Annotated in this window: 117 protein-coding genes and 1 tRNA gene (2 of these 118 cut by a window edge); 85 read left to right on the forward strand and 33 right to left on the reverse strand. The window is 30.1% G+C overall.

Annotation, left to right across the window (positions count from 1 at the left end; all coding sequences use genetic code 11):
• The 3 genes in view from L8V77_RS01990 to recO are tightly spaced (at most 1 nt apart) and all read left to right on the forward strand, a layout consistent with a single transcriptional unit that may run on beyond the window.
• A protein-coding gene (locus tag L8V77_RS01990) for an ATP-binding protein (RefSeq protein ID WP_263706456.1) crosses the window boundary here: on the forward strand, window positions 1-447 show its 3' portion. The gene continues 315 nt to the left of window position 1, outside the view; the window shows 447 of its 762 coding nt (coding positions 316-762); its start codon lies off the left edge, out of view; the stop codon is at window positions 445-447.
• Window positions 440-952: a cysteine hydrolase family protein gene (locus tag L8V77_RS01995; protein WP_263678400.1), complete on the forward strand. Its 513-nt coding sequence runs from the start codon at window positions 440-442 to the stop codon at window positions 950-952. Before L8V77_RS01990 ends, L8V77_RS01995 begins: the two co-directional genes overlap by 8 nt.
• Before the next feature lies 1 nt (window position 953).
• Entirely contained in the window at window positions 954-1,568 is a 615-nt protein-coding gene (gene recO, locus L8V77_RS02000) for a recombination protein RecO (protein WP_263678402.1), read from the forward strand.
• Here recO and L8V77_RS02005 read toward each other — a convergent pair.
• The 7 genes from L8V77_RS02005 to bamA all read right to left on the reverse strand — a co-directional run bounded on the left by L8V77_RS02005 (window position 1,552) and on the right by bamA (window position 7,769).
• Window positions 1,552-1,872 carry a hypothetical protein gene (locus L8V77_RS02005; RefSeq protein WP_070256278.1) on the reverse strand — a complete coding sequence of 107 codons (321 nt, stop codon included), beginning with the start codon at window positions 1,870-1,872 and terminating at the stop codon, window positions 1,552-1,554. The two genes, recO and L8V77_RS02005, sit on opposite strands and share 17 nt — an antisense overlap.
• A 61-nt stretch (window positions 1,873-1,933) precedes the next feature.
• Window positions 1,934-2,860: a tRNA dihydrouridine synthase gene (locus L8V77_RS02010; protein WP_263706459.1), complete on the reverse strand. Its 927-nt coding sequence runs from the start codon at window positions 2,858-2,860 to the stop codon at window positions 1,934-1,936.
• Window positions 2,857-3,840 (reverse strand): hypothetical protein, encoded by a 984-nt coding sequence (locus tag L8V77_RS02015; protein WP_263706461.1) that lies wholly within the window; start codon window positions 3,838-3,840, stop codon window positions 2,857-2,859. The genes L8V77_RS02010 and L8V77_RS02015 overlap by 4 nt, the downstream gene beginning before the upstream one ends.
• On the reverse strand, window positions 3,837-4,193 hold the full coding sequence (gene dksA, locus L8V77_RS02020; RefSeq protein WP_012660959.1) for an RNA polymerase-binding protein DksA: 357 nt from the start codon (window positions 4,191-4,193) through the stop codon (window positions 3,837-3,839). The genes L8V77_RS02015 and dksA overlap by 4 nt, the downstream gene beginning before the upstream one ends.
• An 8-nt stretch (window positions 4,194-4,201) precedes the next feature.
• Window positions 4,202-4,657: a 23S rRNA (pseudouridine(1915)-N(3))-methyltransferase RlmH gene (locus L8V77_RS02025; RefSeq protein WP_263663561.1), complete on the reverse strand. Its 456-nt coding sequence runs from the start codon at window positions 4,655-4,657 to the stop codon at window positions 4,202-4,204.
• A 2-nt stretch (window positions 4,658-4,659) separates the two neighbouring features.
• Complete coding sequence (gene accD, locus L8V77_RS02030) at window positions 4,660-5,502, reverse strand: acetyl-CoA carboxylase, carboxyltransferase subunit beta (protein WP_263663562.1); 843 nt, start codon at window positions 5,500-5,502, stop codon at window positions 4,660-4,662.
• Between the two features lie 50 nt (window positions 5,503-5,552).
• A complete protein-coding gene (gene bamA, locus L8V77_RS02035) occupies window positions 5,553-7,769 on the reverse strand; it encodes an outer membrane protein assembly factor BamA (protein WP_263706464.1) in 2,217 nt (738 codons plus the stop codon).
• A 78-nt stretch (window positions 7,770-7,847) separates the two neighbouring features.
• Between bamA and L8V77_RS02040 the strand changes: the two genes are divergently transcribed.
• The 13 genes from L8V77_RS02040 to ribD all read left to right on the forward strand — a co-directional run bounded on the left by L8V77_RS02040 (window position 7,848) and on the right by ribD (window position 20,849).
• The gene (locus tag L8V77_RS02040; RefSeq protein ID WP_263702711.1) at window positions 7,848-8,675 is read left to right on the forward strand and encodes a prephenate dehydrogenase; all 828 of its coding nucleotides are present in this window, start codon (window positions 7,848-7,850) and stop codon (window positions 8,673-8,675) included.
• A gap of 73 nt (window positions 8,676-8,748) precedes the next feature.
• Window positions 8,749-10,128 carry a M23 family metallopeptidase gene (locus L8V77_RS02045; RefSeq protein WP_263706466.1) on the forward strand — a complete coding sequence of 460 codons (1,380 nt, stop codon included), beginning with the start codon at window positions 8,749-8,751 and terminating at the stop codon, window positions 10,126-10,128.
• Window positions 10,129-10,130: 2 nt separating this feature from the next.
• Window positions 10,131-11,015, forward strand: a complete 885-nt coding sequence (gene lpxC / locus L8V77_RS02050) for a UDP-3-O-acyl-N-acetylglucosamine deacetylase (RefSeq protein WP_039627837.1) — start codon at window positions 10,131-10,133, stop codon at window positions 11,013-11,015.
• Window positions 11,016-11,056: 41 nt separating this feature from the next.
• On the forward strand, window positions 11,057-11,464 hold the full coding sequence (locus L8V77_RS02055) for a tRNA threonylcarbamoyladenosine biosynthesis protein TsaB (protein ID WP_263706468.1): 408 nt from the start codon (window positions 11,057-11,059) through the stop codon (window positions 11,462-11,464).
• Window positions 11,465-11,472: 8 nt separating this feature from the next.
• Entirely contained in the window at window positions 11,473-12,351 is an 879-nt protein-coding gene (gene thrB / locus L8V77_RS02060; RefSeq protein ID WP_263706470.1) for a homoserine kinase, read from the forward strand.
• Between the two features lie 48 nt (window positions 12,352-12,399).
• Window positions 12,400-12,642: a hypothetical protein gene (locus L8V77_RS07675; protein ID WP_412175130.1), complete on the forward strand. Its 243-nt coding sequence runs from the start codon at window positions 12,400-12,402 to the stop codon at window positions 12,640-12,642.
• The gene (gene infB / locus L8V77_RS02065) at window positions 12,623-15,259 is read left to right on the forward strand and encodes a translation initiation factor IF-2 (RefSeq protein ID WP_263706471.1); all 2,637 of its coding nucleotides are present in this window, start codon (window positions 12,623-12,625) and stop codon (window positions 15,257-15,259) included. Before L8V77_RS07675 ends, infB begins: the two co-directional genes overlap by 20 nt.
• On the forward strand, window positions 15,256-15,618 hold the full coding sequence (rbfA, locus tag L8V77_RS02070; RefSeq protein ID WP_039617407.1) for a 30S ribosome-binding factor RbfA: 363 nt from the start codon (window positions 15,256-15,258) through the stop codon (window positions 15,616-15,618). The genes infB and rbfA overlap by 4 nt, the downstream gene beginning before the upstream one ends.
• Window positions 15,608-16,030: a ribosome maturation factor RimP gene (gene rimP / locus L8V77_RS02075; protein WP_039625257.1), complete on the forward strand. Its 423-nt coding sequence runs from the start codon at window positions 15,608-15,610 to the stop codon at window positions 16,028-16,030. The genes rbfA and rimP overlap by 11 nt, the downstream gene beginning before the upstream one ends.
• A gap of 73 nt (window positions 16,031-16,103) precedes the next feature.
• A complete protein-coding gene (locus L8V77_RS02080; protein ID WP_263682584.1) occupies window positions 16,104-16,391 on the forward strand; it encodes a hypothetical protein in 288 nt (95 codons plus the stop codon).
• 11 nt (window positions 16,392-16,402) lie between these two features.
• Window positions 16,403-18,499 (forward strand): AAA family ATPase, encoded by a 2,097-nt coding sequence (locus L8V77_RS02085; RefSeq protein ID WP_263682586.1) that lies wholly within the window; start codon window positions 16,403-16,405, stop codon window positions 18,497-18,499.
• Window positions 18,499-19,848 carry an McrC family protein gene (locus L8V77_RS02090; RefSeq protein ID WP_263706473.1) on the forward strand — a complete coding sequence of 450 codons (1,350 nt, stop codon included), beginning with the start codon at window positions 18,499-18,501 and terminating at the stop codon, window positions 19,846-19,848. Before L8V77_RS02085 ends, L8V77_RS02090 begins: the two co-directional genes overlap by 1 nt.
• 8 nt (window positions 19,849-19,856) lie before the next feature.
• The gene (gene ribD, locus L8V77_RS02095) at window positions 19,857-20,849 is read left to right on the forward strand and encodes a bifunctional diaminohydroxyphosphoribosylaminopyrimidine deaminase/5-amino-6-(5-phosphoribosylamino)uracil reductase RibD (protein WP_263706475.1); all 993 of its coding nucleotides are present in this window, start codon (window positions 19,857-19,859) and stop codon (window positions 20,847-20,849) included.
• Here ribD and sppA read toward each other — a convergent pair.
• On the reverse strand, window positions 20,846-21,739 hold the full coding sequence (sppA, locus tag L8V77_RS02100; RefSeq protein WP_263706477.1) for a signal peptide peptidase SppA: 894 nt from the start codon (window positions 21,737-21,739) through the stop codon (window positions 20,846-20,848). The two genes, ribD and sppA, sit on opposite strands and share 4 nt — an antisense overlap.
• A complete protein-coding gene (locus L8V77_RS02105) occupies window positions 21,727-22,950 on the reverse strand; it encodes a metal-dependent hydrolase (RefSeq protein ID WP_263706478.1) in 1,224 nt (407 codons plus the stop codon). Before L8V77_RS02105 ends, sppA begins: the two co-directional genes overlap by 13 nt.
• Window positions 22,951-23,038: 88 nt before the next feature.
• Between L8V77_RS02105 and aroQ the strand changes: the two genes are divergently transcribed.
• The 11 genes from aroQ to mnmA are packed head-to-tail and all read left to right on the forward strand — an operon-like array spanning window position 23,039 to window position 31,840.
• The gene (aroQ, locus tag L8V77_RS02110; protein ID WP_039625266.1) at window positions 23,039-23,521 is read left to right on the forward strand and encodes a type II 3-dehydroquinate dehydratase; all 483 of its coding nucleotides are present in this window, start codon (window positions 23,039-23,041) and stop codon (window positions 23,519-23,521) included.
• On the forward strand, window positions 23,518-24,543 hold the full coding sequence (locus L8V77_RS02115) for a M24 family metallopeptidase (protein WP_263706480.1): 1,026 nt from the start codon (window positions 23,518-23,520) through the stop codon (window positions 24,541-24,543). The genes aroQ and L8V77_RS02115 overlap by 4 nt, the downstream gene beginning before the upstream one ends.
• Before the next feature lies 1 nt (window position 24,544).
• The gene (gene folK, locus L8V77_RS02120; RefSeq protein ID WP_257941879.1) at window positions 24,545-25,018 is read left to right on the forward strand and encodes a 2-amino-4-hydroxy-6-hydroxymethyldihydropteridine diphosphokinase; all 474 of its coding nucleotides are present in this window, start codon (window positions 24,545-24,547) and stop codon (window positions 25,016-25,018) included.
• Window positions 25,019-25,026: 8 nt separating this feature from the next.
• On the forward strand, window positions 25,027-26,409 hold the full coding sequence (gene flhF, locus L8V77_RS02125; protein ID WP_263706483.1) for a flagellar biosynthesis protein FlhF: 1,383 nt from the start codon (window positions 25,027-25,029) through the stop codon (window positions 26,407-26,409).
• The gene (flhG, locus tag L8V77_RS02130) at window positions 26,402-27,265 is read left to right on the forward strand and encodes a flagella biosynthesis ATPase FlhG (RefSeq protein WP_133319628.1); all 864 of its coding nucleotides are present in this window, start codon (window positions 26,402-26,404) and stop codon (window positions 27,263-27,265) included. Before flhF ends, flhG begins: the two co-directional genes overlap by 8 nt.
• A gap of 14 nt (window positions 27,266-27,279) precedes the next feature.
• Complete coding sequence (locus tag L8V77_RS02135) at window positions 27,280-27,636, forward strand: hypothetical protein (RefSeq protein ID WP_039617428.1); 357 nt, start codon at window positions 27,280-27,282, stop codon at window positions 27,634-27,636.
• Entirely contained in the window at window positions 27,623-28,309 is a 687-nt protein-coding gene (locus tag L8V77_RS02140; RefSeq protein ID WP_263706485.1) for an RNA polymerase sigma factor FliA, read from the forward strand. Before L8V77_RS02135 ends, L8V77_RS02140 begins: the two co-directional genes overlap by 14 nt.
• On the forward strand, window positions 28,309-29,400 hold the full coding sequence (gene fliM, locus L8V77_RS02145; protein ID WP_039667962.1) for a flagellar motor switch protein FliM: 1,092 nt from the start codon (window positions 28,309-28,311) through the stop codon (window positions 29,398-29,400). The genes L8V77_RS02140 and fliM overlap by 1 nt, the downstream gene beginning before the upstream one ends.
• Entirely contained in the window at window positions 29,390-30,229 is an 840-nt protein-coding gene (gene fliY / locus L8V77_RS02150; RefSeq protein ID WP_039617433.1) for a flagellar motor switch protein FliY, read from the forward strand. Before fliM ends, fliY begins: the two co-directional genes overlap by 11 nt.
• Entirely contained in the window at window positions 30,226-30,861 is a 636-nt protein-coding gene (locus L8V77_RS02155; protein ID WP_263673229.1) for a TIGR00730 family Rossman fold protein, read from the forward strand. The genes fliY and L8V77_RS02155 overlap by 4 nt, the downstream gene beginning before the upstream one ends.
• Complete coding sequence (gene mnmA / locus L8V77_RS02160) at window positions 30,824-31,840, forward strand: tRNA 2-thiouridine(34) synthase MnmA (RefSeq protein WP_214135637.1); 1,017 nt, start codon at window positions 30,824-30,826, stop codon at window positions 31,838-31,840. Before L8V77_RS02155 ends, mnmA begins: the two co-directional genes overlap by 38 nt.
• Before the next feature lie 38 nt (window positions 31,841-31,878).
• Here mnmA and L8V77_RS02165 read toward each other — a convergent pair whose 3' ends face one another.
• The gene (locus L8V77_RS02165; RefSeq protein WP_039640720.1) at window positions 31,879-32,130 is read right to left on the reverse strand and encodes a helix-turn-helix domain-containing protein; all 252 of its coding nucleotides are present in this window, start codon (window positions 32,128-32,130) and stop codon (window positions 31,879-31,881) included.
• 90 nt (window positions 32,131-32,220) lie between these two features.
• Here L8V77_RS02165 and bamE point away from each other — a divergent pair, with 90 nt between their 5' ends.
• The 4 genes from bamE to L8V77_RS02185 all read left to right on the forward strand — a co-directional run bounded on the left by bamE (window position 32,221) and on the right by L8V77_RS02185 (window position 33,907).
• Window positions 32,221-32,610 carry an outer membrane protein assembly factor BamE gene (gene bamE / locus L8V77_RS02170; RefSeq protein WP_039640723.1) on the forward strand — a complete coding sequence of 130 codons (390 nt, stop codon included), beginning with the start codon at window positions 32,221-32,223 and terminating at the stop codon, window positions 32,608-32,610.
• Window positions 32,611-32,619: 9 nt separating this feature from the next.
• A complete protein-coding gene (locus L8V77_RS02175) occupies window positions 32,620-33,153 on the forward strand; it encodes a hypothetical protein (protein ID WP_263706488.1) in 534 nt (177 codons plus the stop codon).
• Window positions 33,150-33,572, forward strand: coding sequence for a hypothetical protein (locus L8V77_RS02180; protein WP_263706490.1), 423 nt, complete (start codon window positions 33,150-33,152; stop codon window positions 33,570-33,572). The genes L8V77_RS02175 and L8V77_RS02180 overlap by 4 nt, the downstream gene beginning before the upstream one ends.
• A 110-nt stretch (window positions 33,573-33,682) precedes the next feature.
• On the forward strand, window positions 33,683-33,907 hold the full coding sequence (locus L8V77_RS02185; RefSeq protein WP_263706491.1) for a hypothetical protein: 225 nt from the start codon (window positions 33,683-33,685) through the stop codon (window positions 33,905-33,907).
• Between the two features lie 147 nt (window positions 33,908-34,054).
• Here the strand turns inward: L8V77_RS02185 and L8V77_RS02190 are convergent, their stop codons facing one another.
• Genes L8V77_RS02190 through L8V77_RS02205 form a run of 4 tightly spaced genes read right to left on the reverse strand, consistent with a single transcriptional unit; the run spans window position 34,055 to window position 37,674 of the window.
• The gene (locus tag L8V77_RS02190; RefSeq protein WP_263663589.1) at window positions 34,055-34,546 is read right to left on the reverse strand and encodes a phosphatidylglycerophosphatase A; all 492 of its coding nucleotides are present in this window, start codon (window positions 34,544-34,546) and stop codon (window positions 34,055-34,057) included.
• 2 nt (window positions 34,547-34,548) lie between these two features.
• On the reverse strand, window positions 34,549-35,709 hold the full coding sequence (locus L8V77_RS02195; RefSeq protein WP_263706493.1) for a sulfate adenylyltransferase: 1,161 nt from the start codon (window positions 35,707-35,709) through the stop codon (window positions 34,549-34,551).
• Window positions 35,687-36,562, reverse strand: coding sequence for a response regulator transcription factor (locus L8V77_RS02200; RefSeq protein ID WP_039667971.1), 876 nt, complete (start codon window positions 36,560-36,562; stop codon window positions 35,687-35,689). Before L8V77_RS02200 ends, L8V77_RS02195 begins: the two co-directional genes overlap by 23 nt.
• On the reverse strand, window positions 36,559-37,674 hold the full coding sequence (locus L8V77_RS02205) for a bifunctional 2-C-methyl-D-erythritol 4-phosphate cytidylyltransferase/2-C-methyl-D-erythritol 2,4-cyclodiphosphate synthase (RefSeq protein WP_263706494.1): 1,116 nt from the start codon (window positions 37,672-37,674) through the stop codon (window positions 36,559-36,561). The genes L8V77_RS02200 and L8V77_RS02205 overlap by 4 nt, the downstream gene beginning before the upstream one ends.
• Window positions 37,675-37,781: 107 nt before the next feature.
• Between L8V77_RS02205 and L8V77_RS02210 the strand changes: the two genes are divergently transcribed.
• Window positions 37,782-38,885: an Mrp/NBP35 family ATP-binding protein gene (locus tag L8V77_RS02210; protein WP_263706496.1), complete on the forward strand. Its 1,104-nt coding sequence runs from the start codon at window positions 37,782-37,784 to the stop codon at window positions 38,883-38,885.
• 9 nt (window positions 38,886-38,894) lie between these two features.
• Window positions 38,895-40,058 carry a 2,3,4,5-tetrahydropyridine-2-carboxylate N-succinyltransferase gene (locus tag L8V77_RS02215; protein WP_039627879.1) on the forward strand — a complete coding sequence of 388 codons (1,164 nt, stop codon included), beginning with the start codon at window positions 38,895-38,897 and terminating at the stop codon, window positions 40,056-40,058.
• A gap of 10 nt (window positions 40,059-40,068) precedes the next feature.
• Here the strand turns inward: L8V77_RS02215 and L8V77_RS02220 are convergent, their stop codons facing one another.
• The 4 genes from L8V77_RS02220 to galU form a co-directional block, all read right to left on the reverse strand.
• The gene (locus L8V77_RS02220) at window positions 40,069-40,950 is read right to left on the reverse strand and encodes an alpha/beta fold hydrolase (protein WP_263706498.1); all 882 of its coding nucleotides are present in this window, start codon (window positions 40,948-40,950) and stop codon (window positions 40,069-40,071) included.
• Between the two features lie 9 nt (window positions 40,951-40,959).
• The gene (locus L8V77_RS02225) at window positions 40,960-41,409 is read right to left on the reverse strand and encodes a Dps family protein (protein WP_039667974.1); all 450 of its coding nucleotides are present in this window, start codon (window positions 41,407-41,409) and stop codon (window positions 40,960-40,962) included.
• Window positions 41,410-41,537: 128 nt separating this feature from the next.
• Window positions 41,538-42,761, reverse strand: a complete 1,224-nt coding sequence (locus L8V77_RS02230; protein WP_263702768.1) for a glucose-6-phosphate isomerase — start codon at window positions 42,759-42,761, stop codon at window positions 41,538-41,540.
• Window positions 42,751-43,581 carry a UTP--glucose-1-phosphate uridylyltransferase GalU gene (galU, locus tag L8V77_RS02235; RefSeq protein WP_263706500.1) on the reverse strand — a complete coding sequence of 277 codons (831 nt, stop codon included), beginning with the start codon at window positions 43,579-43,581 and terminating at the stop codon, window positions 42,751-42,753. Before galU ends, L8V77_RS02230 begins: the two co-directional genes overlap by 11 nt.
• Before the next feature lie 74 nt (window positions 43,582-43,655).
• On the opposite strand from galU, the gene L8V77_RS02240 reads away from it, so the two are divergent.
• The gene (locus tag L8V77_RS02240) at window positions 43,656-44,237 is read left to right on the forward strand and encodes an IMPACT family protein (protein WP_214099014.1); all 582 of its coding nucleotides are present in this window, start codon (window positions 43,656-43,658) and stop codon (window positions 44,235-44,237) included.
• A gap of 19 nt (window positions 44,238-44,256) precedes the next feature.
• On the opposite strand, the gene L8V77_RS02245 is transcribed toward L8V77_RS02240, so the two are convergent.
• From L8V77_RS02245 to L8V77_RS02255, 3 genes are read right to left on the reverse strand one after another with little or no spacing between them, the layout of a single operon-like run.
• Window positions 44,257-44,589, reverse strand: a complete 333-nt coding sequence (locus L8V77_RS02245) for a hypothetical protein (RefSeq protein WP_039617460.1) — start codon at window positions 44,587-44,589, stop codon at window positions 44,257-44,259.
• 50 nt (window positions 44,590-44,639) lie between these two features.
• The gene (locus tag L8V77_RS02250; RefSeq protein ID WP_263706501.1) at window positions 44,640-44,972 is read right to left on the reverse strand and encodes a hypothetical protein; all 333 of its coding nucleotides are present in this window, start codon (window positions 44,970-44,972) and stop codon (window positions 44,640-44,642) included.
• Window positions 44,969-46,543: an ABC-F family ATP-binding cassette domain-containing protein gene (locus L8V77_RS02255; protein WP_047207957.1), complete on the reverse strand. Its 1,575-nt coding sequence runs from the start codon at window positions 46,541-46,543 to the stop codon at window positions 44,969-44,971. Before L8V77_RS02255 ends, L8V77_RS02250 begins: the two co-directional genes overlap by 4 nt.
• Window positions 46,544-46,596: 53 nt before the next feature.
• Between L8V77_RS02255 and L8V77_RS02260 the strand changes: the two genes are divergently transcribed.
• Together L8V77_RS02260 and L8V77_RS02265 are read left to right on the forward strand one after the other, a co-directional pair.
• Entirely contained in the window at window positions 46,597-47,601 is a 1,005-nt protein-coding gene (locus L8V77_RS02260) for a GGDEF domain-containing protein (RefSeq protein ID WP_263663604.1), read from the forward strand.
• Between the two features lies 1 nt (window position 47,602).
• The gene (locus L8V77_RS02265; protein WP_263706502.1) at window positions 47,603-48,970 is read left to right on the forward strand and encodes a phosphomannomutase/phosphoglucomutase; all 1,368 of its coding nucleotides are present in this window, start codon (window positions 47,603-47,605) and stop codon (window positions 48,968-48,970) included.
• On the opposite strand, the gene tilS is transcribed toward L8V77_RS02265, so the two are convergent.
• Window positions 48,951-49,913 (reverse strand): tRNA lysidine(34) synthetase TilS, encoded by a 963-nt coding sequence (tilS, locus tag L8V77_RS02270; RefSeq protein WP_263706504.1) that lies wholly within the window; start codon window positions 49,911-49,913, stop codon window positions 48,951-48,953. The genes L8V77_RS02265 and tilS overlap by 20 nt on opposite strands.
• Window positions 49,903-51,219, reverse strand: coding sequence for a 30S ribosomal protein S12 methylthiotransferase RimO (rimO, locus tag L8V77_RS02275; protein ID WP_263706505.1), 1,317 nt, complete (start codon window positions 51,217-51,219; stop codon window positions 49,903-49,905). The genes tilS and rimO overlap by 11 nt, the downstream gene beginning before the upstream one ends.
• A gap of 77 nt (window positions 51,220-51,296) precedes the next feature.
• On the opposite strand from rimO, the gene prfB reads away from it, so the two are divergent.
• From prfB to L8V77_RS02290, 3 genes are read left to right on the forward strand one after another with little or no spacing between them, the layout of a single operon-like run.
• Window positions 51,297-52,397: a peptide chain release factor 2 gene (prfB, locus tag L8V77_RS02280; RefSeq protein WP_039617474.1), complete on the forward strand. Its 1,101-nt coding sequence runs from the start codon at window positions 51,297-51,299 to the stop codon at window positions 52,395-52,397.
• Between the two features lie 19 nt (window positions 52,398-52,416).
• Window positions 52,417-53,253, forward strand: a complete 837-nt coding sequence (locus L8V77_RS02285) for a universal stress protein (protein ID WP_263706507.1) — start codon at window positions 52,417-52,419, stop codon at window positions 53,251-53,253.
• Window positions 53,253-53,942, forward strand: coding sequence for an ion channel (locus L8V77_RS02290; RefSeq protein ID WP_263706509.1), 690 nt, complete (start codon window positions 53,253-53,255; stop codon window positions 53,940-53,942). The genes L8V77_RS02285 and L8V77_RS02290 overlap by 1 nt, the downstream gene beginning before the upstream one ends.
• A gap of 12 nt (window positions 53,943-53,954) precedes the next feature.
• Here the strand turns inward: L8V77_RS02290 and L8V77_RS02295 are convergent, their stop codons facing one another.
• Both L8V77_RS02295 and L8V77_RS02300 read right to left on the reverse strand, forming a co-directional pair.
• A complete protein-coding gene (locus L8V77_RS02295; RefSeq protein WP_263706511.1) occupies window positions 53,955-54,557 on the reverse strand; it encodes a BspA family leucine-rich repeat surface protein in 603 nt (200 codons plus the stop codon).
• Window positions 54,558-54,683: 126 nt separating this feature from the next.
• Window positions 54,684-55,721, reverse strand: coding sequence for a YeiH family protein (locus tag L8V77_RS02300; protein ID WP_263706513.1), 1,038 nt, complete (start codon window positions 55,719-55,721; stop codon window positions 54,684-54,686).
• 105 nt (window positions 55,722-55,826) lie between these two features.
• Here L8V77_RS02300 and L8V77_RS02305 point away from each other — a divergent pair, with 105 nt between their 5' ends.
• The gene (locus L8V77_RS02305) at window positions 55,827-56,690 is read left to right on the forward strand and encodes a LysR family transcriptional regulator (protein ID WP_263706515.1); all 864 of its coding nucleotides are present in this window, start codon (window positions 55,827-55,829) and stop codon (window positions 56,688-56,690) included.
• Here the strand turns inward: L8V77_RS02305 and murD are convergent.
• Complete coding sequence (gene murD / locus L8V77_RS02310; RefSeq protein WP_263706517.1) at window positions 56,682-57,881, reverse strand: UDP-N-acetylmuramoyl-L-alanine--D-glutamate ligase; 1,200 nt, start codon at window positions 57,879-57,881, stop codon at window positions 56,682-56,684. The two genes, L8V77_RS02305 and murD, sit on opposite strands and share 9 nt — an antisense overlap.
• On the reverse strand, window positions 57,881-58,939 hold the full coding sequence (gene mraY, locus L8V77_RS02315) for a phospho-N-acetylmuramoyl-pentapeptide-transferase (protein ID WP_133319598.1): 1,059 nt from the start codon (window positions 58,937-58,939) through the stop codon (window positions 57,881-57,883). The genes murD and mraY overlap by 1 nt, the downstream gene beginning before the upstream one ends.
• Window positions 58,940-59,017: 78 nt before the next feature.
• On the opposite strand from mraY, the gene gpmI reads away from it, so the two are divergent.
• Window positions 59,018-60,496, forward strand: coding sequence for a 2,3-bisphosphoglycerate-independent phosphoglycerate mutase (gene gpmI, locus L8V77_RS02320; protein ID WP_263706519.1), 1,479 nt, complete (start codon window positions 59,018-59,020; stop codon window positions 60,494-60,496).
• A 14-nt stretch (window positions 60,497-60,510) separates the two neighbouring features.
• Window positions 60,511-61,254 carry a 3-oxoacyl-ACP reductase FabG gene (gene fabG, locus L8V77_RS02325; protein WP_263706521.1) on the forward strand — a complete coding sequence of 248 codons (744 nt, stop codon included), beginning with the start codon at window positions 60,511-60,513 and terminating at the stop codon, window positions 61,252-61,254.
• A gap of 10 nt (window positions 61,255-61,264) precedes the next feature.
• Here fabG and acpS read toward each other — a convergent pair whose 3' ends face one another.
• The 3 genes from acpS to L8V77_RS02340 all read right to left on the reverse strand — a co-directional run bounded on the left by acpS (window position 61,265) and on the right by L8V77_RS02340 (window position 62,869).
• Window positions 61,265-61,621 carry a holo-ACP synthase gene (acpS, locus tag L8V77_RS02330; RefSeq protein ID WP_263706523.1) on the reverse strand — a complete coding sequence of 119 codons (357 nt, stop codon included), beginning with the start codon at window positions 61,619-61,621 and terminating at the stop codon, window positions 61,265-61,267.
• Complete coding sequence (gene fliL / locus L8V77_RS02335) at window positions 61,621-62,166, reverse strand: flagellar basal body-associated protein FliL (protein WP_404842191.1); 546 nt, start codon at window positions 62,164-62,166, stop codon at window positions 61,621-61,623. The genes acpS and fliL overlap by 1 nt, the downstream gene beginning before the upstream one ends.
• Window positions 62,167-62,230: 64 nt before the next feature.
• Window positions 62,231-62,869 carry a transcriptional regulator gene (locus L8V77_RS02340; RefSeq protein WP_257403836.1) on the reverse strand — a complete coding sequence of 213 codons (639 nt, stop codon included), beginning with the start codon at window positions 62,867-62,869 and terminating at the stop codon, window positions 62,231-62,233.
• A 243-nt stretch (window positions 62,870-63,112) separates the two neighbouring features.
• Here L8V77_RS02340 and L8V77_RS02345 point away from each other — a divergent pair, with 243 nt between their 5' ends.
• Genes L8V77_RS02345 through L8V77_RS02360 form a run of 4 tightly spaced genes read left to right on the forward strand, consistent with a single transcriptional unit; the run spans window position 63,113 to window position 67,855 of the window.
• On the forward strand, window positions 63,113-64,537 hold the full coding sequence (locus L8V77_RS02345; RefSeq protein WP_263706525.1) for a catalase: 1,425 nt from the start codon (window positions 63,113-63,115) through the stop codon (window positions 64,535-64,537).
• 52 nt (window positions 64,538-64,589) lie between these two features.
• Window positions 64,590-65,060, forward strand: a complete 471-nt coding sequence (locus L8V77_RS02350) for an ankyrin repeat domain-containing protein (RefSeq protein ID WP_263706526.1) — start codon at window positions 64,590-64,592, stop codon at window positions 65,058-65,060.
• A 60-nt stretch (window positions 65,061-65,120) separates the two neighbouring features.
• A complete protein-coding gene (gene argH / locus L8V77_RS02355) occupies window positions 65,121-66,524 on the forward strand; it encodes an argininosuccinate lyase (RefSeq protein ID WP_263706527.1) in 1,404 nt (467 codons plus the stop codon).
• Window positions 66,524-67,855 (forward strand): anaerobic C4-dicarboxylate transporter family protein, encoded by a 1,332-nt coding sequence (locus tag L8V77_RS02360; protein ID WP_263706528.1) that lies wholly within the window; start codon window positions 66,524-66,526, stop codon window positions 67,853-67,855. Before argH ends, L8V77_RS02360 begins: the two co-directional genes overlap by 1 nt.
• 1 nt (window position 67,856) lies before the next feature.
• Here the strand turns inward: L8V77_RS02360 and L8V77_RS02365 are convergent, their stop codons facing one another.
• Window positions 67,857-68,531, reverse strand: a complete 675-nt coding sequence (locus L8V77_RS02365; protein ID WP_039617503.1) for a YheO-like PAS sensor domain-containing protein — start codon at window positions 68,529-68,531, stop codon at window positions 67,857-67,859.
• 167 nt (window positions 68,532-68,698) lie between these two features.
• On the opposite strand from L8V77_RS02365, the gene L8V77_RS02370 reads away from it, so the two are divergent.
• From L8V77_RS02370 to feoB, 7 genes are all read left to right on the forward strand, one after another.
• A complete protein-coding gene (locus tag L8V77_RS02370; RefSeq protein WP_012661024.1) occupies window positions 68,699-69,061 on the forward strand; it encodes a Rid family detoxifying hydrolase in 363 nt (120 codons plus the stop codon).
• 3 nt (window positions 69,062-69,064) lie between these two features.
• Window positions 69,065-70,504: a C4-dicarboxylate transporter DcuC gene (gene dcuC, locus L8V77_RS02375; RefSeq protein ID WP_263706529.1), complete on the forward strand. Its 1,440-nt coding sequence runs from the start codon at window positions 69,065-69,067 to the stop codon at window positions 70,502-70,504.
• Between the two features lie 13 nt (window positions 70,505-70,517).
• Window positions 70,518-71,687, forward strand: coding sequence for a trans-sulfuration enzyme family protein (locus tag L8V77_RS02380; RefSeq protein WP_263706530.1), 1,170 nt, complete (start codon window positions 70,518-70,520; stop codon window positions 71,685-71,687).
• A 3-nt stretch (window positions 71,688-71,690) separates the two neighbouring features.
• Complete coding sequence (gene purB, locus L8V77_RS02385; protein WP_047207977.1) at window positions 71,691-73,055, forward strand: adenylosuccinate lyase; 1,365 nt, start codon at window positions 71,691-71,693, stop codon at window positions 73,053-73,055.
• Window positions 73,056-73,061: 6 nt separating this feature from the next.
• Window positions 73,062-74,402, forward strand: coding sequence for an MmgE/PrpD family protein (locus L8V77_RS02390; RefSeq protein ID WP_263706532.1), 1,341 nt, complete (start codon window positions 73,062-73,064; stop codon window positions 74,400-74,402).
• 92 nt (window positions 74,403-74,494) lie between these two features.
• Window positions 74,495-74,722, forward strand: coding sequence for a FeoA family protein (locus L8V77_RS02395; protein ID WP_039625344.1), 228 nt, complete (start codon window positions 74,495-74,497; stop codon window positions 74,720-74,722).
• On the forward strand, window positions 74,722-76,746 hold the full coding sequence (gene feoB, locus L8V77_RS02400) for a ferrous iron transport protein B (RefSeq protein ID WP_263706533.1): 2,025 nt from the start codon (window positions 74,722-74,724) through the stop codon (window positions 76,744-76,746). Before L8V77_RS02395 ends, feoB begins: the two co-directional genes overlap by 1 nt.
• 15 nt (window positions 76,747-76,761) lie before the next feature.
• Here feoB and tenA read toward each other — a convergent pair whose 3' ends face one another.
• Window positions 76,762-77,427 (reverse strand): thiaminase II, encoded by a 666-nt coding sequence (gene tenA, locus L8V77_RS02405; RefSeq protein WP_263706534.1) that lies wholly within the window; start codon window positions 77,425-77,427, stop codon window positions 76,762-76,764.
• A 145-nt stretch (window positions 77,428-77,572) separates the two neighbouring features.
• Here tenA and acpP point away from each other — a divergent pair, with 145 nt between their 5' ends.
• The 9 genes from acpP to L8V77_RS02450 all read left to right on the forward strand — a co-directional run bounded on the left by acpP (window position 77,573) and on the right by L8V77_RS02450 (window position 86,319).
• Window positions 77,573-77,806, forward strand: a complete 234-nt coding sequence (gene acpP, locus L8V77_RS02410) for an acyl carrier protein (protein ID WP_039617517.1) — start codon at window positions 77,573-77,575, stop codon at window positions 77,804-77,806.
• A gap of 26 nt (window positions 77,807-77,832) precedes the next feature.
• Complete coding sequence (locus tag L8V77_RS02415) at window positions 77,833-79,047, forward strand: beta-ketoacyl-ACP synthase II (RefSeq protein ID WP_263706535.1); 1,215 nt, start codon at window positions 77,833-77,835, stop codon at window positions 79,045-79,047.
• 1 nt (window position 79,048) lies between these two features.
• A complete protein-coding gene (locus L8V77_RS02420) occupies window positions 79,049-79,984 on the forward strand; it encodes an acetyl-CoA carboxylase carboxyltransferase subunit alpha (protein WP_263706536.1) in 936 nt (311 codons plus the stop codon).
• 68 nt (window positions 79,985-80,052) lie between these two features.
• Window positions 80,053-80,128: transfer RNA gene (locus tag L8V77_RS02425), tRNA-Phe, on the forward strand.
• A gap of 124 nt (window positions 80,129-80,252) precedes the next feature.
• Window positions 80,253-82,337, forward strand: a complete 2,085-nt coding sequence (locus tag L8V77_RS02430; RefSeq protein ID WP_263706537.1) for a DUF4910 domain-containing protein — start codon at window positions 80,253-80,255, stop codon at window positions 82,335-82,337.
• 1 nt (window position 82,338) lies between these two features.
• Window positions 82,339-83,373, forward strand: coding sequence for a hypothetical protein (locus tag L8V77_RS02435; protein ID WP_263706538.1), 1,035 nt, complete (start codon window positions 82,339-82,341; stop codon window positions 83,371-83,373).
• Window positions 83,374-83,413: 40 nt separating this feature from the next.
• Window positions 83,414-83,644, forward strand: a complete 231-nt coding sequence (locus L8V77_RS02440) for a hypothetical protein (RefSeq protein WP_257937924.1) — start codon at window positions 83,414-83,416, stop codon at window positions 83,642-83,644.
• The gene (locus tag L8V77_RS02445) at window positions 83,634-85,157 is read left to right on the forward strand and encodes an AMP-binding protein (RefSeq protein WP_263706540.1); all 1,524 of its coding nucleotides are present in this window, start codon (window positions 83,634-83,636) and stop codon (window positions 85,155-85,157) included. The genes L8V77_RS02440 and L8V77_RS02445 overlap by 11 nt, the downstream gene beginning before the upstream one ends.
• Window positions 85,147-86,319, forward strand: coding sequence for a diaminopimelate decarboxylase family protein (locus tag L8V77_RS02450; protein ID WP_263706542.1), 1,173 nt, complete (start codon window positions 85,147-85,149; stop codon window positions 86,317-86,319). Before L8V77_RS02445 ends, L8V77_RS02450 begins: the two co-directional genes overlap by 11 nt.
• On the opposite strand, the gene L8V77_RS02455 is transcribed toward L8V77_RS02450, so the two are convergent.
• The gene (locus tag L8V77_RS02455; protein WP_263706543.1) at window positions 86,316-87,113 is read right to left on the reverse strand and encodes a ferritin-like domain-containing protein; all 798 of its coding nucleotides are present in this window, start codon (window positions 87,111-87,113) and stop codon (window positions 86,316-86,318) included. The genes L8V77_RS02450 and L8V77_RS02455 overlap by 4 nt on opposite strands.
• A gap of 81 nt (window positions 87,114-87,194) precedes the next feature.
• On the opposite strand from L8V77_RS02455, the gene L8V77_RS02460 reads away from it, so the two are divergent.
• The 23 genes from L8V77_RS02460 to L8V77_RS02570 all read left to right on the forward strand — a co-directional run.
• A complete protein-coding gene (locus L8V77_RS02460; RefSeq protein ID WP_263706544.1) occupies window positions 87,195-87,971 on the forward strand; it encodes an ABC transporter permease in 777 nt (258 codons plus the stop codon).
• A complete protein-coding gene (locus tag L8V77_RS02465; protein WP_263706545.1) occupies window positions 87,968-88,657 on the forward strand; it encodes an ABC transporter ATP-binding protein in 690 nt (229 codons plus the stop codon). Before L8V77_RS02460 ends, L8V77_RS02465 begins: the two co-directional genes overlap by 4 nt.
• Window positions 88,629-89,747: a capsule biosynthesis protein gene (locus L8V77_RS02470; protein WP_263706546.1), complete on the forward strand. Its 1,119-nt coding sequence runs from the start codon at window positions 88,629-88,631 to the stop codon at window positions 89,745-89,747. Before L8V77_RS02465 ends, L8V77_RS02470 begins: the two co-directional genes overlap by 29 nt.
• Window positions 89,747-91,405: a polysaccharide biosynthesis/export family protein gene (locus L8V77_RS02475; RefSeq protein ID WP_263706547.1), complete on the forward strand. Its 1,659-nt coding sequence runs from the start codon at window positions 89,747-89,749 to the stop codon at window positions 91,403-91,405. The genes L8V77_RS02470 and L8V77_RS02475 overlap by 1 nt, the downstream gene beginning before the upstream one ends.
• 8 nt (window positions 91,406-91,413) lie before the next feature.
• Window positions 91,414-92,370: a KpsF/GutQ family sugar-phosphate isomerase gene (locus L8V77_RS02480; RefSeq protein ID WP_412175129.1), complete on the forward strand. Its 957-nt coding sequence runs from the start codon at window positions 91,414-91,416 to the stop codon at window positions 92,368-92,370.
• 40 nt (window positions 92,371-92,410) lie between these two features.
• The gene (wecB, locus tag L8V77_RS02485; RefSeq protein WP_263706549.1) at window positions 92,411-93,556 is read left to right on the forward strand and encodes a non-hydrolyzing UDP-N-acetylglucosamine 2-epimerase; all 1,146 of its coding nucleotides are present in this window, start codon (window positions 92,411-92,413) and stop codon (window positions 93,554-93,556) included.
• Window positions 93,552-94,781 carry a UDP-N-acetyl-D-mannosamine dehydrogenase gene (gene wecC / locus L8V77_RS02490; protein ID WP_263706656.1) on the forward strand — a complete coding sequence of 410 codons (1,230 nt, stop codon included), beginning with the start codon at window positions 93,552-93,554 and terminating at the stop codon, window positions 94,779-94,781. The genes wecB and wecC overlap by 5 nt, the downstream gene beginning before the upstream one ends.
• 9 nt (window positions 94,782-94,790) lie before the next feature.
• Window positions 94,791-99,242 (forward strand): FkbM family methyltransferase, encoded by a 4,452-nt coding sequence (locus L8V77_RS02495; RefSeq protein ID WP_263706551.1) that lies wholly within the window; start codon window positions 94,791-94,793, stop codon window positions 99,240-99,242.
• Window positions 99,242-100,942 carry a heparinase II/III family protein gene (locus L8V77_RS02500; RefSeq protein WP_263706552.1) on the forward strand — a complete coding sequence of 567 codons (1,701 nt, stop codon included), beginning with the start codon at window positions 99,242-99,244 and terminating at the stop codon, window positions 100,940-100,942. Before L8V77_RS02495 ends, L8V77_RS02500 begins: the two co-directional genes overlap by 1 nt.
• A complete protein-coding gene (locus L8V77_RS02505) occupies window positions 100,942-102,102 on the forward strand; it encodes a hypothetical protein (RefSeq protein ID WP_263706553.1) in 1,161 nt (386 codons plus the stop codon). The genes L8V77_RS02500 and L8V77_RS02505 overlap by 1 nt, the downstream gene beginning before the upstream one ends.
• Window positions 102,103-102,270: 168 nt before the next feature.
• Window positions 102,271-104,298: a hypothetical protein gene (locus tag L8V77_RS02510; RefSeq protein ID WP_263706554.1), complete on the forward strand. Its 2,028-nt coding sequence runs from the start codon at window positions 102,271-102,273 to the stop codon at window positions 104,296-104,298.
• Window positions 104,259-104,801, forward strand: coding sequence for a dTDP-4-dehydrorhamnose 3,5-epimerase family protein (locus L8V77_RS02515; protein WP_263706556.1), 543 nt, complete (start codon window positions 104,259-104,261; stop codon window positions 104,799-104,801). The genes L8V77_RS02510 and L8V77_RS02515 overlap by 40 nt, the downstream gene beginning before the upstream one ends.
• The gene (locus L8V77_RS02520; protein ID WP_263683737.1) at window positions 104,801-105,619 is read left to right on the forward strand and encodes a transketolase; all 819 of its coding nucleotides are present in this window, start codon (window positions 104,801-104,803) and stop codon (window positions 105,617-105,619) included. The genes L8V77_RS02515 and L8V77_RS02520 overlap by 1 nt, the downstream gene beginning before the upstream one ends.
• A complete protein-coding gene (locus tag L8V77_RS02525; RefSeq protein WP_263706557.1) occupies window positions 105,612-106,538 on the forward strand; it encodes a transketolase family protein in 927 nt (308 codons plus the stop codon). Before L8V77_RS02520 ends, L8V77_RS02525 begins: the two co-directional genes overlap by 8 nt.
• 17 nt (window positions 106,539-106,555) lie before the next feature.
• Complete coding sequence (locus L8V77_RS02530; RefSeq protein WP_263683735.1) at window positions 106,556-107,575, forward strand: NAD-dependent epimerase/dehydratase family protein; 1,020 nt, start codon at window positions 106,556-106,558, stop codon at window positions 107,573-107,575.
• Window positions 107,576-108,742: a DegT/DnrJ/EryC1/StrS family aminotransferase gene (locus L8V77_RS02535; RefSeq protein WP_263706558.1), complete on the forward strand. Its 1,167-nt coding sequence runs from the start codon at window positions 107,576-107,578 to the stop codon at window positions 108,740-108,742.
• Window positions 108,739-109,770: a GDP-mannose 4,6-dehydratase gene (locus L8V77_RS02540; RefSeq protein ID WP_263706559.1), complete on the forward strand. Its 1,032-nt coding sequence runs from the start codon at window positions 108,739-108,741 to the stop codon at window positions 109,768-109,770. Before L8V77_RS02535 ends, L8V77_RS02540 begins: the two co-directional genes overlap by 4 nt.
• A 5-nt stretch (window positions 109,771-109,775) precedes the next feature.
• Window positions 109,776-110,792: a dehydrogenase gene (locus L8V77_RS02545; protein WP_263706560.1), complete on the forward strand. Its 1,017-nt coding sequence runs from the start codon at window positions 109,776-109,778 to the stop codon at window positions 110,790-110,792.
• On the forward strand, window positions 110,780-111,385 hold the full coding sequence (locus L8V77_RS02550; RefSeq protein ID WP_263706561.1) for a D-sedoheptulose 7-phosphate isomerase: 606 nt from the start codon (window positions 110,780-110,782) through the stop codon (window positions 111,383-111,385). The genes L8V77_RS02545 and L8V77_RS02550 overlap by 13 nt, the downstream gene beginning before the upstream one ends.
• Window positions 111,373-112,038, forward strand: coding sequence for a nucleotidyltransferase family protein (locus tag L8V77_RS02555; RefSeq protein ID WP_263706562.1), 666 nt, complete (start codon window positions 111,373-111,375; stop codon window positions 112,036-112,038). Before L8V77_RS02550 ends, L8V77_RS02555 begins: the two co-directional genes overlap by 13 nt.
• Entirely contained in the window at window positions 112,035-112,928 is an 894-nt protein-coding gene (gene cysD, locus L8V77_RS02560) for a sulfate adenylyltransferase subunit CysD (protein ID WP_257397929.1), read from the forward strand. The genes L8V77_RS02555 and cysD overlap by 4 nt, the downstream gene beginning before the upstream one ends.
• On the forward strand, window positions 112,928-114,352 hold the full coding sequence (gene cysN, locus L8V77_RS02565) for a sulfate adenylyltransferase subunit CysN (RefSeq protein WP_263706563.1): 1,425 nt from the start codon (window positions 112,928-112,930) through the stop codon (window positions 114,350-114,352). Before cysD ends, cysN begins: the two co-directional genes overlap by 1 nt.
• Window positions 114,349-115,343: the 5' portion of an SLC13 family permease gene (locus L8V77_RS02570; protein ID WP_263706564.1), read on the forward strand. It continues 721 nt past the right edge of the window; only the first 995 of its 1,716 coding nucleotides appear in the window; it begins with the start codon at window positions 114,349-114,351; its stop codon lies beyond the right edge, outside the window. The genes cysN and L8V77_RS02570 overlap by 4 nt, the downstream gene beginning before the upstream one ends.

Here is a 115,343-nt window from a genome sequence, read left to right on the forward strand (position 1 = left end):
TTTTGTAGCTATTTTTCAAGAATGAGGCGTGGTGCTTTATATACTTATGCTTTGGAAAATGGTTTTAATAAATTAGCTATAGCTCACCATTTAGATGATGCGGTAGAGAGTTTTTTTATGAATTTTATTTATAATGGCTCTCTTAGGAGTCTAGCTCCCAAGTATAAAAGCAAAAGAGATGTAGAGGTTATTCGTCCTTTGATTTTTGTAAGAGAAAGACAATTAAGAGAAAATGCTATTAATAATGAATTAGAAGTAATTGGTAATGAATTTTGTCCTGGCATGAAATTAAGTGAAAAAAATGTAAAATTTCCTCATGCAAGAGAAGAAGCTAAGCAGCTTTTAGCAAATTTAGAAAAAGAAAATCCAAAATTATTTACAAGTTTAAAAACTGCATTTGAAAATATCCACACGGATAGCTTTTTTATGGTCAAGGATAATGGCTAATCTTTTAGTTGTTGTTGATTATCAAAATGATTTTATCGATGGTAGCTTGGGCTTTGAAGAAGCTACCAAGATAAAAGATAATATTCTTGCTCTTTTAAAAAATCATCAAGGTGATATTGTTTTTACTTTTGATACGCATGATGAAAATTATTTAAAAACTCAAGAAGGAAAAAATTTACCTACTTATCATTGCATTAGAGATACTTTAGGTTGGCAAATGCCAGGTGATTTTGATGTGTATTTAAAAAATGCAAAAAAAATATTTTATAAGAATGCTTTTGGTAGCTTAGAATTAGCCAATTTTTTAAAACAAAATTATTATGAAAGTATAGAATTTTGTGGTCTTGTTTCACATATTTGTGTATTTAGTAATATTATTTTAGCTCAAAGCGCTAGCATCAACTCAAAAATTATATTACATAAAAACGCAACAGCGAGTTTTAGTAAGTCTTTGGAAAATAGTGCATATGAAATTTTGCAAGCTTATGGCATAGAACTTTTATAAAATGCAAGGGTATATTTTACACACTCAGAGTGTAAAAGATGAGGATTTAATCGTTTATCTTTTAAGTACTAAAAAAGTTATTAAAAGTTATAGATTTTATGGCATGCGTCATTCTAATATACTAAGTGGGTATAAGATTGATTTTGAGCTTGAAGAAAGTTCGAGATTTTTACCACGTTTAAAAGATGTTTTACATATTGGTTTTTCTTGGATTTTAGATAGAGAGAGAATGTTTTTTTGGCAGGAATTTATTAGACTTTTTTATTGGCATTTAAAAGATGTTGAAGAAATTGATAGTTTTTATTTTGAACTTTTAGAAGACTGTGCTAAACGTTTTGAAAAGCAAGATTGCAAACGTGTTATAGTGGATGCTTATTTAAAAATTTTAGATTTTGAAGGGCGTTTGCATAAAAGTTTTGTATGTTTTTATTGCGATGAGTATATTCAAAAAAATGTTGTACTAGTAAGAGCTTTTTTGCCCGCTCATAAAAAATGTGCTTTTGGTTATGAGTTTAATGCTAAAGATCTTGTAAAATTATATAGGAGTTTTAATTCATCGCATTTTAGCGATGAATATATTGATAATTTATATAAAATTATCAAAGAGGGTTTTTAAGGGTAATATCATACATCATAATGACTTCTTGTCTTAATCTTGCAATGATATTTGCACTATCTTTGTGTATATTTTTTGTGATAGTATCTTGGCTATTTTTAATATTTTCAAGCAAATTTTCAAGTTCTTTTTGAGAATTTTGTAAACAAGTTTTTATACATTTTGGTTGGGTTTGTTGTAAAACTTGCTCGAAATTTAAACTTTGATTGTTAAGCTTTGAAGCATGTGCTGCTAAATTATTCGCACTTGTTCTAATGCCACCTAATGCTTTGTAAATCCCTTTTGAATTGATATGAGCTGCCATGAACCTTCCTTGTTTTATGGTATCTCTTCATTCATATTGCTTGATAGTTTACAAGCAAAAATCATTCCTTATTGAAAAATTCTTGAATATATTTTCGCATAATTTCTGCATCATTAATGCGATTAACACAATCTCTAAAATTAGAAGCATCATCATAGCCCTTAGAATACTCATGTAAGTGTTTTCTAAAGATGCTTATACCTTGTTCTTTATAATGCTTTAACATTTCTTCAAAATGTGCAAAAATGATTTTATTTTTCATAGCCTTTTCGATTTTTTTGCCAGTTTTTATCTCATAAAATATCCAAGGTTTTCCTACACTTGCACGCCCTATCATCAAAGCATCACAATTTGTTATTTTAAACACCTCTTTGGCGTTATCTTCACTAATATCACCATTTGCAACTAAAGGAATTTTGATATTTTTTTTGGCTAAAGCTATGGCTTCATAATCAGCATTTCCACTATACATTTGTTTTCTAGTGCGACCATGCATACTGATAAAATCTACTCCAGCATTTTCACACGCTTTAGCGATGGCGATGGGATCTTTTTTATCAAATCCTAATCTTACTTTGACACTAGTTAGTTTTTTGTTGCTTGCTTTTTTGATAAGTTCTAAAATTCTTTGTAATTTATCAAGATCTTGTAAAAGAGCACTACCTGCACATTGTTTTATAACCTTATTTACAGGACAACCACAATTAAAATCAATCCCATCTATAAAATCAAAGCGATTTAAAATTTCTACTGCTTTGCAAATTACACTTTCATCTGAGCCTGCAATTTGAACTATGTAAGGATTTTCAAGTTCAGCTTTTTCTAGCATTTTAAGAGTTTTTGAGCTCTCATAAACTAAGGCATTAGAACTTATCATTTCACTAATAGTTACATCAGCCCCAAATTGTTTAACTAAATTTCTCAAAGGTAAGTCTGAAAAACCTGCCATAGGAGCTAAAAATAAAGGCTTTTTACTAAAATCTATCATTGTATTAATTTTTCAAGTTCTATTTTTTTATTATATTCTCTTAAAAAGAGCAAGAGTCTAAAATCTTTATGTTCATTTTGATCATTTCCTAATTCATTAAGTAATTCATCATACATGCCAAATTCTGCTAAAGTATAAAGATAAGCTCTTAAAGCTTGAGAATGATTATCTTTTAACTTTTTAAATAAAGCAATCAACACTTGAGGTTCTATTTTTTTACAAAGTATTTTAGCACAGCGTAAATATGACTTATCATCCAAAGTATTCATGCTAAGTAAAACTTCGATTTCAGCGTGATTTAATTCTAAGTTTTCTTTTTCAAATCTATCCAAAAGCAATAAAATATCATCTTGGTTTTTTTGAACTTTTAGTGTTTTAATCTGACTATAAGGCGCATTTTCTAATACCATTTTATAAGCAAAAATTTCTAGCTCACTAGCTAAGGTATCTTTGTTTTTGATAAAAGAAAAAGCATAATTGCTATCATTTTGAAAGCGATTTTTTTCATTTAAAATGAAAATTTCATTATTTGAATCTAATTTATATTTTTTTAATTCCACAAATTCTTTTTTATCTAAGTGTTCAAAAATATCAATAATTTCATCTATTTTGGGATTTTGAATTTTTTCTTTAAAACAAAGAGCTTGCGTATCTTTTGCAATGTTTTGAAATTCTTGAGTTTTGAATTTAACCCTGCTTATTTTTTTTAAAAAAATATCAATAATAAAATTTTCATAATTTTTACTATCTTTAATTAGATTTTTATATTGTAAATGTTTTAAAAAGCCATAAAAACTCATATGTGCTAAAGCTAGTATCATCAAAAGTAAAGCAGGCAAAACAACCCATAAGCTAATAGGCAAATTTAATTCAAAAGTGGAAATTGTAAAAGTATAATTTCCTAAATTTAGATTATAAACTAAGGCTGCGATGATTAGAAGATAAACTAAACTTGCAAAGAAAAATAATCTAATTTTCATAGCTCTTTCCTTTTTTCTAAATTTTCACGACAATTTATGCAATATTTTGCGTGAGGTTTAACCTTAAGTCTTTCAGGATGAATATCATCTTCACAATATTCACAAATACCATAAGTATTGTTATCTATTTTGCTTAATGAATGTTTAATTTCTTCTAGTTCAGCTTTTAAATTTTCATTGATTTTAAAGTCGATATGAGAGCTATTGTCAATTTGCTGTAAATCAACTTCATCTCTAGGTTCACTATCTTGTAGATTATGGATATTGTCTATATTGCCTTGAAGTTCTTGTAAAATTTCTTTTTGTCTTTGAAGTAATATATTTTTAAATTCTTCAAGATTTAATTCTTGCATAAACGCTCCTATTTGTGATATGGGTGATTTGTATTAATGCAAAATGCACGATAAATTTGCTCTAAAAGCATAGTTTTAGCAAATTTATGTACCAAGGTCATTTTGCTAAGAGCTATACTTGTATGCATTTGTGCAATAAATTCTTGCTCAAATCCATAAGCACCGCCTATAAAAAATGTAATTTCATTTTTATCTTGCAATAATTTTGCAAATTCTACACTTGTAAATTCTTTACCCTTTTCGTCTAATGCTATGCAAAAACCTTTTTTGTAAGGACTTAGTGCATTTGTATAAGATTTTTTTGCTTCTATGGCGTTAGTATTTTGTGCTTGATTAATTTTGTTATTAAAAACACATATATCATTAAAACTACAAAATTTCTTAATAAGCTTAGTATAATGCTCATCTATCTTGTTAAATTCATCATTATTATTTTTTTGAATGCTTAAAAGATTAATTTGCATTTTTAGTTTTTAGAAAAAAATCTTAAAAAGTCTGCTATAAATTTTTTATGTTCATTTCTTTCTACAATCGCATCAATCAACCCATGTTCAAGTAAAAATTCAGCCTTTTGAAAGCCTTCTGGTAAATCAGCTCCTATGGTTTGTTTGATAACCCTAGCTCCTGCAAAGCCTACTAAAGCACCAGGTTCAGCCATGATGATATCTCCAAGCCAAGCAAAAGATGCGCTTACACCACCCATAGTTGGATCAGTTAAGACTGAAATATAAGGAAGTTTTTCTTCTGCTAATAGTTTTAACGCTGCACTTGTTTTGCTCATTTGCATTAAAGAATAAGTGCTTTCTTGCATTCTAGCTCCACCACTTGCACTCACTATAACAACAGGAGTTTTTTTCTCAATAGCTCTTTCAATAGCTCTAAGAATTTTTTCACCTTCTACTGAGCCTAAGCTTCCGCCCATGAAAGAAAAATCAAAAACAACTAATTGAGTTTTTATCCCATCTATGGTGCATTCCCCGCTTATTATGGCGCTTTTTCTACCTGTTTTTTCTTCATTTTCTGCTAATCTTTTTTTATACGATTTGCTATCTACAAATTTAAGTGGATCGATTGCATGTAAGTCTTTATCCATTTCCACAAAAGAGCCTTCATCGCTAAGTAATTCAATGCGTTTTAGGGGGTTTAATCTCATATGAAAATTACATTTAGGACAAACATTATAACAAGTTTCTATTTCTTTATAATACATTAACGCATGACAAGAATTACATTTTACCCAGTGATTTGGAGCTTCACTTGGAGCGGCTTGCTTGCGTCTTATACTAGAAAAAATATCTAAAAAATTCATTATCTCTACCTAAAATAAAATTTCAAAATTATAGCAAGATTTTATTGCTTTTAAAATCTTGCACCCAACATAAACTCAAATTTGCTCAAATCGTCTTTTGAGCTAGTATTAAATGGTTTAGCAAAAACTAAATTTAAAGCACCTAGTGGGGTTAACCACTCAAAGCCAACGCCTGTACTCCATCTTTGAATTTGACTTAAAGAACTCTCTCCTATAGCACCATAATCAAAAAATACACTACCTCTAAGTTTGATTCTATCAAAGATTGGAAAGCTAAGTTCTACAGAATTTGCAAAAGCCACTGTACCACCTGTTTCATCACCCCATTCATTTTTAGGACTCACGCTTCTTCTATCAAAACCTCTAATAGTTCCTATACCACCAAGATATAATTTTTCATTGATAGGTAAATAGCCTTGATCCCATACTTTATAAAAACTCGCTTTATAACGATAAATCAAATCCCAACCTATAAACTCTTCCAAGCCTTGATAATAATTAAATTTAGTAGTAGAACTTATGAATTCTTGATCCCCACCTAAGCCTGCATATTCAAGCGAAGTTGAGGCGATAAAACCTGATCTTGGCAAATAATAATCATCTGTATTGTTAAACACTATCGAAGGAGTGATGGAACTTTTATAAGTTTTTCCAAGTTTATATCCTTGAGCGATTAAGCGATCACTTAAATGATAAATATCACTTTGTTCAAGATTATAAGTTAAATCTATGCTTGTATATCTTCCTAAAGTTTTACCAACGCTTATGTCAAAACCATAGTTTCTCTCATCATAGCTATCCCATTCTAAACGATCTGAATATAATGATCCTCCAAGAGAATAATCACTATCATTTACTCTAGGATTTCTTAAAGATACTCTACCAGAAAGTGTATCATCACCTTTGTCTATACTCACACTTCCTTTCATACCAGAGCCTAAGATATTTGCATCAGATAATGAAGCGCTAAGTAAAATTCCATCACTAGTTCCATAACCAATACCACCTGAAATGGCTCCAGTTGAAGCTTCCTTGACTTCTACTATCAAATCAATATGCGTATCATCTACTCTTTGTTCTTTAATATCTACATTTTCAAAATATGCAGTTCTTCTTAAGGCATTTCTTGAGTCTATTAAATCAGTTCTATTATAAAGATTACCTTCGGTTAGGTAAAGCTCTCTACGAATAACTCTATCAACTGTTTTGGTATTGCCTGAAATTTCAACATTTCTAACATATACTTTTTCATTAGGTATGACTTTAAAAATAATCATAGCTTCATGATTTTCTTTATCTTTTTGTATATCAGGTATAACTTGTACAAAAGCATAGCCCAAATCAGCTGTTTTAGTTTCTATAGTCTTTATATCTTCTCTTAGTTTTTCTATATTAACTATTTTTCCAATACTTAATTTTAAATCATTTGCCAAAGCTTCATTTTCTTCATCACTAAAAATTGGATTAAAAATTTTAATCCCTTTGACTTTATAAACCTCACCCTCGTTGATAAAATAAGTTAAATCAGCTTGATAAGTATCTGTGTAAGTATTTAAAAAAGCAGGAGATACGCTTACATCAAGATAACCTTCTTTTAAATATACATCTGAAATTCTTGAGCTATCATTCGCTAAATCAAAGATTTTAAGCTTACCATCATTAAAGCCCCACATCCAGCCTAGGGCTTCTCTTTGTTTATTTGCTACCGCAGGTTCAATATCTGAATAGCTTAAATTTTTTGCACCACTTAAATGCACTTTTTCTATGATGATATTTTCCCCACGATTTACAACAAAAGTAAGTTTTAATGAACTTGAATTGCTTAATTTTTCATCTTTGATTTCTACAACAGTATCATAAAAACCTTTGGCTTGATAAAAAAGTTTGATTTTTTCGGCTGCATCTTTGGCTGAATTTTCATCATATAAAATTCCAGGTTTTAAGCCAACAAGGCTTTCTATTTGTTTTCTATCATTACTTGCTATACCTTGAATATCTATTTTTCCAATGGAGGGTTTTTCTACTACTTTAAAAATCAGCACCCCATTTTTTTCTTCTACTACTATGTCTTTAAAATAATTTCTATCAAAAAGATTTTTAATCGCTGTATCTATACTAGCAGGATCAATTTTTTGTCCTATTTTTAATTTAGAAATCGCAATAGCGCTTTCTTTAGAAAGTTGCGATAAGCCTTCAAATTTTATATCTTTAATCGTAGCTGCACATAAAGAACTTGAGAGTGCAAAGAAAACAAACCATTTTTTCATCAAATCTACCTAAATTTTTATATACAAAATCGTTATAATACCAAAATATTTTTAACTAATGCTTTTTAAGGAAAATTTATGAAAGTAGGTATAATCGGACTCGGCTTAATAGGTGGATCTTTGGGTCTTAGCTTAAGAGAGAATAAATTAATAGATTTAGTTTGTGGATATGATATAAACAAAGAATTTGAGCAAATCGCACTAGAGCGAAAATTAATAGATAAAATTGTTTCTTTTGAAGAATTAAAAAAATGTGATGTGATTTTTTTAGCTATTCCTGTAAGAGCTATTGTAAAAATCTTAAAAGAATTTCAAGGCATTTCTAAAGATTGTACTATCATCGAGCTTGGAAGCACAAAAGAAGAAATTATTAAAAATTTACCTTCTTATTTGAAAAGTCAATTTATCGCAGCTCATCCTATGGCAGGAACTGAAAATAGTGGTCCAAATGCAGCTATAAAAGATTTATATAAAAATGCAGTTTGTGTTTTATGTGATGTGCAAAATGCTGATCATATTCATCAAAAAAGGGCTATAGAAATTTTTTCAGATTTGGGAATGAAGCTTGTATTTATGGATAGTATTGCGCATGATCATCATGCTTCTATCATTTCACACTTACCTCATGTGATTAGTTTTTCTTTGGCAAATTTTGTGATGAAAGAAGAAAATAAAAAAAATATAGCTCACCTAGGAGGCCCTTCTTTTAAAGATATGTGCAGGATTGCTAAGTCAAATCCTCAAATGTGGAGTGGTATTTTTGAGCAAAATAAACAAAATTTATTAAATTCTATTGATTTATTTCAAAAAGAATTACAAGAATGTAAAAAAATGATAGAAAAATGTGATATAAATGAGCTTGAAACTTGGATTAAAAGTGCAAATAAATTAAGAGAAATTCTATAAAATTTTTTATAATTTACTCTTAATTTGCTAAAGAATAATATATTTTTAAAAAATATAGATTGAAAGTGAAAATATGGTTTTTGCGCGTAAAAGATCAAATAAAAAATGGATTTTTGTAGTTTTTTTAATACTTTTAGCCTTTGTGGTGTTTGTTTTAAATACAAAGTTGTTTGAAAAAAATCCTCCGTTGATTCAAACAAAATCAGATGTAATTTATAGTAATCTAACAGATCCTGTATCTATAGAAATAAGCGATGAAAGTGCTTTAAAAGATGTTAAAGTCACGCTATTTAAGGCAAATGAGTTAAATGGTGAAATACTTGTTAATGAACATGTTAAAGGCAATAAAAAAAACATTCATTTTGATTTAAAATTACCAAAACCAGCTTATAAAGAAAAAGTCGATTCATATAAACTTGTAATAGAAGCAAGTGATAGTAGTTTTTGGAATTTCTTTTTAGGAAATCAAGCGCTTAAAGAAGTAAAAGTTATCATTGATACCAAAAAACCGTTTGTAGAAATTTTAGATAATTCTTACCAAATCGAACAAGGTGGAGTAGGTAGTGTGGTATTTAAAGCAAGTGATGAGAATTTACAAGAAGTTTATATCACAACTGATAAAGATAAAATTTTTAAAGCAACTCCTTATGTGAAAGAAGGATATTATGCTGCTTTGATTCCTTGGGAGGCGACTGATGAGCACTTTAGAGCTTATGTGGTGGCAGTAGATAAAGCAGGTAATGTAAACAAACAAAGAATTAGATATTATTTTACTAATAAAAAATACCGTGTATCAAATATAAAAGTAAGTGATAGATTTTTAGATGGTAAGATTGAATTTTTAGCACAAAAATATGCTCCAAAAGATAGAGAATTAAGCAGGCTTGAAAAATTTAAATTTGTTAATGAAGATTTAAGAGCTTCTAATGAAGTTGTTATTCATGATATTACAAGTAAAGTTCCTGATACTATGATTAATAATTTTAAAGTTAATCTTTTCAAGCCTTTAAAAAATGGCCAAAAAGTAGCTGATTATGCCGATCATAGATTTTATTCTTATAATAATCAAGCATTTAGTAGCTCTTATCATATGGGGCTTGATTTAGCAAGCGTAAAAGAAGCACCTATTATTAGTAATAACGATGGTGAAGTGGTATTTGTACAAGAAAATGGAATTTATGGATTAAATATTATCATCTATCATGGCTTTGGGATTTATACTCTTTATGGACACTGCACTAATGTGGATGTAAATGTGGGTGATAGAGTTAGAGCAGGTGATGTTATAGGTACTACAGGCACTACAGGTTTAGCACTTGGAGATCATGTGCATTTTGGTGTTTTAGTACAAGGAGTTGAAGTGCGTCCTGAGCAATGGCAAGATGCAAAATGGATAAAAGAAAATATCTATAATGTATTAGAGTCAAGCAAAAAAAGAATTTTGAGTGAATAAAAATGAATCAAACAACAATAGCAAAAGAAGTTAAAGGTGTTGGCATAGGTTTACACAAGGGTGAGCCTATTAGTATAAAATTAGAGCCATTAGAAGCTGGCAGTGGTATAGTATTTTATAGAAGCGATCTGGGAATTTCTTATGAAGCAAAGCCTGAAAATGTCATCGATACGCAAATGGCTACTGTAATAGGCGATCATAGAGGTTATGTTTCTACTATAGAACATTTAATGAGTGCGATTAATGCTTATGGTATTGACAATGTACGTATAGTTTTAGATGCTAATGAAGCTCCTGTAATGGATGGTAGTAGTATAGGCTTTTGTATGATGCTTGAAGAAGCAGGCATAAAAGAACTTGACGTGGCTAAAAAAATTTTAGTGATTAAAAAAAGTGTAGAAGTAAAAGAAGGTAATAAATTTGTGCGTTTAAGTCCTACGGATATGCCTATTATAAACTATACAATCGAATTTGATAATCCTATTATAGGTAAGCAAAATTATTGTTTTGAATTTAGCAAACAAAACTACATAGAGCAAATAGCAAGAGCAAGAACCTTTGGGTTTTTAAAGGATGTTCAAGCTTTAAGAGCTATGAATTTAGGTCTTGGTGGAAGCTTAGAAAATGCTGTTGTAATTGATGATAATCGTATTTTAAACCCTGAAGGTTTGCGTTTTAAAGATGAATTTGTGCGCCATAAAATTTTAGATGCTATTGGAGATTTAACCTTGCTTGGATGTAGAGTTTTTGGAGACTATACTTCTTATGCAGGTTCGCACAAACTTAATCATCTTTTAACCAAAGAACTTTTAAAAGATCCTAGCACCTATGAAGTGGTAAGTTTAGAAAAAAGTGCATATAAAGTTTATGAAAAGGTTTTTGCATAAAAAAGGTTACTTTACTTTTAAATGCCATAGCAAAACCTTTAATGCTTGGTATTTATGAAAATGATGTATTGATAAAAACCATTGAGAACGATTTAAAAGTTAGTGAAGTTTTGCCAAAAATACTGCAAGATTTACTTTCACAATATGAGTTTGAAAAGCTTATTTATGTACATGGACCAGGCTCTTACATGGGTATAAAAATTTCTTATGTTTCTTTTAAAACCCTAGCTATAGTTAAAAATATACCTTTAAAAGCTATTAGTGCTTTTGAGCTAAATAATAACACTCCTATAGCTGCAAATAAACATTTATGTTTTGTAAAAAAAGATGATGATGAGATTGTTTTAGAAAAGACACAAGCGGGAAGTTTTTTTATGCCCCAAAGTTTAAAAGGTTTAAATTTCAGTAAAGAAAATACACCTTTTTATGTTTTAGATGCGATTAATTAAGGTAAAAAATGAAGATTTTAGTTCCCGCTACAAGTGCAAATTTAGGTCCTGGTTTTGATTGTTTGGGTTTGAGTTTAAAATATTTTAATCAAACCATAGTTGAAAAATCTAAATTTTTTAGCATTAGCATACACGGAGAAGGTGAAAATAATATCCATCTTAAAAAAAACAATAGTTTTGTCAATATTTTTTATGAAATTTATCAAAGACTTAGTGGTAAAAAAGATAATTTCCGCTTTGTTTTCCAAAATAATATCCCTTTAGCTAGAGGCATGGGAAGTTCTTCTGCTGTGATAGTTGGGGCTATTGCTTGTGCTTATGAATTAAGTGGGTTTAAGGCGGATAAAAATATCATTTTAAATGAAGCTTTAAAATATGAAAACCATCCAGATAACATAGCTCCAGCAGCACTTGGGGGTTTTGTGTGTGCATTAACTCATAATGAAAAAGTTCTAGCTATAAAAAAAGAAGTGGATAAAGACCTACAAGCTGTTATAACCATACCAAATGTAGCGATGAATACTCAAAAATCAAGAGCGGTTTTAGCTAAAAAAATCAACCTAGAAGATGGTGTTTTTAATCTTTGCCATGCTTCATTTTTAACTGCTTGCTTTTTAGAAAAAAAATATGATTTATTAAAATATGCAAGTTTGGATAAACTTCATCAAAACCAAAGAATGAAGCTTTTGCCCGAGCTTTTTGAAGTTCAAAAACTAGCTTTAGATAATAATGCTCTCATGAGTACGCTTTCAGGATCAGGCTCGAGTTTTTTTACTCTAGCTTATAAAGATGATGCTAAACAAATCAAAGAAAAAATCAAAAATAAATTTGCTAAATTTAGAGTTGAGCTTTTAGAATTTGATGATGAGGGCTTTAAAATTTGCTAAAAATTCCAAAAAAAAGATATAATTTTGAAAAATCATATACCCATTAGAATGTGCATTGTTTGCAAAGGCCGTTATGAAAAGCAAGGTTTGCATCAATTCCAAATAAAAAATTCTCAAATTATCACTAAAGTGAAATTTGGCAGGAGTTTGTATATTTGTAATTCATGTTTTGATAAAGATGAAAAAACATTGCAAAGGGCTTTTATGAGAGCTTGCAAAGGCAATTTTCATGGTAATATAAATCAGCAGGATTTAAAGGAGATATTTTTTAATGGCAGATGTAAAGATTAGCGAGATCGCTCAAGAGTTAGGATATACAAGTAAAGAAATTATAGAAAAAGCCAATGAAATGGGCTTAGAAGATATCAAATCCCCTAACAAAAAAGTATCTTCTGAAATCGCAGAGGCGATTTATCAATACGTTCAATCTGGTGAAATACTAGATGTGGTAAAAAAAGTAGCCAAACCTAAAAAAGAAAGTACGGCAAAAAAAACTTCAACTAAAAAAGAAGAAAATAAAAAAGAAGAGAAAAAAACTACTATTAAAAAAGAAAGTAAAAGCCCTACTAAAGCAGTAAGTGAAAAAAAAGATGAAATAAAAAAAGAAGAAAAACAACCTGAAAATCCTATAAAAAATGAAGTATTAGAAGAAAAAAAAGAAGAAATTAAACTCGATGAGAAGCTAGGTTCTAATTTAAATTTAGCCAAAAGAAGAGGCTTGGTCATCGTTAAAAAGAAAAAAGAAGAAAGCAAAGAAACTCAAATAAACAAAGAAGAAAAAGTTAGTACACAAGCTACTCAAGGTCTAAGTCTTAGCATGATTTTTTCAAATTCAGATGAGAATTTAAAAAGAAAGAAAAAAGAAAAGAAAAATCATCCTGTAGCAAGCAAAAAAGAAAGTACTACTAAAATGGATCTTTTGGGAGATAAAGACTTTGCTGATATTTCTTTAGAAGATGATGATATGGTGGTTTTACCTGATTTTAGTGTAAAAGAAAACAAACCAGCACAACCAGCAAACAAAAAACAACCAAATATCTTAAAGCAATCTTTAAATAATTCTATCAATCCATTTGGCGAGGGTGGTATACAAAGAAGAAGTCGTAAAAAGCCACCTAAAAAGGTAGAGAAAAAAGAAAGCGAAGCGGTCACAAGCGTAAGTATACCTAAAGAAATTCGTGTGTATGAATTTGCTGAAAAACTTGGTAAAAACACCGGAGAAGTTATCTCTAAACTTTTCATGCTTGGCATGATGACGACTAAAAATGACTTTTTGGATGAGGATGCTATAGAAATTCTTGCAGCTGAATTTGGCGTGGAGATTAATATCATTGATGAGGCTGATGAGTTTGATTATGTAAAAGACTATGATGAAAATCAAACAGAAGAAAATTTAAGCCAAAGAGCTCCGGTTATCACTATCATGGGGCATGTGGATCATGGTAAGACTTCTTTGCTTGATTATATAAGAAAATCACGCATTGCAAGTGGTGAAGCAGGTGGGATCACTCAGCATGTTGGTGCTTACATGGTGGAAAAAAATGGTAGAAAAATCACTTTTATCGATACTCCAGGCCATGAGGCATTTACTGCTATGCGTGCAAGGGGAGCTAGTATAACGGATATTGTTATTATCGTAGTAGCTGCAGATGATGGGGTAAAACCACAAACTAAAGAAGCGATTAATCATGCAAAAGCAGCTAATGTACCTATCATCATTGCTATTAATAAAATGGATAAAGAAAACGCAAATCCTGACATGGTAAAAACCCAGCTAGCAGAAATGGACATCATGCCAGTAGAATGGGGTGGAAGTCATGAGTTTGTACCAGTTTCAGCTAAAAAGGGTGATGGTATAGAGGATTTACTTGAAATTGTATTATTACAAGCTGATATTTTAGAGCTTAAAGCAAACCCAAAAGCTCATGCTAAAGCAAGTATTATAGAATCTTCAGTGCAAAAAGGTAGAGGTCCTGTGGCTACTATCATCGTACAAAATGGTACTTTAAGAGTGGGAAATACAGTCGTAGCAGGGGAAGCTTATGGTAAAGTGCGTGCTATGAGTGATGATCAAGGCAAAGCTTTAAAAGAAATAGGCCCAGGTGAGTGCGGGGTAATCATAGGTCTTAGTGAAGTAGCTGATGCAGGAGAAACTCTAATAGCTGTAGATAGCGATAAACAAGCAAGAGAATATGCTAATAAACGCCATGAATACAACCGCCAAAAAGAACTAAGCAAATCCACTAAAGTAAGCATAGATGAGCTTGGTGCAAAAATCAAAGAAGGCAATTTAAAAGCCCTTCCTGTGATCTTAAAAGCAGATGTACAAGGTTCACTTGAAGCGATTAAGGCGAGTTTAGAAAAACTCAAAAACGATGAGATTAAGGTTAATATCATCCATAGTGGAGTAGGTGGGATTACTCAAAGCGATATAGAGCTTGCAAGTGCTAGTGAAAACTCTATCGTTTTAGGTTTTAATATACGTCCAACTGGTGAGATTAAAGAACGTGCTAAAGATAAAGGCGTAGAGATAAAAACTTATAATGTTATTTACAATTTGCTTGATGATGTAAAAGCCTTGCTAGGTGGTATGATGAGTCCTATCATCTCTGAAGAACAACTTGGTCAAGCTGAAATTCGCCAAGTGATCAATGTACCAAAACTAGGACAAATCGCAGGTTGTATGGTGACAGAAGGCACGATCAATCGTGGTGCGAAAATCAGGCTCATTAGAGATGGGGTTGTGGTATTTGAAGGTAATGTAAGCTCGCTCAAACGCTTTAAAGATGATGTAAGAGAAGTTGCAAAAGGCTATGAATGTGGTGTAGGCATAGAAGGTTGTAATGATATGAGAGTGGGGGATTATATAGAAAGTTACAAAGAAGTTGAGGAACAAGTAAGCCTATGAACCCAGCTGAGATCAAAAAGCTACGTACAGAAAGCATTTTAAAAGAGCTTATACCAGAAGCTTTAGCAAATTTAGACAACGAAGCTTTAAAAAATTTGTGCGTAGTGGATGTAGAGTGTAAAAAAGGCAGATATGATGCTTTTGTGTATTTAGATAAAATGTTTTTTAATACCCAAGAGCAAGAAATCATACTCAACCAACTTAAAAAAGCCGCCCGTGCTTTGCAAAATTACTGCATGAGTGAGCAAGGGTGGTATAGATGTCCGAATTTTCACTTTAAATTTGATGATAGATTAGAGTATCAAAACCATATGGATGCTTTATTTGAGAAAATCAAAAAGGAACAAAATGAATCTTGAAGCACTTTGTAAAGAAGCAGGGCTTAGCTTTTATGATGATGAGCTAACAAGTGAAAATGGTAGAAAGATTTATAGAATTTATGTGCAAAAAGAAGGTGGAGTAAATCTTGATGATTGTGCTAGGCTTAGTGAGATTTTATCGCCTATTTTTGATGTAGAACCACCTGTGAGTGGGGAGTATTTTTTAGAAGTATCAAGCTGTGGGCTTGAGAGAAAACTTAGCAAAATCGAGCATTTTGCAAAAAGCATTAACGAACTTGTAAAAATCACAACTAGTGAAAAAGAAAAAATCGAAGCAAAAATCATCGCCGTAGATGATGAAAATATCACTTTAGAAAATTTGGAAACTCAAGAAAAAACTACTATAAATTTTAGCGACATAAGAAAAGCTAAAACCTTCATACAATGGTAAAAATTTAGAAATCTAAATTTTTACTCATCTTTTGTATAATTGAATTTAAACATAAGAATAAAAAAGGCGTATAATGCTTGAAAATAAATATGATTATAAAATCAGTAAAGCAGATAAAAATGGTAATGTGTATTATCATTTTCCAAAAGATGAAGATGAATTTAAAGAAGCAGTTGTAAAAAATGGTGGCATGAGTGTGTATGTTTATCAAGATGATAAATTAATAGATGAATTTCATACAAAAAGTCAAGGCTATAAATGGACTTCACCTATTTTTACCTATTTAAGAACTATGAACAAAAACGGGGAAAGATTTTATAGATATTATAAAAATTGCAAGTTATTTGCGGTTGTGGATTAAAAGGAAATAGTATGAATGTTGTTGAATTTCACTTTTCAAATGAAAATAAAATACAAGCACAAATAGAAAACTCAAACGAAAAAATTTTTAGAATATTTTTGGAAAAAAGATTAAAGACTGTTAATCAATATATCAATACAGCAAAATATGCAATTAAAGAATGCAAAAGATTAAATATTGTTAATAGAGATGATTTTGATACATTTCAAATAAACTCTATGGAAGTTTTAACAAATTTGTCATTTGAACTGAAAGATGGATTATTGCAAGAATATAATTTTAAGAGCGGAAAAGGTTGTCCGCATGCTTGCATTAATTCTCATTATTTGGAATTTGTAAAATATGTCAATGCTTATAAAAATTATGTTTCAAAAGATATGGTTAAGTATTTGAAAACAAGAGGCGGCGAGAAAGAATTTAAAGTAGAAATAAAAAATCAAAAGATAGAAGTTATAACGAGTGCTGATGCTGTTGAGCTATATTCTTTAAATAGGTTTTTAGAATATAGTGTTTTAAGTAAAAATGAAGATGATTTATATGCTAAACCATTATTTGAAGATATATTAAGTAGCTCAAATCTTAGTGCAATTAAGCAAAGTGAAAATGAAAAATTTTACAAAGAACAATATTTTGAAAATGAAAAATTACCAAATGAAAATCAAAATCTACCTTTAAATCAAATTCTTTATGGGCCTCCAGGGACAGGAAAAACTTATCATACTATAGATAAGGCCTTAGAAATTATATCAAAAGAAGAAAAAATACAAATTCCAAGCAAAGATGATAGGATAAATAGAAAAAAATTATTCGATGAGTATGTAAAAAATGGACAAATAGTTTTTACTACCTTTCATCAAAGCTACGGATATGAAGAATTTGTAGAAGGTATCAAACCTGAATTTGATAAAAAAGAACTAAAATATAAAGTAAAACCAGGTATTTTTAAGAAAATTTGCAATAAAGCTTTAGATAAAGAAATAAAAATAGCAACTAATGAAGATATATATATAGATAGAAATTCAAAAGTTTGGAAAATTTCTTTAGGGGCTAATGCTTCATTAAGAAGTGAGTGTTTTGAAAAAAATAAAATTTGTATAGGTTGGAGTGATATTCCAAAAAATAAAGATGAGCGCTTTTTAAATTTAGGTTCAAATGATAAAAATAGCATAATAAGTTTTGTAGAATACATGCAAATAGGGGATTTAGTATGTGTTTTTAATACTTCAACAACTATAAAAGGTATTGGAGTTATTACAAGCGATGTTGAATATAGTGAAGATGAAGAATATCAAACTTATAGAGAAGTTAAATGGATTTCCAAAGATAATGAAATAAATATTCTTGATTTAAATAGTGATAAAATTTTAGTACAAAAAACTGTTTATGAGTTATATAGAATTAATCCTAATGATTTATTAGAAAAGATAAAGTCAAGCAATCTTAATGATTTAAAGATTGTAGAAGATAATACAAAAAAGAATTTTATAATCATCATAGACGAGATTAATCGTGGTAATGTAAGTAAGATTTTTGGTGAGCTTATAACCTTAATAGAACCTAGCAAAAGAATAGGTGCTGAAGAAGAGTTAAAAGTAACTTTGCCTTATAGTAAAGATGAATTTGGAGTACCTAAAAATGTTTATATCATAGGCACTATGAATACAGCTGATAGAAGTATAACTTCACTTGATACAGCATTAAGAAGACGTTTTGAATTTGTCGAGATGATGCCTAAACTTAATGTTTTGTCTGATAATTGCAAAGGTGTAAATTTGCAAAAATTACTAGAATTTATCAATACGCGTATAGAATACTTACTAGATAGAGAAAAGACTATAGGACACGCATTTTTTATAGGCGTTGATAGTTTAGAGAAATTAAAAAATGTTTTTCAAAATAAAATCATCCCACTATTGCAAGAGTATTTTTATAATGATTATGCTTTGATTGACGCGGTTTTAAACAAAAATGGTATGTTAGAAAAACAAGATATAAATAGTGATTATTTGAAAAATATGACAGATTTTATAGAAAGTGATAAGGTTATTTATAAGTTTAGTGATAGTCAAAAATGGGATGAAGCTACTTTTAAAAAAATATATGAATAATGAAAACAATTAACACCTTTTCTATCATTGAACACCAAGCTTTTTCTAAAGAAGATTTAAAAGAAATTTTCAAAGAAAAAGCTGAAATATTTTATAAAGAGCTAGAAGACTTCGCAAAAAACAATGAAAGTCTTCTAGGCTTTAAAAGTAAAAACACCTTAAAAGCTAAAAATTATGTCGGCATTATACAGACTAAAAGTGGTGTTTTAGAAATCTTGCCAAAATGCATGGCAGAAGATAAACTATCAAGTGAATGTAAAGAAAAATCAAAAGAAGATACTAATTCAAAATACGATAAAGAAAAATTAAAAAAATGTTATAAACTAGATAATATCTTTAAAAATGATGATTTTAGCAAAGAAGATCTTAAAAATGATCCTAGTATTCTTTTAATCAATATGCTAAAAACCTTAAAAAATTCTCCCTTTAAAAAGTCTCAAATTTCATCTTTACAAATTGCTAAAATGCCTTTGTTTGAAGTATTTATCACGATGTTTTTAGATGAATTTGATAGTGTGTATAAAAAAGGTTTGATGAGATCTTATGTAAGTAGTGAAGAAAATAGAACTTTTTTAAAAGGAAAATTACTTTTTAATGAGCATATAAAATCAAATTTAATACACAAAGAAAGATTTTTTACAAGTAGCGATGAGTTTGTTTTAGACATAGCTCCAAATCGTTTGATAAAATCAACGTTAAATTTTTTAAAATCCAAAACAAGCTCGAATAAATTTAAAATCATCAAAGCTATGCAAATGCTTGATGAGGTAGAATTTTCTAAAAATTATGAAAAAGATTTTAGTTTTAAAATTTCAAGACATTTTGATTATTATGAAAATATACTTTCTTGGTGTAAGGTATTTCTACAAAATCAAAGCTTTGCTCCATATAAAGGTAAAAAAGAAGCCTTTGCTTTGCTTTTTCCTATGGAAAAACTTTTTGAAAACTATGTAGCTTATATGTTTAAACTTGCTAATCCTAGTGAAAATATAAAAACCCAAAGCAGTGGAAAGTATCTAATCTCAAAAAATGATGAAAAGTGTTTTATGTTAAAGCCTGATTTATATATAGAAAATAAAATGATCTTAGATACCAAATGGAAAATTCCAGATGATAGTGAAGATGAGAAAAAACATGGTATATCGCAAAGCGATTTATACCAAATGTTTGCTTATGCAAACAAATACGAGATAAAGGAAATTTATCTTATTTATCCTCTATGTGAGAGAACTTTTGACTTAAGAGAGAAATTAAAAACTAAAGATATTAAGTTTTTAGCACAAGGTTTTTTAAAAGCTTGCGATGAACATGTAAAGCTTAAGGTGTTTTTCGCACCTTTACCTTTTTAGGAAGTAACATGAATCACGAATTTTATATGAATTTAGCCATAGATGAAGCTTGGAAATATCAGCTTTTAACCTACCCCAATCCAGCCGTAGGCTGTGTGATCTTAGACAAAAATGGCAAAATTTTAAGCATAGAAGCACACAAAGAAGCAGGCAAGGCTCATGCAGAACTTGAAGCAGTGAGTAAAGCCTTAAAAGCACTTAATCCAAATTTAGATTTACCACAAAATGCAAACGATTTGCATGAGTTTATTTGTCAAAATCATCAGGGGTTGTTAAAAGGTGCTAGTGCTTATGTGAGTTTAGAACCTTGTAATCATCAGGGTAAAACCCCACCTTGTGCGAAACTTTTTAGCACGCTTGGTTTTAGTGAAGTTTTTATTGCTACTAAAGATGAGCACAAGCTCGCAAGCGGTGGAGCAGAGTTTTTAAAAGATCAAGGCATAAAAGTTCACATGGGAATTTGCGAGCAAAGAGCTAAAGAGCTTTTAAAGCCTTTTTTAAAATGGCAAAAATCAAGCTTTAAATTTTTTAAACTAGCCCTTTCTTTAAACGGCTCTGCTTATGGTAAAATCGTAAGTTCTAAAGCAAGTAGAACCTATGCTCATGCATTACGCTCAAAGCTTGATTTACTTGTAGTAGGTGGAGAAACTATAAGGCATGATAGGCCTATTTTAGATGCAAGGTTAGTTCAGGCTAAAGCACCAAATTTATGCATACTAAGCCGTCAAAATTTAGAAAGTTTTGATCCAAACATTCCTTTATTTAGCGTACCTAAAAGAGAAATTTTTACAAACATTCCTAGTGAGGCTAAATTTATCATGTATGAGGGTGGGGAGAATTTTTTAAAAGCCTTTAAAGATGAGCTAGATATGCTTTTAATTTTTTCAAACTCAATTTTAAACACCCTTGAAAATGTTAAGTTAGATTTAAAACTAAAGCCTTTATATAAAGGCTTTTTAGAAAATGATACTTATGGATTTTATGAGATTATTAAATCTTAGTAGATTTTTTGTGAGCTTATTTGTGTGAAAAATTGCACTAAAGTGTTAGCAAAAAAGCTAGCGCTTTGCTCTTCTAATCGTTTTAAAAACTTATCTATGGCATCTTCTTTTTGCCAGATAGGGTTTTGTACTTTGGCTAGTTTTTCTACTTCTTTTTTGGCTTGCTCGTAATTGCCTATTTTATCAATGAGTTTTAATTTTAAAGCCTCATTAGCTAAAAATACTTTCGCATCAGCCCATGAGCTTGTTTGATTTAAATCTAGCTTGCGATTTTTAGCGACAAATTGTGTGAAAAGCTCATAGCTTTGATTGGCTAAATTTTGCAAAAAGTCTTTTTCATCTTCGCTCCATTTGCGCATGAAAGTTCCCGCTTCTTTATAGCTTCCTGCTTTGATAGTTTGCTCATTTATACCAAGTTTTTGTGCAAGATTGCTTACTTCAAAGCCTTGCATGATTACCCCAATAGATCCTACAAAGCTAGCAGGATTAGCGATGATCATATCAGCTCCCACCGCACTTAAGTAGCTTCCGCTTGCTATAGTTCCACCTGCATACACTACCACAGGCTTTTTAGCTTTAAGATCTTGTATAGCTAAAGCTATTTCCATACTTGGTGCAAAAGCTCCACCAGGGCTATCTACAAAAAGCAAAATTCCTTTTATAGCTTTATCATCTTTGACTTTGTAAATTTGTTCTAAAAGATTACTCGCATCGCTAATTTCACCTTTAAGATTAATTTGTGCTAAGTTTGCATTAGAAAGTTTGGCATTATCCCCGCTTGGAGCAAGGATTAAAAACACGATAAACAAAAACACAAAGGTTTTAAAATAAGTGTTGATATAAGAAATGATTTTTCCAATTCCTTTAAAAAATGATTTTATAATTTGCATTCTTTTCCTTCTATAAAAAGTTTTAACACTTCTTTGCTTTGTAAGATAAACTGCAAAGGAAGTTGTTTTAAATTTACACTATTTGGTAAAGCAAAAAGACTAAAATCAGCTATCTTGCCTTTTTGAATTTGGCCTAGGTTTAAATTTAAAGCTTTTGCGGCTTTATTTGTTGCCATTAAAAGCAATATTTTAGCAAAATTTTCTAACTCTAAATCATCATGTATAAGTAAATTTGCTTTCATTTCATCAAGCATACTTAAAGAAGCATTTGAACTCAAACCATCAGTTCCTAGATGGATATTAATACCATTTTTTAAAGCAGATTTTAATTTAAAAGTTTTTTTACTCAAAAGTCTGTTTGAAAAAGCACAATGCGTGATCGAGTGTAAATTTTTATCTAACAAATCCCATTCTTTAAAATACACACAATGAGTAAATAAAGTCCTTTGGTCTTTAAAAAGTTCTAAAAATTTTTGTGGAGTGTAAAATGGCATAGGATTTTTGCTAAATTTAGCCAAGCTTTTTTTAAAACCACCTTTTTTAAACCTTAGCCAGTTGTTTTCATGATTGCTTTCAAGAAAATGTGTGCTTAGCAAATGATCATTTTCTCTAGCAAGTTTTATAGCAAATTTGGCAAGTTCTGGATGGGTTGAGTAGGGCGCATGCACTGAAATAGCAGGGATAAATTTAGAACTTTTAAAACGCATGCTTTTTTTATAGCGAATTAGAAATTCCTCTTTTTTAGCTTGGATAAAATTTGCATTTGAACCTAAAATTTCATTAAAAAATACCACTCTAGTTTGTGAATTGACGCAAGGGCTTAAATCACTCCCAAAGCTTGAAATTTCTCCTATGGTAGCAGTGCCACTTTTTAGCATTTTATGGATATTTTGTGAGATTAATTTTTCTTTGGCTTTTTTGTTTAATTGCTCGCGGTTATTAAAAACGCTATCAAGCCATTTTAAAAAGTCTCCAAAGACTAAATTTCCATTATTTGCACTAAATTCTAAATGCGTATGTGGATTGATAAAAGCAGGTAAAAGTAAGGTATCTTTTGGAGTTGGTATAAGCTTAGCTTGTGGGTAGGATTTTTGTAAATTTTCTAAGCTATCAATTTCTAAAATATTATCATCAAAAAGAACTGCTTTGTTTTCTAAAATATTAAAATTATCATCGCAAGTTAAGATGATTTTAGGTGCTATTATAAACATTTTACCTCCTTTAAAAAGGGAAATTGTAGCTAAAATTTAGCTTTAAAATGCTATAATATAGTAAATTTTACTAAATAAAGGTTAGATTATGAAAGTTATGGTAATACAAGGACCAAACATCAATATGCTTGGTGTGAGAGAAACTCATATTTATGGCAATATGAAAATGGAAGATATCCATGAGCAAATGAAACAAGCCGCAAAACAAGCTAATGTAGAGATTGAGTTTTTTCAAAGTAATTTTGAAGGTGAGTTAGTTGATAAAATTCAAGAATGCTTAGGCAGTGTAGATGGAGTGATTATTAATGCAGCTGCTTATGCACACACTTCTATAGCAATCCGCGATGCGATTGCAGCGATTAATATGCCTGTGATTGAAGTGCATATTAGCAATACTTATAGAAGAGAAGAATTCAGACAAAAAAGCATGATAGCGCCAGTTTGTGCAGGTAGTGTGGTAGGTTTTGGTCCTTTTGGTTATCATATGGCTTTAATGGGACTTTTCCAAATTTTTGATCAAATCAATGCATATAAAGCAGCTCAAGCAAAAGCACAACAAGCAAATCAATGAATTTTATCTTAAAAAACGAAAATGCACTTTTTTATGAGTGTGGCTATTCTTGCGATAATGCTTTGTTTTTAAAACTTGAAGATCAGGCTTTTTTCATCACTGATGCAAGATATAGCTTTGAAGCTAGCGAAATGATAAAAAATGCTAAGGTAGTTTTAGCACAAGATCTTTTTGCTAGTGCTAGAGAGCTTTTAGAAAAAGCAGGAATTGATAAGGTGTGTTTTGACTCAAAAGACTTTAGCTATTTTGAATTTAAAGAACTTAGTAAAAGTGCAAATATCGTTTTTGAAGAAAAATTAGATTTGAGTAAAAATAAACGCATTATAAAAAATGCTAAAGAATTACAGCTTTTGCAAAAGGCTGTAAATTTTGGTAAAGAATGCTTTGAAGAATTTGCTAAATTTATCAGCCAAGAAGGCCATGGAAAAAGCGAAAAAGAATTACATTTTAAAGCATGTGAAATTTTTCAAAAAAAAGGTGCTTTAGGACTTTCTTTTTCACCTATTGTGGCTATTAATGAAAATGCGGCTAAAGCACATGCTTTACCTAGTGATAAATGTTTAGAATATGGAGATTTGTTATTAGTTGATGCGGGTGTAGTTTATCAAAGGTATTGTTCTGATCGTACAAGAACGGCTTGTTTTGATGAGAGTGGCATAGTTTTTGATAAAAATAAGCCAAATTTTAAAGATAAAGAAATTATGCAAATTTATGAAGTGGTCAAGCAAGCTCAGCTTCAAGCTATAGAAAAAGCACGCGTTGGTATGAGATCAAGTGAGCTTGATTTTATCGCAAGAGAAGTGATTAAAAATGCAGGTTTTGAAAAAGAATTTATTCACAGCTTAGGGCATGGAGTGGGGCTTGATATACATGAGTTACCAAACATTAGTCCAAGAAGTGATTATGAACTAAAAGAAGGTATGGTATTTACTATTGAACCTGGAATTTATATCAAAGATAAACTTGGTATTAGAATAGAAGACATGGTCTATCTTGATAAAGAAAAGGCAGTGGTGTTATAATTTGCTGATTAAAGGAGCTAGAAGGTTAGAAAAAATTCGTTTTTTTCCTTTTTATTCAAAGGCAGTTAAAAAAGGAAAATACATAGCCATTATAGGACTTGGAAGCAATATAGAAGATGAAAAAAAACGCTTTCGGAGTTTATTTAGGCTTTTAATGCAAGATAAACGTTTGCAAGTATTGCAAACATCGCCATTTTTGATTAATAAAGCTTTTGGCTTTGAAGAACAAAAAGACTTTACTAATGCAGTGATGGTTGTAAGTACAAGTTTGCATGCAAGAGCACTTTTAAAAGTTTTGTTTTTTTATGAGTTTAAATTCAAAAGAAAAAGAACTTTTAAAAATGCTCCTAGAACGCTTGATTTGGATTTGTTGTATTTTTCAAAAAAAGCGCGTAAAGATGAGTATTGCACAGTGCCTCATGTGGGGGTAAATGATAGAATTAGTGTAACTTTGCCTTTGGGCTTGTTAAGATAAGGAAAAATATGGGACAATTGATTCATACTTTTACAGTTGAAAGCACAGATGAGATTATACCTAAGGTTAAGCAAGATTATGGCGATAAGGCTTTGATAGTAACTAATAAGCAAATTCGTCCAAAAACTATCAATCAAAAACCTTTATACGAGGTTATAGTAGCGATTGAAGAAGCTGATTATGAAGAGCATTTAAAACAAAATAATTTACCTATGCCACCAAAGAAAAAACCAAACACAGCAAGTTTTCCTGAGGCTAAAATTCAAGCACCAAAATTTGAAGATGAAAAAAAAGAAGAAGATGTAGTGCTTGATTTTTCTTCAAAAGCTAAGCAAAAACCTATTAATCCTTATTTAAATACAAGCAAAAGAGATGATAATTTTTTAAATTTAAAAAATAAACTTTCTCAGGTTAGTTCAGAAATTAGCAAGGTTTCAAACTATCAAGATTTTTCTATGCCAAATCCAAATTATGATAAAAAAATTGAAGCCTTTGAAAAGCAAATGAATAAGCTTAATGATAAAATGAATTTGCTTGTGGATATGATGTGGGATGATAAGGCAGATTTACGCAAAGAATTAGCTATACCACCTGAGTTTGCAAGTATTTATAAGCAAGCTAAGGCAAGTGGCATGCAAGAAGCGCATTTAGAAGCGATTATGAAAGCGACTATTGAAAATATGCCAAGCACTATGAAAGCAAATCAAGAAGCAGTGCAAAGGTATTTTTACTCACTTTTGCGCAATATGCTTCCATGTCGTTTAGAAAGTGAAATTAAAAAGCAAAAAATCATGATGTTAGTAGGTCCAACAGGAGTGGGTAAAACTACTACTTTAGCTAAACTTGCTTTTCGCTATGCTTATGGAGATAGACGCTATAAAACCGGTATTATAACTCTTGATACGTATAGAATAGGCGCAGTAGAGCAACTTTTCCAATATGCTAAGATGATGAAGCTTCCTATTATTGATAGTATAGAGCCAAATGACTTAGATGATGCGATTAGAAGTTTAAATACTTGTGAGGTTATTTTAGTAGATACAACCGGAAATTCACAATATGACAAGGCAAAACTTGAAAAAACAAAAGAATTTTTATCGCATTCTAATGCACAAATTGATGTGAATTTAGTGCTTTCAGCAAATACAAAATATGAAGATTTATTAGAAACTTATAATAATTTTTCATTTTTAAATATAGACACCTTAATCATTACCAAATTTGATGAAACAAAAGTATTTGGAAATGTATTTTCTTTACTTTATGAAACTAGCACTCCGATGAGCTTTTTTTCCATAGGTCAAGAAGTGCCTGATGATATAGAAGTGGCTAATAGTGACTTTTTAGTGCGTTGTGTGTTAGAAGGTTTTAGAAGGGATGAAAATGAGTAATCAAGCAGAAAAATTAAAAGATCTAGTAAAAAATGAAAACTCAAATGTAAAACATACTCATTTTATCGCAGTTACTAGCGGTAAAGGTGGGGTTGGAAAAAGTACTTTTAGCGCAAATTTGGGCAACATCCTAGCTAAAAATGGTTATAAAGTAGGGCTTTTTGATGCAGATATTGGGCTTGCAAATTTAGATGTGATTTTAAATGTGCGTGTGGAAAAAAACCTTTTACATGTTTTAAAGGGTGAATGCTCACTAGAAGATATTTTAATAGAAGTAAAGCCAAATTTATGGCTTATCCCAGGTGAAAGTGGCGATGAAATTTTAAAATATAATGATAAAAACATTTATGAGAGATTTTTAAATCAAACAAGTATTTTAGATGATTTAGACTTTTTAATCATTGATACAGGAGCAGGCATAGGTGGTAATATAGGAAATTTCTTAGAGATGTCTGATGAGGTTATTGTCATCACTGTGCCTGATCCTGCTGCGATTACCGATGCTTATGCTACTATAAAAACCACTTCAAAGACTAAAGAGAATTTGTTAATGGTATTTAATGTAGTTAGGAATGAAAATGAAGCTTTGAGAATTTTTGATAATATTAAAAAAGTAGCAGATATTAACATTAAGCATAATTTAAATTTAGAATTTTTAGGATTTTTAGGTCAAAGTAAAGATATTAGTTCTAGTATTAAAAAAAGAACTTTATTTAGTGATGATGACACTAATGCAAGTGATGAGCTCAAAGCCATAGCTTCTAAGCTTTTGTATAGGTTGGAACAAAAAGTGCTTAATAATGTGGGAGATAAAAGCATTATGAGTTTTTTCAAAAAGCTTTTGGATCGTTTTTAGATTGAGGGAAAAAGATGAGACCAGAGAATTTTGTTGCTTTTTTTACTGTTTGTGGCTTTTTTATAGGATTAATGTTTACCATAGTTAATATAGAAGATGCAGTAGAGATAGTTGTATATACTTGTTTGATTACTTTTGTATTTTATGTGTTAATCCATATAGTAATTATGATTTTTGTAGATGTTAATAAAATTAGCGGTAGAAGCTTTAATAAAGAAAAATATGAAAATGAAAATAATAGTTTTATAGCAGAATTAGCCGCAAGAGAAAAGAAAATGGATTACTTGCTTGAAAAACTTCAAGAAGAGCGTGAAGACCTTAAAAAACTTGAAAGCTCTTCAAAAAGAAAAGTAAAACATGCAGCCGCATAATGCCTATGCTTCTACGCTGAAAAAAGAACAAGATGACTTAGTCATCTCTTATATGCCAGCATTAAGAGCTATGGCTTTTAGGCTTAAAGAGCGTTTGCCTGCAAGTATTGATGTAAATGATTTAATTAGTATTGGTGTAGAGGAAATGATCAAACTCTCACGCCGTTATGATAGAGAACAAAATGATAATTTTTGGGGTTTTGCAAGAAAAAGAGTTAATGGAGCTATGCTTGATTATCTAAGAAGCCTTGATGTAATGAGTAGAAGCAATAGAAAAATCATCAAAGATATTGATGCTATCATAGATGAGTTTTATCAAGAAAATGAAAAAGAGCCTGATGATGAGTATTTAGCACAAAGACTAAATTTAGAAGTAGAAAAGGTAAAAGAAGCAAGAGCGGCTCATGCTATATCGCTTGTTATGCCTTTGGATGAACAGCTAAATTGCTTTAATGATAGCAATATCATAGAGCAAATAGAAAAAGAAGAATTAATAGAAAAAATCAATGCAGTTTTAGAAGAATTTAAAGAAAGAGAAAAGCTTGTAATACAGCTTTATTATTATGAAGAATTAAATTTAAAAGAAATTGCAGAGATTTTAGAGATTAGCGAGTCAAGAATTTCACAAATTCATAAGCGTTTGCTTAAGAAGATTCGAGAAAGGCTAGTTTAATGGCTGAGATACTTTCCCAAGAAGAAATTGATGCTCTTTTAGAAGTTGTTGATGATGATAGTGATGAAAGTGCAGCTTCTTCGAAATTAGAAGAGCTAGAAGATAAAAGAGATATAGTAGTATATGATTTTAAGCGTCCAAACAGGGTTTCTAAAGAACAACTTCGTTCTATTAAAGGGATTCATGATAAATTAGCAAGAAATCTTGCTTCGCAAATTTCATCTATGATGAGAAGTATAGTTGAGATTAAACTTCACTCGGTGGATCAAATGACTTATGGTGAGTTTTTGATGTCTTTGCCTTCGCCAACAAGCTTTAACGTTTTTTCAATTAAACCTTTAGATGGAAACTGCGTTTTAGAGATTAATCCAAGTATTGCTTTTCCTATGATAGATAGACTTTTAGGTGGTCAAGGAGAGAGTTTTGATACCTTAAGAGAGCTTACAGAAATCGAGCTTAATTTGCTTGATTCTATTTTGCGTATTATTATGCAAAGACTTAAAGAAAGTTGGATGAATGTCACTGAAATTTATCCAAGTGTTGAAGCAAAAGAATCAAGTCCAAATGTTGTGCAAATAGTTTCTCAAAATGAAATTGTTATCATGGTGGTAATGGAGATTATCATCGGAAATTCAAGTGGTATGGTAAATATTTGCTATCCGGTTGTGCATTTGGAAAGTATTTTGAGTCGTTTGGCAAATCGTGATATTATGATGGGTGAAACTTCGGCTAAAAAATCAAGAAATAAAGAACTTAAAACCTTGATCGGTCGTGCTGAGGTAATTTATGAAGCTATGCTTGGTAAAACTTTTATCAATGTAAATGAATTTTTAGATTTAAAACAAGGAGATATTTTAAAGCTTGATAGAAGCGCAGATGATAAAGCTATAGTAGCTATTGATAAAAAAGAAGTATTTTTAGCTCAAGTGGGACTTCATAGATTTAGAAAGTCAATTAAAATCTTAGAACTTATCAAAACTGATAAAGATGAGATTAAAGAAATGCTTGAAAAATATGAAGATGAAAGAAGAGCAAAAGCAAATTCGTATGATGATAATGAAGAACTAGAAGAGGAAGACGATGATCAATGATTTTTTAGGCATATTCGTCAATGAATGTGTAAGTACAATAGAAGGTTTAACAGGAAAAAGTGCTGAATTTAGCGAATATTATGAGTATGATGTAAATTCTCAAGATTCTATGACTCCACCATTAGTTAGCGCTACTTTTAGCGTTAATAATGAAATGAAAATCAAAATCCTAGCCAGTGCAGTTTTAATGAGTGCAATTGGTGAGTGGATGATGGGAGAAGAAGAAATCTCCAAAAACAGTGAGCTTAATGAAGATGAAATGGACGCTGCTAAAGAAGCTATACAAAATATCATCTCAGCGTTTTCTACAACCTTAGGCGCGCAAAAAGAAATTCCAAAAATGGAGTTTAGTCTAGAAAATTGTGAATTTGTTGCAGATAGTTTAGAACTTGGTGGTTTTCATAAACTATATTTATACAATGTAAAAATAGCTGATTTAGAAGAAAAAATTTCTTTGGTTTTTGATGAAAAAATTTATAAGATTTTAACTAAAACTGACTTAGAAGAAATTGTAGCAACAAATGAAGATCATACACAAGATCATAAAGCCTTGGCTAATGTAGAAGAGCTAAGAAATATCGGTTTGATTATGGATGTACGCTTACCTATAAGAGTGCGTATAGGTAGTAAAAAAATGCTTTTAAAAGATGTTTTAACCATGGATATAGGTTCGGTTATCGAGCTTGATCAATTAGCAAATGATCCTTTAGAAATTTTAATAGGTGATAAAAAAATCGCTTATGGGGAAGTAGTTATCGTAGATGGAAACTTTGGAGTGCAAATTACTGAGATAGGCTCTAAAAAAGAAAGATTAGAACAACTAAGATGAAAGAATGTATTATTGAGGACGTTGCTCATCTTAAAGAATTAGAAAAAATTCAAAAAGGCATAACTTTTTTTGGTTCTGCGCGCTTAAAAGAAGATAATGAGTATTGTATTTTGGCTTCAAAATTAGCTCAAAAGTTAGCAGATCTTGGTTATAGTATCATCAGTGGTGGTGGCGGTGGTATTATGCAAGCTGCAAATTATGGGGCTATGCAAAGTCAAACTTCACACTTAAAATCTTTTGGATTTAATATACATTTACCATTTGAGCAAAAAGCAAATGACTTTTTAGAGTATAATATCACTTTTAAGAGCTTAGCCATTCGCAAAATGGCTCTTATTCAAAAGAGTCTAGCTTTTGTGATTTTCCCAGGCGGCTTTGGAACATTAGATGAATTTTTTGAAATTCTTACTCTTAAACAACTTAGTTTTAAAAAAGATGTTCCTATTATTTTAGTTGGGCAAAAATTTTGGCAACCTCTTGATGAATTTATCAAAACTTCTTTACTAGGACTTGGAACTATATCTAAAAATGATGAGTTGAAGTATAGTATAAGTGATGATTTGGATGAAATTATAAGAATGATAAAGGAAAAAGATGAAAATTCTTGTTGCAATGAGTGGGGGTGTAGATAGTACTGTAACTGCTTATAAGTTAAAACAAGCAGGACATGAGATTATAGGTTGTTATATGAAGCTTCATGGAAAAGCTAATTATCATGAAGAAAATATACAAAAAGTTGAAAAAGTTGCTAAATTTTTAGACATCAAATATCATATTTTAGACTTACAAGAAGATTTTAAAAATCAAGTTTATATGCCTTTTGTTAATACCTACAAAGAAGGAAAGACGCCAAATCCTTGTGCATTGTGTAATCGTTTTATCAAGCTTGGCAAGCTTTTAGAATTTGCTAAGAGTTTAGGTTGTGAAAAATTAGCCACAGGTCATTATGCAAGGATAGAAAATGGTTTGATTAAAACTGCGGTTGATGAGAGTAAGGATCAAAGCTATTTTCTAGCAAATGCAGATAAAGAGGCTTTGGAGTATTTGATTTTCCCTCTTGGAGAGATGAAAAAAGAAGATGTGAAAAAATTTGCTTCTACAATCGATGTTTTAAAATCTTTTGCAACACAAAAGGAAAGTTCTGAGATTTGTTTCGTGGAAGATACTTATGTGCAAGTTTTAGATCAGTTTATGGATACTAAAATTCCAGGTATTGTAAGAGATAGTAGTGGAAAAGAAGTAGGAAAACACGAAGGTTATATGCACTATACCATAGGTAAAAGAAGAGGTTTTGAGGTACGCGGGGCTCATGAGCCACATTTTGTATTAAAAATTGATCCTAAGAAAAATGAAATCATAGTAGGTAAAAAAGAAGAGCTTAAGATAAGTGAATTTAACCTTGATAATATTAATTTATTTATCGATGCTAAAGAGCTAGATTGTGAAGTAAAAATACGCTATAGATCAAGATCGACCCCATGTAAAGTTTTGATTAATGAAGATAAAAGTGCAAAAATCATCTTACAAGAGCCTGTTTATGGACTTGCTAGCGGACAAATGGCGGTATTTTACGATAAAGATTTAGTTCTTGCAAGCGGATTTATTAAATAAAAAAGCTAAAGGGTTACATCCCTTTGGCGTTGTAGTGTTTATTCTAATAAATCTTTTAGTGGAATTTCTAAACTTTTAGAAATTTTATATAGGTGTTCCAAATTAAAATGTTTACCATATCGATTACACTCACAATTTGAATAAAACGCAACGGATTTTATACCTATATCTAAGGCTAGTTCAAGCTGAGAAATTCCTTTTTTCTCTCTAAAATTTCTTATATTTGATGATACTTTTTTATAAAAATTTAAAATTTCTTCTTCGCTAGAATTGCTAAAGTCCTCTTCCATTTTTTATCCTATAGGATTAATATGAAATTAAACTTTACAAAGATATAATTCTTTTAAATATATCCTATAGGATAAATTAAAGGAGATTTAATGCGTAAAGTTTCATTTCTTTTCGTTATTGCTTTATCATTCACTGCATGTAATAAAACTTTATATAATCCGCAAGTAGATGAAAAAATAACAGTAGCAAAAGCTCAAAAAGATATAAAAATTGGTATGAGCTCATCTGAAATCATAGAAATAATGGGATCTCCAAATATTATATCAACTGATGAGCAAAGAAGAGAAGTTTGGGTATATGATAAGATTAGCACCCAAAGAGCTTATCAAAATTCATCTGGCGGTATAAGTATTATTTTGGCTGGAGTTGCTGGAAATAGTGGTAGTAACGTTAGTACGCAACGAACTTTAACTGTTATTATAAAATTTGATAATAACCAAAAAGTTAGAGATGTGGCATACCACACTTCAAGTTTTTAAGGTGTAAATATGAAGTTTATAATACCTATTTTTTTACTTATTTTTAGCGGTTGTGCAACAACCAGTGTTAAAGAGATGATGAAGATTGAAACATCTACGGCACAAGAAAGGCAATTGCAGACTAAAAGTTTTAATACTGTTGATACAAGTAAAATTTTATCATCTAGTATTGCAACATTGCAAGATCTTGGATTTAATATAGATGAAATTAATAGAGATTTTGGAATAGTAAGTGCATCTAAAACAAGAGATGCTAGAGAAGTTTCTACTCAAGCTGGGATTGTTGTCTTGGCGCTTTTATCTCCGAGTGCAGCTATGGCTGCTTCAAAACAGTCAGATCATACGCAAGAAATTAAGGCAAGCGTAGTTATCTCTACAAATAATAAAATCAAAAAGACTTTTGTAAGGTTTACAATGCAAAGAATTGTAAGAAATCAAGAGGGCTCTGTTAATGAAGTTGGAAGTATAAGAGAACCAGAAATTTACCAACAATTTTATGAAAAATTATCAAAATCAGTGTTTTTGGAGGCAAATGAACTATGAAAAAAATATTATTATTTATAATGGCTTTGTATTTTGTTGGGTGTGGTACGAATTCTAGACAAATGGTTATTGAAAATACTCAGCAGCTTCAAGTTAGAACATATCAAACAAAAGAATATGATTATCCTAAAAAAATTGTTGCAAAAGCTGGCGTTTCTGCATTACAAGATCTTGGTTTTGTAATTGATAAAGCTGATTTGCAAACAGGAACAGTTACTGCAACGAAATTATCAAAAGGTGCAACAATGCGTATAACATTGGTTGTAAGAGAAAAAGGAGATAAAAAATCAACTATTAGAGCTAATGCCCAATATGGATCTAATATGCAAGTTCCAACTCTGGTAGAAGATCCAGAAATTTATCATTCGTTTTTTCAAGTGCTAGATAAGGCAATATTCTTTGAAAAAGAGAATATATAGAAAATAGACTAATCTTAATTTTTTTAAGATTAGTTTTAATAATAAAAAAATAATTAATAAAATCACACAAAGACATTATATTATAGTATTTTGAAATTCTAAGGATTAAAATGCAACTTATTGGTTTGATTGGTATAATATTAATTATGATTTTTATCATATTACTGGTTAAATTTTGGGAAATTTGGGCTGTAATTATAGGTATTATTGTTGTTATGGGTGTAATTGGTTTAATTTATGAGCATAAAGATGAAATCGGAGAGATTATCTTTAAATTACTTGTTTGGGGTGTAATACTTGGATTAATATTTGGTTTGTTGGTGTCGTTTAAATAAGCAACTTTTGCATTCAAATACCAAATTATATTGTATTAAAACTATTCTTTAAATAATAGGTGAAATTTAACTATTTTTATTATTGCTTTTTTATGTTTTAACAGTGGCTTGATAGTTTTTTGGATGATATTGTAATGGTATTTAATTCTATAATATCTCCATAATACTTATATCAAACCATAAAAGATCAAATTTAAGTAAAATTCCATAAATCACAGCACTAAATAATCCTGCGAAAATTCCTGCTAAAACATCATCTAGCATTACACCTAAACCGCCTTTGGTTTTTTTGTCAATTTTACCTATGATAGAAGGTTTTGTAATATCAAAAAATCTAAACAAAACAAAAGAAAGCAAAAAAGTAAAAACACTTTGTCCACAAATTGCCAAAGCTAAGAACACTCCTACAACTTCATCTATTACAATATGCTTATCATCGTGTATACCTGTTTGTTTTTCGTATTGATCGATGATTTTTATAGAGATTAAAAAAAGCAAAATTGCAAGTAAGATCAAAGTTCCTATACCCAAATACCTTAAAATAAAAAAAGCAGGGATTAGCGCTGCTATTGTGCCAAAAGTTCCTGGAGCTTTATTAACACTACCTGAATAAAAAAAAGTTAAAAATAATTTTTGCATGATTACACCATATATGACATTTGATGGAGTTTTATAAGTTGCTCATAAAATTCTTTATCGCCTCTATATTCTAAAATACCATGCGTAGGGAAAAGATTGCTATAGATATTTTGTTTATTATGGAAACGATTTGGAAAAAGCTCTGATAAAATCAAAGCAGAAATTTCTCTTCTTATAAAAACTGCTGGTGGAATGATACCAAGTCTGAGTAAATTTTTTAAAGAATCGCCATGATATTTCATATGATGATGAGCTCCATGTGGGCATGATTTGGTGCTTACTATCATTTTACACTCATCACAAAATACAAATTCAGGAAGTATGGTCACTTCTATATTGTAATCTTTTGCAAAATCATCAAGTACAGTAAAGGCTCTGTTTTGATTAAAATACATTCCAAGTCCTGCGTGATTTTGTCCTACAAAAAGTTTATTACAATCAAAACTTTTAGCCAAAGCACACTCAAGCACCGGATTTAAATGCGAGGCAAAAATTTTGATATTATGTAAAGGTATGAGTAAAACTCTAGAAGATGGTAAATAATTTTGCGCAAAAACATCAAAGCAACGCTTTTTAAGTTTTAGACTTAAACCATTACTTTCATAAGATTCTATAAGGAAAATAATTACTAGATCAGATTGCTCTATAGCCCATCTTAAAATTCTCTCATGCGCTCTATGAAAAGGATCAAAGCTTGAAACAATAGCAGTGATATTAGAAGGGTTTAATCTTTTTTTGATTTTTTCAAAATCTTCTTTTATAGCCTTGATACGATTGTGATAAATCTCAAAATCACCACTAATGCAAATTTCTCCAAAATCATCAATCAAGCATGTATTAGGTGTAAAAATATCATTAATGTTTTTATCGTTTTTAAATTTGCTTTCTAAGATGATGTGGCCTACTATTTGATCATTGCATACAAAATCTATTTTGTCTTTAACTTTGGCATTTTCTATGATTTTTTTGTTTTCATTGTGTGGAGCAAAAGTTAAGGCGTAGGGAAATTTATATCCGTTTATTGCTTCATTTTTTAAAAATTCATCTCTTTCTTGTTCGTTCATCAATTTTGTAAAAGAACCAAAAATTCCTTCTTTAATGAAACATAAAACTTCGTATTCTTCTTCTGAGATTATAATGCTATTTTTTCTTTGTAATGCCATATTTTTTCCTTTTTTCCCATAAAGATTTTCTTGAAATTCCTAATTTTTTGGATAAATCCGTATCAGGAAAGATATTTTGATAACTAATGATAATATGCTTAACATAATCATCAATGGTTAAAATTCCATTACTTTCAAAACTTTTTTCATCTTCACCTAGCTCTAAAATTTGAAAATTGCTATGCTCAATATTCGTACTTGTATGTATAATAACAGCCTTTTTTAAAGCAAGGTTTAATACCTTTTCTTTTTCTAAAGGCTTTAGGGTCTGAAAATTAACCAAATAATACAAAGAATTGTCTTTGAAAATTTTATCTAAATTTTGCTGGTGTGAAAGATCTATATAAACATTTGCGATGTTGTGTTCGTTAGTATAATTAAATACAAAATGATCAGCAAAAATTTGATTATTAGTTTTTAAAATCAAAGGTAATTTGAATTTTTTATAATCAAAAGTTGGTAGTTTTGCTGTTTCAAATTTATGTTTTAAATATGCTTGATAGGTGCTATTTAGCATGGTGATTTTTTTAAATTCTTGAAAATGCTTAATCTTGCGCATTAATTCTTCTATCATGAAAGGTTTTTGTATGTAATCACTAGCACCAGATTTTAAAGGAGCTAAAACAGTATCTGAACTTATGTAAGATATGAGTAAAATAATGATTTTATGCTTAAAAATTTCTATAATATGTTCAAAATTAGCCATACTAGTAGAAAGCAAAATGATTTCATAATCATGATGAGTCAGCTCATTAACATTTGCGATAATATCACAATCATAACCTATAGAATTAAGCTTTGATCCTATGCTTTGGGCTAAATAAAATTCATTTTCTACTATTAAAACTTTCATAATTTCATCCAATCAAAATATTTTAAATTTACACTTGCTAAAACAGCAATCCCTTCTTTCCTTCCTACAAAACCTAGATGTTCTGTAGTGGTAGCTTTGATATTGATTTTATTTGGTGTGGTTTTTAATGTTTTAGCGATATTAAAAGCAATAGCTTCTTTAAAATCTTTCATTTTAGGTGTTTGGGCTATGATGGTAATATCAGCATTTACAAGCTCAAAACCATAATTTTGCACCAAAGTATAAGCATTTTGCAATAAAAGCATAGAATCAGCGTTTTTATACTGCATATCATTATCTGGGAAAAGCTCGCCAATATCTCCAATCCCTGCTGCACCCAAAAGCGCATCAATTAGCGCATGAGCTAGCACATCTCCATCAGAATGAGCTTTTAAACCCATATTTTCATGCACTTTTACTCCACCTAAAAGCAAGGCTCTTTGCTCTCCAAATTCATGCACATCAAAACCATTTCCATTAAAAATATCCCAAGATGGTTTTGGTAAATTTAAGCTTTTTAAATCTTCTTTAAAGGTAATTTTTTTAGCTAACTCATCACCTTGTACATACCAAATTTTACCACCAATAGCTTGTATAGCTGTACTATCATCAGTGAAATTTGAGCTTTGTTCTAAAGCTTTTTTTAGCATACTTGTGCGCGAAAGTTGAGGGGTTTGTATGAGTTTGATTTTATCTCTATCAATAGCTTCTTGAGCATAAATTGTAGTATCGCTTACTTTTAAAACAGGTGTAATACAATCAGCTTTGTCGTGATTTTCTATGATATTGTTAAAAAGATTTTTAGAAATTAAAACCCTTGCAACATCACTAACTAAAACATATTCACTCTCAACCATACTTAAAGCATTGAGTAAAGATTGTGCTCTAGTTGTGCCACCTTGGACAAATTTATATTCAGGGGCAAATTTTTTCATATAAGAAATATTACCAGAAGTAACAACTATTTGTTTAAAAGGATAAAAAGAACTTAAATTTTTAGTAGCATAAAGCCATAAAGGTTGTTCACCTAGTCGTAAAAACTGCTTTTTTACCGGAGCATTAAATCTTGATGATTCTCCAGCAGATAGCATAATCAAGGAAATATCTAACATTTGTTACACCTTAATTTCTTATTAATGTTACGATATTATACACCATAAAAGCCAAAATTTATATTTATGTTAGTAGAATTAATCATTTTAAATAACAAGGAGAAAAATTGAAGGAAAAAATTGAAGAAAGACTAAAACAAGTTATATATCCAGGCTTTAAAAAAGATATAATTAGTTTTGGTTTTGTAAAAAAAATTGAAGCAAATGAAAATCAAGCTCATATAGTAGTTGAAATTGTTTCAGCTAATGCTCAAATCGCACAAGAGCTTAGATTAAACATCGCAAATGCTTTAAAAGATTTAAATTTAGGGCTTAATTTAGAAATCATTCAACCAAAAATTCCTGAAGAAAAAAGCAATTCAAGAAGTGGTAAAAATATCGCTCCACAAATTAAAAATTTCCTTATGATTTCAAGTGGTAAAGGTGGGGTAGGTAAAAGTACTACAACTTTAAATTTAGCGATTTCTTTAGCTAAAATGGGCAAAAGAGTAGGGCTTTTAGATGCGGATATTTATGGGCCAAATATACCAAGAATGTTAGGTGAGAGTAAAAGCAAGCCTGAAATTGTAGGTCAAAAAATTCGTCCTATTTTATCTCATGGGGTTTATATGATGAGTATGGGTGTGCTAATAGAAGAAGGTAAAGGTTTGATGTGGCGTGGTTCTATGATTATGAAAGCAATTGAGCAACTTTTAGCTGATGTGCTTTGGCCTGAACTTGATGTATTATTGCTTGATATGCCTCCAGGAACTGGTGATGCGCAAATTACCTTAGCTCAAAGTGTGCCAGTGAGTGCAGGTGTGTGTGTAAGTACTCCTCAAGTAGTGTCTTTAGATGATAGCAAAAGAGCGCTTGATATGTTTGAAAAATTACACATTCCTGTTGCAGGTATTATAGAAAATATGAGTGGCTTTTTATGTCCTGATAATGGCAAAGAATATGATATCTTTGGTAAAGGCACCACAGAAGAAATGGCAAAAGCTTATAAATGTGAAGTTTTAGCTCAAATTCCTATCGAAATGAGTGTAAGAGAAGGTGGAGATAGTGGTAAGCCTGTAAGTTTTTATATGCCTGAGAGTGTAAGTTCAAAAAGATATTTGCAAGCTGCTGAAAAAATTTGGGAATTTATAGAAAAGGTTAATCAAGAAGGTAAAGTAGATAATTCAGCTATTCAACCTATAATGAATGGCAAAAGTGCGTGCTCGCAATAAGGAGAAAATATGCCAATAGAAAGTAAAGAAGAATTTTTAAATTTAATCAAGCAAATCGAACAAAGGATTAATTATAAAAAGCCTAAAGCTTTTGCTATAGCAAGGCTTGATCTAAGTCAAGTTGATCCTAGTAAAAAACTTCAAGCTAATTTTGGTGTGATTAATTTTGAGCAAAATTATGCTGCTGCAGCTGTTATGTTTGAAGCTTTTTTTAGAAGAGGTGTTGATGTTGACTTTAATGAAAGTGAGTTTGTGGCTACTTTGATTAAAGAAGATTTGGATTTTGCACTTGAATGTTTTGCGCCATTTTTGCAAGAGCAAGGCCATAAAAATATAGAAGCAATCAAAGCAGCAAAGGAAAATTTTAGAGAAAATGCTTTTTCTTTTGTTTGTATTTTTGAAGATGAGGCACCAAAAAGTTTAGAAAGTGTGTATTTGAAACTTTATTTGCTTTCCAATAAAAAAGTACCTTTGAGAAGTTTAAATTTAACAGGCGCTTTTGGGATTTTACCAAATGTTGCATGGAGCGATAATAAGCCTATTGATTTGGACTTTTTAAGAGAAAATGAGATTGATTTAAAAATGAGTGGAAGGTATCCAAGGATTGATTATGTAGATAAATTTCCAAGATTTTTAGCTCATGTTATTCCTGAAGATAATACTAGAATTTTAGAAAGTTCTAAAGTAAGAATGGGTGCGGTTTTAGCTGCAGGTACTACTATAATGCCAGGGGCTGCTTATGTGAATTTTAATGCAGGTACAACTGGAGCTTGTATGGTGGAAGGACGTATTAGTTCTTCAGCTGTTGTGGGTGAAGGTAGTGATGTAGGAGGCGGTGCTTCTATACTTGGTGTTTTAAGTGGTACAAGTGGTAATGCTATTAGCATCGGTAAAGCTTGTCTTTTGGGTGCAAATTCGGTTACTGGAATTCCTTTAGGGGATAATTGTATCGTTGATGCAGGTATTGCTGTTTTAGAAGGGACTAAATTTGCTTTAAAAAATAAAGAAGAACTTCAAAAAATCAATCCTGATTTTAAATTTGATAAAGATATATACAAAGGTTTAGAATTAGCAGGATTAAATGGTTTGCATTTTAGACAAGATTCTCAAAGTGGAGTGATGATAGCAGCTTTTAATAAAAAGGCTGTAAAACTTAATGAAGACTTACATTAATTCTTAGCCCTTATGGGTTAAGAATTTTAAATAATTCATGCAGTTTATAAATACACACGCTAGGGTGATGTTTAATGCTTCCTATATGTAGTAAAATCTCCTCGCTATCTTTTTTATAAAGCTTTTGCACAAAATTAAAATTCCACCATTTGTAAGTTTTGAAATTTAAATTATGGGTGGTATTTATATGAAAATTTATATAAGAATGATTTTGAAAGTTTTGGTTTAAACCAGGTGCTTGAAAGGCATAGACTTCTTTTACCGCGCTAGGAAAGGTTCTTGCAAAAGTTTGAGCTAGATATCCTCCTAAAGAATGTCCTATGATGATGAGCTTTTTATCAATGGTGTATTTTTGTTTAAGTTGATTGTAAAAATACTGCATGGATTGAATCTGGCCTTTTGGAGTTTTGTTAAGTAAAATCAAAAAATCACTATAAAGATCTTTAAAATCAAAACACAAAGGATTTAAATCACTCCCTGCAAAGGCTAAAATATAGTTTTTTCTTTTATTATCATAAATAAAACTAGCTCTAAAACCCATTTTAGATTGAGGGTGTGTTTCGTTGATGTGTTCAAGTATTTCATAATTTTTTACAAATTTTAAAGCTAAAAATGCATTGTTTAAACCACCTACGGGGATTTTTTCTTTTTTATAAAAAGGATTAGTTAAAGCTTTTATAATGGCTTTGTGTTTTTGCAAGCCTTCTTTTTTTAAGCTTTGATTTAAATATGCATTAGCACAATAAGCTACCAAACTATAATCATATAATTTTTGCAATAAATCGATATTTTTTTCAAAATGAGTATGAAGTTTTAATAAGAGTAGTTTTTCTTGGGAAGTTAAATTTGTTTTTTGACTTAAAGCAATAAAGCTTTGTAAGTCAAAAAACATTATAAATTCTTACATAGAGCAAGTATTTTGGATAGTTGAATTAAGCATCCAAAGAACTTTTTCATATTTTGCAATATTTTCTTGAGCAAATGCTGCTGTTGTAGTGTCACTTGCTTTTTCAGCTTCTTCATTTAGCTTTTTAAATTCAGCCAAAAGATACTTATAATCTTCTCTAATAAGTTCTAAAACTTCTACTGGAGTAAAGCAATCTTTTTGAGCCTTAGGTGCTTTTGCATTTTCTAGTAATGTTTTTGAGCAAACGATAGCTTTTTCTCCTAGTTGCAAAGCTCTCTCAGCGCAATCATCAAAAAGTTCTGCCATTTCTTCATAAGCTTTTTCTGTATATTCATGAATTGAGAAAAACTGTAAACCTTTTACATTCCAGTGATAATTATGAAATTTAATCCATAAACTATGAGCATCCGCTTGTAATTGTAATAATTGTTTTGTTACTGACATGTTATCTCCTTTTTTATTTTTAAAATTATAACATAAAATTCTTAAATAATAATAATTATTATCTAATAAATTTTAATGTTAGTAATTATTATATTTTCATTATACTCTTTTTTTACAATAATGCAAATTTATTTACTTAACATATTTTTAAGTATTAATTTTCCTACCTCTACGCCAGGTTGATCATAAGTATTAATTCCAAGCATAATGCCACATGCAGAAGTAAATAACTCATAATAATACATCAAATATCCACAATGATAAGCATCTAATTTTTCAAGTTCTATGACATCAACACTTAAATTTTCAGCAATTAGCGCATGCATGGTTGCATCGCATTGCGCGTTTAAAAGATCATGCAAATTAACTTCATTAGTAAAATCACAATTTTGTAAATGATTAAAGCTTATATTTGGGATACTAGGAGATTTTTGACTATCTTTGATTTTTAAAAAAGTAACAGTTTTATCTTTAGGTCCATCCATGATAAGTTGTAAAAAGCTATGCTGATCTCTAGCACCAATTAAAGCAATAGGAGTTAAACCTATGCGTTTAAATCCTTGTTTTTTACCTAGACTTTCAGCAATTAGTTGAATATACCATTCATTAAAACCTTTAAAAGCATCCCCATAAGAAAAAAGCACATTAATATGCGCACTTTTATGTGTGCAGTAATGATAAGCCTTTTGTAAAATTTGATCACATTTTTTCTCAAAAAAATCCACATAACAAGCTTTTGCACCTTCTAATAAGGCTTTAGTATCATACCCACAAAAGCTCAAAGGAACAATACCAATAGCAGATAAAACACTAAATCTACCACCGACATTTTTAGGTATAAAAAAACATTTTATATTTAATTCTTCTCCTAGTTTGTGAAGTTTTGACTCAAAATCAGTAATAAACACAAAATTTTTGTGTAAATTTTCATTTTTAAAATCAAAATGAGCAATGATAAGTTTAAATAAAGAAATCACCTCTATAGTTGTACCTGATTTGCTTGCTATGATGAAAAGTGTTTTTTGGGGATTTATTTTTTGCATAGTTTGGGTAAAAGTATGTGATGAGGTATTGTCAATAATAAAAAGTTTTTTTTCTTCTATTTGATCAAATAAAAGCTCTTTTAAAGCTTTAACCCCACAACTTGATCCACCCATGCCCACTAAAACGATATTTTCTATATGAGTTTTAGTAGCGATAAATTCTTTACTTTCTTTGATTAAATCAAAGCTTGTATCTACTAAGTGATAATACCCTATATCGCCACTTTCTAACTCATCATTCATTCTATTTGCATAAGCGGTGATTTTTTTAAAATCTTGGGTTTTAAAAAATAAAGTATTATTTAGCATTTTTATTTTTCTCATAAAAATAATTTGTCGCCTCCACAAAGCCTTCTACGCTTCCACAATCAAATCTTTTTCCTTTAAATTTATAAGCTAAAACCATATTATTGGTTGCTTGTGAAAGTAAAGCATCAGTTAGTTGAATTTCTCCATTTTTACCTGCTTTGGTATTTTCTAAAATGCCAAAAATATCAGGCGTTAAAATGTATCTTCCTATGATGGCTAAGTTACTTGGAGCATCTTTTGGATCAGGTTTTTCTATCATAGAATTTACCATGATCAAATCCTCTTCCACAGCATTTCCAGCTATAACTCCATAGTTTGAGACTTGATCAGCTTCAACCTCCATCACAGCTATAACAGAGCAGCGGTATTTTTCATAAATTTTTACCATTTGAGCTAGGACATTTACCCCATCTTCATTTACGCATAAATCATCTGCTAAAATTACCCCAAAAGCTTCATCTTGCACTAAAGGTTTTGCTTTTAAAACCGCATCTCCTAAGCCTCTCATTTCATTTTGTCTTGTAAAAGTAAAGGTGCAACGATCTATGAGTGTTCTTATTTCACTTAAAAGATATTCTTTTTTAGTGCCTGCAATTTGGTGTTCAAGTTCATAAGAAATATCAAAATAATCTTCCAAAGCTCTTTTTCCACGCCCTGTAACAAAGCCCATAGTTTCCATACCAGCTTCTAAAGCTTCATCCACACCATAGTGAATTAAAGGTTTAGTTAGTATAGGTAACATTTCTTTAGGTAGGGTTTTTGTAGCAGGTAAAAATCTAGTACCATAACCTGCTGCAGGAAAAATACAAGTTTGAAGCATAGTTTATCCTTAAATTTTTATAAGTTGTTTTGATTATAATTTTATTTAAATATTATAGCTAAATTAAGGAAAATATGAAAACCATTGATCAAATTTATCAAGCAAAAATAGAAATCAAAAAATCAACTTTTTTGTCTTTTTTATGTCCTTTTGAAGATTTTCAAACTTTAATGCAAAAGCTAAGAAATGAGCATTTAAAAGCCGTGCATTTTGTATATGCTTATCGGTATTTAAATGAATTTGATCAAATCATAGAAGATAAAAGCGATGATGGTGAGCCAAAAGGAACTTCTGCAATGCCTTGTTTGAATGTCTTAAGAGGGGCTTTGCTTGTTAATTGTGCGGTGATTGTGGTGCGTTATTTTGGAGGGATTAAACTTGGTACAGGTGGTCTTGTAAGAGCTTATAGTGAAGCTACAAATGAAGCTATTTTAAATGCAACGCTTTTAGAATTTGAAGCTAAAAATATTTTAAATTTAAACATTCCTTTTCATCTTTATGCAAGATTTGAGCATTTTTTAAATAAAAATAACATTTCATTTGAAAAAAAATTTCAAGAAAATGTTGAACTGGTTTTAAGCGTTAATGCAAAAGAAGAAGAGGAATTTAAAAAATTTGCAAAAGAGTTTGAATTTAGCGGACTTGTTTGGAAGTAAGCGTTTGCTTACTTCATTTTTATAAAGAACTTAAAAGATCTTTTACCATATCTTTTTGTGGCTCTTGTTTTTCTTCTATATTAGCTTGCATAGGAGTTTCGTTTTGTCCTCTAAAACGATAATTATAAATATTTGACATATTTGAGCTAAAAATTCCTGTGCTAAATTGATCTTGACTCATAGCTTTTGAAAAAAGCTCATCAAGTTTTATACTTTGCTCGTTTAAATTTTCACTATTGTTTTGACTAAGTAAAGACATAAAGTCTTCATTAGCTCCTTGAGTGCTTTTGTAAGCACTACTTTGACCATATCCATACTCTTTAACCGATAAATTATCATGGTTAACTTGCATGCTTTCTCCTTTCAAAATATTACAAGGAAAAAACAAGCAAAAATCATTCCTTAATCGCCATGAGTTGGGTAGTATTCAGCTTCTATTTCATTGTTTTTGATAAACTCTTCTCTAGCTTTATTGCAGCGCTCATCCCTTAGTTTTCTATAAGCATTTCTGCTTTCTAATTCTTGAGAAGTTAAAGGGCGATCTTCTAAAAATGAAATGTGAAAATAAGTATCATCTTCTTTGCTGAATTTTTCATAAAATTCAACATAGTCAAAATAATCTTTTTCACTTTGAAAATCAATACTTTCTTCTACATAAATAGTTGGGCCAAAGCCTCTGTGATTTTGAGTAAAATGTCCAAAGCCAGCTGCATATTTTATCTTAAACAAATTCATTCTAAACCTCCTAAAAATTCGTCATAACTTCCTTTAAAGTCTGTTAATTTTCCATCTTCTAAAAACCATATACGATTAGCAAAAGCACTAATTAGCTCTCTATCGTGGCTTATGCATATCACACAACCTTTGAAATTATACAAGGCTTCACCTAATGCAATGATACTTTCAAGATCTAAATGATTATCCGGTTCATCTAAAAGCAAGAAATTTCCGCGTTCTAACATTAATTTTGAAAGCATTAAGCGGTGTTTTTCGCCTCCGCTTAAGCTAGAAGCCATTTTTTCTTGATCGCTTCCGCTAAAGAGCATTCTACCAAGACATTTGCGAATTTCATCCAAATCTTTGAATTTTTCACTCATTAGCCATTCATAAAGTTTCAAATCTTCATTAATTAAATTCGTTGTATCTTGTGAAAAATATCCCATTTCTATGGTGGCACCAAGGTGAATATGACCACTATCAGGTTCTAATTTTGATGCGATGATTTTAGCTAAAGTGCTTTTTCCAACACCATTTGCGCCAATTAAGGCTATTTTATCACCTTTTTCTAATTTTAATTCTAAATTTTCAAATAAAGTTTTATCATAAGCCTTGCTAATACCTTTTAATTCTAAAACTTCATTTCCTATTTCTCTATTTGTTCTAAAAACTATGCTAGGATCACGTCTACTTGAAGTTTTAATCTCTTCAAGTTCAAGTTTTTCTAAAGCTTTAGCCCTACTTGTAGCTTGTTTGGCTTTTGAAGCATTAGCGCTAAAACGGCGTATGAAATTTTCTAATTCTTCTCTTTCTTTTAAAGTTTTATCGCGTTTGAGTTCAGCTTGTTTAGCAAGTAAGGTTGAAGCCATATACCAATCATCATAATTTCCAGCAAAATCGCGTATTTGTTTAAAATCCACATCTAAAATTCTTGTACAAACTTTATTTAGAAAATGTCTATCATGACTAATTACTACTAAAGTTCCCTCATGTCTTAAAAGCTCATTTTCAAGCCAAGAAATAGCTTCTAAATCAAGGTTGTTTGTAGGCTCATCTAAAAATAATACATCAGCACCTAAAAATAATACTTGTGCTAATAAAACTTTAAATTTATCCGCACTTTGCAAAGTACTCATGAGAGCATTAAAATCTTTTATATTTAAAGAACTAAGAATTTTTTCACATCTAAGCTCACAATCATAGTTTGGATCTTCTTCTGCTGTTATGATTTCAAGTTCGCTTAATCTATCATTGATTTCATCGGTAAATTCTTCACTCATATAAAGTTTTTCTTTTTCTTTTAGCGCATCATATAATCTTTTATTTGCACACATTACCGCATCTTTTATAGTGTAGTTTTCAAAAGCAAATTGATCTTGTCCTAACACTGCGATTTTTAAATTTGGATCTATACAAATTTCTCCACTGCTTGATTCTATTTCGCCTGAGAGAATTTTTAAAAAAGTTGATTTTCCTGCACCATTTGCGCCTATAAGTCCATATCTTTCACCACGGTTTAATTTTAAATTTACATCTTCAAATAAAAGCTGATTTGCAAAACGCATAGTGAGATTTTTTACTTCTACCATTAATATCCTTAAAATATTTTTGCTATAATTTTAACAAAAAAAGGTTTATTATTTTGGATTTTTCGTATTTATTGTTAAAAACATTGCCTAGTATGACTTTGGTTTTTAATATCTTAGCTTTATTTTTAGCTTATTTTTTTAAGCAAAATAAGATTTTTTTCTTGCTTTTGTTGATTTTATGTGCTAGGGCTTTATCTTTAGTAGCAAGTGAGTATCAAGCGCATTTGTTTATCTCGGTATTTTTACCTTTTTCTTTTGTGCTTTTTGTATTTTTACAAGATAGTAAACTTGTTTTTGAAAGAATTAATCTCATTAAATTTGTGTATTTAGCCTTTATGGGTTTTGTAGCGTTAATACTTAGCACAAGTACTAATTTTAATGCAAGCATTACAAGTGAGATTTTTGGTCTCTCAACGCAATTTTTTAAACCTATTAGTGAGTTAAGTTTTTGTGTGTTTTGGGCGGGAATGATATTTTTATTATTTTCGTATTTTAAAAACAATGATTTTCATTTTTTGCTAGCTTATATGGGCTTGAATGTGCAGTTTTTATTTTATAATAGTGTTGATTTGGGTTATTATGAATTTGCTTCTTTGGTGTTGATAGGATTTTTAGCGTATAAAGCTTATAAAATAGCCTTTTTTGACACTTTAACCAATTTGCCAAATTTAAAAGCCTTAAGAAGATATGCTCAAGGGCTTGAAAATTTTCATTTAGCCTTGATTGAAGTAAAAAATATCAATGAAATTTATCATCAAAAAGGCTCAAAAATGGGCGAGTTTATAATGCATGAATTTGCTAGGATTTTAAAAAAAGCTTTACACGCTAGGGTTTTTAAAGATGATAAGGATTATTTTATTATTGTATTTGAAAATGAAAATATAGCCTTTGTGCAAAGCAAGCTTCAAATGCTTGAAAATTTTATGCAAAAATATAGTTTTGAATTGAAAGAGCAAAATGCAAAATTAGAAATTAGACTTTGTTTATCAAACAAAAATGAAAACATAGAAGAAAGTTTAAAACAAGCAAAATTAGAACTTAGAAAACAAAAGGATTAAAATGTTAGATTTGATTTTTAGAGAGTATGACATAAGAGGGCTTTACCCAAGTGAGTTAAATGAAAAAAGTGTAAAAGCCATAGGCTATGCCTTGGGTTTAGAAATGAAATCAAGAGGTTGTGAGAAAGTAAGCGTAGGCTATGATGCAAGATATAGTGCAAATGAACTTTTTAACTATTTAATCAGCGGTTTAAATAAAGCTAATATGCAAGTTTTCAATATAGGTTTAGCACCAACTCCTATGGGTTATTTTAGTTTATTTTTTGATGAAATTTTCGATGCAAATATCATGATAACAGGTTCGCACAATCCAAAAGAATACAATGGCTTTAAAATCACGATTAACAAAGAAAGTTTTTTTGGTGCTGATTTGAAAAAGCTTTCTTTAAAAGTGCAAGAGTATTTAGAACTTGAAATCAATGATGATTTAAGATATGAAAATTATGATGTTAAAAGCTTATATATAGACTTTTTAGCTAAGCATTTTTCACATCTTAAGGGTTATAAAGAAAAAATCATCATTGATTGTGCAAATGGAGCTACTGGAGTGATTATAAAACCTTTGGTGGAAAAATTAAATCTTAATGCACAAATTTTATTTGAAAATCCTGATGGAAATTTCCCAAATCACGCGCCCGATCCAACAGAGCTTGAAAATTTACACGCATTGCAAGTTGCGTTAAAAGAAAATGAAAATGCAAAAATGGGCTTTGCTTTTGATGGAGATGGGGATCGTTTAGTAGTCGCAAGTAAAGATTATGTATTTAAGGGTGATGAGCTTTGCTATTTATTTGCTAAAAATATAAAAAATCCTAGAGTTTTAGGTGAAGTAAAATGTTCTAAAAATCTTTTCGATGAGGTAGCTAAATTTGGTTTTATCATGATGGGTAAGACTGGGCATTCTAACATTAAAAAAATGATGAAAGAGCAAAATATCGACATAGCAGCAGAGCTTAGTGGGCATATTTTCTTTAAAGATAGATATTTTGGTTATGATGATGGAATTTATGCATTTTTAAGAACTTTAGAGCTTTTAGTAAATGGTTTTGATATAGAAAAATTAGTTAAAGAATTGCCAAAACTTTATGCAAGTGAAGAGATTAAGCTTAAGGTTAGTGAGGAAAATAAATTTCAAATCATAGAAAAATTTAAAGAAAAAGTAAAAGCAAACGCTTTTGAAAATGTGCTTGATTGTAATGAAATTGACGGAGTTAGAACCACCTTTAAAGAAGGGTGGGCGCTTTTGCGTGCTTCTAATACAAGCCCGTATCTTATCATGCGTGCTGAAGCTACAAGCGCTGAATTTAAAGACTTTTTAGAAGCAAGAGTAAAAGAACTTTTTGAAGAAATCATAAAAGAGCTTGCATAAGCTCTTTTACATCAATATTTTTTGTGTATAAATATGCTCTTAAGAGTTTAGGGATTTTTGCTTTTCTATAAATTTCTTTAAATTCTTTTGGCATTTTCTCACAACTTACAAAAGGAAAAATCAAAACTTTTTCTTGTATATAAACAATGCCTATTTTATGCGAAATCACTCCATCGCCTTTTAATGCTTCTTGTCTTTGTTTGGCGCTTAAAAGCACTCCAAGCTTTTTAAAACATTTTGCGATTAAACTTTCATCTTTATGAGTGATGTAAATATTTTTAAATTCACAAATATTTTCTTCTTTTAAGTCTTTTTCTAGGTATTTAAAGCTTTTTTTTACTCCATTTGGATAAAGCTTTAAAAACTCATTAGCAAAATTTTTGCGTATGAAATTTCTAAAATATTTTTCATCATTATTACTCTCATCATGAAAATAAGTGATATTGTTTTCTTTTAGGTAGTTTAAAATTTCTTCTTTTGGAATTTCAAGCAAGGGTCTTATGATGGTAAAATATTTTCTTTTTTCAATATCTTTAAAACCAAGTAATTCTCTAAGCCCTGCACCTTTAGAAAATTGCATTAAAAACCATTCTAGTTTATCATTTAAATGATGAGCTAGTAAAAGATTATCATAAGAGTGATTTTTGCAAAGCTCTTCAAAAAACTCATAACGCAAAGCTCTTGCGCAAGCTTCGAAATTTTTTGTTATCTTGGATGCGGTTTTGATATAAATTTTTTTATGAAAACGCTTGGCTAATTCTTTGGCACTTTGTTCTTCTTTATCACTATTTTTACGAGTTTTATAGTTTATAAAAGCAAGATCAAAATCTATGTTTTTTTCTAAAAGCATGAAAAATAAAGCACTAGAATCACTCCCGTGAGAAAACGCTAAAAGATTTTTCCCTTGCTTTAAATGATTTAAATATTTGCTATCAATCATCAAGCTTTCTTAAAGCTTTTGCAATGAGCTTTTTATCTAAGCTCTGTGTGATTTCACACTCATAAAGCTCACCCATTTCTAAATCGCCACAATCACTTTCATTGATGAGAATTTCTCCATCAATATTTCTATCCCAACGCAAATCTTTTGCGCCGATGAAAAATTCTCCTTCAGAGCTTTGACCTTCACAAAATGCTAAGGTTTTTTTACCAACTTGTTGATTAAAGCTTTTTTCTATACACTCATCGACGATTTTTTCTATCACTTTTAATCTTGCATTGATGATTTTACTAGGAATTTGTTCCATGTCAAAAGCTGCGGTATCTTCTTCTTTAGAATAAGCAAAAACACTAATTCTATCAAAACCAAATTCTTTTATAAAAGCGCATAATTCTTCAAAGTCCTCATCACTCTCTCCAGGGTGTCCTACTATAAAACCTGTGCGTAAAAATGAATTTGGAGCTTGTTTCATTAAATTTAAAAGTTCGATTAATTTAGCTTTATTAGCTCCGCGTTTCATGATTTTAAGCATATTATCACTGATGTGTTGCAAAGGCATATCAAAATAATTTACAAAAACTTTTGATTGAATAATTTTTTCTATCACTTCTTTACTAATGCTTGTTGGATATAGATATAAAATTCTAGCAGCCTTTACACCTTGGATATTTTCTATAGCCTCAATAAGCTTTAAAAGTCCATCTTTTTGACCTTGATCAAATAAATACGAACTTGTATCTTGGGCGATAAAAGAAAAGTCTTTATAGCCTTTTTTAACAAGCTCTTTTACTTCATTTGCAATGCTTTCTAAGCTTCTTGATTTAAGTTTGCCTTTAAAACTTGGTATGGCGCAAAATGAACATTTTTGATTACATCCTTCAGCTATTTTGATAAAAGCATGATAGTTTGATCCTGTGATCACGCGATTGGTATTTTTATTTTGCAAGTAAGTAGAATTGGAAAAAAGATTAGTTTTTTTAAGTATCATTTCATCAATTTTTTCATAATCTCCCACACCGGTAAAAAGATCAACTTCAGGTAGTTCTTTCATTAATTCTTCGCGGTAGCGTTGCATTAAACATCCTGTTACAACTAACAATGAATCTTTTTTTCTTTGCTCGTGTAAGTCTAAAATCGCATTTATGCTTTCTTTTTTAGCACTATCTATAAAGCCACAGGTATTTACAATCAAAACATCAGCTATGCTTGGCTCATCACAAATTTCATAATCACTCAATCTTCCAAGCATGATTTCACTATCAACTAAATTTTTATTACAACCTAAAGACATTAAAAAAAGTTTTGGCATATTTCTCACTTTAAATGTTTTATTTTTTTGCTAAAATTATAAGATTAAATTATATCAAAATTAGAAAGAAAATTTTTATGGATAATTACGAATACAGCGAACTTTTAAAAAAATTAAAAAATAAAGTTGGAAATATCGCTTCTATCATCAAGCCTGAAGAGATAAAAGCAAGATTAAAAGAAATAGAAAATTTAGAAAATTCTCCTTCTTTTTGGAGTGATGTAAAACAAGCAGGAGTGATAGGTAAAGAAAAAACTAAAATTTCAAATTTACTTAAAAATTATGAAAATGCAAATAATGCTTTAAATGATGCAAGTGAGCTTTTTGATCTTGCTAATAGTGAAAATGACTTAGATACTATAGAAGCTTTATTTGAAGATGCAAACAAGCTAGAAGATCTTATTGTAAATCTTGAAATTTCTATGCTTTTAAGTGGAGAAAATGATGGTAAAAATGCTATAGTTTCCATTCACCCAGGAGCAGGCGGAACGGAGAGTAATGACTGGGCTAGTATGCTTTATAGGATGTATTTGAGATTTTGCGAAAGAGAAGGTTTTAAAGTGGAAACACTTGACTTTCAAGAGGGCGAAGAAGCAGGGCTTAAAGATGTTAGCTTTTTAGTAAAAGGTGAAAATGCTTATGGGTATTTAAAAGCTGAAAATGGCATTCATCGTTTAGTAAGAACTTCTCCGTTTGATAGTGCAGGACGCCGCCATACGAGTTTTTCTAGTGTGATGGTTTCGCCTGAACTTGATGATGATATAGAAATAGAAATTGAAGAAAAAGATATAAGGATTGATTATTATAGAGCAAGCGGAGCAGGTGGACAGCATGTTAATAAAACTGAATCAGCAGTGCGCATAACTCATATGCCAAGTGGTATAGTAGTGCAATGTCAAAACGATAGAAGCCAACATAAAAACAAAGCCACAGCCTTTAAAATGCTAAAATCACGCCTTTATGAGCTTGAGCTTATGAAACAACAAGATGAAGCAAATTCAAGCGAAAAAAGTGAGATAGGTTGGGGGCATCAAATCCGTTCTTATGTGCTTTTTCCTTATCAACAAGTCAAAGACACACGCTCAAATGAAGCTTTTTCGCAGGTTGATAATATCTTAGATGGGGATATTAAAAAAATCATAGAAGGTGTTTTAATAGCGCAAAAAGCACAAGATTAATACTACAAAAGGATATTAAATGGAAAAAATTCTAGTTTGTGTGGATGTTTTAGAGCCTTGTAGGGAAAGTTTGCATTATGGGGTGTATTTAGCTAAAAAGCTAGATTTACCTTTAATGTTTTTATATACCATAGAACCAAATTTTACTAATGCTGAATTAGCTTGTAGTTTTGGCATAGGCGCTAGTGGATGTGTGATTGAAGATTTAGTAGAAGAGCAAAGTCAAAAAAATGAAAATCTTTGCAAAAAAGGGCAAAGAATTTTAGAAGAATTTTGTGCTTATGCAAAAGAACAAGGCGTAAAAGAATGCTTTAGTGTGCAAAGAGATGGAGATTTGGAAGAGGTTTTAAAAGAATACAATGATCAAATAAGATTAGCCATAGCAGGTTTAAAAGGCGGAGGTAAGAAAAACAAAATAGGCATTCATACAGAAGAATTAGTAAGAGCTTTAAATGTGCCTATTTTGCTTGTAAATTCTGCTTTTAAAGAGATTAAAAGTGTGATGATGGCTTATGATGGGAGTAATTTGGCTAAAAAGGCCATAGAACAAGCCATTAAAAGACCTATTTTCAAAGAAGCAAAGCGTTATGTGGTAAATGTATCTAAAGATGAAAAAGCTTCTTATGAGTTATTAACTCAAGTAAGTCAAATTTTTAAAGAAGCAAATTTAAATGTGCAAACTCAGCATTTAAATGGAGAGGTTACTCAGGCTTTATTTGATTTTGGTGAGCAAAATGATATAGATTTATTGATTATGGGAGCTTATTCACATCACTGGTTAAAAAGTATTTTATTTGGTAGTTTGACAAATGATATTTTAACTAAGGCTAAAAAACCTTTATTGCTGATTCGCTAATGTTGCACCATAGACTTTTAAATCATTATATTAGCATTTATCACAAAAGCACCAAACAATTTCTCTTGGTTTGGACTTTGCTTGCTATGGTGCCTTTGTTTTGTAGTTTTTTATTTGATGAGCTTGCTATTTATGCAACAGGTAAAATTACTTCTGAAATTTTATTTTTAATTTTAAATATTATTCCTATTATGGTGGCTGTGGCATTGATGGTTTTTTTGCTTATTAGTATTTGGGCTGCTTTTAGTGGAAAGATTAATATTAAAGAAAAATTTTTTATTATTTTATATGCATATGTTTTGATATGGTTTGCGTATGGAAATTTGTATTATTTTTCTTGCGATGTAGATAATTACAATAGAATGTTAATTGCTACTCAAAAAAATGAAAATTTAGATATTGCGGATTTGCAAGAAAAAGTTATAGAAGTGCAATTTCAAACACCTATAAGAGGAATTCATAATTTTTGGTCTTTAAATGATGAGTTAAAACCTCAAATTCAAAATAGAATAAAAGGTTTGGTTGATTGTTATTATTTTAGCGGAGTTACTATGCTAACGATAGGCTTTGGTGATGTAACGCCTGTTAGTTCTTTGTTAAGATTATTTAGCGTATTTCAAGGATTTTTAGGGCAGGTTATTGTTGTGATTGCTATGGGGCTTTGGATTAATCAAGTAGGTAAGCAATAGCTTACCTTGTGATTAATGTTTTATAGCATATTTATTTTGTATTTCTTCATGTCCTAGTATTTTTTGGATATTACAATTTTTATCAATATCTAATTTTTTAACATCATAGTGAAAATTAGTACAATTGTGCAATAAAAACGCCATTGTTTTAGCATTATGTACATCCCATCTTGACAAATCTTGATCAAATTGTTTGCAATTTTCAAACATATGTGCCATTGTAATGGCATTATGCACATCCCAATTTTCTACTTTATGGTTGAATTTAAGACAATTACAAAACATGTATTTAGTATCTTTTACATTTGACATATTCCAAGAAGATAAGTCTTGATCAAAAGATTCACAATCAAAAAACATTCCTTCCATGTTTTCAACATTTCTAACATTCCATTTAGAAATGTCATGATTAAAGCTTTTGCAGCAATAAAACATATAAGACATATCTTTAACATTTGATACATCCCATTTTTCTATACCATCAAAGTTAGTCCTAGTGGAATAGTAGAATAAATAAGACATATCCGTAATTAAGCTTACATCAATTTCATCTAAGGCAATAAGCTCTTCTCTAACAAGAGCAACTAATTCACATTTAGTTTTAGGCGTAAACATGTTAGCTCCTTTTTGGATGTTTATTACAATATAATTATAATATTATTTAAATATAAAGTAGAAAAAATAAATATTAAATTAATAAAAAAGTATAAAATACTATAATATGTTTCATTATGAAACATATTATAAATTTAATAGGAAAATTAAGCTAATTGATATAAAGATTAACCATATAAAAAGAAAAAATGCCATTAAAAATGGTTTAAAACCCGCATTTATTAAAACATTTTTATGGATATTTACTCCCAAAGCTACCATAGCCATAGAAAGCAAAAGTGTATCTATGGTTTGTATGCTTGGTTTTATATAGTTAAGTGCAAAATCGGTATTTAATATTTCAAGTGAGCTAATACCACAAGCAAATAAAAACCATAAAGCAAAGTAAGGAATATTTGCTTTAATGGAGATTTTTTCATTATTTTTGCTTAGAAATTTCAATGAAAAAAGACTTAAGAAAATTAAAAAAGGCACTAGCATTAAAACACGCATCATTTTTTCTATGATAGCACCATCTCCTGCTTGTACAGCTTCACCTGCTGCAACAGCATGTGCAACTTCATGCAAGCTTGCTCCCATGAAATACCCCATTTGCTTTAAACTAAAAAAATCAAACCAGCCTAAATTCCAAGCCAAAGGATATAAAAACATCCCCAAAGTTCCAAACACAACCACAGTGCAAACTGCCACGCCAACTTTAGCAGAGCCACCTTTAACAATGCTTTCACTAGCCATCACAGCAGCTGCTCCACAAATGCTTGAGCCACTACTTATAAGTATGCTTTCTTTAAGATCAAGTTTGAATAATTTTCCTAACAAAAGCCCTATAAAAAAGGTAGAAAATACCACTAAAAATGCTAGTAAAATCCCATTTAATCCAACTTTTTCTAAATCATTAAAAGTAATTCTAAAACCATAAAGTATAATCCCAAGTCTTAAAATTTCTTTTGTTGCTATGCCTAAAACTCCTGATTTTTTGAGTAAATTTGCATTTTGATGTGCTAAATTTCCTATTAAAGCTCCCAAAATCACAGCTGCGATTAAAGCTGAAATTCCAAGATTTTTAAAAAAATTAAGCTCAGAAATAGCAAAAGCACAAAAAGCAAGAGTAAAAATCAGTAAAAAAGCTTCAAATTTTCTATGTTTATATATATTTTTATGCATGAGTTTTCCTTTTTTTGTTTTTTGTAATCTTAATGATTTTTTTATGATAAGTAAAATTAATTTTATTTGATATAATGATTAAAAATATTTATCAAAAGAGTACTTATGACTTTTAAACAAATAAAATATTTTCAAGCCTTGTGTAGAAATTTAAACTTAAGAGCTTGTGCTAAAGAATTAAATATAACCCAATCTGCTTTGTCTTTAGCTATATTTGAACTTGAAAAAAGTTTAAACACCAAGCTTTTTGATAGAAATGCTAAATTTTTAAGCTTAAATGAAAAAGGAAAGGTTTTTTTAAAACAAATCGCTCCTTTGATTTTAGAATTTGAACGTATTGAAAAAGTAATGCAAGATGATCAAAGCTATGAAATAAGTATGAAAGTGAGTCAAAATGTAGGTACTTATTTACTAGGATCTTTTTTAGATCAAAAGGCAGAAAATATCAAGTTAAATTTGTCTTTGGATAATAGCCAAAATATCATCAAAGATATTTTAGATAAAGAAATAGATATAGGTTTGATTGAAGGGATTTGCAAAGATAAAGATATAAGAAAGATTAAAATTTGTGATGATGAGCTTATTGTAGTGAGTAAAAATGACTTAAAAAAAGAATTTTTCATAGATGAATTAAAAGATTTTAAATGGTTAAGTCGTGAGCAAGGTTCAGGTGCAAAAGAAGTGTTTTTAAATGCTTTACCTAAAGATGTAAAGCTTAATTTAGTCTATGAGCTAAACTCAACTGCTATGATAAAAGAGTTAGTTAAAAAAGGTGATTTTTTAGCAGTTTTACCTAAATTTAGCGTCAATGAAGAGCTTGAAGCTAAAAGCCTATTTGAAGTGAGATTAAAAAATTTTAAAATTTCAAGAGAGCTTTGTTTGATTTATCATAAAAATAAAGAGCCAAGCAAGAAATTTATAAATTTATGTGAGTTTTTAAAACTTTGCATTCAAAAAGATTTAGTTTAGCTCTTGAATGCATTTTTTAAAAAGCTCCCCTCTTTCTTCATAGGATTTAAACTGATCTAAGCTCGCACAAGCAGGGCTTAGCAGGGCTACTTCATCATTAGTTAAGTTTTGATTGATTTTTTCTACTGCTTTAGGTAAAAACTCGCAAAAATGTGCTTTTAAATTAGCATTTTTAGCGTATTCAAGCATTTTATTAGTGCTTTTTCCTATGGCATAAAGCTCTATATTAAGCTCTTTCATAAAAGCAAATAAAGCACTTAAATCCACTCCCTTATCATCCCCACCTATGATAAGATGAATTTTTTTATCCTTATAGCGTTTAAGAGCAGCTAAACTAGCATCCAGATTAGTCGCTTTAGTATCATTTACCCAAAGTCTATTTTTATGATCAAATATTTCTTCAAGTTTATTTTTTTCTATTTTAAACTCGTTTAAAAGCTCATAAGAACAACGATCTAGTATGATTTTTTCTATACTTAAGGCAATAAGTGCATCAAGTAAAAATGGAGTTTTAAAATGAATTTTTTCTAAGTCAATTTGCATTTTTTTAGCTAAATCTTGCTCATCTTCATAGCTTATAACATAAGCATGGGTTGGATAAGCCTCATATTTTTTAGGTAAAATTACCACATCATTTTCATTCATTCTTTCAAGCACGCTAAGCTTTGCTCGCTCATAATTTTCAAAGCTTTTATGCCAAGAAAGATGATCAGGTGTGATAGGTAAAAGCGCATAAATTTCAGGTTTAGCTATTTTGGTGTAAAAAAGTGAAAAAGATGAGCTTTCTAAAATCCATAATTTAGCATTAGTATCCATTTGTGCTAAAGGAGTTCCTATGTTTGCTCCCATTTGTGCATTGATGTGTTTTAAAAGATGGTGTGTCATTTGAGTGGTGGTGGTTTTGCCATTTGTTCCACTTATCCAAACGCTTTTTGGCATGCCATCATAAAAAAAATCATACTCGCTACTTAAATTTTTTGCTTGCTGTATGAGATGATGATCGCTTGGAAAACTAGGGCTTGGAATTTCTAAGTCACTTTTTAAAGGATCAAATTCACAAGGTGGTAAAAGTGTATTGTTAAATTCATCCTTACTTATACTTGTAAAATGATCATCATAAATATCGCAATTTCCAAAACGCTGTGCAAAAGCTTTAGTTGTTTTTCCGTATCCAAAAAGTGAAATTTTCATTATCTTAACTTTATACTAATTAATGCAATAATATTTGCAAGTAAGGCTATCATCCAAAAACGCACGATGATTTTATTTTCCACCCAACCTATTTTTTCAAAATGATGATGAATGGGTGCCATTTTAAAAACTCTTTTGTTAAAAATTTTAAAACTTCCTACTTGTAAAATCACTGAAATAGTTTCTAAAACAAATACAAAACCTATAAGCAAAAGCAAAATTTCGTTTTTACTTACTATACCAAGATAGCCTAAAAATGCCCCTATGCTTAAACTCCCACTATCTCCCATAAAAACTTGCGCAGGATAGCAGTTATACCACAAAAACCCCATAAGCGCACCAACTAAAGCTGCACTTATTACCACAAGTTCTCCTAGGCCTTGAATTTTAGGTAAAAATAAATAAGAACTATAAATAGCATTTCCGCTTAAATACAAAAAAGCACCAAGGCTTAAAAGAGAAAATATAGAAGGCACAGTTGCAAGCCCATCAAGTCCATCGGTTAAATTCACAGCATTAGAGCTTGATACAATAACTAAAATCCATAAAAACAACATAAACATACCACCATCAAAAATAGCATGTTTGTAAAAAGGTAAATAAAATTCAGTATTTATATCAAATAAATACAATAAACCAACACAGATAAAAGCAGCGCTAAATTGTCCTAGAAGCTTCATTTTTGGGCTTAGCCCTGCATGATTGTCTTTTTTTAAAATTTTCCCTAAATCATCCACTAAACCTATAGTGCAAAATAATACCAAACATAATAATCCAACAATTACAAAACTATTATTTAAATCAGCACTTAAAACACTTGCTATGATAGTGGCAAAGATAAAAACAAGCCCACCCATAGTAGGAGTGTGAGATTTAGCTTGGTGTGATTGTGGAGCGTATTCATAAATAGGTTGATTTGCTTTTTTATTTTGAGCCCATTTGATAAATTTTGGCATTAAATACAAACTCAAAAATAAAGCGATAAAAAATGCAAAACCAGCACGCACGCTAATATAAGAAAAAAACATATAATTTGTATATTCTGTAAGATAAAGCAAAATTTTAACCTTGTATTTGTTTTTTAAAAGCATAATTTTAGTAAAATCACATAAATAAATTATAAAAAAGAGTAAAAAATGAGTCAAAAATGTATTTTGATAATCACAGATGGTATAGGACATAATACAAATTCAAACTATAATGCTTTTTTTCATGCTAAAAAGCCAACTTATGATAAGCTTTTTGAAAATACCCCTAATGTTTTGATAAAAACAAGTGGTTTGGCAGTTGGTCTACCTGAAGGTCAAATGGGTAATAGCGAGGTAGGGCATATGTGTATAGGTAGTGGACGCATAATTTATCAAAATTTAGTCAAGATAAATAAAGCCATAGAAAATGATACTTTAAAAGATAATAAGGCTTTAAAAGATTTATTGCAAAAATGCAAAAGAGTACATATTATAGGGCTTTATAGTGATGGTGGGGTGCATTCTATGCATACGCATTTTAATGCGCTTTTAAAAATTTGTAAGCAAGAAAATAAAGAAGTTTTTGCGCATGCAATTAGTGATGGTAGGGATTGTCCTCCAAATTCAGGTTTAGAATTTATAAAATCTTTACAGGAATTTTGCGAAAAAGAAGGGATTAATTTTGCTTCTTTATCGGGAAGATTTTATGCTATGGATAGAGATAAGCGCTATGATAGGGTTAAGTCTTATTATGATGCTTTATTTGCTAAGGCACAAAAGTGTGATGATTTTGTGCAATTTATACAAAAAAGCTATGATGAAAATATTACAGATGAGTTTTTAACCCCAGTTATTAGTCAAAACTTTGATGGAATTAAGGCTGAAGATGGTGTGATTTTTATCAATTTTAGAAATGATAGAATGCGTCAATTAGTTGCTTCTTTAACCCAAGAAAGTTTTAATGAATTTCCAAAAGAAGTACTTGTAAAAAATGCTATTACTATGAGTTTGTATGATGAGAGTTTTAAACTGCCTGTGATGTTTGAAAAAGAAGAATTAAATAATACCTTAGCTTCTGTGATAGCTAATGCAAATTTAAGCCAACTTCACACAGCTGAGACAGAAAAATACGCTCATGTAACTTTTTTCTTTAATGGGGGAAAAGAAGAATTAGAGTGTAATGAAACAAGAGTTTTAATCCCAAGTCCTAAGGTAAAAACATACGATGAAAAGCCTCAAATGAGTGCTAAAGAAGTCGCAGATGAAGTGATTAAGGGTATAGAAAATGGTATGGATTTTATCGTAGTAAATTTTGCAAATGGTGATATGGTAGGACATACGGGTGATTTTGAAGCTGCAGTTAGTGCGGTTGAATGTGTGGATGAGTGTTTGGGTAGGGTTATTGCTAAAGCAAGAGAGCATGATTATGCTTTTATTATTACTTCAGATCACGGAAATTGTGAAGCAATGAGGGATGAAAATGAAAATATGCTTACTAATCACACGACCTTTGATGTTTTTGCTTTTGTGGAAGCTAAAGGAGTAGAAAAGCTTAAAGAAGGTATGGGGCTTAGTAATATAGCACCAAGTGTGCTTAAAATTTTAAACTTGCCTATCCCAAAAGAAATGGATGAGGCTTTATTTTAATTTAAAGGAGAACAATGAAATTTAGTGGAAAAAATGTTTTAATAACAGGTGCAAGTAAAGGTATAGGTGCAGCAATAGCTAAAGAATTAGCAAGTCATGGCTTAAAAGTTTGGATTAATTATAGAAGTAAGCCTGAGCTTGCTGATGCGTTAAAAGAAGAGATAGAAAAAAGTGGTGGCACTGCAGCTGTGATTAAATTTGATGCAAGCGTTGAAGAAGAATTTACAAGTGCTATTGCAACTATAGTAGAAAGTGATGGTGAGCTTAATTACTTAGTTAATAATGCGGGTATTACTAATGATAAACTAGCGCTTAGAATGAGCATGGATGATTTTTCTTCAGTGATTAATGCTAATTTAAATTCAAGCTTTTTAGGTTGTAGAGAGGCGTTAAAAACTATGAGCAAAAAACGTTTTGGTGCGGTTGTAAATATCGCTTCTATAGTTGGAGAAATGGGAAATGCAGGCCAAACTAATTATAGTGCTAGTAAAGGCGGTATGATAGCTCTAACAAAATCTTTTGCTAAAGAAGGTGCAGCAAGAAATATAAGATATAACTGCATTACTCCAGGTTTTATAAAAAGTGATATGACTGAAGTTTTAAGTGATGAAATAAAACAAAATTATATTAACAATATCCCTTTAAAGCGTTTTGCGGATGCAAGCGAGGTAGCTCAAGCTGTGGCGTTTTTATTAAGCGATCATTCTTCTTATATCACAGGAGAAATTTTAAAAGTCAACGGTGGGCTTTATATGTAAAAGCAAGGTTTTAACCTTGCTTAGTTTCTATAGCCACTACTGCTATAGCAAAACCCCCATCATGTGCTACGCTTACACTTGCTGATTTGATTTTAAATTCTTGTATGACTTTTTGAGAAAAACTAATATGTGGAGCATTTTTGTCATCTTTAGAGATGATGATGTCAAAAAAAGAACATTCTTTAGAAATTCCAACCCCCAAAGCCTTAGAAGCAGCTTCTTTAATAGCCCAAAATCCTGCTAGAGTGTTGGTATTTTTTATATAACTTTGCTCTTGCTTGGATAAAAATTTATCCAAGAAAAGCGTTTTATGTCTTTCATAAATTTTTTCTATGCGAGAGCATACAACTATGTCACAGCCTATCATTAAGATACTACAAAGTCAGTAAAATAAATATTTTTGATAAAACCATCAGTTAAAACCTCATTGATTTTACCAGTTAATTCATCTTTTAATCTTTCTTTACCCTTTGTGGTGCTTACTTCTTCAAAGGTTTTTGAAGTTAAAGTTCTAATGATAATATCTCTAATAATAGCAACTTTTTTATCAAGTTCTGGGGTTAGAGTTTCAACATTTTGTTCAAGTTGAATGGTACATTTTACATATCTTGATCCACCATCGCTTAATAAATTTAGTGTAAAAGGTGCTAAAGGATACATCACTCCAATATTTGCATAATCACTTCCTCTAGCCGCTACTGCATTTGTTTTTTTAGGAGCTTGTGCAACTTGTGCGCTTTCTTCAGCTTGCGGAGCAGGATTTTCTTCAGAACCACCGCTAAACATTAAATAAGCAATCGCTCCTACAATCACAAGTAAAAATACAAATAAAAATACAACGATAATAATTACTAAAGTATTGCCACCTTTTTTCTTTGATTCGCCTTGTTCATCCATCATATCATCAGCCATATTTTTCCTTTTATTAAATTTAAAGTGTTATTGTATCAAAAATTACAATTTTTTTAAATTATGATTATTTAATCTTTTGTAAATGTCTATAAACACTAGGTTCAGAAATACCTAAAAGTTCAGCAACCTTAGGAATAACACCTTTTACATTAAACACACCTTTTTCATATAAACTAGCTATCATTTTTTGCTTTTCTTTTGGTTTTAAGCTTTTATTTTTAAAACTTTCTATATCCATACCCGAAATATCTTCGACAATTTCTTCTAAATCAAGTTTAATATATTCTTTATTTTCTTGCTCAGGGTTTTCATAAGCATTATCATAAATATTTCCAAGATTTAAAATTTCATCAGAGATTTTTTTAAACGCTGAGGTATCATGATTAATACAAAGCAAACCTTCGAGTTTTTCATCTTTTTTAATAAAAAAAGTAGAGCCTGACATTGCTTGTGAGCTTTTAGCTGAAGTTTTATAATGTGTTATATAATCACGCTCTAAATAGATTTTATTTTTAATCATTTCAATGGCAAAACCAGTTAGAGGTGAGTTTATAGTTCTTTTGCTAATATGGTTATTAGCAATTTCTGCTATATTGGCTCCATCTTCGCTTACATCGTGCAAGACTATTTCATAATTTCTACCCAAGGCTTCTGCAAGAAATTTAACTAATTTAATATAGTAAGTTCTTGTTTCTTTATCCATAAGCTCTCCTTTTTTATTAATTTTGTAGTAAAAATATTTAAAATAAGAATGCTTATTCTTATTTTTTAACAATTTTATTACAAAATAAAAATATTTATGCTTAAAAAAAGATTATTTTTTTAAAAATAAGAATTTTATAATCATTTTTTAAATAATGATAATTTTTATCGTTTAATTTTATTTTAATAATATAGGAATATAATTTATCAAATAATAAAAATTATTATTTAAAAAGGAGACACAATGAAAAAACTAACAAATGATTTTGGAAATATCATAGCTGATAATCAAAATTCACTAAGTGCGGGTGCTAAAGGTCCACTTTTAATGCAAGATTATATTTTGCTTGAAAAACTTGCTCATCAAAATAGAGAAAGAATTCCAGAAAGAACAGTACATGCAAAAGGAAGTGGTGCTTATGGAGAACTTAAAATTACTAAAGATATTTCTCAATATACTAAAGCAAAAGTTTTACAGCTTGGAGAAAATACACCTTTATTTATAAGATTTTCAACCGTTGCAGGTGAAGCAGGTGCAGCTGATGCTGAAAGAGATGTAAGAGGTTTTGCGATTAAATTTTATACCAAAGAAGGAAATTGGGATTTAGTAGGTAATAATACTCCGACATTTTTTATAAGAGATGCGTATAAATTTCCTGATTTTATCCATACTCAAAAAAGAGATCCAAGAACTCATTTAAGAAGTAATAATGCTGCATGGGATTTTTGGAGCCTTTGTCCTGAAAGCTTACACCAAGTTACTATTTTAATGAGTGATAGGGGAATTCCTGCAAGTTATCGTCATATGCATGGTTTTGGAAGTCACACTTATAGTTTGATTAATGATAAAAATGAAAGATTTTGGGTGAAATTTCATTTTAAAACCAAGCAAGGCATTAAAAATTTAACCAATGAAGAAGCGGCAAATTTAATAGCAAATGATAGAGAAAGTCATCAAAGAGATTTATATGAAGCTATTGAAAAAGGAGATTTTCCAAAATGGACTTTCCAAATTCAAGTTTTAAAAGAAGATGAAGCAGAAAAACTAGGTTTTAATCCTTTTGATTTAACTAAAGTTTGGCCACATAGTATTGTGCCTTTAATTGAAGTAGGTGAATTAGTACTTAATAAAAATGTACAAAATTACTTTAATGAAGTAGAACAAGCTGCATTTAGTCCAAGTAATATCGTTCCTGGTATTGGTTTTAGTCCTGATAAAATGCTACAAGCTAGAATCTTTTCTTATCCTGATGCACACAGATATCGCATAGGGACAAATTATCATTTGTTGCCAGTTAATCGTGCAAAAAGTGAAGTAAATACTTATAATGTAGCAGGAGCTATGAATTTTGACACTTATAAAAATGGCCTTGCTTACTATGAGCCAAATAGTTATGATGATAGCCCAAAAGAAGATAAAAGCTATCTTAAGCCTGACTTAGCACTTGAAGGTAGCGCGCAAAGATATGCTCCACTTGATGATGATTTTTACACTCAACCAAGAGCCTTGTTTGATATAATGAACCAAGATCAAAAAGAGCAATTATTTAAAAATATCGCTGCTTCTATGAGTGGGGTTGATGAAAAAATTATTGCTAGAGCATTAAGTCATTTTGAAAAAATTTCAAGTGAATATGCAAATGGCATTAAAAAAGCTTTGAAAATGTAATTTTTACTTGCCACTTTAAAAGTGGCAAACTAAAGATTATAAAAGGAAAAATATGTTTAGCAACGAAGAAGAAAAAAGAATTCAAGAACTTTGTGCCATGGCTTTTGATTATGCAAGAAAAAATGATTTGCAAAATTTAAAGATTATGATAGAAGCAGGTTTGAGTGTGAATTTAAAAAATCACAAAGGCGATAGTCTCTTAATGCTTGCAAGTTATCATAATGCTTATGAATGTGCTAAGTTTTTACTAGAAAATAATGCTAGGGTAGATGAGAAAAATGACAGAGGGCAAACTCCATTAGCGGGGGTGTGTTTTAAAGGGTATTTGCCTATGTGTAAGCTTTTGGTAGAATATGGAGCAAATATTGATGAAAATAATGGTCTTGGTATGACACCTTTTACTTTTGCACTAATGTTTGGGCATAGAGATATAGTAGAGTTTTTAGCAAAGCATTCTAAAAAAAATTTTCTTAAAAAAATAGCTTTTGCTGTGTTGAAAATTTTTAAAAGAAAGAAAAGTTAAACTCTTTGAAAAAATAAAAATTATAAAATTATCCTTTTATTTGCAAATAGAAGGATAAATATGTCACAAAAAGCAGAGAAATTATGGGGTGGACGCTTTGATTTACCTACAAATAAATTAGTTGAAGAATACACTGCTTCATTATTAGTTGAGCCAAGACTTGCTCCTTTTGATATACAAGGAAGTATAATTCATTGCACTATGCTTGCAAAACAAGGCATTATAAAAGAAGATGAAGCAAAAACTATCATCAAGGGTTTAGAGCAAGTTAGAGAAGAAATTCAAAATGGAACCTTTGTTTTTGATATAGCTGATGAGGATATTCATATGGCTGTAGAAAAAAGAATGACACAAATTGTAGGTCCAGTAGGTGGAAAGCTTCACACTGCAAGAAGTAGAAATGATCAAACTACGCTTGATTCAAAAATGCATATGAGAGCCGTTATAAAAGAAATTTTAAATCAAATTATTGCTTTGCAAGAAGAAATCATCAATCAAGCTCAAAAAAATATCAAAGCTATTATGCCAGGTTATACACATTTACAAACCGGTCAACCGGTGCTTTTTTCACATTGGATCATGGCGTATTTTTGGATGTTAAGTAGGGATTATTCTCGTTTTGAAGATTTATATAAAAGAATGGATGAGTGTCCTTTAGGAGCAGCTGCGCTTGGTGGAACCACATTTAATATAGACAGACATTTTTGTGCCAAAGAATTAGGTTTTGCAAAACCAACAGAAAATAGCATTGATAGCGTTAGTGATAGAGATCATATGGTTGAATTTACTTCTGTGGCTGCAATGTGCTTTATGCACCTTAGTCGTTTTTGTGAAGAGCTTATACTTTTTTCAAGTCAAGATTTTAAATTTATAGAATTAAGTGATGATTTTTGCACAGGCTCAAGCATAATGCCTCAAAAGAAAAATCCTGATGTAGCTGAAAAAATGCGTGGTAAGACAGGTAGAATGTATGGCAATGTTATGGCAATGCTAACTATTATGAAAGGTATTCCACTTGCTTATAATACTGACATGAGTGAAGATAAGGCTCAAGTTTATGATTCTATGGATACTTTAATGGCAAGTTTGAAAATCATAACTCCTATGATAGAAAAAATGCAAGTAAATGCTAATAATACAAGAGCAGCAGCTGCAAAAGGCTTTTCAAATGCCACAGATATGGCTGATTATTTAGTAAGAAAAAATATACCATTTAGAGAAGCTCATAGTATAGTTGGTGGTGCTGTGAATTATTGTATTAAACATGGAAAAATGCTTGAAGAACTTAGCATGGAGGAATTTCATCAATTTAATGAAAATATCCAAGAAGATATTTATGAGGCAATTGCTTTAGAAACTTGTATAGATGCAAGAGTATCTTATGGTGGTACAGGAACTAAAGTAGTATTAGAGCAAATTAAACATGCAAAAGAACTTTTGGAGCAATATAAGGTACAAGATTAATGGATGTTATTTTTTTATTAGAATTTTTCATCATTTTTTCTATGATAGCCATAGGTGGTAGATATGGTGGTATAGGACTTGGGGTTGCAGGTGGGCTTGGTATGTGTATTTTGGTTTTGGTCTTTGGTATGCAACCAGCTTCACTTCCTGTGAGTGTTGTGTTTATTATACTTGCTGTGATTACTTGTGTGAGTGTTTTGCAAAGCGCAGGTGGGCTTGATTTACTAGTAAAAATAGCAGAGAAAATTCTAAAGAAAAAACCTCAAGCTATTGTTTTTATGGGACCTTTGATTAGCTCTGCTTTTACGATTTTTTGCGGTACTACTTATGTAGCTTTTTCTATTTATCCAGTGATTGCTGAAGTGGCAGCCGATGCTAAAATTCGTCCCGAAAGAGCGCTTTCGGTTTCAGTTGTAGCAGCAGGTATTGGCGTTATAGCTTCACCTATGAGTGCAGCTACTGCTGCTATGGTGGCTGTTTTAGCTTTTAGTGGTACAACAATAGTGCAAATTCTAATAGTAAGTTTACCAGCCTTTTTTATAGGTGTGTTTCTTGCTTGTTTGAGTGTTTTAAAAAGAGGAAAAGAGCTTGAGCAAGATGAGGAATTTCAAAAAAGAGTAAGAGCAGGAGAATATCATTTCTTAAGTGAAGATTTGCAAAATAAAGACAGCGAGCATGATCCTATGGCTAAAAGGTCTTTGTATATTTTTGCTTTAGGGATTTTAACTATTATTTTTTTTGGTACTTTTACAAATTTATTGCCTCATTATGAGCTTGCAAATGGCAAAATAGAAAGACTTTCTACTCCAAATTTAATCCAAATGATCATGCTTGCAACAGCTTGTTTGATTATGCTTTTTGCTAAAGTTCCTGCTAATAAACTTGGTGAAGCTTCGGTATTTAGATCAGGACTTATAGGAGTTGTAGGGGTTTTTGGTATAGCTTGGATGACAGGAACATTTTTTGAAGCTTATAAGCCTTTATTTAGTGATTCTTTATCGCATATTGTAGAGGATTATCCGTATTTATTTGGGGTGGCTTTATTTGCCTTTTCTATGGTGATTTTTTCTCCTTCGGCAACAGTAGCTGCTTTGATGCCTTTGGGTGTGAGTTTGGGAATTCCTCCTCAAATTCTTATTGTGCTTTATCCTTGTGTGAGCGGAGATTTTATAGTCCCAGGAGCTAATCAAATAGCATGTGTGGCTTTTGATAGAACAGGCACAACAAAAATAGGTAAATTTGTGATCAATCACTCTTATTTAAGACCAGGTTTTGTTTTGATTATTAGTGCGACTATTGCAGGTTATTTTATCTCTAAGCTTGTATTTTAGCTTAGAGATTGTTTTTAAGTTTTTGTAAATACCTATAGACACTAGGTTCTGATATATTAAGCGACTTAGCAACTATAGGTATGCTTCCTTTAATGTTAAAAATTCCTTTTGAATGAAGCTTTTTAATAATTTCATCTTTTTGCTCAGTGCTTAAGCTATATCCTGAATTTAAATATTTTAAGTCTATGTTTTCAGCTAAAATATCTTCTATAGAATGGCTAAGTGTTTCTATATTACTCACATTGTGTAAATTTACATTGTTTTGATTATGAATATCTAACAAATCACTAAAATCATTGATTTTTTCAAGTTCTATGATTTTACTAATAGCATTTCTAAGCTCTGTGGTATCGTGATTTATACATAAAATTCCCACGATTTTATTTTGATTTTTAATGAAAAAAGTTGATCCAGTAACAATCTTAGACTTTCCAACCTTTGCTTTATAATCACATAAAAAATCTTTGTTTAAATACTCTTTTTCTTGTACAAGCTCACTTGCAAAAGAAGTTAATGGAGAATTAATGGTTCTTCCACTAATGTGGTTATTTGCAATGGCTGCAATATATGAACCCTCAGGTGCAATCACATGAAAAACTATTTCATATTGATCCCCAAGCACCTGTCCTAAAAATTGAGTGAGTTTGATAAATAATTCTTTTTGTTGCTCATCCATGATCTAGACCTTTTTGTTGTTTTTTGTTATTTTACATAATATTTTCATCAAAGTTGTTAATAATTATAACAATAAAAAAAATTATTATTATGATAAAAAAATATTGACAATTTATTATTATGATGATAATATTATATTATGATTTCATTTAAACACAAGGAGTATACATGGCAAATTATCCAAAGGCTATAGGACCATATTCAGCTTATAGAGAAGCTAATGGTTTGTTATTTATTTCAGGGCAACTTCCTATTAATCCAGAAAGCGGAAATATAGAAAGTGAAGATGTGAAAGAACAAACAAGACAATCATTGTTAAATATTAAGGCTATATTAGAAGAAAATAATCTTTATTTTAATAATGTAGTTAAAACAACTTGTTTTTTAGCAAACATTGATGATTTTGTGGCTTTCAATGAGGTTTATTCTGAATTTTTCGCAGCTCCATATCCTGCAAGAAGTGCTTTTGCGGTAAAAGATCTTCCTAAGGGTGCTAAAGTGGAGATAGAGGTTATTGCTCATAAAGGATAGAGCATGTTGGGTTTATTTTTTGCAGGATGTTCTGTATTTTTACTTGTATTTATGCTCTATAAAAAAATCAACGCCCATATGGCGTTGCTTTTAAGTGGTTTATTCTTGCTAACTTTAGCAGGAATTTTTGGACTTTCTCCTATTATTAGTGAAAAGCAATCTTTACATTTAGGTCTTTTTGATATTTTCCAAGTAGTAAATACCAAAATGTCAAGTACTCTAGCAGGGCTTGGACTTACTTTAATGTGTATAGCAGGATTTTCTGCTTATATGGATCATGTGGGTGCAAGCTATGCTTTATTTAAAGTATTTGAAAGACCTTTAAAGGCAGTAAAATCACCTTATATTTTATTGCTAGTTTCATATTTTGTAATCCAGTTTTTAGTGCTTTTTATACCTTCACATGCAGGTTTAGCACTTTTGCTTATGGTTACAATGTATCCTATTTTGGTGCGCTCAGGTGTTTCTAAACTTTCTGCACTTTCAATTATTGCTATTTGTCAATATATTGACCATGGCCCAGGTAGTGGTAATGTGATTTTGGCTGCAAAAACAGCTGAAATTGATCCAGCGGTGTATTTTGTACATTATCAGCTTCCTACAACTGTGCCTATTATCATAGCAGTAGGTATTGCGATTTATTTTTGCTCAAAATATTTTGATAAAAAAGAAAATTTCACATTTAACCGTGATGATGTTGAAAAAGAATTAGCAGAACATGATGGCAAAAGTGAAGAGCTTAAAAAGCCACCTAGAATTTATGCGATTTTACCTATTATACCTTTAGTATTGATTTTGGGCTTTAGTAGTGTTTTAGATAGCATTATGGTGCTAATGGGGCTTACCACTATGGAAGAGGTTAAAGCGGCTTCATCTACTGCTATTAGAATGAATGTACCAGTTGCTATGATGATTTCAACCTTTATAGCGATTATTTTTGAAATCATTCGTTATAGAAGTTTGATTGATACTTTAAATTCTATTATGGTATTTTTCAAAGGTATGGGGCATTTGTTTGTAATCACAGTTTCTTTGATCGTTTGTGGTCAAGTTTTTGCAAGCGGACTTTTATCAGTTGGCTTTGTGGATACTTTAATAGGTTTTGCAAAAGATGCAGGTTTTGGAGTGCTTGCTATTATTATAGCAGTTTCTATTTTGCTTGCTGTATGTGCATTTTTAATGGGTTCAGGAAATGCAGCATTTTTCTCTTTTGCGCCACTTATCCCAAATATAGCAAAATCTTTTGGCGTTGAAACCATAGCTATGATAGCACCTATTCAAATCATGACAGGTTTTGGTAGATGTGTTTCGCCTATCGCACCTGCTATTTTGGCAATTTCAGCTATGGCTAAAGTAAATCCATTACAAGTTGTAAAAAGAACGGCTGTTCCTATGCTTGTAGCTGCTATTGTTAATGTGATTATGACTTATATTTATCTATAAAAAGGAGTACAAAATGAACAACAAAACTAAATTAATCCATCTAGGAAGAGGCGATCAAAATGCTGAAGTAAGATCAGTTAATCCAACCTTAATGCGTGCATCAACTATACTTTTTAAAGATCATGCAACTTGGCAAAAATACCGCGAGCTAAGAAAAACAGATCGTGTTTTAAGTTATGGTGCTAGAGGAACAGCGACTAATTTTGAACTTGAAAAACTAATTTGTGCGCTTGAAGGAGGCCATAGAGCGCAACTTTTCCCAACAGGACTTGCAGCGCTAGCTATGGTGCTTTTAAATTATGCTAGCAAAGATGCTCATTTTTTAATCACTGATGCTATTTATGGACCTGTTAGAACAATTTGTGATTTATTTTTAACTAAAATGGGTGTAGAAATTGACTTTTTAAAAGCTGATGCTTCCGATGTAGAAGAAAAAATTAAACCAAACACAAAATTAATCCTTTGTGAAAGCCCAGGTTCTATACTTTATGAAATCATAGATTTGCCAAAACTTTGTGAAATTGCACACAAACATAACATACCAGTAGCGATTGATAATACTTATTCAAGTGGGTATTTTTTAAATCCGCTTGAGCTTGGAGTAGATATTTCAGTAATTGCAGCGACTAAGTACTTAAGTGGGCATTCAGATGTTACTATGGGTATAGTAGTAATTAATGAAAAAGAATGGAAAAATTTTGACAAATTACCAGAAGCTTTAGGATTTACTACAAGTCCTGATGATGCTTATTTGGTGCTTCGTGGTATGAGAACTTTAGATGTAAGAATGAAAGCTCATGAAAAAAGTGCAGATGAGGCAGTAGAGTTTCTACAAAGTAGAAAAGAAGTTAAAACAATTTTTTATCCAAAATTAAAAACTCATCCAAACCACGAAGTTTTTATGCGCGATCATAAAGGTGCTAATGGTATGGTAACGATTGAATTTGCAGATGGTATTTCAAAAGAACAAGCCATTGAGTTTGTAGATAATTTAGAGTATTTTTCAATCGGTGCAAGCTGGGGTGGATATGAGAGTTTAGCTACTGTTACTACTCCACCAAGAACGGCAACAGATTGGAGTGCTAGAGGGCCTTTTGTGAGATTTCATATAGGTCTTGAAGATAGTAAGGATTTGATTGCTGATTTAAAACAAGCATTTGAAAAAATAAATTTTAAAGGATAAAACATGGGTGTGAGTGTATTTGATATGAGGTTGCTTCAAGATTCTTGGAGTACCCCTGCAATGAGAGCTATTTTTAGTGAAGAAAATAGAATTCAAAAATGGCTTGATGTAGAAGCTGCCCTAGCAAAAGCTCAAGCAAAACTTGGCATTATCCCTAATGAAGCAGCTATAGAAATAGCTAAAAAAGCGCATTATAAATTTATGGATATGGATTTTATTTTTGCTGAGTTTAAAAAGACTAAACACCCTTTAGTACCTACTGTTAGAGGTTTGGAAAAAGCTTGTGAAAATGGTCTTGGTGAATATGTACATTTTGGTGTAACAACACAAGATATCATTGACACAGGCTTAGTTTTGCAATTTAAAGAAGCTATGGCTTTAATCAAGCAAGATTTAAAAGATATAGCTAAAAATTTAGCAAAAATCGCAAAAGAGCATAAAAACACTGCGATGATGGGAAGAACCTTAGCTTTACAAGCTTTACCTATAACTTTTGGACACAAAGTTGCAATTTGGCTTAGTGAGCTTAATCGCCATTATGAAAGAATTATCGAACTTGAAAAAAGATTATATGTAGGATTAATCGTAGGTGCAGTGGGAACTAAAGCAAGTTTAAGTGATAAGGCTAATGAAGTAGAAAAACTTACTTTAGAAAGCTTAGGTTTAGAAGTTCCTGATATCTCATGGCAACCAGCAAGAGATCGTTTCATTGAGCTTGGCTATGTTTTAGGTAATATCAATGCAACCTTTAACAAAATCGCACATCAACTTTTAATCTTAGCTCACAATGAAATCGATGAAATTGCTGAGCCTTTTGGAAAAGGTCAAGTAGGAAGTTCTACTATGCCTCATAAAAGAAATCCTGCAGTAAGTGAAAACGCAGTGACTGTGAGTAATGCTCTAAGAGCTAATATTGCAATTTTAAGTGATATAGAAAGACATGAGCATGAAAGAGATGGTCAAGTATGGAAAATGGAATGGAAGCTTTTGCCAGAAGCGTTTTTAATGCTTTCAGTAGTATTGGCAAATATGAAATTTGTCTTTGATGATTTAGAAGTTAAAAAAGACAAAATGTTAAAAAATCTTGATACGCTTAATGGCTTTGTATTAGCAGAACGTGTGATGTTTGCTTTGAGTGATCATTATGGTAAGCAACATGCACATGAAATTGTTTATGAAAATGCTATGAGAGGCATAGAAAATCATAAGACTTTCAAAGAAGTTTTGCTTGAAGATGAGCGTGTGAGCAAGGTTTTAAGTGAAAAAGATATTGATGTTTTAATGGATGCTACAACTTATGTAGGTTATGCACCAAAATTAGTTGATGAGTTCTTAGAAAAAATTGCTAATGCACCAATTCTAAAGTAGGAAAAAATGTATTTAAGTGAAAAACTAGCCGAATTTATCGTAAATTTAGACTATGAAGCTATTCCTAGTGAAGTAAAGCAAAGAGCAAAAGAGCTTATGCTTGATGCACTAGGAACAGCCCTAGCTGCTAAAAATGAAGCTTGTGTTTTAAATGCAACTAAGGCTTTTGAAGCTTTAAGCGTAAATCCTAGTGAAAAAATTTGGAGTGGGGATAAAAAGCTTGATGTAATTTATGCTGCGATGGTAAATGCTATTGCAGCACATGCCCTTGATTTTGATGATACTCATACTGAAGCTATTTTGCACGCTAGTGCTATTTTAACTCCGCTTTGTTTAACTTATGGATTTAGCGTAAGTAAAGATGGAAAAAAAGTTTTAAAAGCTTTTATAGTTGGTTGGGAAATTGCTGCTAGAGTGGGTATAGCAAGCAAAGGAAGTTTCCATAAACGCGGCTTTCATACTACAGCTATAGCAGGAATTTTTGGTAGTGTAGCTGCAAGTTGTGTTTTACTTGATTTAAACAAAAAACAAATCATCAATGCTCTGGGTTTAGCAGGAAGTTTTGCAAGTGGGGTAAATGAGTTTTTATCTAATGGTTCTAATTCTAAAGTTTTACACATAGCTAATGCTTTGAAAAATGGAATTTTAGTAGCAAATTTCGCAAAAGCTAATATGAGTGGACCTTTGAGTATATTTGAAGGAAGGGATAATATCTTTAGAACTTTTGGCTTAGAAGATGAGTGTGATAAAAATGAACTTTGTAAGGGCTTGAATGAAATTTGGCAAGTAATGCAAGTATCATTAAAACCTTATCCAAGCTGTCATTTTGCACATGGGCTTATTGATTGTGCTATGAGTTTAAGAAATGATGACTTAAAAGCACAAGATATCAAAAGTTTGCATTGTTTTGTAGATGAGGTGCCAATTTCATTTATCTGTGATCCAATAGAAGCAAAATACACTCCACAAAGTGCTTATGCTGCTAAATTTTCCATGCCTTTTTTAATGGCTTTGGCATTTTTTGATGGTAAGATCACTTTAAAATCTTATGAAAATTTAAATAGAGCTGAACTAATAGAATTTGCTAAAAAAATTAGCTATGAAAAGAAAAAATCTAGCGGTTTCCCTAAATACTTTCCAGGACATTTAGAAGCTGTTTTAAATGATGGAAGAGTAATTAAAAAAGATGTACTGATTAATAAAGGAAATTTTGATAATCCTTTAAGTTTTGATGAATTAAAAGATAAATTTCTTTCTAATGCTAGCATAGCACTTTCTTTAGAAAAGGCTGAGGAATTAGTCAAAAAGCTTCAAAATTTAGAAAATCTAAATGATTTTGATTTCTAGCAATCTCATTTTTTGAGATTGCTTATTATTTTAAAAAATAAATAATTTAATTTTTTATATAATGTTTTATCTTAGTTTTTGTAAGGAAAAACATGACTTTAGATACATTAAAAGATAATGAAGAAGCTATTATAGTAGGCTTTGAAGCAGATAAACAACTCCAAGCAAGACTTTTTAGTTTTGGCTTTGCAAAAAACAAAAAAGTTAAAAAAATTCGCTCTTCTATAGCAAATTCTACTATCATGGTAGAACTTGATACAACTTGCGTGATTTTACGCTCAAGTGAAGCAAAAATAATACAAATTTCAAAAGAGTTTTAATGAAAAAAATCATCATTGCTTTAGTAGGTCAGCCAAATGTTGGTAAAAGTTTATTAATTAACGCACTTTGCAAAGCTAATATGAAAGTTGGAAATTTTAGTGGTGTTACGGTTGAAAAGGCTGAAGCTAGATTATTTTATAAAAAATATGAGTTTAAATTTATAGATTTACCAGGAACTTATGCATTAGATGGTTATAGCGAAGAAGAAAAAATTACAAAAGATTTTTTAAACAAGGGTAAATTCGATCTTGTAGTAAATGTGCTTGATTCTACAAATTTAGAGCGTAATTTGATTTTGAGTGCATCTTTAATAGAAGCTAAAATCAAAATGATTATGGCTTTAAATATGCAAGATGAAGCTAAAAATGAAGGTTTTAGTATAGATTTTAAAATTTTATCCCAACTTCTAAATACACCTTGTCTTGGCGTGTGTGCTAAAACTAAAGAAAATCTAAATGCACTTTTGGATTTAATCATTTCAACTCATGAAGCTAAATTTGAAGTCAAAGAGCGTGTTTATAGTGATATTATAGAAGAAGAACTTGCAAAAATAAGTGAATTTTTAAATCAAAATGAAATTACATATTTAGATTTTTCTACAAAAGATTTAGCACTTGCTTTGCTTAAAAATGAAGCTAATATAGTCATTTCATACACTTTGAGAAAAATACTTGATGAAGCTTTAGAAAAAATTTATATGGCATATCATAGCAAAGATATAGAAAGTATTTTTAAAGAAGAACTGATTGCTTTTGCAAATGGTATATGTGCTAAGGTTTTAAGTAAGGGTGTTAAGTATAAAAATCATACCAAAGAAATAGATTCTATTTTAATCAATAAATTTTTAGGAATTCCTATATTTTTGTTTTTTATGTGGGCTTTATTTCAACTAACCTTTACTTTGGGTCAAATCCCTATGGATTATATAGAAATGTTTTTTACTAACTTAGGTGATATGGTAAAAAATAATATTAGCAATGAATTTATCGCTTCAGCCTTAGCTGATGGTGTTTTAGGTGGGGTTGGTGCGGTTATAACTTTTTTACCAAATATTATGATTTTATTTTTTGGTATAGCCTTGCTTGAAACAACTGGATATATGGCTAGGGTTGCATTTTTATTAGATGGAATTTTATACAAATTTGGCTTACATGGTAAAAGTTTCATCCCTTTAATCACGGGTTTTGGTTGCTCAGTGCCTGCATTTATGGCTACAAGAACTTTAAAAAATAAAAAAGATAGACTATTAACTCTTTTTATTATTAATTTTATGAGTTGTGGCGCAAGACTTCCTGTATATGTGCTTTTTGTTGGAGTGTTTTTTCCTGTTGATGTGGCGGGAAATTATCTTTTTGGGATTTATCTTTTAGGTGCGTTTTTGGGTTTGATTGCAGCTAAGATTTTAAGAATGAGCGCTTTTAGAGGACAAGATGAACCCTTTGTAATGGAAATGCCAAAATATAGAATGCCAAATTGGAATTTGGTATGGTTTATGGTGTTTAACAAAGCCAAAATGTATTTAAAAAAAGCAGGAACATTTATTTTAATAGCTTCTTTGCTTATTTGGTTTGCGAGTAATTTTCCTGTACAAGAAAATAATACTCAAAATGCTTCAACTCAAGAGCTTCAGATAGAAAATAGTTATCTTGGACAATTTGGTAAAGCAATAGAGCCTATTTTTGCACCACTTGGCTTTGATTGGAAACTTAGTGTATCTTTGGTAAGTGGTTTAGCTGCTAAAGAAGTGATGATTTCTACTATGGGTGTGCTTTATTCTTTAGGGGATGAAGTTGATGAGACAAGTTTAAATTTACAAAAAGCCATAAAAGAAAACATCCCTTTTAATACAGCAGTAGCTTTTATACTTTTTGTTATGATTTATAATCCTTGTTTTGCAGCAACTATAGTTTTTGCTAAAGAAGCGGGAAATAAAAAATATGCATGGTATCTTTTTATATTTACATCTTTATGTGCGTATTTGGTTGCTTTTGTAGGGATTAATATTACTAAATTGATAATTTAATCATCTTTATGATGATTAAATTTCCATTTTTTGCTCTAAAGAGTGTTGCCAAAAGGCTGTTTCAAGTCTTACGGTAGTATAAAAAATTTCGTTTAACTTTTTAAATTTTTCTTCACTAATGCTATTTGCATAAGAATTAAAAAAGTCTTTAAATTCTTTGATTTCATCTTGAAATTCTTTACCCGCATAGGTTAAAATCCACTCTTTGTAAGGGTGATTTTCTAAACTTTTTTCATTAAGTCCTTTATAAATTTCTTCTCCTATGTATGCATAACCTATAGCACAAGCACTCAAAGCACATAGCATATCTAAATAATCTCCATTTTGCCCCACACTTAGTAAATATCTTGTATAAGCAATATTAGTTAAACTTTCATCTTTATAATCTAGTTTTTCTACATCAATACCTAGTTTTAAAATACTTCTATGAAGTTCCAATTCTCCTTCTAAAGTGTAGTTTTGATTTTTAATGGCAAATTGAATTTCTTTAGCATTATTTGCATTTAAAGCAAGCAGGGCATAGCATTTTGCGTAATTGTTTAAAAAGATATAATCTTGTTTAAGATAAAATAAAAATACATCTTTTTCTAAAGTGCCATTTTGAAGTTTTTTTACAAATTCATGATGGATGTATTGATCCCAAGTTTTTTTATTTTCTTTTATAAGTCTATCTAAAAGCATTAATTTCCTTTGTTAAAAATTAAGCTTTTATTTAAACACAGATAATTAAATTTTTCGTAATAATCTTTAATTTTTAACTTTTTAAACAAGAAATTTATTTTTTTATTGTAAAATGTGGTTTAATTTTTTAAACTAGGAGATAAAAATGGCAATTTTTGATGATGTAAAAAAAGTAGTTGTTGAGCAACTTAGTGTTGATGAAGATGCAGTTAAAATGGAATCAAAAATCATTGAAGATTTAGGTGCAGATTCTTTAGATGTTGTTGAATTAGTTATGGCTTTAGAAGAAAAATTTGATGTAGAAATTCCAGACAGTGATGCTGAAAAACTAGTAAAAATCGAAGATGTTGTTAATTATATAGAAAATCTTCAAAAATAATTTTAATTTTTAATAAGGAGTGCGGTTTGAAACGCGTTGTAGTAACAGGTATAGGAATGATCAATGCCCTTGGCTTAGACAAAGATAGCTCATTTAAAGCAATTTGTGATGGTAAAAGTGGCGTTGATAAAATCACCCTTTTTGATACCACTGATTTTCCAGTGCAAATTGCTGCTGAAGTAAAAAATTTTGACCCTTTAAGTGTTTGTGATGCTAAAGAGGTTAAAAAAATAGATCGTTTTATACAACTTGGTATTAAAGCAGCAAGAGAAGCTATGGAAGATGCTAAATTTGATGAAACTTTAAATAAAGAAGAATTTGGTGTAGTTTCAGCAGCTGGTATAGGTGGTTTGCCAAATATAGAAAAAAATTCCGTTACTTGCGCACAGCGTGGACCACGCAAAATCACTCCTTTTTTCATACCATCAGCTTTAGTTAATATGCTTGGTGGGATTATTTCAATCGAGCATGGATTACAAGGACCAAATATCTCATGCGTAACTGCTTGTGCAGCAGGAACTCATGCTATAGGTGAAGCTTATAAAAGCATAGCTTTAGGTAGTGCAGATAAAATGCTTGTAGTAGGTGCTGAAGCGGCCATTTGTGCTGTGGGTATAGGTGGCTTTGCTGCTATGAAAGCTCTTTCTACTAGAAATGATGATCCAGCTAAGGCTTCAAGACCATTTGATAAAGAAAGAGATGGTTTTGTGATGGGTGAGGGTGCTGGTGCTTTAGTGTTTGAAGAGTATGAGGCTGCTAAAAAGCGTGGAGCTAAAATTTATGCTGAGTTAGTAGGTTTTGGCGAAAGTGCAGACGCATATCATATCACTTCGCCTACTTTAGAAGGGCCATTGCGTGCTATGAAAAAAGCTTTAAAAATGGCAGGAAATCCAAAAGTAGATTATATTAATGCACACGGAACTTCTACTCCGGTAAATGATAAAAATGAAACAGCAGCTATTAAAGAGCTTTTCAAAGATCAAATTCCTTTAGTTAGTTCTACAAAAGGTCAAACAGGTCACTGTTTGGGTGCTGCTGGTGCTATTGAGGCTGTTATTTCTTTAATGGCACTTGATCAAGGTGTATTACCGCCAACTATCAATCAAATCGTAGCAGATGAAAATTGCGATCTTGACTATATACCAAATACTGCAAGAAAAAGCGAAGTTAATGTTGTAATGAGCAATTCTTTTGGTTTTGGTGGAACAAATGGTTGTGTGATTTTCAAAAAAGTAGATTAATATGGCTTCTTATTTAGATTTTGAAAAAAATATTCAGCAAATTGATGAGGATTTAGCAAATGCTAAAATCAAAGGCGATGATGAAGCAGTAAAAATTTTAGAAAAAAACCTTGAAAAAGAAACTCAAAAAGTTTATAAAAATTTAAGCGATTACCAACGCTTACAGCTTGCAAGACATCCTGATCGTCCTTATGCACTTGATTATATTCAAGCTATATTAAGTGATGCTTATGAAATTCATGGCGATCGCGCTTTTAGAGATGATCCTGCTATTGTGTGTTATGCAGGCTATATAGGTGGTAAAAAAGTTATTGTTATAGGTGAGCAAAAAGGTAGAGGTACTAAAGATAAACTTCATAGAAATTTTGGTATGCCTCATCCTGAAGGTTATAGAAAAGCTCTAAGAGTAGCAAAAATGGCTGAAAAATTTGACATACCGGTGTTATTTTTAGTAGATACTCCGGGTGCTTACCCAGGAGTAGGTGCTGAAGAGCGTGGTCAAAGTGAGGCTATAGCTAGAAATTTATATGAGTTAAGCACCCTTAAAACAATCACTATAGCAGTGGTTATAGGCGAAGGTGGAAGCGGTGGTGCTTTGGCTATAGGAGTAGCTGATAAACTTGCTATGATGAAAAATTCAGTTTTTTCTGTGATTTCACCTGAGGGTTGTGCTGCTATTTTATGGAATGATCCATCAAAAAGTGAAGCTGCTACTAAGGCGATGAAAGTAACTGCTGATGATTTAAAAACTCAAGGTTTAATTGATGATGTTATCGAAGAACCAATGAGTGGAGCTCATAGAGATAAAGAAAATGCGATTAAAAATTTAAGTGATTATGTCTTAAAAGCTATAGAAGAATTAGAACAATACGATAAACGCGAATTAGCTGCATTAAGAATGCAAAAAATCTTTAAATTTGGAGCTTTTGCTGAATGATTTGCATTTTTATGCAAATTTCAACTTTTTTTAAAAAAACTATTGTATAATTACAACTTCAATTCAGTGGTTGGATAGCTCAGTCGGTAGAGCAGCAGACTGAAAATCTGCGTGTCGGCAGTTCGATTCTGCCTCTAACCACCATCTTCGAATATACTTTTTACCTATGCATAATATCAGAATAATATTTTAAGTTTTTATAGATATAATTCTTTTTTAGTTAGAAAACGCTTATGTTTTTAATGTTTTAAGCTAGATTGGGGGGGGGGTGTATACTAAATCTGATTTTATAAATGCTATACGTAGTGTAGATATTAATGCTGGTGATTTAGTTATGGTTCATTGCGGGCTTGATCGTTTAGGTATGATTATGGAAGGTGTGAAAAATTCAGATGAACTTTCTGCTTCTATTATGGATTCCTTAATGGAAATTATAGCAGATGGAACATTGGTTGTCCCAACATTTACATATTCGTTTGGTAATAATGAAATTTTTGATCCAAAAACCACTCCTTGTCCTACTATGGGGCAATTTAGCGAATATTTTTGGAAACAAAAAGGGGTATATCGTAGTTTAGATCCATTTTTATCGGTGGCTGCCAAAGGTTCTCAGGCTGAATCTATTACTAAAATTTATGCTAATACTTCATTTGGTGAAAATTCATTTTTTGATCGTTTTACTCGTCTGGGTGGTAAGATTTTGTGTATAGGTGTGGAGTTGCGATGGGCAACTATCTTGCATTCTTATGAGGAAGAATTTAAAGTTTCGCATAGATATAAAAAATTTTTTACAGGCAATATTAAAGATAAAGATTGCATTCGAAAAATATCTTGGGTATACAATGTACGCCCACTTTGCTCTAATGCTTATCCTACTTTTAAAAGAATGATGGAAAAATGTATAGAAGCTGGATTAATTAAATCTGCACCGCTTGGAAAAGGATTTGTAAGCTCTATTAAAGCTCAAACTTATAAAGAATTTGCATTTAAACAATTTAGTAAAGATCCATGGATAACCGCCGTAGGTCCAGAATGTGATTTGATTGAAAAAGAAAAAGAGCGAACCGGCTTTCAATATTTTAATACTATATTAAATGATACAAGTATTTCAAGTTTGGTTAAAAATCTTTATAATCTCCCAAGAGATATAGTTAGTGATGGTTATGATGCTGCTCTTTATGCATTAAAATCGTTATATACTAATATGAAAATTTACAAATTTACAAGCGGGTATAAAGCTTTTGAATGGATAGTTCCTGAAAGATGGATATGTAAAGAAGCATATCTTTGCAAAATGAATGGCGAATTGGTGTTTTCTACTGATCAAAATCCCTTGCATGTTATGCGTTATTCTTTACCATTTGATGGTGAAGTTACTTATGAAGAATTACTTAAACATTTACATATGCCAAATTTAAAAAACAGCACCGATGATGAAATACTTTGCATCAACAAGCCTTATGAAAGAACTTGGGGGTTATGTTGCACAAAAAAACAAATGCAATGTTTAAAAGAATCAAGATATAAAGTAAAAATAGATAGTTTATTTTCCTATGGAGAATTAAAAGTTGGCGAGTTAGAAATTCAAGGCCAGAGTGATGAATGTATTTTATTGTGTGCAAATCTATCAAGCCCTTATCAATTTAACAATGGTTTAAGCGGTGTGATTGCTGGTTTAAAAATAATAGAAGCTCTGAGTAAGAAAAAAACATATTATTCATATAAATTAGTAATTGCTCCTGAGGATGTTGGATTTGATTGTTATTTTAGCCGTATTGATAAAAATAAAGAAAAAATTCACTTACTTGTGCTTTTAGATAATCTGGCTAGTAAAAATCCATTAAGTATAACTACATCACATAAGATTAATCTGAGTTTAAGTTCTATTATTGAGTATATATCTATTAAAAATGACACATCTGTATATGATTTTCAAACCTTTGCAAGTGATAGTTATATGTTTAATGAGTTTAAAACTCGCATGATTTATTTTTGTAGAAAATTAAATTTCAATAATGAAAAAATATTATGTGCAAATCATGCTAGTAGTTTTGATAATTTAGAAAATGCAAATTTATTAAACCTTGAAAAATCAATAGAACTTGTCTTGGAATTATTGTTTTTTTATGAAAATGACTTAAAAATTAAAAAATTTTTTTCTGGAAATTTATTTGCAGAAAATATTGATGGAATGGATTATAATAAAGATAAATTATTTTTTAATGCTTTTAATTGTAAAGATAATGAGTTGTTAAGTCAAATTGCCAAAAAGAATAAATGTGATTTAAAAGAACTCATACGAATTGCTAAACTTTTAGAAACTGCGCATTTGGTTGAATTAAAGAGGTGGTAATTTGGAAACAAAATATATTAGTGAATGTGAAATTAAAAAAAGATTAGATATAAGTAAATGTGTAAATTCCATAGAAAATATGTATAAAGTTATGAATACTGGAGCTTACACTATGGGTGGTTCAAATGCTAATTCACATGGCATGAGAATTAGCTTTGCACGAGATGATAGACAAAAAAATACATACATTGCAATGCCTGGATGGCTTGGTGGTGAATATAATTTAGTAGGTCTTAAATGGCACGGACCAAATTTACGTGGTGCAGTAGAGGGAACTACGACATATACACTTATTCTAAATGAGCCTAATACAGGTTTTCCTTTAGCTATTTTACCTGCTAATGATATTACTACTTACCGAACTGCTGCGTTAAGTTTATATGCTGCAAAGTTACTTAAAAAAGACGTTTATGAACTAGGACTCATAGGTGCTGGTCGCATACATACTGCTTTTATTCAAGGAATATTGCAAATTTACCCAAATATAAAAAAGATCAAAGTTAAAGGAAAGAGTGAGTTAGGAGTTGCTAAGTTAATCTCAGAATTTAAAAATAATACTAACATAGAGTTTTTGGTGGTTGATAACATTGAAGAAGCGGTTAAAAACAGTGATATTATTAGCATAAATCCTGGTTTTGAGTTTGATACTTTAGCTGATATGCCTATTATTCGCTCCAAATGGCTTAAAGAAAATTCACTTACAATTTGTCTTAGTTTTGTGAAATTTAGTGATGATTTTTTAATTAATGAAGCTATTAAAATAGCGGATAATTATGCAATGTATGAAAGTTATTTAGAAGAATTTGGATATCCGGTTTATCCTAAATTTTCTAGCTTGGGTAGTAGATTTATAGATTTAGTCAAAGAAAAGCGTTGCGCTAAAGATGAGATAATTGATATATTTGATATCTTAGCTGGTCGAAAAAAGGAATTATTGCAGACTAATAAACCTATGGTTTTTTCAAGCGGTGGAATGATTTGTGAGGATATTGCTGTTGCATATGATTTGCTAAAATGCGATATGGTTAGAAAGTGATAATTTTATTTTAAAAGTTAATTATATTTAGGAGAACATGATGAATGATATTTTGGAAATTTTACAAAGCATTAAGCCTGGAATAAACTTTGAAGAAAATCAAAATTTAGTTAGTGATGGGATTATTAGTAGTTTTGATATATTGCAAATTATAATGGAGTTAGAGGCTAAATTTGACATAGAAATCAAACCTCAATACATCGAATCTTCAAATTTCAATTCAATATCTGCAATAATGGCAATGGTAGAACATATTAAGAATGATAAATAATGTAGTTTGGTATTTAGAAAATTCTGCAAAATTATATCCTGAGAAAATAGCTTTTTTTACTCAAAATGATAGTATAAATTATGCTGATCTTTTGGATAAATCTAAGCGTATTGCGAGTTTTTTGCTTCATCACAAAACTAAAGCAAATTCTATTGTAGCTATTTATATGAATAAAAATATTGATTGTATTGCTATGATATTTGGTTGTGCAATGGCAAGGGTTGCTTATGCTTTTATAGATATTGACCATCCTAAAAATCGTATAGAAAAAATGCTTGAAATTATTGAACCTAAATTTATTTTTACTAATACTGCGCTTTTTGATGATATTTCAAAGATTACAAATAGAGAAATTGTTGATATTGCTAAGGTATTAAATTATGAAATCCAAAATGATGTTTTGGAAAAAATACAAAGTCAGTATGAGCCATATGATATTCTTGATATAATTTTTACTAGTGGAAGCACAGGTTTACCAAAAGCCGTGGTTAAAACTCATTCTAATGTACTTTATTTCATCCCTGTGTTTGTTAATGAATTTAAATTTTCAAGCGATGATATATTTGCAAATCAAGCTCCGTTTGATTTTGATGTAAGTATTAAAGATATCTATAGCGCAGTATATCTTGGAGCTAGTGTTTTTTTAATAGATAAATATCTTTTTACATCTCCTGTGAAATTAGTAGAATTGCTAATACAATATAAAATAAGTATATTAATTTGGGCTGTAAGTGCTTTAACATTGCTTTCATCATTTAGAGTTTTTAAGTATTGCACTCCCATAGGTATAAAAAAAGTTCTTTTTAGTGGCGAAGTTATGCCATTAAATCAGCTAGATATATGGCAAAAAAACCTACCCAAAACTGAATTTGTAAATTTGTATGGACCAAGTGAAATTACTTGTAATTGTGCTTTTTATAAAATAAAAAATGATTATTGTTTGAAATATAAAAAACTTCCTATAGGTAATGCTTTTAGAGGACAAAAAGTTTTTTTATTAGCTTTTGATAACGATGGCAAGCCATATGAAGTAAAGAAAAAAGATGAAATAGGTGAAATTTGTGTTAGCGGGCCAAATGTTGCACTTGGATATTATAAAGACTTTAAACGCACCAATGAAGCCTTTATACAAAATCCTTTAAATTTAAAATATTATGAGAGAACTTATAAAACCGGTGATATGGGAAAATACAACGAACAAGGAGAATTAGTATTTCAAGGACGTAATGACTTTCAAATTAAACATTTGGGACGCCGGATAGAACTTGGAGATATAGAGATTGCGACTATGGGTATAAAAGGTATTGAACTAGCCTGTGCTATTTATGAGTGTGATAAAATATATTTATTTTATAGTGGGATGCTTAGTGTTGATGATTTGATACAATATCTTAAAAATCAATTAATCTCATATATGCTTCCATCGGTATTTTTTAAACTAGAAAATTTACCACTGAATAAAAATGGAAAAATTGATAGAGCTAAATTAAGGGAAATGATATATGAAAAATGAAGAATTGTTAAATATTGCTAAAAAACATAGCACTCCAAGTTTTTTATTTGATATTCAAGCTCTTTTAAGTCGTATTAAAGCTATGAAAGATATTTTAGATAATAAATACGAACTATGCTTTGCAATGAAAGCAAATCCATTTTTGACTACTTATATATCAAAAAATATTGAGAAAATAGAAGTTTGTTCTCCAGGAGAATTACAAATTTGTATAACATTAAATATTCCAGCATCGCAAATTATATATTCTGGTGTTGTAAAAGGATATGATGATGTAGTGCTTGCATTAGAATATGGTGTAAAAGCTTTTACTGCAGAATCTTTAAATCAACTAGAACTCATAAATAAATGTACTCTAGATCTTGATAGTAAAATTTGTATATTGTTAAGACTTTCGACTGGATCGCAATTTGGTATGGGTAAAAAGGATATTATAAAAGCCATAAATATGTTACATAAATATCAAAATATTAAGTTTAGTGGTTTGCATTATTATGCTGGTACGCAACGTAAAAAAATAGATTTGCAATTAAAAGATCTAAATTTGTTATTAGATTTAAAAAATGAAATTACAAGTATTATAAAAATGGATGAGTTTATCATTGAGTATGGTCCAGGACTTAATGTGAGCATGTTTGAAGATGATGATTTTAGTGATACTTTAAAACCACTAAGTATTTTAAAAACCAAACTTGATGAATTAAATCTTGATAGAGTTAAAATGCGTATTGAGCTAGGTAGGTTTATGGTTCAATATTGCGGATACTACTTAGCTAGTATTTTGGATGTAAAAAATACAGGAGAATGTGATTATTGTTTGCTTGATGGCGGGATAAATCATGTTAATTATTATGGTTCTATTATGGGAATGAAAATTCCTATTATGCGTCATATATCAATAAATAGTAATGCTTATAAACAAGAAAAAGATTATTGTATATGTGGGGCTCTTTGTACAAGTGGAGATGTGCTAGTTAGAAGAAAACAGCTTGATAATCCTCAAATAGGCGATTTGATTGTTTTTGAAAATATTGGTGCTTATAGTGTTACAGAGGGTATATATTTGTTTTTAAGTCGTGCATTACCAAAAGTTTTATTACTTGATAATAAAAATATACTAGTAGCTAGAGATTTTAAAGAAATTTTTGAATTAAATTTTTAATTTTTATTATAAAAATTATCTAGTTCTTGAAGTTCGCTTTCATTAAATCCTGCTTGAATTCTAGCTGTTTTGTTATATACTTTTCCTAAAAGATTAAATTCTTTATATTTGGCACAAAGATCAATATAATTATCATTTTCGTTTTTTGCATAATTCCACCAAAAATCCCCTTTATTTACATGTTTAATCTCATCATTTAGTATAATGGTAAAAATTTCACTAAATAAACTTTTTATGGGATGATTAGTTGTGTTTAATTTTTCTAAAACAAAAGGATTAGCATCAAGTCCTTTTGCTTCAAGTCCTCTATGCACTATGCCCATTCTATGAGCAAGATTATCTTTGGTTAAAAATAAGGCTTTTTCAAGATTATCATGTGCATGGAAATCTCCATATTTAAAACCAAGTTCATTTAAAGTTTTTTCTAAAAGTAAAAAATGCTTAATTTCCTCATCAGCTACTTCAAGCCAATCTTGATAAAATTTCAATGGCAAGTTTTTAAACCTATAGCTAGCATCTAAAGCCAAGTTTATAGCACTATATTCTATATGTGCAACTGAATGTAAGATTTTAGCTAAAGATAAAGTGCTATTTGCTTCTTTTGGACGTCTTATTTTCATAGGATGAAGGATTTTAACTTGTGAGTTTTCACAAATGATCGCTTTATGGGAATGATTAAAATCATACAAATTAGATTTGAAATTTTCATAAAATTCATTAAATAATTCAATCTTTTTAAAAATATCCTTATGATATAAAATTTTTTCTAATTCTTCAAAGAAATTTCTTTTCATTTTTAAACCTTGTTAAATATTATATAAGATAAAAAAGTATAATATAAAAATTTTGAAAATTTAAAAAGGTTTGCTAAAAATATGTTTAATGTCATACATGCTCTTTTTTTTAGAGAGTTAAAGACAAGATTTGGTATTAATAAATATTTAGGCTATTTTTGGGTAATCGGAGAGCCTATGATGGTGGTTTTGATAATCACTTCTATTATAGCAGCTATTAGAGAATTTCATCATCAAATCATGCCTGAAGGTGTTTCTATCTTTTTATTTTTAGCAGTAGGAATTATACCTTTTTTTATGTTTAGAAGTATTATTAATCAACTTTTAAATGGTATAGGTGCAAATTTGGCACTATATGCTTACAAACCAGTAAGACCTATACATGTTTTTATTGCAAGAGCATTGCTTGAGTTTTGCATTTATTTTACTATTTTTATTTGTGTAATGTTTTTAGCAGGATGGTTTTTGCATATGCAAGTTATACCTAAGCATTTTTTAGAAGTGATGTTTTCGCTTTTTTTGCTTATAGTGTTTGGTTTTGCTATGGGAATGTGTTTTGCTATAGTAGGACATTTTGCGGAGCCTTTAAAAATGGCATTGGGTTATTTAAATGCTATTTTATATTGGACTTCTTTGGTGGTATTTCCTGTGTGGGTAGTTCCCAAACCTATTTTAGATATTTTATATTACAATCCACTTTTACATATTATGGAACTTTTAAAATATAATTTTTTTCAAAATTATCCATTACTTGATGATTATAATTACTACTATCCTATTGTATGTTTAAGTGTGATTTTGTTTTTAGGATTGTTTTTTTATTATTTTACTAGAGAAAAGTTGATAGCGGTACGATGATAAAATTAGTTAATTTAACCAAATCTTTTCCTTTGCGTAATGGTGGAAGGCATTATGTTTTTAAAAATTTAAGTTTTGAATTTCCTGAAAATTGCAGTATAGGTTTAATGGGGCGCAATGGTGCTGGAAAATCAACCTTAATGAAACTTTTAAGTGGTTCCTTGCTTCCTGATAGAGGTAAAATTATAACTAATAAAAAACTATCTTGGCCTTTAGGTTTGGCAGGTGCTTTTCAACACAGACTTTCAGCAAGGGACAATGCGCGCTTTGTGGCTAGAGTATATGGTTATAAAGGAAAGGCATTAGAAGAAAAGATTAAATTTGTTGAAGATTTTGCTGAGCTTGGTAAATTTTTTGATGAGCCTATGAATACTTACTCAGCAGGCATGAGTGCTAGGATATCTTTTGGCTTAAGTATGGCATTTGATTTTGATTATTATTTAATCGATGAGGCAGGTGCTGTGGGAGATCCTAAATTTAGAGAAAAAAGCTCTAGAATCTATAAAGAAAAATTAAGTAGATCAAAAGTTATCATGGTTTCACACAATGTAGCTGAAATTAAACAATGGTGTGATAAAATTATATTTATGCAAGATGGACAAGCTACTATATATGATGATGTAGATGAAGGTATAGCGGTATATCAAGGAAAAATAAATGCAAATAGATTTATCAAAAAAGTTTAAAAATTTAGAAATATTTAATTCTTTCAAAATAGTGTTGATTTTAACGGCATTTGTTATATTTTATTATGTTTTTATAGCAGCAAATCGCTATGTGAGTGAAAGTGTTTTAAGTGTGAAATCAACTACTTCGGATAGTAGTACAGCAGTAAGTGGATTAGCCGCATTATTGACGAATAATTCTTTTTCTACTGAAGACTTAGTTTTTTTAAAATCTTACATTCATTCTTTAGATATGCTAAATATTTTAGAAGAAAAAATTCAAATTCGCGAGTTATATCAAAAGCAAAAACTTGATTTTTTTTATAGTATTTCTTCATCAGCTGACCAAGAAGAGTTTTTAAAGTATTATCAAAACCGTGTTAAAATTACTCAAGAAAATTCAGCTAATGGACTTTTGCGCGTAGAAGTAGAAGGTTTTGACCCACAAAGTGCACATTTAATAGCTTCAACTATAGTTAAAGAAAGTGAAAAATTTATCAATGAAATTTCACACAAAGCTGCAAGAGATCAAATGCAATTTGCTGAAGAAGAACTTTTGCAATTTAAAAAAAGATATCAAAAGGCTAAAGATGAGCTTTTAGCTTTTCAAAATAAATATGGAGTATTTGATCCACTTAAACAAGCAGAAGGTACTCTAAAACTCATAGCCGAACTTGAATCAAAAATAGCAGCTAAAGAAGCTGAGCTTTTGATGATGCAAAGCTATATAAATGATAATGCACCGCAAATTGTCACTATAAAAAGTGAAATCACAGCTTTAAAAAAACAACTTCAAAAAGAAAAATCTAAAGTTTCATCATCAAAATCCTCTCAAAAACTTAATGATCTTGTAGCTAAATTTCAAGATCTAACCATAGAGGCAGGTTTTGCAGAAAGTGCTTATACAGCTGCATTAAAAGCTTATGAGAGCGCTAGGATTGAAGCTCTAAGAAAGATAAAACAAGTGGTTATAGTGCAAAGTCCAAGTTTACCTCAAAGTGCTAAATACCCAGAAGCTTTGTATAATATACTCACGGCTTTTATGATTTTATCTTTGATTTATGGAATTGTTAAATTTATTAAAATGATTATAGAGGAGCATAGATACTAATGAAAAAGATATTTTTGTTTTTACTTTTACCTTTGTTTTTATTTTCTGCGGTAGATGTTTCTCAAATTGCGAAAATTCAAAATCAGCCATTGGCTCCATCTTTAGAGCCACAAATTATAAATTACGATAGCAACCAAAGTGATTTTAACCAAACTCAAACTCCGATTACTAAAGTATTTGGTGCGCATTTGTTTAATGGAAATTTTACTAAATTTACCCAACATGTTTACAACCCTGATTATAAACTAGCAGTGGGCGATAGGATTAATGTAAAAATTTGGGGTGCAGTAGAGTTTATACAAACCTTAACAGTAGACTCTCAAGGAAATATTTTTATACCAAAAGTAGGTGCGATTAATCTTTTGGGTGTGAAAAATAGTGCTTTAGTGCAAGTCATTACAAAAGCTATTAATAAAATCTATAAAAGCAATGTTTATGTATATGCAGATATGGATATTTACCAAAATGTATCGGTATTTGTTACAGGAAATGTAAATCAACCAGGCCTTTATCAAGGACTAAGTTCAGATTCTATTATACAGTATTTAGATAAAGCAAGTGGAATTAATTTAGAATATGGTAGCTTTAGAGATATTCAAATTTTAAGAGATAATAAAGTCATTAAAAAGGTAGATTTATATGACTTTTTACTTAAAGGCCAGCTTGATCTTTTTCCTTTTAGAATGGGCGATGTGATCTTAGTGGGTAGTGTGCAAAAGTATGTTTTTGTAGAAGGAGATGTGCAAAAGCCTTTTAGATTTGAGCTCAGTAATGATATTTTAAATTTAGAAGATATAGCCAAAGTCGCAGGAGCTAAACCTATAGTAACTAATGCTGTGGTAAAAAGCTATAGAGATGATCATAAATTACATGTGGATGCTTACAGCAAAAAGCAGTTTTTAGGTGTGAAGTTATATAATGGCGATGAGATAGAGTTTAGACCTGATTATACAGCACAAAATATTAGCATTAGTATAGAAGGTGAGCATAGTGGTTTGCACTCAGTGGTGATAAAAAAAGGTACAACTTTAGCTGAACTTGCTAAAATGATTACAGTTAATGATCAATCAAACATTAATGCCTTGCAGGTTTTTAGAAAAAGTGTAGCGACTACTCAAAAACAACTTATAGAAGCCCAACTTAAAGAGCTTGAAACATTAGCTCTAACAAGTTCTTCAGTCAATGCTGAGCAAGCTAGCATTAGAGCTACTCAAGCTAAGACGATTTTAGAATTTATTGCGCGTGCAAAGCAAGCCCAACCAAAAGGACAAATCGTTATAGACAATGTCAAAGCGTATAATTCTATAGTATTAGAAGAGGGTGATGTAGTAAATGTACCTAGTAAAAATAATCTTGTTTTGGTTCAAGGTGAAGTTTCTATACCAGGTGCATTTGTATATATGGATAAAGAAAAATTAAGATATTATATCAACCTAGCAGGTGGTTTTAGCGATAGAGCAGATATATCAAGAGTTTTAGTTATCAATGCTAATGGTAAAGCAACTAAATACAGCGGTAGAAGCTCAGCAGATATCAAAGCAGGAGATTCTATTTTAGTTTTACCAAAAGTAGATAGCCAAAATTTACAAATTTTTAGCATGCTAACACAAATTTTATATCAAATAGCTATTGCAACTAATGTAGTGTTAAATATATAGGAATTTAGATGAGTCAAATCGATGCAATTAAAATAGCCAAAGAAGTTTTTGAGATAGAATCAAAAACGATTTTAGATTTATGCGATAATTTAGATGAAGGTTTTAATAAAGCCATTGAGCTGATTTTATCTATCAAAGGTAGATGTGTAGTAAGTGGTATGGGTAAATCAGGCCATATAGGAGCTAAGATAGCTGCAACCTTGGCTAGCACAGGTACCCCGAGCTTTTTTATGCATCCAGGCGAAGCATTGCACGGAGATCTTGGTATGCTCACAAGTGAGGATGTGCTTTTAGCTATTTCAAATTCAGGAGAAACTGAAGAGGTTTTAAAGCTTATACCAGTAATTAAAAAAAGAAAAATTCCTTTAATTGTCATGGCTGGAAATCAAAACTCTACCCTAGCCAAACAAGCTGATATTTTTATAAACATAGCAGTAAAAAAAGAAGCTTGCCCGCTTCAACTTGCTCCAACTTCTTCTACTACGGCTACTTTAGCGATGGGTGATGCTATAGCAGTAGCTTTGATGAGAGCAAGGAATTTTAGACCTGATGATTTTGCTTTATTTCATCCAGGGGGAAGCTTGGGTAGAAAGCTTTTAACTAGAGTGGGTGATTTGATGGTGTCAAATAATCTACCTATAGTAAGCCCTGAGAGTGAATTTAATGAGTTAGTTGATGTGATGACTAGCGGTAAGTTAGGGCTTTGTATAGTACTTGAAAATGAAAAACTAGTTGGAATCATCACAGATGGGGATTTAAGAAGAGCATTAAGAGCAAATGATAAGCCAAGATTTGATTTTAAAGCTAAAGAAATCATGAGTGAAAAACCTAAAACTATAGAAGCAAGTGCTATGGCAAGTGAAGCAGAAGAGCTTATGCTAAAACACAAAATCAAAGAAATAGTTGTCACTCAAGATGAAAAAACAGTAGGCATTATACAACTTTACGCGATAGGCAATGTTTAAATTTTTATGATACATTAAAAAACTAAAAAAGTTGGAGAAAATGAGAAAGATTTTAGTTGTTTTTGGAACAAGACCAGAGGCTATAAAAATGGCTCCATTGATTAAAATAATGGAAAATAGAAATGATATAGATTTTAAAATTTGTGTGACCGCACAACATAGACAAATGCTAGATCAAATTTTAGATGTTTTTGATATTAAGCCAGATTATGATTTAAACATCATGAGTGAAAATCAAGATTTATATGATATTACTTTTAAAATTCTTTGTGGTATGAAAAATATATTGAATGATTTTAGACCGGATGTTGTTTTAGTGCATGGAGATACCACTACTGCAAGTGCTGCAGCATTGGCAGCTTTTTATCAAAAAATAAAAGTAGCGCATATTGAAGCAGGGCTAAGGACTTATAATCTTTACAATCCTTGGCCAGAAGAGGCAAATAGACAAATTGTCGGTGTTTTGTCAGGTATTCATTTTGCTCCGACAACTAAGAGTGCCGAAAATCTTATAAAAGAAGGGAAAGATGAAAAGAACATTTTTGTGACTGGTAATACTGTTGTTGATGCATTATTTTATATGGTAGAAAAAATAAAAAATAATATAGTATTTAAGACAAAAATTTTATATTCTATTGATAATGAATATAGAAAAAGTGATAATAGAAAATTTATTCTAGTTACAGGACATCGTAGAGAAAATTTTGGTGAAGGTTTTTTGCAAATTTGTGAAGCATTAAAAACTATAGCAATTAATAATCCAAATATTGACATAGTTTATCCTGTTCATCTAAATCCTAATGTGCAAAAACCCGTAAAATCAATTCTTTCAGATATAACTAATATTTATCTTATAAATCCTCTTAAGTATGAAGAGTTTATATATCTTATGTCAAACTGCTATTTTATTATTACAGATTCTGGTGGTGTACAGGAAGAAGCTCCTAGTCTTGGAAAACCTGTATTAGTAATGCGTGAAACAACAGAAAGACCAGAAGCCATAGAAGCTGGAACAGTGAAGTTAGTGGGTGCTTGTAAAAGTGGCATTATCAAAGCAGCTCAAGAGTTGATTAATAATGAAGATGAATATAAAAAAATGAGCAAAGCAAGTAATCCTTATGGAGATGGTAAAGCTTGTGAGAAAATTTTAGAGATACTAATAAAAAAAGGAGATTGTTGTGATTAATAATTTTAATAAAGTATGCATAATAGGTCTTGGATATATAGGGCTTCCTACGGCTGCTGTTTTTGCTAGTAGAAAAGTTAAAGTTTTGGGTGTAGATATAAATCAACAAGTAGTAGATACTATAAATCAAGGAAAAATTCATATTGTAGAACCTGAATTAGATATTTTGGTACATGCTGTTGTGAAAGATGGTTATTTTAAAGCAGCAACGCTGCCAGATGAAGCAGATGCTTTTATCATTGCAGTACCAACTCCTTTTAAAGGGGAAGATCATGAGCCCAATTTGGATTACATTAAGGCAGCGTCAAAATCAGTAGCAAAAGTCCTAAAGAAGGGAAATTTAGTGATTTTAGAGTCAACATCCCCAGTTGGAGCAACAGAACAAATGGCGAAATGGCTTGCAGATGAAAGACCTGATTTGACTTTTCCTCATCAGATCGGTGAAGAATCCGATATTAAGATAGCTCATTGTCCAGAAAGAGTTCTACCTGGACAGGTTATAAGAGAACTTGTTGAAAACGATAGAATTGTTGGGGGTATGACACAACAATGCACAGAACAAGCAGCAAATCTATATAAAATTTTTGTTCAAGGTGAATGCATTAAAACTAATGCTAGGACAGCAGAAATGGCAAAACTTACAGAAAATTCGTTTAGAGATGTAAATATAGCTTTTGCTAATGAATTATCTATTTTATGCGATAAATTGGATATAAATGTATGGGAGCTTATAAAACTTGCCAATCGTCATCCTAGAGTAAATATCTTGCAACCTGGTTGTGGAGTTGGTGGACATTGTATAGCAGTGGATCCGTGGTTTATAGTACATCAAAATCCAAATGAAGCTAAAATGATAAAAACAGCTAGAGAGGTTAACGATAATAAACCAAATTTTGTTATACAAAAAATTAAAGAAAGAGTAAAAGGCATACTGCAACCTAAAATTGCCTGTTTAGGTTTAGCGTTTAAACCAGATATTGATGATTTAAGAGAATCTCCAGCCTTAGATATAGTTATTAAGCTTGCCAGCGAACGCAATAATCAAATACTAGCTGTAGAGCCAAATATAAAACAGCTTCCACTAAAATTACAGGATAAAGCGAATATAGAATTGGTTTCTTTGACACAAGCACTGGATGAAGCAGATATTGTTGTGATATTAGTTAAGCACAAGGAGTTTATTGGTATGCAATCTGATAAACTTATAGATTTTGTTAATATTTAAGGTTTGTCCATGAAAGAAATAGATTCTGATGTTGTTTTATTAAAATGTGATCAAGTGAGTTATAAAATTTACCTTCCAGGCAAAGATATAGACTATATACAGAAAAAAATTTACAACGAAATGATTCCTTATGAATATGAAATGTTGCAGGATATATTAGGAAAAGCAAAAAAAGATACCATTATAGTTGATATAGGGTCTAATATAGGCAATCATTCTTTATATCTTGCAGCACATGGTTTTGATATATATGCTTTTGAAGCAAATTTAGAACTGTGCAACATACTTAAAATAAGTATAGAATTAAATGGATTTAGAAAATTAAGGCTGCATGAATTTGGTCTATCAGATAAAAAAGAAACAGCAATTTTAGATAATTTAAATGCTGAAAATTTAGGTAAACAATCTTTAAAAATTAAAGATTCTGGTGATATTGTTTTATATCCTCTTGATGATATAAAATTTGAAAAAGATATTTCTGTATTAAAAATAGATGTAGAGGGAATGGAAACTAAAGTTCTAAATGGTGCGATCAATACTATAAAAAAACATAGACCGTTTTTATATATAGAAGCTATTAATAATATTGAATTTAGAAAAATTAATGTTATATTGGAAAAATTAGACTATGTTTATTGGAATACTTTTAACGCAACTCCAACACACCTATATTATCCAAAAGAGCAGTTAAAAGATCAAGATATATTATCCAATATATCTTTTCATAAAACTTTAGAATCGTATCGAATGACTCAATCCTTAAATTATAGTAAAAAAATATCTACTGAAATTTCTAAAATTGTTGAAATTACTTCTAAAAATAGCACCGAGTTATATGCAAAAATAAATGATTTAGAATCTCAAAAAGAAAAATGGAATGAAATAGAATTAGAACAAAATAAAAAAATTCGTCAACTCCAATTGCAAAACGATAAGCTTGAACAAGATTTGCAATTTCACAAAGAGAAACTAGATGCAACATTAGTAAATTATGAAGGCATGAGTGCAAGAAGTGAAAAATATCGTCAAGAAATAATTTTTAAAGATAATGAAATCAAAAGATTGGAAAATACTTTATCTTATAGAATAGGCAACCGCATTGTAAATGCTAAAAATATAAAAAATGTTATCTTGTTACCTTATCATTTATATATGGAGTATAAAAGTTTTAAATTAAGGCAAAAAAAGAAAAATATATTAAAACAAACTAATAAAATAAAAAAAACAATAGCAAATAGTTCAAATACACCAAAACAACAATTTATCAATAAATTTGATGATATAAAAAATATAAAAATTGCTTGCATAATGGATGAATTCACATACACTTCCTTTAAATACGAGTGCGATTTGTTACAACTCAGTCCAGGAAATTGGAAAAATGAAGTTGCAATATTTAAACCTGATTTATTATTTATAGAATCAGCTTGGCAAGGAAAAGATTCTTTGTGGAAGTTAAAAATCTCAGGATTTTCCACAGAACTTCAAGAACTTATAGAATATTGTAAAGAAAATAATATTGCTACTGTATTTTGGAGTAAAGAAGATCCGGTTCATTTTAATACTTTTCTACCGATAGCTTGTTCTGTTGATTTTATTTTTACAACTGATATTGATTGTATTCCAAAGTACAAATTTTATGTCGGACATGAAGATGTGTATTGTTTGCCTTTTGCAGCTCAAACAAAAATACATAACCCCATAGAAGAATTTGATCGTAAAGATGAATTTAATTTTGCAGGGTCATATTATCTAAGGTATCCTCAAAGACAATTAGATTTTGAAAATCTTATAGGCGCAGTAAAATCATATAAAAATATTAGTATTTATGATAGAAATTTCAATAACCCTCATCCTCATTATACTTTTCCAGATTGTTATAAAGATATGATTATAGGAAATTTATCTTTTAATGAGATTATAAAAGCATATAAAGGTTATAAATTTGGGATAACGATGAACACTGTCAAGCAATCTCAAACAATGTTTGCCAGAAGAGCTTTTGAGCTTATAGCATGTAATACTTTTGTTGTGAGTAATTTCTCTAGAGCTTTAAGAAATTTTTTTGGTGATTTAGTAATATCATCAGATGATATGAATGAATTAAAAGATAAATTGAAACTAGTATGTGAAGATGAGATATATTATAAGAAAATAAAATTAAATGCTTTAAGAAAAGTGATGAAAGAACATACTTATACAGATAGATTGAATTTTATAGCTTCTGCTGTTTACAAAGAACAATTTGAATCCAAGCATAAATTTTATATATTAATACATGTAAATTCACAAGAGGAATATATACAGGCATTAGATGTTTTTTATTCTCAAAAAGAAAACCAAGGGTTTCAACTATTAATTTATAATGATAAAAAATTGAAATTTCAACCCAATGATCAATGTATATATTTTTCAGAATTAGAAGAATTATTTAAATATATAAAAAATGATAAACAAGCTTATTTTGGAATGATGGATATTAAAGATTATTACAATGAAAATTATTTACTAGATCTAACTTTAACCTTGAAGTATTCTAACTTTAATGCTTTTGGAAAATATAGTTTTTATAGTTTTGATGATGGAAAGGTATATTTAGAAAACAAGGATTGTGAATATAAAAAAGCAAATCAGCTTTTTATTGCTTCATCTTTTGTAAAAGTAGAATATATCAACAAAGAGTTATTGTCAGCTTTTCTTAATAAAGAATTTTCATATCAAATCGAAAATATGTTTGCTACCGATTGTTTTAATTATTGTAAAAATGGTATTTCACTTACTAAAGATCAACAAGAATATGTGTCTAGTATGGATAAAGTGTATTCTGGAATAAGTATTAAAGATCTTAATATATCATCAAATTTTAAAGGTGTATTGAAGGAAGCTTATGAAACTCCTGATTTGATTAAAATGGATGCTAAAATTATATATGATAATATAGAAAAACCGATAAGTTCTAAAATCAAATTTTCATTTGATGATAAAAGTAAATTCATAATAGAATCAAAATTATCCAGTGAAGCACATAAATATTTTTATTTTAAAAATTCTTTTACAAGAGAAACTTTTAATATGGTAAAAAATTCTCAATTTTTACTCCAAGGTATTTTCTCAAATGAAGATTTTAAAACAGTCTTTGAATTTCAAGATGAAAATTATCAAAAAATTTCTCATAGTATTAATAAAGCTGGAGATATTCAAACTTTAGCTATACCTAAAGAGTGTAAATTTATCCGTTTTGGTCTGCGCATTCAAGGTGCTGGTAAATTTCAAATAGACAATTTGGTTTTAGATTTTCTAAATCCCCAGCCTTTTGCACTTCTTTCTAGAAGTAAAAAATTGGTATTAACTAAACAATATCCTTCTTATGATGATTTATATAAATACGGCTTTTTGCACTCAAGGGTAAAAGCATATAAAGAAAAGGGTATTTTGGTTGATGTTTTTAGGCTTAGCAATACACAAAGGTATGAATGTAGAGAATTTGAAGATATTGATGTAGTGACGGCCTCTAGTGATGTTTTGGAAGAAACTTTAGCAAGTGGACAATATGACCATATTTTGGTTCATTTTTTAGATAAAAATATGTGGAATGTTCTAGAGAAATTTGTAGATAAAATCAAAATTACTGTTTGGATTCATGGTTCTGAAATTCAAATTTGGCAAAGAAGAGAATTTGAATTTGAAAGATATAGCGAAATAGAAATTCAAAGACAAAAAAAACTTTCTGATCAAAGAGTGAAATTTTGGACAAAAATTTTCAATGCAAATTATAAAAATATGCATTTTATTTTTGTAAGTGAGTATTTTAAAAATGAAAGTTTAAGTGATTTGAGAGTAGTGTTAAAGCCTAGTCAATATACTATTATACATAATCCTATAGATACTTCAATGTTTGATTATTTGCCTAAATCTCTAAATGATAGAAAAAAAATTCTTTCTATCCGTCCTTTTTCAGCCAATGTATATGCTAATGATTTAAGTATTAAGGCTATTTTGGAGCTTAGCAAAAGAGATTTTTTTAAAGATTTGGAATTTTTTATAGCCGGCGATGGAGTCTTGTTTGATGAGTTAACTAATAAATTAAATTCTTTTAAAAATGTTATCGTACATAAAGGTTTTTTAACCCAAAAAGAAATATCAAATTTACATAAACAATACGGTATTTTTTTAATTCCAAGTAGATACGATTCTCAAGGTGTTTCACGATCTGAAGCTATGTCAAGTGGTTTGGTTCCAGTTACTAATAACATCGCAGCAATTCCAGAATTTGTAGATAATGAATGTGGAATTTTAGTAGAACCTGAAAATGCAAAAGCATTAGCTGATGCAATCGAGTTTTTATATAAAAATCCAGATGAATTTATGAAATTATCCGCAAATGCTGCAAAAAGAGTTAGAAAACAATGTGATAAAGGTGTTATTATGTCAAAAGAATTAAAGATAATAATGGATAACTAATGGATAGAATTATTTTAGATAAAATAAAATTGCAAATTTGCAATCAAGATAATCTTGAGTTAGGGAAAAAATACTTTGAAAAAGGCGAACTTGTTTTAAAACCTTTTAAAGGATTTAAAATTGGTAATTGGCAAGAATGGGAGATAGATCCATTTAAAAATAGAACATGGCAATGGAAATTGCATTGGTTTTCTTTTTTGCCATTTTTACTATCTTATCATTATCATTTAAAAAAAGATGAAATGCTTGATGAAATTAAGAATATTATAAATTCTTGGTTTGATAGCTATATTGATACAGATAAAGAGACAGTTGATTTTGAATTTATTTGGCATGATCATTGTATGGCGCTAAGAGCTGAGCAGTTAGTTGAGTTGTATTTGTATTTAAAGCATTATGGCGAATCAAAATGGCTTGGTGAAAACGAAAATTTTTTGACTAGGTTGTTAAATGCGATTGTAAAACATGCATTCTTGCTTTCAAAGGATGAGTATTTTACAAAATATACCAATCATGGATTAGAACAAGCAAGAGTACTTTTGATTTTGGGCTTATTTTTAAAAAATGATGAATATAAGGTATTGGCAATCTCAAGAATAAAAGATGAAATGCTTTTTGCTTTCACAGATGAGGGGGTTCATGTAGAAAATAGTCCATCTTATCATATCTTCGTCTTGAAGGTTTTTATAGCGATTATTAAAACTTATCCTGAATGTATAATTAAAGATCTAGCAGTAATTTTTGATATTATTTCAAAAAAAGCTCTAAAGTTTATAACACATATATTAAGACCAGATGGAAATGTTCCGATAATAGGCGATAGTGAGCAAGATAAAACATCTGATGCTTATAAGGCATTTTATGAAAATACTCAAGAATATTCAAATTTATTATATGCGCTGTCATTAGGAAATGGTGGGATGAAACCTATTGAGACTAATGTAGTTTATGAAAAATCTGGTTATGTAATATTTAGAGATAAATGGAATGACAAGGATAAATTTAATCAATCTATTCAGCTTGTTTGTAAAGTAGGATGTTTAAGTCGGTATCATCATCAGCAAGATGAAGGTCATGTAAATTTATATGCTTTTGGGGAAGATTGGTTGATTGATAGCGGCCTATATAACCATAATAACACAGATCCTATTAGAAAATATATGAGAAGTAGAATGGCTCATAATATACCTTTGATTTCAAATACAAACTACGATATTGATTTTGATCATAGATCAAACGCTTGGAAAGTACTAGATTATTCCACAGATAAGATTAAGCCATGGTGTAAAATTGAACTAAAAGTTTTAAAAAATATTATTCATCATAGAACTATTAGTATGAATTTTTTAGATAGTTCTTTTGATATAGAAGATGAGATTATCATGGAAGATGGATTAGAAAGAGATGTTACTATGCAATGGCATATTCCGCTAGATAAACATATAATAATTAGCGGAACTAATTTAGTCACAATAAAAGGTAAAAATCAATATATGCGTTTAAATATAAAACATGCAATGCCAAATGAAATTTTTACAAGAAAAGGTATTAAGAATGAGAGAGTTTTTAGTGTTATTTCTCTAAAGCCAAACGTTTATCATGATTCTTATGTTCTTCGTTATGTTTTTAAAAACAAAAAATATTTAAAAATAACACACTGTTTTGATTTTAAATTATCAAATACTATTAAGGAGTTATAATGAGGTTAATTATTGATGAGATTATCAAAATTAGAAAAATTTTGTCAGACAAAAAAATCAAATATTATACGATATATCCACGTGCTGGATTTGCAGATTTGATGGGTCATGCAAGTGTGGCTGCAACTTTTTGCGATTTATTTGAATTGCAGTTTTTAGGTTTTTCGGGACAAAATGCATCTATACATAGAACAGCGTATAAAGATACTAGGGGATTTTACGAAAAATTTTTTAATGATTTGGGATTTATTCAATTTGTAGATTTTTCAAATATAGGACATATAGAATTGTATGAGGATGTTGATTTATTGAAAATTTTTGAGAATCTTTATAATAGAATTCAATCTTTACCTCAATGTGAAGCAATATGTATAGAACCTAAATTTTTACCAACTTCTCCTGTGGTTAGATTTTTGTTTGAGATTGGACTAAGTTTATACAATAATAGTTTTGTAAGATTTTTTCAAAATGCTTTAAAAAAATTTGGTTTATACGATCATCTTTGCTATGACCTAAATAAAACTGTTTATACGATTCATTTGAGAATCGGGGACACGGCTATAGTTCCTATAAATAAAAAAGGTGATATAGTTGCTATTGATTGGCTTTGTAGAGAAGAAAAAACAGGAAAAAATCATAATAGTATATATAATTTACAAAGAAATAAAGGCGGCAGACATGTTATTAATTCTTACTTGGATTTAGAGAATCTTTTTTCTTTTGCAAATAAAATTAGGCAGCGGGATAAGAATTGTAGGATTAATTTTATCTCAGATGGTTTTGATACTGCTATATCCTTTATGAATATGAGTAAAATTGATCAAATTCTGCAAAAAAGACAAATAGATTTTTGCCAAGATATTGTGAGTGAATATATTAATAATAAAAAAAATATTCTTGAAAATAATTTTTGTTTTGATTGTAGTATTATAGGTGAAAATTATGATAAATTTTTAGAGTCTATAAAGTTATTACTAACTTCAAATATTATCTTTTCAAATGCAAGAAGTTTTTGCTACGGAATATTAGTAAATTGCAAGAAGGATTATTTTTTTAAACAAGAGGCATACTTCAGAAGCCAAGGCGATCTATATGATATATGGTTAAAGGAAAAAAATATAGAACTTAAAAAATTTGCAATATGTAATGATAACTTTTGATATTGATTAAAATTTTTAAAAATAAAACTACAAGCAATAAGATGTTTGTCGATTTCTTTTGATATGGTTGTGTTGTAGATTGAGGTGTATGTTTTTTAATTTTAAAAATGTTTAAAGGAAGAAATACTTATGTTGTTAAATTATAAAGGTATTTTTAAGCAAATTGATTTGGAAAAAATTAATTATTATGATATAGAAAAAAACAAAAAAAGTTTTATTGTAAATTTAAACAATAATTTTCATGTAGAATTTATCGAATTTGAAATTTTTGATATGCTTGATGTGAAAATATATTTCAGCGAAGATAAAATAACTTGGCTAGAAAAAAAAGAAGAATGTTTGTTGATTAATGCCAATAAATATTCATTAACATATAATCATAGGGAAAAATATCAATATTTAAAAATTAACACTGAAATTGATAATATAAAAAATAAAAATATCAATATATTTGTAAGAAAATTCCCTGGTTTAATGATAGCTGCAAGAACTGATGGTTTTGGTGCCAGATTTATGTCAATACTTAATGCGATGTATTTAGCTGAGTATACAGGGTTTAAATTTGGTTTTGTATGGGAAGAGGTTGAGTTAGATAAAAAGTCCATTAAAAAAATTGATAATAATGAATTAGCGGGAATATATCTTTCAAATGAATATAATATTTTTGATGAGGATTTTATTGGACAATATTCTTATACAAACAAACTTCGTTCAAATGATTTAAAAGACAATGGTAAAGAATTTAATGAATTTGTAAAAGAACCAGATAATTTTTGGGGTAATTATGTTGATTTTAATATAGTAAGAAGATTTTTTGGTATTGAAGTATTTAAAAAATACCCAAAAATATGGAATAGTCTTATTTTTTCAAAGTCAGTACAAAACATAATAGATAAAGCTAATAAAAAAACCGAAGTTGTTTTTTCGAATAAGTTTATTGCTATTCATATACGAAGTGGCGATATAGTGTATGATGAAAGAATAAAAAAACTTGGTGTGGGTGTTGGAAAGGCTATGCCAATTGAGATAGCAATGCATTTAATAGAAGAGAATTTAAATAAAAATGAAAAAATAGTTTTATTTGGTGATGATTTTACAAGTTTAAGGGAGTTAAGGAAATTATATGGTGTTAGTATAATTGAAGATTTTATTGATGAAAATCTGTCAGGTATAGAAAGGATTGTGTTTGAAATAGTTTTTATGTCCAATGCAAAAGAAATTTTTTCTGGAGCAAGTAGTTTTGCTAAAATTGCTGCATATATTGGCTTAGGTAGAGAACCTACTTTTTTTACTAATTTTTATAGCAATGAGCAACAATTAATAATAATACAGAAATATAATATTTCAAAATTTCATATCTTGCAAAGAGTGTATTCTTTATATTATGCTTCTTATATTAATCTTAAGTTTTTAAATGATGACATAATGGCACTTTCTTTATTAAAACAAGCTAATATACTAGACAAAACTAACTGTTTATATGAATTATTAATAATCTATATATGTTTAAGAAATAGAAATTTTTCCGAAGCAGAAAGAATTTTACGAAAAAGTCTATTTAAGTATAAAGATTATATGGAAAATTACAGTTATGGAGTATGTCATTTAGACATAAAAAAACTTATAGCTAAGATGTCGATAGACGATGTAAAAAAATATCCAAATTTATTAGCTTTTTTTAGGTTTATTCAAGATGATATTTACGAGATTTTATTAGATTTGAAAGATAAAATGTTGATTAATTCAAGAATAAATACAAACTCGATTCAATCGAAACTATCCTTCCAAACTAAATATGGCACGGCCAAAACAAGAATTCAAAATCAACTCTCTTATAAACTAGGTCAAGCTATGATAGTAAATTCTAAATCTTTCTTAGGCTACTTAATAATGCCTATAGTATTATTAAGTATAATAATTTCACACAAACAAGAACAAAAAATCTACCAAGAAAAAATAAAAAAAGATCCTTCTTTAAAACTACCTCCATTAGAAAGCTATCCTGATTATAAAGAAGCCTTAAAACTTAAAAATCATCTTTCTTATAAACTAGGACAAGCTCTTATAAAAGCTAATAAAACTTGGTATAAGGGTGGGTATGTTAAACTATGGTTTGAGGTAAGGAAGTTAAAGCAGAAAATAAAAAAAGGAAACAGATGGCAATTGAATTTGATATACAAGAATCAAAAATTCTAAAAGGTGTTTTTATAATAACCCCAAATAGTTTTAAGGATTTAAGAGGAGAAATTTGGTCTGTTTTTTCTAGCAAAGATATAGAAAATTTATTACCTTCAAATTTGAAATTTGTGCTAGATAAATTTACATTATCTAAACATAATGTGTTAAGAGGTATACATGGTGATCATAAGTCTTGGAAATTAGTAACTTGCGTATATGGTGAAGTGCATCAAGTAGTAGTTGATTGCAGAAAAGACTCTCCTACTTATCTAAAGTGGGAGAGATTTATTATTAATGAAAATAATAGAAAATTGATTCTAATACCTCCGTATTTTGGAAATGCTCAATATGTTAGTTCAAAAAATGATGCTTTATATTATTATAAATGGGCTTATGATGGTGAATATGTTGATGCCAAAGATCAGTTTACATATGCATGGAATGATAGTAAAATTGCTATAGATTGGCCGACAAACAACCCTATATTATCAGACAGAGATATTTTTAAAAAGGAAAATTAATGTTAAATTTACTTAAAGAAAAATCTAAATTTGTTTACAAAGAAACATTAAAAATACACCAAATATCACCTTCAACCAGAATTGCTTCTTCTTTATCGTGTGTTGAAATTTTAACAAGTTTGTATTATGGCGGATTGATCAATTTTAATCCAAATAATCTTTTTGATGATGATAGAGATAGAGTTATAATATCAAAAGGACATGGGTCAATCAGTTTGTATCCTATTTTAGCAGATTTGGGTTTTTTTTCAATGAAAGAACTTATTAATGTTGGAAAAGAAGGAAGTTTTTTGGGGACAATACCTGATCCGACAATACCTGGATATGAGACGGTTAATGGTTCTTTGGGGCATGGACTTGGAGTTGGTGCTGGTATTGGTATTGCATTAAAAAAACAAGATAAATCTAGCAATGTTATTGTGCTTTGTGGTGATGGTGAGATGTATGAAGGATCTAATTGGGAGGCAATAATGTTTTCAGCAGAACATAAGCTGGATAATCTTGTTTTAATTATCGATTTAAATAAAGTATCTATGTTGGATTTTACAAAAAACATTATAAATTTAAAACCTTTGGCTCAAAAATTTGAAATTTTTGGTTGGGAGGTTGTTGAAATTGTTAACGGACATGATATTGGTGAAGTGTATAATAAATTAAAAATTACCATAGAAAGTAAGAATAAAAAACCAAAAGTTGTTATAGTAAATACAATTAAAGGACATGGAATTGCAGAGTTAGAAAATAACCCTTTATCACATATAATTTCTTTAACTAAAGATAGAATAGAAGAGATAATAAAAGGATTAGAAAATGAGTAAAGCTACAATGAGAGATGTGTTTTTAAATAATTTATTTCTAAAAATGCAAGATAATAACAAAATTATGATTGTAACTGCTGATTTTGGTGCTCCATCGCTTGATAAAATCAGAGAAAAATTTCCAGAAAGAGTTATTAATGTTGGAATTGCTGAACAAAATGCCATTAATATTTCTGTTGGTTTGGCTCTGGAAGGATATATAGTTTATATTTATGCTATAGCTCCTTTTATTTCGATGAGGTGTTTTGAACAAATTAGAGTTAATATAGCAATTTTAAATATGTTTAGACATATGAACATTAATATTATTGGTGTTGGTGTTGGTATGAGCTATTCTACCAGTGGTCCAACTCATCATTGTCTAGAAGACTTATCTTTAATGAAAACTTTACCAAACATTGATATTTTCTCGCCAAGTGATTGCAGTTTAGTTGGTTTATATGTAGAAAAAAGTATATCTATAAACAAGCCAAAGTATATAAGATTAGATGGTGAAGCTATTGGTAATGTAAAATCAGATGAGTTTGATTTTGATGATGGTTTTCGAATGCTTAATAGTGATTGTATATCTAAAAAAATAGCAGTAGTGTCAACTGGATATATGAGTAATAAGATATGCAATATAGTGGATGATTTTGAGAATGTTTTATTTATTGATATGTTTTTAATAAGTTCGTACAATAAAAGTAAGTTGCTTCAGTGTTTGCTAAATAAGCAAAAAATTATTACACTGGAAGAAGGTTTTATAGGCGCAGGTGGTTTAGATTCTGAAATAAATTCTATTTGCAACTTTAAAAATATTATAAATTTAGGACTGCAAAAAAAATACTGTCTAGAGGTTGGAAGTAGAGATTATTTGCATAAACAAAATAAAATTGATTTGGAATATTTAAAATTAATTCTTGAAGAATCTTTTTAATATTTGGAGTTTTTGAAATGTTTCAATTTTTAAAAAATGAGTATGATATTATTAATATAGTTAATATTGAATCTATAAGAAATAAAACATTTTTTATAACTGGTTCAAATGGTCTTGTTGGAAGCAATCTCGTAAATTATCTTTATTATATTGGACTAAAAAGAAAATTAAATTTAAAAATTATTGCTCACTCATTTTCAGATGCGGTTTTTTGGATTCCCAAAGATGAAAATATTAAATATATAAATTCAGATCTAAATAGTGGTATTCCGGATATTAAATTTGATTTTATGATTCATGCTGCGACATATGGTCAACCAAAAAAAGTACTTGAAAATCTTTCCAATTGTATTGATTTAAATGGTCATACATATATAAAATTATTAAATCAGTGTAAAAAAAATAATGCAAAAATTTTATATTTAAGTTCGTCGGAAGTATATGGAAATATTCCACAATCTCAACTACCATGCAATGAAATGTATCATGGAGATGTTTTAACCTTATCTGATAGAGCATTATATGCTGAGTCAAAAAGAATAGGTGAGGTAATATCTCATTTTTATTATAAACAACATAAAAATATAAAGATAGCAAGATTGGCTATAAGCTATGGACCTGGAACAAGATTAAATGATCAGAGATTTCTAAACGAAGTTATAAATAAATCTATTGATAATAAAAAAATAACCTTGTGGGATGATGGATCCGCCTTAAGACATGTGTGCTTTATAACGGATATTATCGAAATGCTTTTAAATATATTATTAAATGGAAAAGAATTGCTGTATAATGTTGCAGGTGAAGTTCGAAATATTAGTATTTATGATATGGCTAAGATTATATCACAAATTCAAAAAGTTCCTTTAGAAATTTCATGTAATCAAAATACTATTGTGGGTACTCCGAATACTGTTGAGCTTGATATTGGTAAATATCTTAAGGAATTTGATAAAAAAAAATTTATAGACTTAGAATATGGCATTAAAAAAACAATTGAGTGGAATTATACATTAAGACAAAAAGGATTAAAGTAAATGAAAAAATATACATTAGCTTCATCAACTTGGGATGAAAAGGAATTACAAGCAATACAAGATGTTATTAAAAGCGATATGTTTACTATGGGTCAAAAGGTGGCTGAATTCGAAAAAGATTTTGCTAAATTTACAGGTTCTAAGTATGCGGTTATGACAAGTTCAGGTTCAACTGCAAATTTGATAGCAACGGCAGCCTTATTTTATACAAAAAATCCTAAATTAAAAAGAGGAGATGAGGTTATAGTTCCTGCGGTATCATGGAGTACTACTTATTATCCGCTTTATCAGTATGGCTTGAAATTAAAATTTGTAGATATAGATTTAGAAACGCTAAATTACGACCTAGATGCTTTAAGTAGTGCTATTAGTGATAAAACAAAAATGATTATGGTTGTAAATTTATTAGGAAACCCTAATGATTTTGATGCAATTAATGATCTTATTAAGGGAAAAGATATTATCTTGCTAGAAGATAATTGCGAATCAATGGGGGCGGAGTATAAGGGAAAGCAAGCTGGAACTTTTGGTATTATGGGAACTTTTTCAACATTTTTTTCTCATCATATGGCTACAATGGAAGGTGGTTTTGTAGTTACAGACGATGAGGAGTTGTATCATATACTTCTTTGTTTAAGAGCGCATGGTTGGACTAGAAATCTTCCAAAAGAAAATTTAGTGGCCAATAAAAGTGATGATTGGTTTAGTGAGTCATTTCGTTTTGTGTTGCCAGGGTATAATGTACGTCCGGTAGAAATGAGTGGGGCTATCGGTATAGAACAGCTTAAAAAATTACCTATGTTTTTAAAACATCGTAGAGAAAACGCTAAATTGTTTTGTGAGTATTTTAAAAACCATCCTGAATTTATTATGCAAAAAGAAATTGGAAGTAGTTCATGGTTTGGATTTTCTTTGGTGATTAGACCAAATTCGAAATTACAAAGAAAAGATATCATTAAAAAATTAGAAGAAAATGGTATAGAATATCGTCCTATAGCTACTGGAGATTTTACACAAAATGAAGTGATTAAATATTTTGACTATGAAATTCATCAAGAATTGAAAAATGCAAAATATATCCACGAAAAAGGATTTTTTGTGGGTAATCATCAATTTAGTATTGGCGAGCAAATTAGTTTATTTAAAAAAGTATTGGATAGTCTATGAAAAAAACAGCATTAATTACAGGCTTTACAGGTCAAGTTGGCTCACAAATGGCAGATTACTTATTGGAAAATACAGATTATGATGTTATAGGTATGATGCGTTGGCAAGAACCTATGGATAATATCTATCATCTAAGTGATAGGATCAATAAAAAAGATAGAATAAGCATTTTTTATGCTGATTTAAATGATTATTCAAGTATTCAAAAGCTTTTTGAGAGTAAAAGACCTGATGTAATCTTTCATTTAGCTGCACAGTCTTACCCAAAAACCTCTTTTGACATACCTATAGAAACCTTGCAAACTAATATCATAGGCACAGCAAATATTTTAGAAAATATCAGATTATTAAAAGCTAAAGATGGTTATGATCCTGTAGTACATGTGTGTTCTTCTAGTGAAGTTTATGGTAGGGCAAAAGTAGGTATTAAGTTAAATGAAGATACAACCTTTCATGGGGCAAGTCCTTATAGTATAAGTAAAATTGGCACAGATTATTTAGGAAGATTTTACGGTGAAGCTTATGGTATAAAAACTTATGTCACTAGGATGGGAACTCATAGTGGTCCAAGACGTTCTGATGTGTTTTTTGAAAGTACAGTTGCAAAGCAAATCGCATTAATAGAAGCAGGTTATCAAGAGCCTATTATCAAAGTAGGAAATTTATCAAGTGTAAGAACTTTTCAAGATTGTCGTGATGCTATAAGGGCTTATTATTTGCTTTCATTAGAAAGTGAAAAAGGAAAAGTTCCTTGTGGTGAGGCTTTTAATATAGCAGGTGAAGAAGCTTTTAAACTTCCCGAGGTTATCGATATACTTTTGAGTTTTTCTGTAAGAAAAGATATCAAAGTAGAACAAGATGAAGAAAGATTGCGTCCTATTGATGCAGACTATCAAATGTTTGATAATACTAAAATCAAAAGCTATATCAACTGGAAGCCAGAAATTCCAGCTAGACAGATGTTTGAAGATTTGCTAAATCATTGGAGAAAAGAAATCTCTATGGGTAGAATCCCGTTAAATAGGTAGTAGTTATGATAATTCGTTCTCAAACTCCATTGCGTTTAGGTTTAGCTGGTGGGGGTACTGATATAAATTTATATTGCGATCAATACACGGGCTATGTTTTAAATGCGACGATATCTTTATATGTACATTGTACTTTAGTAGAAAGAGAAGATGGGAAAATCATTTTTGATTCATCGGATACAAATGTAAAAGCAGAGTATAAAAGCAAAGATTTTTTAGAAAATGATGGCAAGCTAGATCTTTATAAAGCAATTTATAATCGTTTAGTAAGAGACTATGTTAAAAAACCTTTGAGTTTTTCTTTGTATACTTATTCAGATGTGCCAAGTGGTAGTGGGCTTGGCGGTAGTTCTACTTTGGTGGTGGGTATTATCAAAGCATTTGCTGAGTGGTTGAATTTACCTTTGGGTGAGTATGAGATCGCACGTTTAGCATATGAGATTGAACGAGAGGATATGGCTATAGTGGGTGGTGCACAAGATCAATACGCTGCAACTTTTGGTGGGTTTAACTTTATGGAATTTTATGATCAAAAAAGAGTGATAGTTAATCCTTTGCGTATTAAAAATTGGATAGCAAGCGAGCTTGAGGCTAGAGTTTTGCTTTATTTTACAAATATTACTAGAGAGGCTAAAGATATAGAAGAGCATAAAAAAGGAAAATTAGGAGATGAAAACTCTCTTAATGCTATGCATGCGATAAAACAAGATGCGCTAGATATGAAAGAAGCGCTATTTAGAGCTGATTTTGAAAAAATAGCTCAAATTTTAGGTAAGTCATGGCAGTCAAAAAAGATCATTTCTGATATAGTAAGTAATGATGAGCTTGAAAGAATTTATCATTTAGCTATGGATAATGGTGCCTATAGTGGCAAAACAAGTGGAGCTGGTGCTGGAGGGTTTATGTTTTTTATGGCTGATCCTATAAAAAAATATAAACTTAAAAAAATTCTAAATGATCAACAAGGATATGTGCAAGAATTCTACTTCACTAAAGAAGGAGCAAAGTCATGGAAAATTTAAATTTATATATAAAATCTCATTTTAGTGATTCAATTGATATTAAAACTAAGATTTTAAATGATAATGATATGATCAGTTTGATTAAAGAGGTATCTTTAAAAGTGATCAACGCCTATAAAAATGGCAATAAAACTTTACTAGCAGGCAATGGAGGAAGTGCAGCTGATGCACAACATATAGCTGGAGAGTTTGTGAGTAGATTTTACTTTGACAGACCTGGTATTGCAAGTATTGCTTTAAGTACCGATACGAGTATTTTAACAGCCATTGGTAATGACTATGGTTATGAAAATTTATTTGCAAGACAAGTGCAAGCACAAGGTGTGAGTGGGGATGTATTTATAGGAATTTCTACAAGTGGAAATAGTAAAAATATCTTAAAAGCTTTAGAAATTTGCAAAGAAAAAGGAATTTTAAGCATAGGTTTAACCGGAACTAGTGGTGGTATTATGAATGAACTTTGTGATTATTGTATTAAAGTGCCATCAACTTGCACACCAAGGATCCAAGAAGCGCATATTTTAATAGGACATATTATCTGTGCTATAGTAGAAGAAGAGCTTTTTGGTAAAGGGTTTGATTGCAAGCTATAGTTTTAGCAGGAGGTCTTGGCACAAGGTTAAAAAGTGTAGTGCAAGATCTTCCAAAGCCTATGGCGCCTATTAATGGAAAGCCATTTTTAGCCTTTGTTTTAGAGTATTTAAAAAAACAAGGAATTACCGAAGTTATTTTAAGTGTTTCGTATAAATATGAACTCATCCAAGAGTACTTTAAAGATGAATTTGAAGGTATGAAAATACGCTATAACATCGAAAAAGAGCTTTTAGGTACGGGTGGAGCTATAAAAGATGCTTTGAAATTGATACAAAATCAAGCTTATGTTTTAAATGGAGATACTATATTTGATATTGATCTAAAAAAACTTGTTTTAAATGATAGTAAAATTTGTATCGCACTAAAACAAATGCAAAATTTTGATAGATATGGTACTGTAAATGTTGATGATCAAGGTATTATAACATCTTTTGAAGAAAAAGCATCTAAAAAGCAAGGTTTAATCAATGGTGGTATATACTTACTAAGAAAAGATATTTTTGATGAATTTGATTTAGAGAGAAAATTTTCTTTTGAAGAATTTTTGCAGGTAAATTATAAGATATTAAAAATACAAACTCAAATTTTTGATGATTATTTTATTGATATAGGGATACCGCAAGATTATTATTTATTTTGTGATAAAAAATGACCCATTTAGAATATTTAGAATCACAGTCCATTCATATCATCCGTGAGGTGATAGCTGAGTTTGAAAAACCAGCTATGCTTTATAGTATAGGTAAAGACAGCTCGGTTATGCTTCATCTTTTACAAAAAGCATTTTACCCAAGCTTACCTCCACTTCCTTTAGTGCATGTAGATACTACATGGAAATTTAAAGAGATGATAGAATTTAGAGACAAACGCGCCAAAGAGCTTGGCATGGAGCTTATAGTCTATCAAAACCCTAAAATCAAAGAATTAAATCTTTCTCCATTTACACATGGCTCATCTATGCATACAGATATTGCTAAAACACAAGGTTTAAAACAAATGCTTGATTTATATCAATTTGATGCGGTATTTGGTGGTGCAAGAAGAGATGAGGAAAAATCGCGCGCAAAGGAAAGAATTTATTCTTTCCGTGATGAAAATCACTCATGGGATCCAAAAAATCAACGCCCAGAATTATGGGATATTTACAATGGTCGTCATAAAAAAGGTGAATCCATAAGAGTTTTCCCGCTTAGTAATTGGACTGAGCTTGATATATGGCAGTATATTTACAAAGAAAATATTCCTTTGCCAAGTCTTTATTTTGCTAAAAAACGACCGGTAGTAGAGTACATGGGGGCTAAAATTTTAGTTGATGATGAGCGTATGCCAAAAGAACTTGCTAAAAATGCTAAAGAAGAATTAGTCCGTTTTAGAACCCTAGGTTGCTACCCGCTAACAGGAGCCATAAACTCAAGTGCTAGCAATGTCTTAGAAATCATCGAAGAGCTTTTACTTTCTAAAACAAGTGAAAGACAAGGTAGACTTATAGACACTGATGAAGAAGCAAGTATGGAAAAAAAGAAAAAAGAGGGGTATTTTTAATGAAAACAAATGTAGAAAAATACCTAAAAGAACATGAAAATAAAGAGCTTTGTAGATTTATCACTTGTGGTAGTGTAGATGATGGCAAATCTACCCTTATAGGTAGAATGCTTTATGATGCAAAAATGCTTTTTGAAGATCAAATTTTATCTTTAGAAAAAGATAGTAAAAAGCTTGGCAATGCAGGGGAAAAGATTGATTTTGCACTTTTAGTAGATGGTCTTGCAAGCGAGAGAGAGCAAGGTATAACCATAGATGTAGCATATAGATTTTTCACAAGTGAAAAAAGAAAATTCATCATAGCAGATACTCCAGGCCATGAACAATACACTAGAAACATGGCAACAGGTGCTAGTACAGCTGATATTGCTATCATACTTATAGATGTTAGAAAAGGGGTTTTAACTCAAACTAAAAGACATTCTTACATAGCGAGTTTGCTTGGTATAAAACAATTTATTATTGCTGTTAATAAAATGGATTTGATTGATTATAATCAAGAAATTTTTAATACAATCTGTAAAAATTATCAAGAAATTCTACCATGCTTAAAAAATCATGAATATATTAAAACCCATTTTGTTCCTATATGTGCACTAGATGGAGACAACATAGCTTATAAAAGTATTAATATGCCTTGGTATAGTGGAAAAACCTTATCTGAGCTTTTAGATACTTTGCCTATTGCTACTAGTTTAAGCGATGAGTTTATCATGAGTGTGCAATATGTCAATCGCCCTCATTTAAATTTTAGAGGTTTTTGTGGAAATATTGCTAGTGGTAGTATAAATATCAAAGATGAAGTTGTGATTTTACCTTCTTTAAAAACAAGTAAAATAAAACAAATTATCACGCCTAGCATTAAAAGCCTAAATATACCTGATAAAAATGAAAAGGTTCAAAGTGCTAAAAATGTTAGTTTTCCAAGTGCTATAACTTTAACTTTAGAAGATGAGATAGACATTTCAAGAGGCGATGTAATAGCTTCTAAAAATCATAGTATAGAAATTTCAAATTCTTTTAAAGCTATGGTGATATGGATGAGTGAGGTTAAATTTAATTTAAATGAAAACTATCTTATCAAAATAGCAAATTTAACTACTAATGTAGTATTTGAAAAAATTGATTTTAAAAAAGACATTGATACTTTCAAAGAATTTCAAAGCGATGAATTAAAACTCAATGATATTGCTAAATGCACCTTAAAGCTTAATAAAAAAACAGCTCTTAAAGCTTATAAGGACAATAAAACTTTAGGAAGTTTTATCATTATAGATAAATACTCTAATGAAACCTTAGCAGCAGGCATGGTAGAAGAAATTTTAGCAAGCGAAGAAAAGAGTAGAATTTACACTCAAGCAGAAATAGAACTTAATGCTTACATTAGAAAAAACTATCCTGAATGGGAATGTAAAAAAATATGAAAATTATTGTTGCATTAAGTATTTTAATTTTGCTTATTTTGTTAATTAGCAATAAAATTAAACCTTTTATTTTATTTGGTAGTGTAGCTGTGATTTATTATCTTTTGGGGTATTTAAATTTGAACACTTGGCTTAGCTCTTACACGAGTGAATCTTTGATAGTGCTTATTTTGCTTTTGTTAGTTTCACTAGCTATAGAAAAAAGCGTTGTGATAAGTTGGTGTTCTAAATTCATCATTGGTAAAAATTATCATCTATCACTTTTAAAGCTTGGAGTTGTTACAGCTAGTATTTCAGCTTTTTTAAATAATACTGCAGTAGTGGTGAGTTTTATGAGTATTATAAAAAATAACAAATTTCAAGCTCCTTCTAAACTACTCATCCCTCTTTCATATTTTTCCATAGTTGGTGGAACTATGACTTTGATAGGAACTTCAACTAATTTGATAGTCAATTCTTTTGTAATGCAAAATGGTTTGGAAAGTTTAAAGATTTTTGATTTTTTTGTGGTGGGTTTTTGTATAAGTGTTGGAGTGCTTATAGTGCTTTTGATTTTTAGCTTTTTATTGCCTGAGTATAAAGAAAGAGAAAATGTCATTAATGAGTATTTAATCAATGCTAAGGTTTTAAAAAATAGCTCATTAGTGGGAAAAACTATACAAGAAAATGGCTTAAGAAATTTAGAGTTTTTGTTTTTACTTGAAATTCAAAGAAAAGATGAGCTTATCGCCCCTGTTAGTCACAATGAGCTTATTAAAGAAGGAGATGAGTTAATTTTTAGTGGAGATATTACACATTTAGAGACTTTGAAAAAATTTGATGGCTTGCAAATTGGCTCACAAGATTTAAAACTAGAAACATTAAATTTAATAGATGTTGTTATAAATTCTGAGTCAAATTTGATAGGAAAAAGCGTTAAAGAAGCAAATTTTAGAGCTAAATTTGATGCAGGGATTGTAGCCTTAAAAAGAGGCTCAAAAAATATTTCAAA

The organism is Campylobacter sp. IFREMER_LSEM_CL2127, assembly GCF_025771745.1.
Lineage (GTDB): Bacteria > Campylobacterota > Campylobacteria > Campylobacterales > Campylobacteraceae > Campylobacter_D.

Coding starts and splice junctions, on each gene's coding strand:
- L8V77_RS01995 (WP_263678400.1), top strand. CDS start 440: ATGGCTAATCTTTTAGTTGTTGTTGATTATCAAAATGATTTTATCGAT.
- recO (WP_263678402.1), top strand. CDS start 954: ATGCAAGGGTATATTTTACACACTCAGAGTGTAAAAGATGAGGATTTA.
- L8V77_RS02005 (WP_070256278.1), bottom strand. CDS start 1,872: ATGGCAGCTCATATCAATTCAAAAGGGATTTACAAAGCATTAGGTGGC.
- L8V77_RS02010 (WP_263706459.1), bottom strand. CDS start 2,860: ATGATAGATTTTAGTAAAAAGCCTTTATTTTTAGCTCCTATGGCAGGT.
- L8V77_RS02015 (WP_263706461.1), bottom strand. CDS start 3,840: ATGAAAATTAGATTATTTTTCTTTGCAAGTTTAGTTTATCTTCTAATC.
- dksA (WP_012660959.1), bottom strand. CDS start 4,193: ATGCAAGAATTAAATCTTGAAGAATTTAAAAATATATTACTTCAAAGA.
- L8V77_RS02025 (WP_263663561.1), bottom strand. CDS start 4,657: ATGCAAATTAATCTTTTAAGCATTCAAAAAAATAATAATGATGAATTT.
- accD (WP_263663562.1), bottom strand. CDS start 5,502: ATGAATTTTTTAGATATTTTTTCTAGTATAAGACGCAAGCAAGCCGCT.
- bamA (WP_263706464.1), bottom strand. CDS start 7,769: ATGAAAAAATGGTTTGTTTTCTTTGCACTCTCAAGTTCTTTATGTGCA.
- L8V77_RS02040 (WP_263702711.1), top strand. CDS start 7,848: ATGAAAGTAGGTATAATCGGACTCGGCTTAATAGGTGGATCTTTGGGT.
- L8V77_RS02045 (WP_263706466.1), top strand. CDS start 8,749: ATGGTTTTTGCGCGTAAAAGATCAAATAAAAAATGGATTTTTGTAGTT.
- lpxC (WP_039627837.1), top strand. CDS start 10,131: ATGAATCAAACAACAATAGCAAAAGAAGTTAAAGGTGTTGGCATAGGT.
- L8V77_RS02055 (WP_263706468.1), top strand. CDS start 11,057: ATGCTTGGTATTTATGAAAATGATGTATTGATAAAAACCATTGAGAAC.
- thrB (WP_263706470.1), top strand. CDS start 11,473: ATGAAGATTTTAGTTCCCGCTACAAGTGCAAATTTAGGTCCTGGTTTT.
- L8V77_RS07675 (WP_412175130.1), top strand. CDS start 12,400: ATGTGCATTGTTTGCAAAGGCCGTTATGAAAAGCAAGGTTTGCATCAA.
- infB (WP_263706471.1), top strand. CDS start 12,623: ATGGCAGATGTAAAGATTAGCGAGATCGCTCAAGAGTTAGGATATACA.
- rbfA (WP_039617407.1), top strand. CDS start 15,256: ATGAACCCAGCTGAGATCAAAAAGCTACGTACAGAAAGCATTTTAAAA.
- rimP (WP_039625257.1), top strand. CDS start 15,608: ATGAATCTTGAAGCACTTTGTAAAGAAGCAGGGCTTAGCTTTTATGAT.
- L8V77_RS02080 (WP_263682584.1), top strand. CDS start 16,104: ATGCTTGAAAATAAATATGATTATAAAATCAGTAAAGCAGATAAAAAT.
- L8V77_RS02085 (WP_263682586.1), top strand. CDS start 16,403: ATGAATGTTGTTGAATTTCACTTTTCAAATGAAAATAAAATACAAGCA.
- L8V77_RS02090 (WP_263706473.1), top strand. CDS start 18,499: ATGAAAACAATTAACACCTTTTCTATCATTGAACACCAAGCTTTTTCT.
- ribD (WP_263706475.1), top strand. CDS start 19,857: ATGAATCACGAATTTTATATGAATTTAGCCATAGATGAAGCTTGGAAA.
- sppA (WP_263706477.1), bottom strand. CDS start 21,739: ATGCAAATTATAAAATCATTTTTTAAAGGAATTGGAAAAATCATTTCT.
- L8V77_RS02105 (WP_263706478.1), bottom strand. CDS start 22,950: ATGTTTATAATAGCACCTAAAATCATCTTAACTTGCGATGATAATTTT.
- aroQ (WP_039625266.1), top strand. CDS start 23,039: ATGAAAGTTATGGTAATACAAGGACCAAACATCAATATGCTTGGTGTG.
- L8V77_RS02115 (WP_263706480.1), top strand. CDS start 23,518: ATGAATTTTATCTTAAAAAACGAAAATGCACTTTTTTATGAGTGTGGC.
- flhF (WP_263706483.1), top strand. CDS start 25,027: ATGGGACAATTGATTCATACTTTTACAGTTGAAAGCACAGATGAGATT.
- flhG (WP_133319628.1), top strand. CDS start 26,402: ATGAGTAATCAAGCAGAAAAATTAAAAGATCTAGTAAAAAATGAAAAC.
- L8V77_RS02135 (WP_039617428.1), top strand. CDS start 27,280: ATGAGACCAGAGAATTTTGTTGCTTTTTTTACTGTTTGTGGCTTTTTT.
- L8V77_RS02140 (WP_263706485.1), top strand. CDS start 27,623: ATGCAGCCGCATAATGCCTATGCTTCTACGCTGAAAAAAGAACAAGAT.
- fliM (WP_039667962.1), top strand. CDS start 28,309: ATGGCTGAGATACTTTCCCAAGAAGAAATTGATGCTCTTTTAGAAGTT.
- fliY (WP_039617433.1), top strand. CDS start 29,390: ATGATCAATGATTTTTTAGGCATATTCGTCAATGAATGTGTAAGTACA.
- L8V77_RS02155 (WP_263673229.1), top strand. CDS start 30,226: ATGAAAGAATGTATTATTGAGGACGTTGCTCATCTTAAAGAATTAGAA.
- mnmA (WP_214135637.1), top strand. CDS start 30,824: ATGAAAATTCTTGTTGCAATGAGTGGGGGTGTAGATAGTACTGTAACT.
- L8V77_RS02165 (WP_039640720.1), bottom strand. CDS start 32,130: ATGGAAGAGGACTTTAGCAATTCTAGCGAAGAAGAAATTTTAAATTTT.
- bamE (WP_039640723.1), top strand. CDS start 32,221: ATGCGTAAAGTTTCATTTCTTTTCGTTATTGCTTTATCATTCACTGCA.
- L8V77_RS02175 (WP_263706488.1), top strand. CDS start 32,620: ATGAAGTTTATAATACCTATTTTTTTACTTATTTTTAGCGGTTGTGCA.
- L8V77_RS02180 (WP_263706490.1), top strand. CDS start 33,150: ATGAAAAAAATATTATTATTTATAATGGCTTTGTATTTTGTTGGGTGT.
- L8V77_RS02185 (WP_263706491.1), top strand. CDS start 33,683: ATGCAACTTATTGGTTTGATTGGTATAATATTAATTATGATTTTTATC.
- L8V77_RS02190 (WP_263663589.1), bottom strand. CDS start 34,546: ATGCAAAAATTATTTTTAACTTTTTTTTATTCAGGTAGTGTTAATAAA.
- L8V77_RS02195 (WP_263706493.1), bottom strand. CDS start 35,709: ATGGCATTACAAAGAAAAAATAGCATTATAATCTCAGAAGAAGAATAC.
- L8V77_RS02200 (WP_039667971.1), bottom strand. CDS start 36,562: ATGAAAGTTTTAATAGTAGAAAATGAATTTTATTTAGCCCAAAGCATA.
- L8V77_RS02205 (WP_263706494.1), bottom strand. CDS start 37,674: ATGTTAGATATTTCCTTGATTATGCTATCTGCTGGAGAATCATCAAGA.
- L8V77_RS02215 (WP_039627879.1), top strand. CDS start 38,895: ATGCCAATAGAAAGTAAAGAAGAATTTTTAAATTTAATCAAGCAAATC.
- L8V77_RS02220 (WP_263706498.1), bottom strand. CDS start 40,950: ATGTTTTTTGACTTACAAAGCTTTATTGCTTTAAGTCAAAAAACAAAT.
- L8V77_RS02225 (WP_039667974.1), bottom strand. CDS start 41,409: ATGTCAGTAACAAAACAATTATTACAATTACAAGCGGATGCTCATAGT.
- L8V77_RS02230 (WP_263702768.1), bottom strand. CDS start 42,761: ATGCTAAATAATACTTTATTTTTTAAAACCCAAGATTTTAAAAAAATC.
- galU (WP_263706500.1), bottom strand. CDS start 43,581: ATGCTTCAAACTTGTATTTTTCCTGCAGCAGGTTATGGTACTAGATTT.
- L8V77_RS02240 (WP_214099014.1), top strand. CDS start 43,656: ATGAAAACCATTGATCAAATTTATCAAGCAAAAATAGAAATCAAAAAA.
- L8V77_RS02245 (WP_039617460.1), bottom strand. CDS start 44,589: ATGCAAGTTAACCATGATAATTTATCGGTTAAAGAGTATGGATATGGT.
- L8V77_RS02250 (WP_263706501.1), bottom strand. CDS start 44,972: ATGAATTTGTTTAAGATAAAATATGCAGCTGGCTTTGGACATTTTACT.
- L8V77_RS02255 (WP_047207957.1), bottom strand. CDS start 46,543: ATGGTAGAAGTAAAAAATCTCACTATGCGTTTTGCAAATCAGCTTTTA.
- L8V77_RS02265 (WP_263706502.1), top strand. CDS start 47,603: ATGTTAGATTTGATTTTTAGAGAGTATGACATAAGAGGGCTTTACCCA.
- rimO (WP_263706505.1), bottom strand. CDS start 51,219: ATGCCAAAACTTTTTTTAATGTCTTTAGGTTGTAATAAAAATTTAGTT.
- prfB (WP_039617474.1), top strand. CDS start 51,297: ATGGATAATTACGAATACAGCGAACTTTTAAAAAAATTAAAAAATAAA.
- L8V77_RS02285 (WP_263706507.1), top strand. CDS start 52,417: ATGGAAAAAATTCTAGTTTGTGTGGATGTTTTAGAGCCTTGTAGGGAA.
- L8V77_RS02290 (WP_263706509.1), top strand. CDS start 53,253: ATGTTGCACCATAGACTTTTAAATCATTATATTAGCATTTATCACAAA.
- L8V77_RS02295 (WP_263706511.1), bottom strand. CDS start 54,557: ATGTTTACGCCTAAAACTAAATGTGAATTAGTTGCTCTTGTTAGAGAA.
- L8V77_RS02300 (WP_263706513.1), bottom strand. CDS start 55,721: ATGCATAAAAATATATATAAACATAGAAAATTTGAAGCTTTTTTACTG.
- L8V77_RS02305 (WP_263706515.1), top strand. CDS start 55,827: ATGACTTTTAAACAAATAAAATATTTTCAAGCCTTGTGTAGAAATTTA.
- murD (WP_263706517.1), bottom strand. CDS start 57,881: ATGAAAATTTCACTTTTTGGATACGGAAAAACAACTAAAGCTTTTGCA.
- gpmI (WP_263706519.1), top strand. CDS start 59,018: ATGAGTCAAAAATGTATTTTGATAATCACAGATGGTATAGGACATAAT.
- fabG (WP_263706521.1), top strand. CDS start 60,511: ATGAAATTTAGTGGAAAAAATGTTTTAATAACAGGTGCAAGTAAAGGT.
- acpS (WP_263706523.1), bottom strand. CDS start 61,621: ATGATAGGCTGTGACATAGTTGTATGCTCTCGCATAGAAAAAATTTAT.
- fliL (WP_404842191.1), bottom strand. CDS start 62,166: ATGGCTGATGATATGATGGATGAACAAGGCGAATCAAAGAAAAAAGGT.
- L8V77_RS02340 (WP_257403836.1), bottom strand. CDS start 62,869: ATGGATAAAGAAACAAGAACTTACTATATTAAATTAGTTAAATTTCTT.
- L8V77_RS02345 (WP_263706525.1), top strand. CDS start 63,113: ATGAAAAAACTAACAAATGATTTTGGAAATATCATAGCTGATAATCAA.
- L8V77_RS02350 (WP_263706526.1), top strand. CDS start 64,590: ATGTTTAGCAACGAAGAAGAAAAAAGAATTCAAGAACTTTGTGCCATG.
- argH (WP_263706527.1), top strand. CDS start 65,121: ATGTCACAAAAAGCAGAGAAATTATGGGGTGGACGCTTTGATTTACCT.
- L8V77_RS02360 (WP_263706528.1), top strand. CDS start 66,524: ATGGATGTTATTTTTTTATTAGAATTTTTCATCATTTTTTCTATGATA.
- L8V77_RS02365 (WP_039617503.1), bottom strand. CDS start 68,531: ATGGATGAGCAACAAAAAGAATTATTTATCAAACTCACTCAATTTTTA.
- L8V77_RS02370 (WP_012661024.1), top strand. CDS start 68,699: ATGGCAAATTATCCAAAGGCTATAGGACCATATTCAGCTTATAGAGAA.
- dcuC (WP_263706529.1), top strand. CDS start 69,065: ATGTTGGGTTTATTTTTTGCAGGATGTTCTGTATTTTTACTTGTATTT.
- L8V77_RS02380 (WP_263706530.1), top strand. CDS start 70,518: ATGAACAACAAAACTAAATTAATCCATCTAGGAAGAGGCGATCAAAAT.
- purB (WP_047207977.1), top strand. CDS start 71,691: ATGGGTGTGAGTGTATTTGATATGAGGTTGCTTCAAGATTCTTGGAGT.
- L8V77_RS02390 (WP_263706532.1), top strand. CDS start 73,062: ATGTATTTAAGTGAAAAACTAGCCGAATTTATCGTAAATTTAGACTAT.
- L8V77_RS02395 (WP_039625344.1), top strand. CDS start 74,495: ATGACTTTAGATACATTAAAAGATAATGAAGAAGCTATTATAGTAGGC.
- feoB (WP_263706533.1), top strand. CDS start 74,722: ATGAAAAAAATCATCATTGCTTTAGTAGGTCAGCCAAATGTTGGTAAA.
- tenA (WP_263706534.1), bottom strand. CDS start 77,427: ATGCTTTTAGATAGACTTATAAAAGAAAATAAAAAAACTTGGGATCAA.
- acpP (WP_039617517.1), top strand. CDS start 77,573: ATGGCAATTTTTGATGATGTAAAAAAAGTAGTTGTTGAGCAACTTAGT.
- L8V77_RS02420 (WP_263706536.1), top strand. CDS start 79,049: ATGGCTTCTTATTTAGATTTTGAAAAAAATATTCAGCAAATTGATGAG.
- L8V77_RS02440 (WP_257937924.1), top strand. CDS start 83,414: ATGAATGATATTTTGGAAATTTTACAAAGCATTAAGCCTGGAATAAAC.
- L8V77_RS02445 (WP_263706540.1), top strand. CDS start 83,634: ATGATAAATAATGTAGTTTGGTATTTAGAAAATTCTGCAAAATTATAT.
- L8V77_RS02450 (WP_263706542.1), top strand. CDS start 85,147: ATGAAAAATGAAGAATTGTTAAATATTGCTAAAAAACATAGCACTCCA.
- L8V77_RS02455 (WP_263706543.1), bottom strand. CDS start 87,113: ATGAAAAGAAATTTCTTTGAAGAATTAGAAAAAATTTTATATCATAAG.
- L8V77_RS02460 (WP_263706544.1), top strand. CDS start 87,195: ATGTTTAATGTCATACATGCTCTTTTTTTTAGAGAGTTAAAGACAAGA.
- L8V77_RS02465 (WP_263706545.1), top strand. CDS start 87,968: ATGATAAAATTAGTTAATTTAACCAAATCTTTTCCTTTGCGTAATGGT.
- L8V77_RS02470 (WP_263706546.1), top strand. CDS start 88,629: ATGCAAATAGATTTATCAAAAAAGTTTAAAAATTTAGAAATATTTAAT.
- L8V77_RS02475 (WP_263706547.1), top strand. CDS start 89,747: ATGAAAAAGATATTTTTGTTTTTACTTTTACCTTTGTTTTTATTTTCT.
- L8V77_RS02480 (WP_412175129.1), top strand. CDS start 91,414: ATGAGTCAAATCGATGCAATTAAAATAGCCAAAGAAGTTTTTGAGATA.
- wecB (WP_263706549.1), top strand. CDS start 92,411: ATGAGAAAGATTTTAGTTGTTTTTGGAACAAGACCAGAGGCTATAAAA.
- L8V77_RS02495 (WP_263706551.1), top strand. CDS start 94,791: ATGAAAGAAATAGATTCTGATGTTGTTTTATTAAAATGTGATCAAGTG.
- L8V77_RS02500 (WP_263706552.1), top strand. CDS start 99,242: ATGGATAGAATTATTTTAGATAAAATAAAATTGCAAATTTGCAATCAA.
- L8V77_RS02505 (WP_263706553.1), top strand. CDS start 100,942: ATGAGGTTAATTATTGATGAGATTATCAAAATTAGAAAAATTTTGTCA.
- L8V77_RS02515 (WP_263706556.1), top strand. CDS start 104,259: ATGGCAATTGAATTTGATATACAAGAATCAAAAATTCTAAAAGGTGTT.
- L8V77_RS02520 (WP_263683737.1), top strand. CDS start 104,801: ATGTTAAATTTACTTAAAGAAAAATCTAAATTTGTTTACAAAGAAACA.
- L8V77_RS02525 (WP_263706557.1), top strand. CDS start 105,612: ATGAGTAAAGCTACAATGAGAGATGTGTTTTTAAATAATTTATTTCTA.
- L8V77_RS02530 (WP_263683735.1), top strand. CDS start 106,556: ATGTTTCAATTTTTAAAAAATGAGTATGATATTATTAATATAGTTAAT.
- L8V77_RS02535 (WP_263706558.1), top strand. CDS start 107,576: ATGAAAAAATATACATTAGCTTCATCAACTTGGGATGAAAAGGAATTA.
- L8V77_RS02540 (WP_263706559.1), top strand. CDS start 108,739: ATGAAAAAAACAGCATTAATTACAGGCTTTACAGGTCAAGTTGGCTCA.
- L8V77_RS02545 (WP_263706560.1), top strand. CDS start 109,776: ATGATAATTCGTTCTCAAACTCCATTGCGTTTAGGTTTAGCTGGTGGG.
- L8V77_RS02550 (WP_263706561.1), top strand. CDS start 110,780: ATGGAAAATTTAAATTTATATATAAAATCTCATTTTAGTGATTCAATT.
- cysD (WP_257397929.1), top strand. CDS start 112,035: ATGACCCATTTAGAATATTTAGAATCACAGTCCATTCATATCATCCGT.
- cysN (WP_263706563.1), top strand. CDS start 112,928: ATGAAAACAAATGTAGAAAAATACCTAAAAGAACATGAAAATAAAGAG.